This is a genomic window from Peteryoungia ipomoeae, from assembly GCF_004912165.1.
Taxonomy (GTDB): Bacteria; Pseudomonadota; Alphaproteobacteria; order Rhizobiales; family Rhizobiaceae; genus Allorhizobium; species Allorhizobium ipomoeae.
Genome location: NZ_STGV01000001.1, coordinates 741,422 through 854,731, shown reverse-complemented (window position 1 = coordinate 854,731; position 113,310 = coordinate 741,422). Strand labels below are relative to the sequence as shown.

General features: G+C 60.5%; 113 protein-coding genes, 6 tRNA genes and 2 riboswitches (2 of these 121 only partly in view). Of the genes, 81 read left to right on the top strand and 38 right to left on the bottom strand.

Going from position 1 to position 113,310, the window contains the following annotated elements:
- The 12 genes from FAA97_RS04100 to FAA97_RS04045 all read left to right on the top strand — a co-directional run.
- Positions 1–2,585, top strand: partial view of an SPOR domain-containing protein gene (locus tag FAA97_RS04100; RefSeq protein ID WP_136597234.1) — the 3' portion only. Its footprint begins 286 nt before the window's first position; 2,585 of the gene's 2,871 nt are visible here — the last part of the coding sequence; the start codon falls outside the window, past its left edge; it ends in the stop codon at positions 2,583–2,585.
- Positions 2,586–2,728: 143 nt separating this feature from the next.
- Complete coding sequence (nagZ, locus tag FAA97_RS04095; protein ID WP_136597233.1) at positions 2,729–3,754, top strand: beta-N-acetylhexosaminidase; 1,026 nt, start codon at positions 2,729–2,731, stop codon at positions 3,752–3,754.
- A gap of 65 nt (positions 3,755–3,819) precedes the next feature.
- Positions 3,820–4,617, top strand: a complete 798-nt coding sequence (locus FAA97_RS04090) for a segregation and condensation protein A (RefSeq protein WP_136597232.1) — start codon at positions 3,820–3,822, stop codon at positions 4,615–4,617.
- Between the two features lie 8 nt (positions 4,618–4,625).
- Positions 4,626–5,357: an SMC-Scp complex subunit ScpB gene (gene scpB / locus FAA97_RS04085; protein WP_425467393.1), complete on the top strand. Its 732-nt coding sequence runs from the start codon at positions 4,626–4,628 to the stop codon at positions 5,355–5,357.
- Positions 5,358–5,445: 88 nt separating this feature from the next.
- The gene (locus FAA97_RS04080; RefSeq protein ID WP_136597231.1) at positions 5,446–6,540 is read left to right on the top strand and encodes an ABC transporter ATP-binding protein; all 1,095 of its coding nucleotides are present in this window, start codon (positions 5,446–5,448) and stop codon (positions 6,538–6,540) included.
- Between the two features lie 45 nt (positions 6,541–6,585).
- The gene (locus FAA97_RS04075; RefSeq protein WP_136597230.1) at positions 6,586–6,807 is read left to right on the top strand and encodes a twin-arginine translocase TatA/TatE family subunit; all 222 of its coding nucleotides are present in this window, start codon (positions 6,586–6,588) and stop codon (positions 6,805–6,807) included.
- A 113-nt stretch (positions 6,808–6,920) separates the two neighbouring features.
- Complete coding sequence (gene tatB / locus FAA97_RS04070; RefSeq protein ID WP_136597229.1) at positions 6,921–7,643, top strand: Sec-independent protein translocase protein TatB; 723 nt, start codon at positions 6,921–6,923, stop codon at positions 7,641–7,643.
- Positions 7,640–8,449, top strand: a complete 810-nt coding sequence (gene tatC, locus FAA97_RS04065) for a twin-arginine translocase subunit TatC (protein WP_136597228.1) — start codon at positions 7,640–7,642, stop codon at positions 8,447–8,449. Before tatB ends, tatC begins: the two co-directional genes overlap by 4 nt.
- A 105-nt stretch (positions 8,450–8,554) precedes the next feature.
- Positions 8,555–9,838, top strand: a complete 1,284-nt coding sequence (gene serS / locus FAA97_RS04060; RefSeq protein ID WP_136597227.1) for a serine--tRNA ligase — start codon at positions 8,555–8,557, stop codon at positions 9,836–9,838.
- A 19-nt stretch (positions 9,839–9,857) separates the two neighbouring features.
- A complete protein-coding gene (surE, locus tag FAA97_RS04055; RefSeq protein ID WP_136597226.1) occupies positions 9,858–10,628 on the top strand; it encodes a 5'/3'-nucleotidase SurE in 771 nt (256 codons plus the stop codon).
- The gene (locus tag FAA97_RS04050; protein ID WP_136597225.1) at positions 10,625–11,278 is read left to right on the top strand and encodes a protein-L-isoaspartate(D-aspartate) O-methyltransferase; all 654 of its coding nucleotides are present in this window, start codon (positions 10,625–10,627) and stop codon (positions 11,276–11,278) included. The genes surE and FAA97_RS04050 overlap by 4 nt, the downstream gene beginning before the upstream one ends.
- Before the next feature lie 128 nt (positions 11,279–11,406).
- Positions 11,407–12,885 carry a peptidoglycan DD-metalloendopeptidase family protein gene (locus FAA97_RS04045; RefSeq protein WP_136597224.1) on the top strand — a complete coding sequence of 493 codons (1,479 nt, stop codon included), beginning with the start codon at positions 11,407–11,409 and terminating at the stop codon, positions 12,883–12,885.
- Between the two features lie 75 nt (positions 12,886–12,960).
- Here FAA97_RS04045 and FAA97_RS04040 read toward each other — a convergent pair whose 3' ends face one another.
- On the bottom strand, positions 12,961–13,818 hold the full coding sequence (locus FAA97_RS04040) for an ATP-binding protein (protein ID WP_425467392.1): 858 nt from the start codon (positions 13,816–13,818) through the stop codon (positions 12,961–12,963).
- 210 nt (positions 13,819–14,028) lie between these two features.
- Between FAA97_RS04040 and yajC the strand changes: the two genes are divergently transcribed.
- From yajC to FAA97_RS04015, 5 genes are all read left to right on the top strand, one after another.
- On the top strand, positions 14,029–14,379 hold the full coding sequence (yajC, locus tag FAA97_RS04035; RefSeq protein WP_136597222.1) for a preprotein translocase subunit YajC: 351 nt from the start codon (positions 14,029–14,031) through the stop codon (positions 14,377–14,379).
- Positions 14,380–14,442: 63 nt separating this feature from the next.
- Entirely contained in the window at positions 14,443–16,986 is a 2,544-nt protein-coding gene (secDF, locus tag FAA97_RS04030) for a protein translocase subunit SecDF (RefSeq protein ID WP_136597221.1), read from the top strand.
- A 4-nt stretch (positions 16,987–16,990) separates the two neighbouring features.
- Entirely contained in the window at positions 16,991–17,389 is a 399-nt protein-coding gene (locus FAA97_RS04025) for an Mth938-like domain-containing protein (protein ID WP_136597220.1), read from the top strand.
- Positions 17,390–17,397: 8 nt separating this feature from the next.
- The gene (locus FAA97_RS04020) at positions 17,398–18,273 is read left to right on the top strand and encodes a phytoene/squalene synthase family protein (protein ID WP_136597219.1); all 876 of its coding nucleotides are present in this window, start codon (positions 17,398–17,400) and stop codon (positions 18,271–18,273) included.
- Between the two features lie 158 nt (positions 18,274–18,431).
- On the top strand, positions 18,432–18,821 hold the full coding sequence (locus FAA97_RS04015; protein WP_425467404.1) for a hypothetical protein: 390 nt from the start codon (positions 18,432–18,434) through the stop codon (positions 18,819–18,821).
- Positions 18,822–18,825: 4 nt separating this feature from the next.
- On the opposite strand, the gene trmFO is transcribed toward FAA97_RS04015, so the two are convergent.
- The 3 genes from trmFO to tyrS form a co-directional block, all read right to left on the bottom strand.
- Positions 18,826–20,235 (bottom strand): methylenetetrahydrofolate--tRNA-(uracil(54)-C(5))-methyltransferase (FADH(2)-oxidizing) TrmFO, encoded by a 1,410-nt coding sequence (gene trmFO / locus FAA97_RS04010; protein WP_136597217.1) that lies wholly within the window; start codon positions 20,233–20,235, stop codon positions 18,826–18,828.
- Between the two features lie 143 nt (positions 20,236–20,378).
- Positions 20,379–20,522 (bottom strand): DUF1127 domain-containing protein, encoded by a 144-nt coding sequence (locus FAA97_RS04005; protein ID WP_006728564.1) that lies wholly within the window; start codon positions 20,520–20,522, stop codon positions 20,379–20,381.
- Between the two features lie 258 nt (positions 20,523–20,780).
- On the bottom strand, positions 20,781–22,037 hold the full coding sequence (tyrS, locus tag FAA97_RS04000) for a tyrosine--tRNA ligase (RefSeq protein ID WP_136597216.1): 1,257 nt from the start codon (positions 22,035–22,037) through the stop codon (positions 20,781–20,783).
- A 138-nt stretch (positions 22,038–22,175) separates the two neighbouring features.
- On the opposite strand from tyrS, the gene FAA97_RS03995 reads away from it, so the two are divergent.
- On the top strand, positions 22,176–23,312 hold the full coding sequence (locus tag FAA97_RS03995) for an anhydro-N-acetylmuramic acid kinase (protein ID WP_136597215.1): 1,137 nt from the start codon (positions 22,176–22,178) through the stop codon (positions 23,310–23,312).
- A 3-nt stretch (positions 23,313–23,315) separates the two neighbouring features.
- Here the strand turns inward: FAA97_RS03995 and FAA97_RS03990 are convergent, their stop codons facing one another.
- Positions 23,316–24,182, bottom strand: coding sequence for a patatin-like phospholipase family protein (locus tag FAA97_RS03990; RefSeq protein WP_246041327.1), 867 nt, complete (start codon positions 24,180–24,182; stop codon positions 23,316–23,318).
- Between the two features lie 112 nt (positions 24,183–24,294).
- Entirely contained in the window at positions 24,295–24,972 is a 678-nt protein-coding gene (locus tag FAA97_RS03985) for an alpha/beta hydrolase (protein WP_136597214.1), read from the bottom strand.
- Positions 24,973–25,176: 204 nt separating this feature from the next.
- On the opposite strand from FAA97_RS03985, the gene FAA97_RS03980 reads away from it, so the two are divergent.
- The 11 genes from FAA97_RS03980 (at position 25,177) to FAA97_RS03930 (ending at position 34,494) form a co-directional block, all read left to right on the top strand.
- Positions 25,177–26,343 carry a cysteine desulfurase family protein gene (locus FAA97_RS03980; RefSeq protein WP_136597213.1) on the top strand — a complete coding sequence of 389 codons (1,167 nt, stop codon included), beginning with the start codon at positions 25,177–25,179 and terminating at the stop codon, positions 26,341–26,343.
- A gap of 140 nt (positions 26,344–26,483) precedes the next feature.
- A complete protein-coding gene (gene sufB, locus FAA97_RS03975; protein WP_136597212.1) occupies positions 26,484–27,953 on the top strand; it encodes a Fe-S cluster assembly protein SufB in 1,470 nt (489 codons plus the stop codon).
- Positions 27,954–28,033: 80 nt separating this feature from the next.
- Complete coding sequence (locus tag FAA97_RS03970) at positions 28,034–28,375, top strand: GIY-YIG nuclease family protein (RefSeq protein WP_136597211.1); 342 nt, start codon at positions 28,034–28,036, stop codon at positions 28,373–28,375.
- 117 nt (positions 28,376–28,492) lie between these two features.
- Complete coding sequence (gene sufC / locus FAA97_RS03965; RefSeq protein WP_136597210.1) at positions 28,493–29,248, top strand: Fe-S cluster assembly ATPase SufC; 756 nt, start codon at positions 28,493–28,495, stop codon at positions 29,246–29,248.
- Positions 29,249–29,278: 30 nt separating this feature from the next.
- Complete coding sequence (sufD, locus tag FAA97_RS03960) at positions 29,279–30,556, top strand: Fe-S cluster assembly protein SufD (RefSeq protein ID WP_136597209.1); 1,278 nt, start codon at positions 29,279–29,281, stop codon at positions 30,554–30,556.
- Complete coding sequence (locus FAA97_RS03955; RefSeq protein ID WP_136597208.1) at positions 30,549–31,793, top strand: cysteine desulfurase; 1,245 nt, start codon at positions 30,549–30,551, stop codon at positions 31,791–31,793. The genes sufD and FAA97_RS03955 overlap by 8 nt, the downstream gene beginning before the upstream one ends.
- A gap of 10 nt (positions 31,794–31,803) precedes the next feature.
- The gene (locus FAA97_RS03950) at positions 31,804–32,178 is read left to right on the top strand and encodes an SUF system Fe-S cluster assembly protein (protein ID WP_136597207.1); all 375 of its coding nucleotides are present in this window, start codon (positions 31,804–31,806) and stop codon (positions 32,176–32,178) included.
- Positions 32,179–32,253: 75 nt separating this feature from the next.
- The gene (gene sufA / locus FAA97_RS03945) at positions 32,254–32,640 is read left to right on the top strand and encodes a Fe-S cluster assembly scaffold SufA (RefSeq protein WP_136597206.1); all 387 of its coding nucleotides are present in this window, start codon (positions 32,254–32,256) and stop codon (positions 32,638–32,640) included.
- A 129-nt stretch (positions 32,641–32,769) separates the two neighbouring features.
- Positions 32,770–33,510, top strand: coding sequence for a helix-turn-helix transcriptional regulator (locus tag FAA97_RS03940; RefSeq protein WP_136597205.1), 741 nt, complete (start codon positions 32,770–32,772; stop codon positions 33,508–33,510).
- 71 nt (positions 33,511–33,581) lie between these two features.
- Positions 33,582–34,283 (top strand): acyl-homoserine-lactone synthase, encoded by a 702-nt coding sequence (locus FAA97_RS03935; RefSeq protein WP_136597204.1) that lies wholly within the window; start codon positions 33,582–33,584, stop codon positions 34,281–34,283.
- A 1-nt stretch (position 34,284) separates the two neighbouring features.
- The gene (locus FAA97_RS03930; RefSeq protein WP_136597203.1) at positions 34,285–34,494 is read left to right on the top strand and encodes a hypothetical protein; all 210 of its coding nucleotides are present in this window, start codon (positions 34,285–34,287) and stop codon (positions 34,492–34,494) included.
- A gap of 9 nt (positions 34,495–34,503) precedes the next feature.
- Here FAA97_RS03930 and FAA97_RS03925 read toward each other — a convergent pair whose 3' ends face one another.
- From FAA97_RS03925 to gcvT, 6 genes are all read right to left on the bottom strand, one after another.
- Entirely contained in the window at positions 34,504–34,806 is a 303-nt protein-coding gene (locus FAA97_RS03925; RefSeq protein WP_136597202.1) for a hypothetical protein, read from the bottom strand.
- Between the two features lie 215 nt (positions 34,807–35,021).
- A complete protein-coding gene (locus FAA97_RS03920) occupies positions 35,022–35,348 on the bottom strand; it encodes a flagellar basal body protein (protein ID WP_136597201.1) in 327 nt (108 codons plus the stop codon).
- A 217-nt stretch (positions 35,349–35,565) separates the two neighbouring features.
- Complete coding sequence (locus FAA97_RS03915; protein WP_136597200.1) at positions 35,566–35,892, bottom strand: DUF1236 domain-containing protein; 327 nt, start codon at positions 35,890–35,892, stop codon at positions 35,566–35,568.
- Between the two features lie 133 nt (positions 35,893–36,025).
- Entirely contained in the window at positions 36,026–38,884 is a 2,859-nt protein-coding gene (gcvP, locus tag FAA97_RS03910) for an aminomethyl-transferring glycine dehydrogenase (RefSeq protein WP_136597199.1), read from the bottom strand.
- The gene (gene gcvH / locus FAA97_RS03905; protein WP_136597198.1) at positions 38,884–39,246 is read right to left on the bottom strand and encodes a glycine cleavage system protein GcvH; all 363 of its coding nucleotides are present in this window, start codon (positions 39,244–39,246) and stop codon (positions 38,884–38,886) included. Before gcvH ends, gcvP begins: the two co-directional genes overlap by 1 nt.
- Before the next feature lie 20 nt (positions 39,247–39,266).
- Entirely contained in the window at positions 39,267–40,406 is a 1,140-nt protein-coding gene (gene gcvT / locus FAA97_RS03900; protein WP_136597197.1) for a glycine cleavage system aminomethyltransferase GcvT, read from the bottom strand.
- A 150-nt stretch (positions 40,407–40,556) separates the two neighbouring features.
- Positions 40,557–40,644: riboswitch (glycine riboswitch) on the bottom strand.
- A 184-nt stretch (positions 40,645–40,828) separates the two neighbouring features.
- Between gcvT and FAA97_RS03895 the strand changes: the two genes are divergently transcribed.
- Both FAA97_RS03895 and FAA97_RS03890 read left to right on the top strand, forming a co-directional pair.
- Complete coding sequence (locus FAA97_RS03895; protein ID WP_136597196.1) at positions 40,829–41,200, top strand: hypothetical protein; 372 nt, start codon at positions 40,829–40,831, stop codon at positions 41,198–41,200.
- 70 nt (positions 41,201–41,270) lie between these two features.
- A complete protein-coding gene (locus FAA97_RS03890) occupies positions 41,271–42,338 on the top strand; it encodes a copper chaperone PCu(A)C domain-containing protein (protein WP_136597195.1) in 1,068 nt (355 codons plus the stop codon).
- Positions 42,339–42,419: 81 nt separating this feature from the next.
- Here FAA97_RS03890 and FAA97_RS03885 read toward each other — a convergent pair whose 3' ends face one another.
- Positions 42,420–42,695, bottom strand: a complete 276-nt coding sequence (locus FAA97_RS03885; protein WP_136597194.1) for a hypothetical protein — start codon at positions 42,693–42,695, stop codon at positions 42,420–42,422.
- A 206-nt stretch (positions 42,696–42,901) separates the two neighbouring features.
- On the opposite strand from FAA97_RS03885, the gene FAA97_RS03880 reads away from it, so the two are divergent.
- The 10 genes from FAA97_RS03880 to cobO all read left to right on the top strand — a co-directional run bounded on the left by FAA97_RS03880 (position 42,902) and on the right by cobO (position 54,087).
- Complete coding sequence (locus tag FAA97_RS03880; protein ID WP_136597193.1) at positions 42,902–43,438, top strand: flavodoxin domain-containing protein; 537 nt, start codon at positions 42,902–42,904, stop codon at positions 43,436–43,438.
- 56 nt (positions 43,439–43,494) lie between these two features.
- Positions 43,495–43,872, top strand: a complete 378-nt coding sequence (gene crcB / locus FAA97_RS03875) for a fluoride efflux transporter CrcB (protein ID WP_136597192.1) — start codon at positions 43,495–43,497, stop codon at positions 43,870–43,872.
- Positions 43,873–43,965: 93 nt separating this feature from the next.
- Positions 43,966–44,955 carry an RluA family pseudouridine synthase gene (locus tag FAA97_RS03870; RefSeq protein WP_136597191.1) on the top strand — a complete coding sequence of 330 codons (990 nt, stop codon included), beginning with the start codon at positions 43,966–43,968 and terminating at the stop codon, positions 44,953–44,955.
- A complete protein-coding gene (locus tag FAA97_RS03865) occupies positions 44,952–45,605 on the top strand; it encodes an HAD-IA family hydrolase (RefSeq protein WP_136597190.1) in 654 nt (217 codons plus the stop codon). The genes FAA97_RS03870 and FAA97_RS03865 overlap by 4 nt, the downstream gene beginning before the upstream one ends.
- 9 nt (positions 45,606–45,614) lie before the next feature.
- Positions 45,615–46,421 carry an ATP12 family chaperone protein gene (locus tag FAA97_RS03860; RefSeq protein ID WP_136597189.1) on the top strand — a complete coding sequence of 269 codons (807 nt, stop codon included), beginning with the start codon at positions 45,615–45,617 and terminating at the stop codon, positions 46,419–46,421.
- A 60-nt stretch (positions 46,422–46,481) separates the two neighbouring features.
- Positions 46,482–47,156 carry a hypothetical protein gene (locus FAA97_RS03855; protein ID WP_136597188.1) on the top strand — a complete coding sequence of 225 codons (675 nt, stop codon included), beginning with the start codon at positions 46,482–46,484 and terminating at the stop codon, positions 47,154–47,156.
- 63 nt (positions 47,157–47,219) lie between these two features.
- Positions 47,220–47,591: riboswitch (cobalamin riboswitch) on the top strand.
- Between the two features lie 185 nt (positions 47,592–47,776).
- Positions 47,777–48,307: a bifunctional adenosylcobinamide kinase/adenosylcobinamide-phosphate guanylyltransferase gene (gene cobU, locus FAA97_RS03850; RefSeq protein ID WP_136597187.1), complete on the top strand. Its 531-nt coding sequence runs from the start codon at positions 47,777–47,779 to the stop codon at positions 48,305–48,307.
- 3 nt (positions 48,308–48,310) lie between these two features.
- Positions 48,311–49,387 (top strand): cobalamin biosynthesis protein CobW, encoded by a 1,077-nt coding sequence (cobW, locus tag FAA97_RS03845; RefSeq protein ID WP_136597186.1) that lies wholly within the window; start codon positions 48,311–48,313, stop codon positions 49,385–49,387.
- A gap of 3 nt (positions 49,388–49,390) precedes the next feature.
- Positions 49,391–53,452: a cobaltochelatase subunit CobN gene (gene cobN / locus FAA97_RS03840; RefSeq protein WP_136597185.1), complete on the top strand. Its 4,062-nt coding sequence runs from the start codon at positions 49,391–49,393 to the stop codon at positions 53,450–53,452.
- Complete coding sequence (cobO, locus tag FAA97_RS03835) at positions 53,449–54,087, top strand: cob(I)yrinic acid a,c-diamide adenosyltransferase (protein WP_136597184.1); 639 nt, start codon at positions 53,449–53,451, stop codon at positions 54,085–54,087. The genes cobN and cobO overlap by 4 nt, the downstream gene beginning before the upstream one ends.
- A gap of 4 nt (positions 54,088–54,091) precedes the next feature.
- Here the strand turns inward: cobO and FAA97_RS03830 are convergent, their stop codons facing one another.
- Positions 54,092–54,877, bottom strand: coding sequence for a TSUP family transporter (locus tag FAA97_RS03830; protein WP_136597702.1), 786 nt, complete (start codon positions 54,875–54,877; stop codon positions 54,092–54,094).
- Positions 54,878–55,232: 355 nt separating this feature from the next.
- Here FAA97_RS03830 and FAA97_RS03825 point away from each other — a divergent pair, with 355 nt between their 5' ends.
- The 8 genes from FAA97_RS03825 to FAA97_RS03790 all read left to right on the top strand — a co-directional run bounded on the left by FAA97_RS03825 (position 55,233) and on the right by FAA97_RS03790 (position 64,503).
- Positions 55,233–56,633 (top strand): sirohydrochlorin chelatase, encoded by a 1,401-nt coding sequence (locus FAA97_RS03825; RefSeq protein ID WP_136597183.1) that lies wholly within the window; start codon positions 55,233–55,235, stop codon positions 56,631–56,633.
- 932 nt (positions 56,634–57,565) lie between these two features.
- Positions 57,566–58,198 carry a precorrin-8X methylmutase gene (locus FAA97_RS21170; protein ID WP_206109966.1) on the top strand — a complete coding sequence of 211 codons (633 nt, stop codon included), beginning with the start codon at positions 57,566–57,568 and terminating at the stop codon, positions 58,196–58,198.
- Positions 58,191–59,432, top strand: coding sequence for a precorrin-6y C5,15-methyltransferase (decarboxylating) subunit CbiE (gene cbiE / locus FAA97_RS03815; RefSeq protein ID WP_136597181.1), 1,242 nt, complete (start codon positions 58,191–58,193; stop codon positions 59,430–59,432). Before FAA97_RS21170 ends, cbiE begins: the two co-directional genes overlap by 8 nt.
- Positions 59,429–60,166 (top strand): precorrin-2 C(20)-methyltransferase, encoded by a 738-nt coding sequence (gene cobI / locus FAA97_RS03810; protein WP_136597180.1) that lies wholly within the window; start codon positions 59,429–59,431, stop codon positions 60,164–60,166. The genes cbiE and cobI overlap by 4 nt, the downstream gene beginning before the upstream one ends.
- Positions 60,166–62,022, top strand: coding sequence for a precorrin-3B C(17)-methyltransferase (gene cobJ, locus FAA97_RS03805; RefSeq protein ID WP_136597179.1), 1,857 nt, complete (start codon positions 60,166–60,168; stop codon positions 62,020–62,022). Before cobI ends, cobJ begins: the two co-directional genes overlap by 1 nt.
- A gap of 172 nt (positions 62,023–62,194) precedes the next feature.
- Entirely contained in the window at positions 62,195–62,980 is a 786-nt protein-coding gene (cobM, locus tag FAA97_RS03800; RefSeq protein ID WP_136597178.1) for a precorrin-4 C(11)-methyltransferase, read from the top strand.
- A gap of 37 nt (positions 62,981–63,017) precedes the next feature.
- On the top strand, positions 63,018–63,473 hold the full coding sequence (locus FAA97_RS03795) for a GFA family protein (protein WP_136597177.1): 456 nt from the start codon (positions 63,018–63,020) through the stop codon (positions 63,471–63,473).
- 64 nt (positions 63,474–63,537) lie between these two features.
- Complete coding sequence (locus FAA97_RS03790; protein WP_136597176.1) at positions 63,538–64,503, top strand: nucleoside hydrolase; 966 nt, start codon at positions 63,538–63,540, stop codon at positions 64,501–64,503.
- Positions 64,504–64,604: 101 nt separating this feature from the next.
- On the opposite strand, the gene FAA97_RS03785 is transcribed toward FAA97_RS03790, so the two are convergent.
- Positions 64,605–64,751, bottom strand: coding sequence for a DUF1127 domain-containing protein (locus tag FAA97_RS03785; protein WP_136597175.1), 147 nt, complete (start codon positions 64,749–64,751; stop codon positions 64,605–64,607).
- 562 nt (positions 64,752–65,313) lie between these two features.
- Between FAA97_RS03785 and FAA97_RS03780 the strand changes: the two genes are divergently transcribed.
- From FAA97_RS03780 to FAA97_RS03760, 5 genes are all read left to right on the top strand, one after another.
- Complete coding sequence (locus FAA97_RS03780) at positions 65,314–66,423, top strand: DUF2157 domain-containing protein (protein ID WP_136597174.1); 1,110 nt, start codon at positions 65,314–65,316, stop codon at positions 66,421–66,423.
- Complete coding sequence (locus FAA97_RS03775; protein ID WP_136597173.1) at positions 66,420–67,007, top strand: GDYXXLXY domain-containing protein; 588 nt, start codon at positions 66,420–66,422, stop codon at positions 67,005–67,007. The genes FAA97_RS03780 and FAA97_RS03775 overlap by 4 nt, the downstream gene beginning before the upstream one ends.
- A gap of 155 nt (positions 67,008–67,162) precedes the next feature.
- Positions 67,163–67,247: transfer RNA gene (locus FAA97_RS03770), tRNA-Leu, on the top strand.
- 188 nt (positions 67,248–67,435) lie between these two features.
- On the top strand, positions 67,436–68,911 hold the full coding sequence (gene tig / locus FAA97_RS03765; protein ID WP_136597172.1) for a trigger factor: 1,476 nt from the start codon (positions 67,436–67,438) through the stop codon (positions 68,909–68,911).
- Positions 68,912–69,122: 211 nt separating this feature from the next.
- The gene (locus tag FAA97_RS03760) at positions 69,123–70,367 is read left to right on the top strand and encodes an MFS transporter (RefSeq protein WP_136597171.1); all 1,245 of its coding nucleotides are present in this window, start codon (positions 69,123–69,125) and stop codon (positions 70,365–70,367) included.
- Positions 70,368–70,416: 49 nt separating this feature from the next.
- Here FAA97_RS03760 and FAA97_RS03755 read toward each other — a convergent pair whose 3' ends face one another.
- The 7 genes from FAA97_RS03755 to phaC form a co-directional block, all read right to left on the bottom strand.
- Entirely contained in the window at positions 70,417–71,436 is a 1,020-nt protein-coding gene (locus FAA97_RS03755) for an LLM class flavin-dependent oxidoreductase (protein WP_136597170.1), read from the bottom strand.
- A 145-nt stretch (positions 71,437–71,581) separates the two neighbouring features.
- On the bottom strand, positions 71,582–72,802 hold the full coding sequence (locus FAA97_RS03750) for an MFS transporter (protein WP_136597169.1): 1,221 nt from the start codon (positions 72,800–72,802) through the stop codon (positions 71,582–71,584).
- 126 nt (positions 72,803–72,928) lie between these two features.
- On the bottom strand, positions 72,929–74,353 hold the full coding sequence (gene sthA / locus FAA97_RS03745) for a Si-specific NAD(P)(+) transhydrogenase (protein ID WP_136597168.1): 1,425 nt from the start codon (positions 74,351–74,353) through the stop codon (positions 72,929–72,931).
- Positions 74,354–74,487: 134 nt separating this feature from the next.
- Positions 74,488–75,351, bottom strand: a complete 864-nt coding sequence (gene radC / locus FAA97_RS03740) for a RadC family protein (protein WP_206109948.1) — start codon at positions 75,349–75,351, stop codon at positions 74,488–74,490.
- 130 nt (positions 75,352–75,481) lie between these two features.
- Positions 75,482–76,309 (bottom strand): type I methionyl aminopeptidase, encoded by an 828-nt coding sequence (gene map, locus FAA97_RS03735; protein WP_136597167.1) that lies wholly within the window; start codon positions 76,307–76,309, stop codon positions 75,482–75,484.
- 12 nt (positions 76,310–76,321) lie between these two features.
- Positions 76,322–77,062 (bottom strand): DNA/RNA nuclease SfsA, encoded by a 741-nt coding sequence (sfsA, locus tag FAA97_RS03730; protein WP_136597166.1) that lies wholly within the window; start codon positions 77,060–77,062, stop codon positions 76,322–76,324.
- Positions 77,063–77,075: 13 nt separating this feature from the next.
- Positions 77,076–78,908, bottom strand: coding sequence for a class I poly(R)-hydroxyalkanoic acid synthase (gene phaC / locus FAA97_RS03725; protein ID WP_136597165.1), 1,833 nt, complete (start codon positions 78,906–78,908; stop codon positions 77,076–77,078).
- A gap of 264 nt (positions 78,909–79,172) precedes the next feature.
- On the opposite strand from phaC, the gene FAA97_RS03720 reads away from it, so the two are divergent.
- From FAA97_RS03720 to recJ, 5 genes are all read left to right on the top strand, one after another.
- Complete coding sequence (locus FAA97_RS03720) at positions 79,173–79,460, top strand: hypothetical protein (protein ID WP_136597164.1); 288 nt, start codon at positions 79,173–79,175, stop codon at positions 79,458–79,460.
- A gap of 228 nt (positions 79,461–79,688) precedes the next feature.
- A complete protein-coding gene (locus FAA97_RS03715) occupies positions 79,689–80,909 on the top strand; it encodes an LL-diaminopimelate aminotransferase (protein WP_136597163.1) in 1,221 nt (406 codons plus the stop codon).
- Positions 80,910–80,973: 64 nt separating this feature from the next.
- Positions 80,974–82,293 (top strand): homoserine dehydrogenase, encoded by a 1,320-nt coding sequence (locus FAA97_RS03710; RefSeq protein ID WP_136597162.1) that lies wholly within the window; start codon positions 80,974–80,976, stop codon positions 82,291–82,293.
- A 103-nt stretch (positions 82,294–82,396) separates the two neighbouring features.
- Complete coding sequence (locus FAA97_RS03705; protein ID WP_136597161.1) at positions 82,397–82,597, top strand: hypothetical protein; 201 nt, start codon at positions 82,397–82,399, stop codon at positions 82,595–82,597.
- 136 nt (positions 82,598–82,733) lie between these two features.
- Complete coding sequence (gene recJ, locus FAA97_RS03700) at positions 82,734–84,548, top strand: single-stranded-DNA-specific exonuclease RecJ (protein ID WP_136597160.1); 1,815 nt, start codon at positions 82,734–82,736, stop codon at positions 84,546–84,548.
- A gap of 22 nt (positions 84,549–84,570) precedes the next feature.
- Here the strand turns inward: recJ and FAA97_RS03695 are convergent.
- From FAA97_RS03695 to gloA, 5 genes are all read right to left on the bottom strand, one after another.
- Positions 84,571–84,645 (bottom strand) — tRNA-Glu (locus tag FAA97_RS03695).
- A gap of 178 nt (positions 84,646–84,823) precedes the next feature.
- A tRNA-Glu gene (locus FAA97_RS03690) sits at positions 84,824–84,898 on the bottom strand.
- Positions 84,899–85,076: 178 nt separating this feature from the next.
- Positions 85,077–85,151 (bottom strand) — tRNA-Glu (locus FAA97_RS03685).
- A 124-nt stretch (positions 85,152–85,275) separates the two neighbouring features.
- A complete protein-coding gene (locus FAA97_RS03680; RefSeq protein ID WP_136597159.1) occupies positions 85,276–86,178 on the bottom strand; it encodes a hypothetical protein in 903 nt (300 codons plus the stop codon).
- Positions 86,179–86,273: 95 nt separating this feature from the next.
- Positions 86,274–86,714 carry a lactoylglutathione lyase gene (gene gloA / locus FAA97_RS03675; protein ID WP_136597158.1) on the bottom strand — a complete coding sequence of 147 codons (441 nt, stop codon included), beginning with the start codon at positions 86,712–86,714 and terminating at the stop codon, positions 86,274–86,276.
- 185 nt (positions 86,715–86,899) lie between these two features.
- Between gloA and FAA97_RS03670 the strand changes: the two genes are divergently transcribed.
- The 6 genes from FAA97_RS03670 (at position 86,900) to FAA97_RS03645 (ending at position 89,566) form a co-directional block, all read left to right on the top strand.
- Positions 86,900–87,478, top strand: a complete 579-nt coding sequence (locus tag FAA97_RS03670; RefSeq protein WP_136597157.1) for a cold-shock protein — start codon at positions 86,900–86,902, stop codon at positions 87,476–87,478.
- A gap of 40 nt (positions 87,479–87,518) precedes the next feature.
- Entirely contained in the window at positions 87,519–87,989 is a 471-nt protein-coding gene (locus tag FAA97_RS03665) for a DUF192 domain-containing protein (protein ID WP_246041326.1), read from the top strand.
- A 95-nt stretch (positions 87,990–88,084) separates the two neighbouring features.
- Positions 88,085–88,161 (top strand) — tRNA-Pro (locus tag FAA97_RS03660).
- Positions 88,162–88,248: 87 nt separating this feature from the next.
- Complete coding sequence (locus tag FAA97_RS03655) at positions 88,249–88,554, top strand: ETC complex I subunit (protein ID WP_136597155.1); 306 nt, start codon at positions 88,249–88,251, stop codon at positions 88,552–88,554.
- Positions 88,555–88,593: 39 nt separating this feature from the next.
- Positions 88,594–88,670 (top strand) — tRNA-Arg (locus tag FAA97_RS03650).
- A 167-nt stretch (positions 88,671–88,837) separates the two neighbouring features.
- Positions 88,838–89,566 carry a nuclease gene (locus tag FAA97_RS03645; protein WP_136597154.1) on the top strand — a complete coding sequence of 243 codons (729 nt, stop codon included), beginning with the start codon at positions 88,838–88,840 and terminating at the stop codon, positions 89,564–89,566.
- A gap of 96 nt (positions 89,567–89,662) precedes the next feature.
- Here FAA97_RS03645 and FAA97_RS03640 read toward each other — a convergent pair whose 3' ends face one another.
- The 4 genes from FAA97_RS03640 to FAA97_RS03625 all read right to left on the bottom strand — a co-directional run bounded on the left by FAA97_RS03640 (position 89,663) and on the right by FAA97_RS03625 (position 93,948).
- The gene (locus FAA97_RS03640; RefSeq protein ID WP_136597153.1) at positions 89,663–90,433 is read right to left on the bottom strand and encodes an amino acid ABC transporter ATP-binding protein; all 771 of its coding nucleotides are present in this window, start codon (positions 90,431–90,433) and stop codon (positions 89,663–89,665) included.
- A gap of 16 nt (positions 90,434–90,449) precedes the next feature.
- Entirely contained in the window at positions 90,450–91,619 is a 1,170-nt protein-coding gene (locus FAA97_RS03635) for an amino acid ABC transporter permease (RefSeq protein ID WP_136597152.1), read from the bottom strand.
- A gap of 4 nt (positions 91,620–91,623) precedes the next feature.
- A complete protein-coding gene (locus tag FAA97_RS03630) occupies positions 91,624–92,817 on the bottom strand; it encodes an amino acid ABC transporter permease (protein WP_136597151.1) in 1,194 nt (397 codons plus the stop codon).
- Positions 92,818–92,919: 102 nt separating this feature from the next.
- The gene (locus FAA97_RS03625; protein WP_136597150.1) at positions 92,920–93,948 is read right to left on the bottom strand and encodes an amino acid ABC transporter substrate-binding protein; all 1,029 of its coding nucleotides are present in this window, start codon (positions 93,946–93,948) and stop codon (positions 92,920–92,922) included.
- A gap of 358 nt (positions 93,949–94,306) precedes the next feature.
- On the opposite strand from FAA97_RS03625, the gene FAA97_RS03620 reads away from it, so the two are divergent.
- Positions 94,307–95,497 carry a cystathionine beta-lyase gene (locus FAA97_RS03620; RefSeq protein ID WP_136597149.1) on the top strand — a complete coding sequence of 397 codons (1,191 nt, stop codon included), beginning with the start codon at positions 94,307–94,309 and terminating at the stop codon, positions 95,495–95,497.
- A 5-nt stretch (positions 95,498–95,502) separates the two neighbouring features.
- Here the strand turns inward: FAA97_RS03620 and FAA97_RS03615 are convergent, their stop codons facing one another.
- Together FAA97_RS03615 and FAA97_RS03610 are read right to left on the bottom strand one after the other, a co-directional pair.
- Positions 95,503–96,666: an FAD-dependent monooxygenase gene (locus FAA97_RS03615; RefSeq protein ID WP_136597148.1), complete on the bottom strand. Its 1,164-nt coding sequence runs from the start codon at positions 96,664–96,666 to the stop codon at positions 95,503–95,505.
- Positions 96,667–96,692: 26 nt separating this feature from the next.
- Positions 96,693–96,938 (bottom strand): zinc-finger domain-containing protein, encoded by a 246-nt coding sequence (locus tag FAA97_RS03610; RefSeq protein ID WP_136597147.1) that lies wholly within the window; start codon positions 96,936–96,938, stop codon positions 96,693–96,695.
- A gap of 180 nt (positions 96,939–97,118) precedes the next feature.
- Between FAA97_RS03610 and FAA97_RS03605 the strand changes: the two genes are divergently transcribed.
- Positions 97,119–97,901 carry an alpha/beta fold hydrolase gene (locus tag FAA97_RS03605; protein WP_136597146.1) on the top strand — a complete coding sequence of 261 codons (783 nt, stop codon included), beginning with the start codon at positions 97,119–97,121 and terminating at the stop codon, positions 97,899–97,901.
- Between the two features lie 2 nt (positions 97,902–97,903).
- Here the strand turns inward: FAA97_RS03605 and FAA97_RS03600 are convergent, their stop codons facing one another.
- On the bottom strand, positions 97,904–98,707 hold the full coding sequence (locus tag FAA97_RS03600; protein WP_136597145.1) for an enoyl-CoA hydratase-related protein: 804 nt from the start codon (positions 98,705–98,707) through the stop codon (positions 97,904–97,906).
- A gap of 70 nt (positions 98,708–98,777) precedes the next feature.
- On the opposite strand from FAA97_RS03600, the gene cysE reads away from it, so the two are divergent.
- The 7 genes from cysE (at position 98,778) to FAA97_RS03565 (ending at position 104,752) form a co-directional block, all read left to right on the top strand.
- Positions 98,778–99,602 carry a serine O-acetyltransferase gene (gene cysE, locus FAA97_RS03595; protein WP_136597144.1) on the top strand — a complete coding sequence of 275 codons (825 nt, stop codon included), beginning with the start codon at positions 98,778–98,780 and terminating at the stop codon, positions 99,600–99,602.
- 125 nt (positions 99,603–99,727) lie between these two features.
- Entirely contained in the window at positions 99,728–99,931 is a 204-nt protein-coding gene (locus FAA97_RS03590) for a DUF3126 family protein (RefSeq protein ID WP_136597143.1), read from the top strand.
- A 205-nt stretch (positions 99,932–100,136) separates the two neighbouring features.
- Entirely contained in the window at positions 100,137–100,484 is a 348-nt protein-coding gene (locus FAA97_RS03585; protein WP_136597142.1) for a phasin family protein, read from the top strand.
- Positions 100,485–100,726: 242 nt separating this feature from the next.
- Positions 100,727–101,074, top strand: coding sequence for an ATP-dependent Clp protease adapter ClpS (gene clpS / locus FAA97_RS03580; RefSeq protein ID WP_136597141.1), 348 nt, complete (start codon positions 100,727–100,729; stop codon positions 101,072–101,074).
- Positions 101,075–101,083: 9 nt separating this feature from the next.
- Complete coding sequence (clpA, locus tag FAA97_RS03575) at positions 101,084–103,561, top strand: ATP-dependent Clp protease ATP-binding subunit ClpA (protein ID WP_136597140.1); 2,478 nt, start codon at positions 101,084–101,086, stop codon at positions 103,559–103,561.
- Between the two features lie 70 nt (positions 103,562–103,631).
- Positions 103,632–104,414 (top strand): AzlC family ABC transporter permease, encoded by a 783-nt coding sequence (locus FAA97_RS03570; protein ID WP_136597139.1) that lies wholly within the window; start codon positions 103,632–103,634, stop codon positions 104,412–104,414.
- Entirely contained in the window at positions 104,411–104,752 is a 342-nt protein-coding gene (locus tag FAA97_RS03565; protein WP_136597138.1) for an AzlD domain-containing protein, read from the top strand. The genes FAA97_RS03570 and FAA97_RS03565 overlap by 4 nt, the downstream gene beginning before the upstream one ends.
- A 60-nt stretch (positions 104,753–104,812) precedes the next feature.
- On the opposite strand, the gene FAA97_RS03560 is transcribed toward FAA97_RS03565, so the two are convergent.
- From FAA97_RS03560 to FAA97_RS03545, 4 genes are all read right to left on the bottom strand, one after another.
- Entirely contained in the window at positions 104,813–105,235 is a 423-nt protein-coding gene (locus FAA97_RS03560; RefSeq protein WP_136597137.1) for an HIT family protein, read from the bottom strand.
- A gap of 71 nt (positions 105,236–105,306) precedes the next feature.
- Complete coding sequence (locus FAA97_RS03555; RefSeq protein WP_136597136.1) at positions 105,307–106,506, bottom strand: GNAT family N-acetyltransferase; 1,200 nt, start codon at positions 106,504–106,506, stop codon at positions 105,307–105,309.
- A 34-nt stretch (positions 106,507–106,540) separates the two neighbouring features.
- Positions 106,541–107,272 (bottom strand): glycerophosphodiester phosphodiesterase, encoded by a 732-nt coding sequence (locus FAA97_RS03550; RefSeq protein ID WP_136597135.1) that lies wholly within the window; start codon positions 107,270–107,272, stop codon positions 106,541–106,543.
- Positions 107,269–107,739 (bottom strand): RidA family protein, encoded by a 471-nt coding sequence (locus FAA97_RS03545; RefSeq protein ID WP_136597134.1) that lies wholly within the window; start codon positions 107,737–107,739, stop codon positions 107,269–107,271. Before FAA97_RS03545 ends, FAA97_RS03550 begins: the two co-directional genes overlap by 4 nt.
- 116 nt (positions 107,740–107,855) lie before the next feature.
- Between FAA97_RS03545 and FAA97_RS03540 the strand changes: the two genes are divergently transcribed.
- The 7 genes from FAA97_RS03540 to FAA97_RS03510 all read left to right on the top strand — a co-directional run.
- Positions 107,856–108,698: a cell envelope integrity EipB family protein gene (locus FAA97_RS03540; RefSeq protein WP_136597133.1), complete on the top strand. Its 843-nt coding sequence runs from the start codon at positions 107,856–107,858 to the stop codon at positions 108,696–108,698.
- Positions 108,699–108,885: 187 nt separating this feature from the next.
- Entirely contained in the window at positions 108,886–109,653 is a 768-nt protein-coding gene (gene rpsB, locus FAA97_RS03535) for a 30S ribosomal protein S2 (RefSeq protein ID WP_136597132.1), read from the top strand.
- A 254-nt stretch (positions 109,654–109,907) separates the two neighbouring features.
- Positions 109,908–110,834, top strand: a complete 927-nt coding sequence (tsf, locus tag FAA97_RS03530) for a translation elongation factor Ts (protein ID WP_136597131.1) — start codon at positions 109,908–109,910, stop codon at positions 110,832–110,834.
- Positions 110,835–110,931: 97 nt separating this feature from the next.
- A complete protein-coding gene (gene pyrH, locus FAA97_RS03525; protein WP_136597130.1) occupies positions 110,932–111,654 on the top strand; it encodes a UMP kinase in 723 nt (240 codons plus the stop codon).
- A 54-nt stretch (positions 111,655–111,708) separates the two neighbouring features.
- Complete coding sequence (gene frr / locus FAA97_RS03520; protein WP_136597129.1) at positions 111,709–112,269, top strand: ribosome recycling factor; 561 nt, start codon at positions 111,709–111,711, stop codon at positions 112,267–112,269.
- Positions 112,270–112,318: 49 nt separating this feature from the next.
- Positions 112,319–113,065: an isoprenyl transferase gene (locus FAA97_RS03515; RefSeq protein ID WP_136597700.1), complete on the top strand. Its 747-nt coding sequence runs from the start codon at positions 112,319–112,321 to the stop codon at positions 113,063–113,065.
- Positions 113,066–113,073: 8 nt separating this feature from the next.
- On the top strand, positions 113,074–113,310 hold the beginning of the coding sequence (locus FAA97_RS03510) for a phosphatidate cytidylyltransferase (RefSeq protein WP_136597128.1). The gene runs 597 nt beyond the window's last position; the window shows 237 of its 834 coding nt (coding positions 1–237); the start codon lies at positions 113,074–113,076; its stop codon lies beyond the right edge, outside the window.

Sequence of the window (113,310 nt, the reverse complement as noted above, 5' to 3'; positions counted from 1 at the left end):
AGAGCGATGGCGGGTTTCGTGGCGCAGAAGAGCCGGTTTGGGCGGTTTCCGAGCCGAGCTTTGCTGCGCCCGAGCCGGCGCGCTTGGAGCGCGAAGCCTTCGTTCAGCCGGTGGAGCCGTCCTATGAGCCGCAAGACGTCTATGAGACCGTGCCCGAGCTTGCCACGAACGGATATGCAGCAGTTGCGGCCCAGCCTCAGCCGTCATTGAGCTGGCCCGATGTCGCGCCGGCTGCGTTGGAGGATGAGTGGACACCGGCACCGGCGCAGGATGAGCCTGCCAGCTTTGACCTTGCCGACGAACTGGAATTTTCCGTCAGCGAGCCCGTGATGCCTCCGGTGCAAACCGAGGTACCACGTCTACGCCTGCCGCTTGCCAATTTTCAGGTGCCAAGTCAGTCTGCCCGGCGGCCGGAACCGCAGTTCGAGCTGCCTCAGCCAGCATCCGAACCACGACTTGTCATGCCATACGACGCGGCGCCCTCCACAGAGGCGGTTGCAGGTCTTGATGCTGGCGTGTCCGAGCGTAAAGGTTTTGCGACGGCGCCGAGCCTTGAGGCCCAACAGCGGCCTGCGACTGTCGAACCGCTCCCTGTCTCATCAACCGAGCTTCGTGTGGAGCCCCCGGCATTCGATTGGTCACAGGTTCCCGTCGGGCCTGTCGAACCTGTTGCCCGCCGGGGAGGCAGCGTCGCTCATCATGAGCCTGAAGCTGAGCCGGTCTTCTCGCTTGATTTTGCCCAGGAGCTTGCCGAGTCGGAGGCCTTCGCCGACGTCGCTGCGGATGTGGAACATCATGCGCAGCCGGCACGAAACGTCGGGCAGGTGTCGGCTGCAAGCGACAGTGATTTCTTCTCCGATCAGGATTTTGAATTGCAGCTCGATGAGCTCGATATCGATCTTTCGGAACTCGAACCTGTTGCGCAGCAGCCGGTTCCGCCATCACCCGTAAGGGCGCAGCTTGCCGCCCCCGCACAGATGGCAATCCCCGCGGCAAGGCAGAGCTATGCTGCGCCCGAGTATCGCGTATCGGTTCAGAGCACGGCACCCGCCGCTATCGCGCCGCAGGCAGCCGCATGGGTGGATCAGCCGAAGACAGCGCCTGCCGCAGCGTTCGTCGCCTCGGCGACACCGGACAGCCTGGCATTCGACCCTGCCGAAATTGCGGAACAGGATGATTTCCTGGAAGCCATAGCCGTGATGGATGTGCCTGAGGTTCAGGTGGCGGAAACGCCGGCCCAGCCGCAGGTATCGAACGACTTCGATCTTGATCTCGATTCCGAACTTGCCAACCTGCTCAGCGAGCAGGTCGTCCAGTCGCAGCCGGTTGCCGCAGAGCCTCAGGTGACGGCTTCAGCGGCAGCGATCCAATCCAATGATGGTCCGGTCGACGAATTCGCAGCTTTCGAAAAGGCTTTGGAAGAAGACTTCAAGACGGCGCTGACGCCACCTGTTCCGGACCAGCGTATCAACCGGGGCCATATCAAGATCGTTGGCCACGGGCAGGGGGGCTATCGCCAACTGAAACCCTATCTGATGGCAGGCACGGCAGCCGTTGTGCTCCTGGCAGGCGCCGGTGGCATTTATGCCTGGATCGGCAGCGGCGCTGTGGGCAGCCTTGGCTCCGGTGATCCGGTGGTGATTGCTGCCGACACCAGCCCGACAAAAATAGTGCCGGAAGATCCGGGCGGCAAAACGGTGCCCAATCAGGACAAGGCCGTGTATGACCGCGTTGCGGGCAATGCCAGCGACGGGCCGACACAGCCAAGCCTGATCTCTTCCGAAGAAGAGCCTGTCGATGTCGTTCAGCGCACGCTCATTCCAGAGAACCCGCCTCTTGAAGGGGAAGGGGAATTCATGGGCACGCCAGTCGGCGAAACGGAAGATCCACGTCTCCTGCCGGAATCGCAGCAGGCTTCTGCAAGCCAGGAAGATCCGGCCACGGTGACGCCTCGACGCGTGCGCACGATGATCGTGCGTCCCGATGGCTCGCTGGTAACCCAGGAGGTGCCTGCTGCCACCGAAACGGCATCTGCGGCACCGGTCCTTGCGCCGCCGGCTGTCAGCAATGAAAACAGTGGCGAGGCGGTGAACACGGTTGCGGCCCGCGCGGTCACGCCTGACTCCGACAGTGCGCCGGCCGCACCGGCAACCACCGAAGTCGCGGCTGTCGCGCCCATGCCGGCTGCCGTTCCGGCGAACCGCCCCGCCGACCAGCCGGTCAACATCGTCGGCACGGTTACCGATCAGGGGAACTTGCGCCCGGCCCAGCCGGCGACACAGGAGAACGTCCCGACGCAGACGGCGGCCGTAACTGCCTCTCCGTCTGAGACCGGTGCGAGCAGCGGCTTCGCCATCCAGATCGCGTCGCTGCCAAGCCAGGCGGATGCCGAGCGCAGCTACAAATCGCTGATTGGCCGGTTCGGCAACATCCTCGGTGGCAAGCCGCATGAAATCCGCGAGGCAGCGATACCGGGCAAGGGAACCTATTACCGTGTCCGCATTCTCGCCCCGACGCGTGAAGAGGCCGTGGCGCTGTGCGAGCAATACCGCGATGCCGGTGGCTCCTGCCTGGTTGCGCGCTGAGACGGCGATTATTTGCTGATTTGAAAGAAAGGCGGGCTGAAAGGCTCGCCTTTTTCAGTTTTTCCCATCTTTTCTGTGTATGATTCGCCTGCGAGACTCGCTTGTCGCTTCGGCTTTTGCAGATCGCCTCGTAAGGTCCGGCCATGAGCACACATTCTTCGCCTTCCAAGGCCATGATCCTCGGTTGCCTCGGCCAGCGTCTCAGCGCTGACGAGAAGGCCTTTTATCGCGACCAACAGCCTTGGGGCTTCATCCTCTTTGGCCGGAACATCGGTGATGTCGAGCAGATCAAGGATCTGGTGGCGGAGATGCGCGAGACCGTTGGCGGGCGCAACGCCCCGGTGCTGATCGATCAGGAAGGTGGGCGCGTGCAGCGTATTCGCGAACCGATCGCGCCACGCTATCCCTCGGGGGCTGACATCGGTGCGGTCTATGCGCGGGACGCTGCCCTTGGCCTTCGCGCCGCCTGGCTTCTGTCGCGCCTTCATGCATTCGATCTTTATCGCCTCGGCATCAATGTCGACTGCCTGCCGGTGCTGGATGTGCCGGTCGCCGGTGCGAACAACGTCATCGGTGACCGTGCCTATGCAAATGATCCGCATGTTGTGGCGGCCATCGGTCAGGCGGCTGCCGATGGCCTGAAGGCGGGCGGCGTTTTGCCGGTAATGAAGCATATCCCGGGGCATGGGCGCGGCATGGCTGACAGCCATCACGATTTGCCGGTCGTTTCCACCCCGCGCAGCGAGTTGCAGGCGCATGATTTCGTACCTTTCAAGGCTCTTTCGAACGAGCTTATGGCAATGAGCTGCCACGTCGTGTTCAGCGACATCGATCCTGACAATCCAGCCTCGACATCCAGGATCGTGACCGAGAAGGTCATTCGCGGCGAAATCGGTTTTGATGGTCTGCTGATGTCGGATGACATCTCGATGAATGCGCTGAAAGGCACCATCGGCGAGCGGGCGCAGCGCATTGCCCCGGTGCTTGATGTCGTCCTGCATTGCCATGGCCACATGGATGAAATGACGGCTGTCGCTGCTGCCGTGTCCGAATTGACAGGCGCTGCGCGCCGCCGCGCCGATCGCGTCGAACAAGCCCTTGTGGCGCCGGAGCCGGCAGATGAACAGAGCCTGCGCGAAGAGTTTTCAGCGCTCATGGCGGTGTCGTGATGGGGCGGGCGCCACAGTCTCAAACCGGAAATTCGCGCCAGAGCACGGTCTCGGACCCGCGCCCGATGGATCCGCTGTGGCAGGATAATTCCGAAGAGCGGGCAGCCAGTGATCCTTCCCTGTTGATCGACGTGGCCGGCTTTGAAGGTCCGCTCGATCTTCTGCTTTATCTGGCGCGCAACCAGAAGGTCGACCTTGCCCGCATGTCGATCCTGGCGCTGGTCGAGCAATACCTCGCCTTCATCGAGAATGCCCGGCGGGTGCGCCTGGAGCTCGCTGCCGACTATCTCGTGATGGCCGCCTGGCTTGCCTATCTGAAGTCGCGGTTGTTGATCCCCCAGCAGCCCAAGGATGACGGTCCCTCCGGCGAGGAAATGGCCGCCACGCTGGCCTTCCGGCTGCGGCGGCTTGAAGCGATTCGTGAGGCCTCGACCCGGCTCGTCAACCGCAATCGTCTCGGTCGCGACGTTTTTGCCCGTGGGGCGCCGGAGCATGTGCCAGTACGCTCGCAAAGCGCCTATGAGGCGTCGCTCTATGATCTGCTCACTGCCTATGCTTCGCTTCGCCAGCGTCAGGCGGTGACGCAGGTGACGATCGAGCGACGCCGCGTCTGGTCGCTCGCCGACGCGCGCGGCATCCTGACCCGCATGATTGGCGAGATCGGCGACTGGACGGCGCTTGACCAATTCCTGTTGCGATACATGACCACGCCGGAAGAGCGCGTGACCGCGATCGCCAGTGCCTTTGCCGCCTCGCTGGAACTCGTGCGGGAAGGGCGGCTGGAAATCCGCCAGGAAAGCGCCTTCCAGACGATTTTCATGCGCAGTGGACCCAAGGCTGAAGCCTTGCGCGCTGTGGAATAAGGCAACTGATGATGCATGTTGAGGAAGCGCCCGCCGAGCGACAAGACGATCCGTACGACAAGGAGGCGCCTGTCACCGTCGAGCCAAGGCTTGTCGAAGAAGCCATGAGGATTGCAGAGGCTCTGGTCTTCGCCTCGGCGCAGCCCGTCTCCACAGGCTTCGTCGAAGATCGGCTGCCTCATGGTGTCGATGCCCGCACCGTGCTGTTGCGCCTGAAGCAGGACTACGCAGGCCGGGGGGTGAACCTCGTGCAGGTCGAAGACAGTTGGGCCTTCCGAACGGCAGCTGATCTTTCTTTCGTCATCCGGACTGACGAAAATGACGTCAAGAAACTGTCTCGCGCAGCACTCGAGGTGCTTGCCATCATCGCCTATCACCAACCGGTGACCCGTGCGGAGATCGAGGACATCCGTGGCGTGACGACCTCCAAGGGGACGCTCGATGTTCTGATGGAGGCGGGCTGGGTGCGGTTTCGCGGGCGGCGGCGGACACCGGGACGCCCGGTCACGCTTGGGACGACCCGGGATTTTCTCGATCATTTCGGCCTCGAAGACCTGCGCGACCTGCCGGGTCTCGAAGAGTTGAAGGGGGCAGGGCTCCTGTCCGGTCGGATCCCTTCCAACCTCAATATTCCGATACCGCAGGCGGAAGACGAACTCTCCGAGGATGAAGATCCGATCTCCCAGCTTGACCTTGAAGAGTTGGGCCTCTTGACTCCGGGCGGTGAAGCAGAGGAATAAGGTCAGCTTTTTGAAGCGCCGCCGGAACTATGCCCATGCCTGCCCATCGGGATGGCGTGTCAAGGCGGGCGCCAGAAATGATGACGGAATGGACAAGGCTTACAGCGTGCATCAGGATGCCCCCCGCACTGCCAGCGTGACGTTCGCAGCGCGGCTTGCCTTTGAGGATATCCGCCACGATTATCACGGCAAAGAGACCATTCGCGGTGTGAGCCTGACGGCTGAGCCCGGTGAAGTGCTCTGCCTCCTCGGTCCCTCTGGCTCGGGCAAGACGACGCTGCTGCGCATTGCCGCCGGTATCGAATCACAGACTTCCGGTCGGGTTCTGATCAATGATCGCGAGGTTTCGGGGCCGTCGGTTTTCGTGCCGCCAGAAAAGCGCGGCATCGGTTTGATGTTTCAGGACTTTGCGCTGTTTCCGCACCTGAGCGTTCTGGACAATGTTCGGTTCGGCCTGACGGCTCTTCCTGCCAAAGATGCGATAGCAGAAGCCATGGCATCGTTGCAGCGCGTTGGTTTGGCGCATTATGCGGACAAATATCCGCATGCACTGTCCGGTGGCGAGCAGCAGCGCGTGGCGCTTGCGCGGGCGCTGGCGCCGCGTCCCAGCGTGCTTTTGATGGACGAGCCGTTTTCGGGGCTCGATTCGCGCCTTAAGGATACCGTACGTGCCGATACGCTGGCGATCCTGCGCGAAACACGGGCAACTGCGGTGGTCGTTACGCATGACGCCGAAGAGGCGATGCGCATGGCCGACCGAATTGCCCTGCTGAAAGGGGGGAGCCTCGTGCAGCTCGGCACCTCGGAAGATCTCTATCGTCGACCGAAGAGCCTTTTTGCGGCTGGCTTCTTTTCGGAGATCAACCAGTTCTCGGCGGTTGTCGAAGACGGTGGCGTTGAGACGCCCTTGGGGCGGGTGGATTGTTCCGCGCTTTCGGATGGCACGCCGGTCGATGTCGCGGTCAGGCTCTCGGCGGTTGGGGTTCAAAACGAGGGTGGGGCCATACCCGCCCGTATCGTGTCGCGCCGATTTGCCGGTGTGGTGGATATTCTCGAGCTCGCGGTGCCGGGCACCGAACGGACGGTTCGAGCGCGTATTCGCTCAGACATCTTGTCGCAACATGACCGGAACGTGACGATATCCGTTGAGGCAAAAGACATTTTGGTGTTTGAAAAAGCCTAGAAAACCCCCTACATCGGGGCAGTGATTGTGCAAGGAGTTGCAGACATGGGTTCATTTAGCATTTGGCACTGGATCATCGTTTTGGCGATTGTTCTGCTTCTCTTCGGCCGTGGCAAGATCCCCGAGCTGATGGGCGACGTTGCCAAGGGCATCAAGAGCTTCAAGAAGGGGATGAGCGACGAGGACGACAACGAGTCGCAGACCGCCACGAATGCTCAGCCTACCGTGACAAAGACAGTCGACCACAAGGCCGACGAGGTAAAGTGATCGGCTTTTGCCGATGCTCGGGGCGGCTTTCAGGGCCGCCCGTTCGTCTTTGACCCCTTGCAAGACCGGCGCCTGTTTCAGGCGTCCAGGCGTGGCATCAGGAGCCCGTTTTTATGCTGGATATTGGCTGGACCGAGCTGCTGGTTGTGGCGGTCGTCCTGATCGTGGTTGTTGGTCCGAAAGATCTGCCGCCCATGATCCGGGCCTTCGGCAAGATGACCCGGCGTCTGCGTCAGACGGCAGGCGAATTTCGCTCGCAGTTCGACGAGGCCTTGCGCGAGGCAGAGCTCGATGAGCTGAAGTCCTCGGTCAACGACATTCGTTCTCTCAATCCGGCCAACACCATCAGGGACACGCTCAATCCCCTGCGGCAGATGGGGCAGGATATCCGCTCCGATCTCGAACGGTCGACGCGCTATGAGCCGAAGACCAGCGAGCCTGCCGATTTCGCTGCCGAGGATGAGGCAATAACAGAACCTTCGATTTTGCCGGACACGCCGTTGACCTTGAGGGATGCGCCGCAGGAACTGCGCGCGGCTTCCCCCGCGGCACCAGTCGCGGCGGCGCCCGCTGCCGTGGCTGCTGCAACATCTGCGCCGGCTGCCGGTCCGGTCGAGCCTGCGGCAAAGGCCGCCGAGACGCAATTGGCAGCACCGGCGAGCGCCAAGGAAGCGGCATCGCCATCGGCAAAAACGTCCAAGGCGCGCAAACCTGCCGCCGCCCAGCCGGCCAAAAAGTCAGCCAGCGGGCCCAAGACACCGGCAAAGCCTGCGAAACCCGCAGCGAGCAAGCCTGCAACGCGGACCCGCAAGCCGAAGAATGAGGATCTCGCATGACGGGTGACATCGAAGACAAGCCCCAGCCGCTGATCGAGCACCTGATCGAGTTGCGCACCCGGCTGATCTGGGCGTTGGGTGCCTTTTTCCTCGCGTTTCTCGTCTGCTTCTACTTCGCCAAGGCGTTGTTCAACATCCTTGTCATTCCCTACAAATGGGCAGTCAGCTGGGCAGGGCTCGATCTCAGCAAGGCCGAACTCATCTACACGGCGCCGCAGGAGTTCTTCTTTACCCAGGTCAAGGTCGCAGCCTTTGGCGCCATGGTCATCGCCTTTCCGGTGATTGCAGCCCAGATCTATAAATTCGTCGCGCCCGGCCTCTACAAGAACGAGCGCGCCGCCTTCCTGCCGTTTCTTGTCGCATCACCGCTGCTCTTTCTTCTCGGCGCGTCGCTGGTGTATTTCTTCTTCACGCCGATGGTGATGTGGTTCTTCCTGGCCATGCAGCAGGCGCCGGAAGAGGGCGGTGTGGCGATCTCGCTCCTGCCGAAGGTTTCTGAATATCTCAGCCTGATCATGACGCTGGTCTTCTCCTTCGGCCTCGTTTTCCAGCTGCCGGTGATCACCACGCTGCTGGCCCGCGTCGGCATCCTGGAAAGCCAGTGGCTGGCCGACAAGCGCAAGTACTTCATCGTCGTCGCCTTCGTTGTCGCAGCGGTGTTGACGCCGCCGGACCCGCTCTCCCAGATCGGCCTTGCGCTGCCGACAATCCTTCTCTACGAGGTGGCAATCTACGCCGCACGACTCGTGGAACGGAACCGCTCGGTTTCGGAAACGACCGAGGACGATGCGAGCGAGGTGGTGTAACGAACTCCCGTGACGCCGCCCAAGCCTTAACCCATGCCGACATGGGGCCGGACATGGCCGCCGGCCCGTTCCGATCCCGGTCGACGCTCAAGACCTGGAACGACCATGCTCGATATCAAGTGGATCCGCGACAATCCCGAGGCCCTCGACGCCGCTCTGGCCAAGCGTGGTGCAGAACCCTTGTCTGCCTCTCTGATCGCACTTGATCAGAAGCGCCGCGCCGTCGCCCAGTCGATGCAGGACATGCAGTCGCGCCGCAACAGCGCTTCCAAGGAAATCGGCGCCGCCATGGCGCAAAAGAACATGGAGCTTGCCGAGAAGCTGAAGGCCGAAGTCGCCTCGCTCAAGGACACGCTGCCGGCTGCGGAAGAGGAAGAGCGCCAGCTGACTGCCGAACTCAACGACGCCTTGTCGCGCATTCCGAATGTGCCGCACGAGGATGTTCCCGTCGGCAAGGACGAGCATGACAATGTGGTGGCCCGGGTCGTTGGCGAAAAGCCGACCTGGAACCACAAGCCATCAGAGCATTTCGAGATTGGCGAGCAGCTCGGCTATATGGACTTCGAGCGTGCGGCCAAGCTTTCCGGTGCACGTTTTACAGTGCTGACCAGCCAGCTTGCCAGGCTTGAGCGCGCGCTTGGGCAGTTCATGCTCGACCTGCACACCTCCGAGCACGGCTATACCGAAGTGTCTTCGCCGCTGATGGTGCGTGATGACGCCATGTATGGCACAGGCCAATTGCCGAAGTTTTCCGAGGATCTGTTCAAGACGACGGATGGTCGGTGGCTTATCCCGACAGCCGAGGTGACGCTGACCAACCTCGTGGCCGGCGAAATCCTTGACCAGGAAAAGCTGCCGCTGCGCTTTACCGCACTCACGCCGTCCTTCCGTTCGGAGGCAGGGTCGGCCGGTCGCGATACGCGTGGCATGCTGCGCCAGCACCAGTTCTGGAAATGCGAACTGGTCTCGATCACCGACGCGGACAGCGCGATGGATGAACATGAACGCATGACCGCCTGCGCCGAAGAGGTGCTCAAGCGTCTCGGGCTGCATTTCCGCACCATGACGCTCTGCACCGGCGATATGGGCTTCGGTGCGCGCAAGACCTACGATCTGGAAGTCTGGCTGCCGGGACAGAACACCTACCGCGAAATTTCGTCCTGCTCGGTCTGCGGTGATTTCCAGGGGCGCCGGATGAATGCACGCTATCGCAACAAGGATGGCAAGGGCACGACATTCGTGCACACGCTGAACGGTTCGGGCACGGCGGTTGGTCGTTGCCTGATCGCTGTCATGGAAAACTATCTGAACGAGGACGGCTCGATCACCGTGCCGGATGTTCTGCTGCCTTACATGGGCGGCATTACACGGATCGAAAAGGCGGCCTGAATTTAAGGAACAAGCAGCGATGCGGATTCTCTTGACCAATGACGACGGTATCAACGCGCCGGGTCTGGCCTCGCTGGAGCGCATCGCTCGCACGCTTTCCGATGATGTCTGGATCGTGGCGCCGGAGACAGACCAGAGCGGCCTCGCGCATTCCCTGACCCTGTCGGAGCCTCTGAGGCTGCGCGAAGTCGGTGAGAAGACGTTTGCCCTGCGCGGCACGCCGACCGATTGCGTCATCATGGCGATCCGCAAGGTGCTCGACCGCAAGCCCGATCTCGTTCTGTCCGGCGTCAATGCTGGCGGCAATATCGCCGATGACGTGACCTATTCCGGTACCGTTGCTGGCGCCATTGAAGGCACGGTGCATGGCGTGCGCTCGATCGCGCTGAGCCAGGCCTACAGCTACGTGGCAGGCACACCCATTCCTTTTCACACGGCAGAGGCACTCGGGCCGGAGCTCATTGCCAAGCTTTGCCGTCTGGATCTGCCGCCGGGCACATTTCTGAACGTCAATTTTCCCAACTGCGAACCGGCTGAGGTGCAGGGCATCGAGGTGACGGCGCAGGGCAAACTCGATTTCGGTCTGAGTGTCGAAGAGCGCGAAGACGGCCGTGGCGTGCCCTATTTCTGGCTGCGATTCGGCGACCGGAAAGGCAATTTCCGCGCTGGCACCGACATCTATGCCCTTCGCGGCCACAAGATATCGGTGACGCCGCTCAAGCTCGATATGACCGACTATGCCGTTCAGGACATGGTTGCTGCCGCATTGAGTGACGGAGACGGCGCGTGAAATCGCAGCTTCTCGAGCGCGAGGGCTTTGCGGCACTGGTTTTGCGCCTGAGGCGCGAGGGTGTGACCGATCTCGACCTTCTGACGGCGGTCGAGCAGACGCCGCGCTCCTCCTTCGTCTCCTCTGAATATTCGAGCAGCGCCTATTCGAGCCGAACGGTTCCGCTGGCCTGCGGCCAGTTCATCGAGGGTGCGGATCTTGCCGTGCGGCTGCTTTCGATCCTGCAGGTGAAACCCGGGCACCGCGTGCTTGAGATCGGGACGGGCAGTGGTTTCATGACCGCCGTGCTGGGGCGGCTGGCAGAGCGGGTGATATCCATCGATCGCTACCGGAGCCTGATCGGTGACGCCCAGAAGCGTCTGGAAGCCCTCGGGCTGCGCAATGTCATTCTGCGTCAGGCCGATGGTGCCAATGGCTTGCCGGGCGAGGGAACCTTCGACCGAATCATCGCGACGACAGCTTTTCCCGCCATGCCGCGCTTCTTTGCCGAGCAGTTGGTGTCAGGCGGCATGTTGCTCGCACCCCTGATGGTGGAAGAGGAGCGCTGTGTCATGGTGCGTCTGACCAAGACCGGCAGCCGATTCGAGCGTGAGGATCTGTTTGAGGTGCCATTTCTGCCGCTGCAGACCAAATTGGCGCTCTACCTCTGAGTGCTGACGCTGCCTTATTTTAGCGAAAATGGTGAATTCGTCTCCAAGGATTTCACGGGGTTAACCGCCCGGTAATACTAACACGGTTTAATGGACCCACTTCAAACTGTCTTCATGTGGGTCGAGTTATGCGTAAATCTGTGTCGCCGAAAACAGGTCCAACGGTTGCCCGTCTTCTGGGTGCCGTCCTTCTGGCAAGTACGGCTGCAGGCTGCAGTTCCGATGCGTCACGCTTCGGTTCGGTCTTCTCGACCGATACACTAACCACCGCTTCGATCGGTCGCGGTCAGCCCAAGACGCCCGTTCCGCAGCAGGATATTGGTGGTGGCGGCTATGCGCAGCAGCAGGCTCAGCCCATGGGTCAGCAGATGGCCTCGACGGGATATGAGCCGGTGTCTGCACGCGCCGCGACGATGCCGGTAACGGTGCAGCGCAATGAACTTGCAGCGCCTGCCGGAACAACCTCGTCGAATGGGCCGATCAGCTCTCGCGGTGAGGCGCTTGCGCAGCCCATGCCTTCAGCGCCTCCGGCTTCCGCTGGCACGGTGGCCGCTGCAAAGCCGATCTACACGCTGCAGGAGCCGACGACCACGGCCTCGACGCCGCGCGCTTCAAACGGTGCCGCGGGCCGGGTGACGCTGCGTCCAGGCGAATCGATCGCCACGCTTGCAGCGCGTCACGGTGTGTCGGAACAGGAAATTCTGAGAGCCAACGGTCTGACCATGTCGTCCGATGCAGCGGTTGGCCAGTTGGTCATCATTCCCGCCAGTGCGGCACGTGCTGCCGCCAGTGCCAACGGCTTGCCCTCCGGCGGTCGCGCCCCCAAGCAGCCTGATGGTCAGCCGCAGAACCTGGCCGTCCTGCCGAATGGCACGGGCAGCCGTGACAAGCAGGGCACGGCGTCATCGTCTGCCGGCGCCGGCTCCTACGAAGTCAAGCCGGGTGATTCGCTCGGTCGCATTGCCCAGGCACATGGGGTCAGCGTCGATGATCTGAAGCGTGCCAATGGCCTGTCGACCGGCAATATCCGGATTGGTCAGCGTTTGGCGATCCCGGCAGGTTCGAAGCCCGCAACCCAGGTCGCATCGGTAAAGCCTGTCGCGGAGCCGGCCACCACTGCATCCGTTCCTGCCAAGACTGCAGCTGAGCCGCAGGCAGCCCCTGCTGCAACCAAATCGGTAACCGAGGTCGCCTCCTTGAAGACCGAGAGCGCGGCACCGGAAGCGACCGGCATTGGCAAGTATCGCTGGCCAGCGCGCGGAGCCGTGATTGCAAATTACGGCGCCAATATCGACGGCAAGCGTTCCGATGGTATCGCGATCTCCGTGCCGCAGGGCACGCCGATCAAGGCTGCGGAGAACGGCGTCGTCATCTATGCCGGCAACGGCCTGAAGGAGCTCGGCAACACGGTTCTGATCCGCCACGATGATGGCAAGGTCACCGTCTATGGCCATGCCGACAGTCTGTCGGTCCAGCGCGGCCAGAAAGTCCAGCGTGGCCAGACAATCGGCGCCTCCGGCATGACCGGCAATGTGTCGCGCCCGATGCTGCATTTCGAGGTGCGCAAGGACGCGGCACCCGTCAACCCGATCACTTACCTGGAATAGGTATTGCATACCAGGTGATGAAAAAAGGCCCGAAACCTCCGCGGTTTCGGGCCTTTCTGTTTGTCGTTCAGCACATCAGCGAACGGTGGTGTCGATCCTTAGCCGTCCGGCCAGATCCTGAATATATTGCCAGGCCACGCGGCCGGATCGCCCGCCGCGCGTCGTTGCCCATTCCAGCGCCTGATGGTGGAGTTCGGCTCTTTCCAGCGGTAGCGCGAAATGCGCGGCATAGCCGTCGATCATGGCGAGGTAATCGTCCTGGCTGCATTTGTGAAATCCGAGCCAGAGGCCGAATCGATCCGAAAGAGACACCTTTTCCTCAACCGCTTCTGATGGGTTGATCGCGGTCGACTGCTCGTTTTCCAGCATGTGCCGCGGCAGGAGGTGGCGGCGATTGGAAGTCGCATAGAAGAGAACGTTATCGGGTCGGCCCTCGATGCCGCCATCGAGGGCAGCCTTCAAAGACTTGTAGGCGGTATCGTCATGATCGAAGGACAGGTCATCGCAGAAGACAACGGCCCGCATCGCGCTGTCCTTCAGAATGTCGAGGAGGGCAGGCAGGCTTGAAATATCCTCACGGTGCACCTCGATCAGTTTGAGGCCCGGACCCTGTGCCTTGACGATATCGGCATGAACGGCCTTCACCAGCGAGGATTTGCCCATGCCGCGCGCGCCCCAGAGCAGCACATTGTTGGCTGGGAAGCCCTCGGCGAAACGCAGGGTGTTGTCGTGGAGGATGTCGCGCACATGATCGACGCCGCGGATGAGCGACAGTTCGATACGGTTCGGCCGAACGACGGGCTGGAGGTGTCGGCGTGCCGGTACCCATACGAAGCAATCAGCACCCCCGAGGTCGTTTGCCGCAGGTGCAGGGCCGGCAAGCCTGTCGAGAGCATCGGCCAGGCGCTTGACCTCGTGTAGCAGGTCGCTCATGAGGTTTTCATTCATACCGGTGCCCTTTGCATCGAACTTGTTCGTCATCCGCGAAGTAACACGACGATTCAGCGCCAGAAAGAGCCGGGATATGGAAATCGGTACGCTTGGCTGCCGTTTCTGTTGCATTAACCCCGGTGGTTACTATATTCCGGCGACCTGAACGAGGGGGCCAAGGGCCCCGGTTTATTGGCCTCATAGGAGTTTTTCATGTTCGTCACCGAAGCATTCGCCCAGGCCGCCACTCCCGCCGCTCCGGGCGGTATGGGGTCAGGCTTCGAAATGCTGCTGCTTTTTGCGCCGCTGATGGTGGTCTGGTACTTCTTCCTGATCCGTCCGCAGCGCCAGCAGATGAAGAAGCGCGAGGAGACCCTGTCCTCCATCCGTCGCGGTGATCAGGTCGTCATGGGCGGCGGCATTGTTGCCAAGGTCACCAAGGTGATCGACGACAAGGAACTCGAAGTGGAAATCGCCGACGGCGTAAAGGTTCGCGCAATGCGCCAGTACGTGGCGGAAGTGCGCGTCAAGGGCGAACCGGTCAAGACCGAAACCGCCGCTTGAGGCCTCGAAAGGCCGGCTTTGCTGCCGGCCTTTTTCATATCAATTGCCTGAACAGAGAGTTCGATGCTGTATTTTTCACGCTGGAAGACATTGCTGATCTGGGGACTGGTTGTCCTCGCCGTATTCATGGCGTTGCCCAATGCCTTCAGTGATGAGCAGCTGGACTCCATGCCCTCGTGGGTTCCGCGGAACAAGGTGACCCTGGGCCTCGACCTTCAGGGCGGCTCGCATATCATGTTGAAGCTCGAGCGCCAGGACATCGTCAAGGAGCGGCTTGAAACGGTTGTGGGCGAGATCCGCCAGACGTTGCGCGATGCGGGCATCCGCTACACCGGCCTGTCCGGCGTTGGTCAGCAGGTTCAGGTTCGCATCACCGATCAGGAAAAACTGCAGGCGGCCGTCGAGGCCTTGAACCCGCTGATCGAGCCGGTCAGCGTCGGCGGTCTGACGGGTGGCACGGTCACCGAAGCCACGCTGGAGCAGCCCGGCGACGGTCTTCTGCGCCTGAGCCTCACGGATGCCGGCATCGACTATCGCGTTTCCTCCGCCGTATCGCAGTCCATGGAAGTTGTCCGTCGTCGTGTTGACGAACTTGGCACGACCGAGCCGCTGATCCAGCGCCAGGGCGAAGACCGCATCATCGTCCAGGTGCCCGGCCTCACAGATCCGCAGCGACTCAAGGATCTCTTGAACCAGACGGCAAAGCTGACCTTCCACATGGTCGATACCAGCATGCCGGCCAACGAAGCGCTGAACAATCGTCCGCCGCCGCAGTCGCAGATCCTGTATTCGACCGATGACCCGGCTGTTCCCTATCTGGTGGAACGCAATGCGCTGATCTCGGGGGAGAACCTGGTCGACGCGCAGGCCGTTTTCGACCAGCGCTCGAATGAGCCGGTTGTCTCGTTTCGTTTCGATAGCCGTGGTTCGCAGCGCTTTGCCCAGGCAACGCAGCAGAATGTCGGACGTCCCTTTGCCATCGTGCTTGATGATCAGGTGATTTCCGCCCCCGTCATCCGTGAGCCGATCATCGGTGGTTCTGGCCAGATCTCCGGAAACTTCACACTTGAAGGTGCAAACGACCTTGCTGTTCTCCTGCGCGCCGGCGCACTGCCGGCGACCTTGACCGTGGTTGAAGAACGCACGGTTGGCCCCGGTCTCGGTCAGGACTCGATCAATGCCGGCGTCACCGCCAGCATCATCGGTGCCATTGCGGTGGTCATCTTCATGCTGGTTTTCTACGGCACATTTGGTGTTCTGGCGAACATCGCGCTTGCCGCCAACATCGCCATGATCGTCGCCGGCCTGTCTTTGATTGGCTCGACGCTGACCTTGCCGGGTATCGCCGGTATCGTGTTGACCATGGGTATGGCGGTCGACTCCAACGTGCTGATCTATGAGCGTATCCGGGAAGAAGTGCGCGGTGGACGCAAGCTCGTCGAAGCCATCGATATCGGCTTCAAGAAAGCCTTTGCGACCATTTTCGACGCCAACCTGACGACGCTGATTGCAGCCGTTGTTCTGTTCTTCCTGGGCTCAGGGCCTGTTCGTGGTTTTGCGGTCACCCTGTCGATCGGTATCGTGACGACCCTCTTTACCGCCTACACGCTGACGTTTTGGCTGATGGCCTTCTGGTATCGCTGGAAGCGCCCGCAGGGCCTGCCGACGAGCATTCGTACCGGCTATTTCGACAATCGCAATATCCCGTTCATGGCGGTTCGCAAGCTGTCGTTCGGTGCGGCCATTGCCGTTTCCATTGCCGCGGTGGTGGGCTTCGCCACTGTTGGCATGAACCTTGGCATCGACTTCAAGGGCGGCTCGATCATCGAGGTCAAGGCACGTCAGGGTGCGGCAGATCTTTCCGATATCCGCGATCGTTTGAGCGGTCTGAACCTCGGTGAAGTCCAGGCCCAGGGCTTTGGCGACGAATCCAGTGCCTTGATCCGCCTGCAGGCGCAGGATGGTGGCGAAAATGCCGAACAGTCGGCCTTGAGCAAGGTGCGCGGCGAGCTGGAAGCCGATTACGACTTCCGTCGCGTCGAGGTGGTCGGTCCCGCTGTTTCCAACGATTTGACCTATTCCGCCACGCTGGGCGTCATCGCGGCGTTGGTCGGTATCCTGATCTATATCTGGTTCCGCTTTGAATGGCAGTTTGCGCTGGGTGCAATCATCGCCACGCTGCATGACGTCATCTTCACGCTTGGCCTCTTCGTGCTGACCGGCATCGAGTTCAACCTGACCAGTATTGCCGCGATCCTGACGATCATCGGTTACTCGCTCAATGACACCGTCGTTGTCTATGACCGCATGCGCGAAAACCTGCGGCGCTACAAGAAGATGCCGCTTGATGTGATGATCGATGCCTCGATCAACCAGACCCTGTCGCGTACGGTTCTGACGGCCGGCAGTACGATCCTGGCCCTCGGAGCGCTCTATCTGTTCGGCGGGGAGGTCATTGCGTCCTTCACCTTCGCCATGCTGGCGGGTGTCCTGATCGGTACCTTCTCATCGATCTATATCGCCGGACCGGTGCTGATTGCCTTCAATCTGCGCCCGGAGGCCTTCCAGGCGGAGGCCGAAAAGGTCCCGGCGACGACGGGAGCGTAAGACCATGGTGCTTGGCTTTGGCGACAAGGGTGTCGTGGTGCGTGACGCCCATTTTCCCGGCCAGGCGCCGATCGACAGCTATGGTAATGGCGGCTTTCGCTTTGCCGATATGTCGCATCGCGGATCGCTGCTTCTTCTGCCCTCAGGTATCTACAGATGGGATTTGAACGAGGGCGATGAGTTCACGCCACAGGCGTTTTCGCGCCTGCTTCATGAGAAAGGCGTCGAATTTCTGCTTGTGGGGACGGGTCAGCAGATTCGCCTTTTGCCGCCTGACGTGCGGACTGCGTTGAAGGCGCATGGCATGGCGGTGGACCAGATGTCGACCGGGGCAGCCGTTCGCACCTACAACATCATGTTGTCGGAGCAACGTCCTGTTGCTGCGGCGCTGATCGCGGTGTGATGTCGGCAATGGCATCGGGTGCACCAGAGGGACGAGCAAAGCCGTCTTCGAATGCAGATATCTGCCTTGAGACACTGCGTCTTACCGACAGTGATCGGTATCTCGCTTGTCTTTTGACACCGCCTGCGCATCGCGCCGAGCTTGCTGCGCTGTATGCTTACAATGCCGAGCTGAGCCGTGTCCGCGATGTGACGCGGGAAGCCATGACCGGCGAAGTGCGCCTGCAATATTGGCGCGATCTGCTTGAGGGGCAGGCGCACGGCGAAACCAATGCCAATCCGATCGCCGCCGAACTCCTGCGCACGGTTGCCGAACGGAAGTTGCCGGTCGACGCGCTTGTTCGCATGGCCGACGCGCGGATCTTCGATCTCTACGACGATCCGATGGAATCGACAGCGATGTTCGAAGGCTATGCTGGCGAAACTGCCTCTGGTCTGATCCAGTTGGCATCGCTCGCGCTCGACGCCGGAGCGGCGGCCGATGCAAGCGAGATTGCCGGCCATGCCGGCGTCGCGCAGCTGGTTGCCGGTTGCCTGCTGCTACTCCCCCTCCATATGCAGCGCGGGCAGGTTTATCTGCCGCAGGAAATCCTGACGGCGGTGGCGCTTGATCGGGACACGTTTCTGCAGCGCACTGATCCAGCCAGACTGTCGGCGGCGATCGAGGCGTTTGCGGGTTACGGGCTTGATCACCTGCAAAAGGCGCGACGCGCGGGCAGGATTCCGAAGTCCCTTGTTGCAGCTTATCTTCCACTTGCCTCCACCGAGCGCATCTTGACGCGTGCACGGCGGATTGGCGGCGACATGGCACAACGCGATGCCCGCCCAGCGCAGTGGCGCAGGCAAATGTCGATGCTGCGGCTGTTGGTCACCGGCCGGCTTTAGCCCCGAGGGCATGCCGCTGGCGTCACGCTCACGCAAGGCTTGCGCTCTAAGCGTCGCTCAACGATGATCGGATGCGAGCGGAAGCGAGGTATACCCAAATGCTGGCCTGGAGTTTCGTTTTGGTCCTGGTGGGCCTGCTTGCGTATTTTTCGACACGGATGACGCGCCGCGCCGATGAAAGCAGTCTCGGGGATACCGGGCTTGCAATCGTCGAGTTCGGGCGGGCCTTTCCGAATGAAGCGATCCGCAGCCTGCATGCGACGGAAGACGGCAAGGCCGTTTTCGTTCGTCTGCATGACAACAAGGCCGGCTTCATGCGCAATATGCGCAACCACTTTGCCTGCCACCTGATCACGCCGGGCAGGGTGCGGGTTCGTGGATCAAACGACGGCTATTCCCTGACCATCGATTTCCTCGATGCATCTTATCACAACGGGGATTACAGCTTCGCCAGCGCTGCCGAGGCCGCAGAGGTTTCGCTCTGGCTCCTCGGCAATTATGTCGCGCCTGTCGATCGTCAGGTGCCGGACGGGCTGCCCGGCATCTGAAGCCTCAAGCCGTTTGCAGCCATGCGCGGCAGTCGGCCAGCGCGCGCGCTGAGATCAACTGCCGCTTCATGATCGTCTTGTCCTTGCCGCGGAAGCGTTTGACGCCTTCCGGCTTGACGATCGATCCGGGCTCCAGGTCCGGAAACAGGCCGAAATTGATGTTCATTGGCTGGAAAGACCGCTTGCCGGGTTCCTCGTCGGAGACAATGTGGCCGCCGGTGATGTGGTTGAGGAGGGATCCCAGTGCCGTTGTCGCCGGCGGCAGGTCGATTGTCTCGCCCTTACGCTCAGCCGCGGCAAAGCGACCGGCTAGCAGGCCGATGGAGGCGCTTTCGACATAGCCTTCGCAGCCGGTGATCTGACCGGCAAAACGCAAGCCCGGACGCGCCTTCAGCTGCAGGCTCGGATCGAGCAGGGTCGGCGAGTGGATGTAGGTGTTGCGATGCAGGCCGCCGAGGCGGGCGAATTCCGCATTCTGCAGCCCCGGAATCATCCGGAAGATCTCAGCCTGCGCGCCATAGCGCAACTTCGTCTGGAAACCGACCATGTTGTAGAGCGTGCCGAGCGCATTGTCCTGACGCAGTTGCACGACGGCATAGGGCTTGACGGTCGGATTGTGGGCGTTGGTCAGCCCCATCGGCTTCATCGGGCCATGGCGCAAGGTTTCTCGGCCACGTTCGGCCATCACTTCGATGGGCAGACAGCCATCGAAATAGGGCGTACCTTCCCATTCCTTGAAGCCTACAGCGTCACCCGCGATCAGTGCATCGATGAAGGCATTGTACTGCGTCTCGTCGAGCGGGCAGTTGATATAATCCTTGCCCGTACCGCCGGGCCCGACCTTGTCGTAGCGTGACTGATACCAGCAGATATCCATGTCGATCGACTCGGTGTGTACGATCGGCGCGATGGCGTCGAAGAAAGCCAGCGCATCCTTGCCGGTCTTCTCGCGGATTGCTTCGGCAAGCGCCGGCGAGGTGAGGGGGCCTGTCGCGATGATGGCAAGATCCCAGTCCTCCGGCGGCAGGCCGGCGACTTCTTCACGAACCACGGTGATCAGCGGATGCTGGTGAATGGCAGCGGTGACGGCATCGGAGAAGCCGTCGCGGTCAACCGCAAGCGCGCCGCCGGCAGGAACCTGATGCTTGTCCGCGCAGGCCATGATGAGCGAGTTTGCCAGACGCATTTCCGCATGGATGACGCCGACGGCATTGGCCGTCGCATCGTCTGAGCGGAACGAGTTGGAGCAGACCAGTTCGGCAAGGCCGTCGGTCTTGTGCGCATCCGTGCCGCGCACGCCGCGCATCTCATGCAGGATGACGGGGACACCCGCCTGGGCCACTTGCCACGCGGCTTCCGAACCGGCAAGGCCGCCGCCGATGATGTGAATGGGGGAGAAGGAGCTGTTTGTCATGGGCGGCTCCATATCACGGCTCGATGCTCAAGGTCCATCGGGTGATCATGGGCGAGCGGCGCGGATCGTCGCCATGGCAGGGCCTGAAAACAAAAACGGCACCAAACGGTGCCGTTTCATACAAACTTCTGCATCGGTTCCGATTAACGGAAAGAGCGGGAAGCGATGTTGCGGATCTCGTAACGTGTGATGCCGATGTCGTTCAGGGTCTGCGAAGACAGGTTGCCCAGTTCGTTCATCGTGCGGCGGTAGCTGATCCAGTTCTTTGCAATGCGGATCGGGTTCATGGTCGTTTCCTCGTCGAATATTCGCCGATCTTGCGGTGTTTCCCGCATCGGCGATTGACCTTCTTATACGCCCGTAAAACAATATTGTGCAGTGCAAATAATGTGCGACTGCTATGCATTTGTGCATGAGGTTGCCGTCATAAGCGGCAATGGTGCGACGATGATGAAATACGCGCCAAGCGTTAATGCGCGTTTACCAATCGAAAAAAGCCCGCAATTGCGGGCTTTTCAACGTTAGCTGTACCTTATGTCCAAGCATCAGACTGGCTTGATCAGTATATGCTTCTTCTTGCCGAGCGAAAGCTTGATCACGCCTTCGGCGGTGACCTCTGCGCTGCCGACGGCCATGCGCTCATCCGAAACGCTTGCGTCATTGATCCTGACGGCGCCGCCTTGGACGTGGCGACGGGCTTCGCCGTTCGATGCGGCAAGGCCGGCCTTGACGATCAGCGCGAGCAGGCCGATCCCCGCGTCGAGTTCGCCGGTCGCGACTTCGACAGTCGGAAGCGTGTCGGCGAGCGCGCCTTCTTCAAAGGTTTTGCGCGCCGTCTCTGCGGCCTGTTCGGCGGCTTCCCGACCATGCAGAAGTGTCGTGACCTCGGTTGCGAGGACCTTCTTGGCTTCGTTGATCTCCGAACCGCCCAGGGCGGCAAGACGTGCGATCTCGTCCATCGGCAGGATGGTGAAAAGCTTGAGGAAGCGCACGACGTCGGCATCCTCGGTGTTGCGCCAGTACTGCCAGAAGTCATAGACCGGAAGCAGGTCCGCATTGAGCCAGACGGCGCCGGAGGCCGATTTGCCCATCTTCGCACCGGAAGAGGTGGTCAAGAGCGGCGCCGTCAGCGCGTAGAGCTGCGGCGTGCCCATGCGGTGGCCGAGGTCGATACCATTGATGATATTGCCCCACTGGTCGGAACCGCCCATCTGCAGGCGGCAGTCGTAGCGCTGGTTCAGTTCGACGAAGTCGTAGGCCTGCAGGATCATGTAGTTGAATTCGAGGAAGGACAGCGACTGCTCGCGATCAAGGCGCGTCTTCACGCTGTCGAAGGACAGCATGCGGTTGACCGAGAAGTGGCGGCCGACATCGCGCAGGAATTCGAGGTAGTTCAAGGGCCGCAGCCATTCGGCATTGTTGATCATCAGGGCGCCGTTCTTCGGGCCCTTGTCGTAGTCGAGATAGTTCGAGAAGCAGCGCTTGATCGAGGCGATGTTGTCCTCGATCATCTCGATGGTCATCAGCTTGCGCGCTTCCTCCTTGAAGGAGGGGTCGCCGACCATGCCCGTGCCGCCGCCCATCAGCGAGATCGGCTGATGGCCCGTCTGTTGGAACCAGCGCAGCATCATGATCTGCATCAGGTGGCCGACATGCAAGCTCGAAGCCGTCGGATCATAGCCGATATAGGCCGTCACGCTTTCCTTGGCGAGCAGGTCGTCGAGCCCCGTTTCATCGGACATCTGATGAATGAAGCCGCGCTCGGAGAGGATGCGGAGGAAATCGGACTTGAACTTCGTCATGACGCTGTTGCTTTCGGTTTCTCTGGTCTTTCGGTGGTAATCTTGGAAATACGCGCGGGCTTTAGCATTGTTTTTTGAATTGTGCACCCGTCTCGGTCATGAATGTCCAGCTGAACACAGGGCCGAATCGGGTGGCAAATGGCGGAAATCAAAACTGCAATCGGGCTGATGAGCGGAACGTCGATGGATGGCATTGACGTGGCCCTGCTGCGGACTGATGGGGAGGCGCTCGTCGAGCGTGGCGCATTCCTGTCGGTACCCTATGAGCCGCCATTCCGCGACCGGCTGAAGCAGGCGCTGGACGAGGTCAAGAGCGTCAAGCAACGGGAGGAGCGGCCTGGCGACCTTGCGCGTCTGGAAAAGGATCTAACATTACGCCATGCAGAAGCGGTGCGCCTGTTTCTGGAACGGCAAGGGCTTGCCGAGCGCGACATCGACCTTATCGGCTTCCACGGTCAGACGGTGTTGCACCGACCATATGAGGGCCTGACAGTCCAACTGGGTGACGGCGCCCTGCTTGCCGCGGAAACCGGCATCGATGTGGTCTATGACATGCGCGCCAACGATATGGTCCATGGCGGGCAGGGCGCACCATTGGTCCCGGTCTATCACCAGGCGCTCGCCCACAAGATTCCGGCAGAGGACTGGCCGGTCTGCTTCGTCAACATCGGCGGCATCTCGAACCTGACCTTTCTCGATCGCGATGACACGATCATCGGCTTTGACAGCGGACCGGGCAACACGCTGATCGACCAGTGGGTCGAGACCCATGCCGGGATCCCCTATGACGACGGTGGCCGCATTGCCTCTGAAGGCGCGGTTATCAAGACGCTGGCTGATCGCTATCTCGACAATCCGTTTTTCACGGCAAAGACCCGCCGCTCGCTCGACCGCAACGACTTTCGCCCGCCGGATGGACACGAGGCGGAGCTTTCGGACGGTGCCCGGACATTGGCCCATGTTTCGGCTGCGGCGATTCTGAAATCGGCCGGCCATCTTCCAGCCTTCCCGCGCTGCTTTGTCATCTGCGGCGGCGGGCGGTTGAACCGGACGATCATGGGGGATCTCGTTCGGCTTGCCGGAGAACGCGCGGCTGCGGTGTTGACAGCCGAACAGGCCGGTTTCGACGGCGATGCGATGGAGGCGGAAGCCTGGGCCTATCTGGCTGTGCGGTCCGCCCGCGGCCTCCCGCTGACCTATCCGGGTACGACCGGCGTCAGCCGGCCGGTCAGCGGCGGCGTGTTCGCTGCAACACCGCGCATGCACCCGGTTTGAGGGCTACTGGACTGGATCAGCGGAGAGACCCATTCGGGCAAAGGCGCGCCCGTCTCTCAGACCCACCTCATAGGCATGCCGGATGCCGGCGGCGTCACCGACAGCAAACTTGCTCACCGGAATGTCCTCACTCGGGCCGACAACGATGCGGTTTGGCGCCTGCGGTGGCGTGCGACCAAAGCGCGTGGAGAGAAGCAGGGTGCGCCAGCCCTTGCTCTCGACCTCCTTGAGTTTGATCAGTGGCGGATTGTCGACAAGTCCGCCATCAAGATAGGCACGACCACGCAGCCGGCCGACCGGCATGAAGGGCGGCACCGAAGAGGTCGCCATCAGGGCATCGACGAGCTCGCCAGGATAATTCAGATTGTGGGTCGAAATCCAGGTGGGCCGCAGGCGCAGGCGCAGGCCCGCCCTGGAATGGGTTCCGTCAGTCAGGAGCTTCTCGATCTGATAGGCACCGATCGAGCCGAGGGCGCCGAGCGCGCCCGGCATCCAGTCCGGCAGGCCGGACAACTGGATGAGCATCGGCGGCGCCGCCTTGAGAGCCACAAGTTCCGCTTCACCGAATTCGCTTGCGAGCAGCTGCCGGAACAGCGACCCGACGACGAGCGGCGATTCCCGCCGCCGCAATGCTTTCCAGTCGACGCCGCGATGGCCCTTTTCGGCGAAGGCGAAGGCCGATTCACGCACCCTGTCGCCGACGCCGGCTAGGAACATCGCGCCATGATAGGCACCGGCCGAGAGCGAGACATAGAAACGCGGGTTGAGCGGCTGATGCTCGCTGAAGGCTTTGAGAAACCCACTCTGCCAGTAGCAACGGTTTCCACCGCCCGCGAGGCCGACTGCGTCAAAGCTCATCTCTGAAGTCATGGTTGGAAGCACTCCATGATCGCGGCACAATCTGGTTCGGAAAACGTGTTGGCGAACCCTGAAAAGCAAATGGCGCGGATCATTCCGCGCCACTTGATTTTACTCTTCGACCTTACCGGATCCGCTTGGCGGCCGGTTCGGGAACGAGTTCGCCTTCAAGGCGACGGTCGAGGTAGTCCTCGCATTCGGCCATCAGCGTTTCCACCTGGCCGTTGAAGAAGTGGTTCGCGCCCGGTACCGTCTTGTGGGTGATCAGGATGCCCTTCTGCGTCTTCAGCTTGTCGACGAGGCCGATCACATCCTTCTCCGGGGCCACCTTGTCACTGTCACCATTGATGATCAGGCCCGAAGACGGGCAGGGGGCGAGGAAGGAGAAGTCGTAGATGTTCGGCTGCGGCGCAATCGACATGAAGCCTTCGATTTCCGGACGGCGCATTAGAAGCTGCATGCCGATCCAGGCGCCGAAGGAATAGCCGGCAACCCAGCAGCTCTTCGAATCCGGATGCAGGCTCTGAACCCAGTCGAGGGCAGAGGCCGCGTCCGACAACTCGCCTGCGCCATGGTCGAACTCGCCCTGGCTGCGGCCAATGCTGCGGAAGTTGAAACGCAGCGTCGTGAAGCCCCGCTTCTGGAACATGTAGAACAGCTGGTAGACGATCTGATTGTTCATCGTGCCGCCGAATTGCGGGTGCGGATGCAGGATGATGGCAATAGGGGCGCTTTTTTCCTTGGAGGGCTGATAACGGCCTTCGAGACGGCCGGCGGGGCCGTTGAAAATCACTTCGGGCATTAGGTTCCGGTCCCTGATATTTTTGCGGTTCGTCAACACCAAATTAGAAAGCTGACTTGACGAGGTCACTCAGCTTTTCTAGAACGAAGTTTAGAACCGTTCGAAATTGGATGGCGGCGCATCCGGGGTGAAGGTGTCTTAAGGCAAGCCCGACGGCAATTTCAAGAAAAATGCGCTGTCTTATGCATGGAGTGCTTAGCCCTGATGGCTGCAGAGCGCATATATCTGGACTGGAACGCCACTGCGCCCCTGATGGGCGTGGCGCGCGATGCCATGGTCGAGGCGCTGGCAATGCCGGGCAACCCCTCATCCGTTCACGCCGAAGGGCGTGCGGCGCGTGCTGCCATTGAGAAGGCGCGGCGTGATGTGGCAGCTCTTGTTATGGCCGACCCGGCGCATGTGACATTTACCGCAAGCGCGACCGAAGCCGCCAATCACGTGTTGTCGCCAGTCTATCGCATGGGCAAATCGCGCGTGACGCTCGGTCGGCTCTATGTCTCGGCGATCGAGCATCCGGCTGTGAGAGCAGGCGGGCGCTTTGCTGCCGATGCCGTGTCCGAAATTCCGGTCACGCGGACCGGTGTGATCGACCTCGACGCCCTGTCATCAACCCTGGCCGCGCACGATCTTTCCGCTGGCCTTCCACTCGTCGCGGTGATGCTGGTCAACAATGAAACCGGCATTATCCAGCCAATCCAGGAGATCTTCGCCGTCGTAAAGAAGTCAGGTGGGCTGCTGGTGGTGGATGCCGTGCAGGCGGTAGGGCGCATTCCTCTGTCGATCTCTGAACTCGGCGCGGATTTCCTGATCCTCTCGGCCCACAAGCTGGGTGGCCCCAAGGGTGTCGGTGCTCTGGTGTCGCGTGGCGAGACCTTGATGCCGGAACCTCTGGTGCGTGGTGGTGGCCAGGAGAAGGGGCATCGCGCCGGTACTGAAAATCTCGCGGCGATCGCCGGCTTCGGCGCTGCTGCGCGCGAAATGGCGGCGGGCCTGGTTGAGCGGAATGCGCATGTGGCGGCACTTCGCGATCGGGCTGAGCAAGCCATGCTGTCGGTGGCGCCGGACACGGTGATCTACGGACGAGGTGAAGCGCGGGTCGGCAATACGAGCTTTTTTCATCTGCCGGGGCTGAAGGCGGAAACCGGGCAGATCGCGTTTGATCTCGAAGGCGTGGCTTTGTCGGCCGGTGCCGCCTGCTCATCGGGCAAGGTGGGTGCAAGCCACGTGCTGACCGCCATGGGCGAGCATGCCGCAACCGGGGCGCTTCGCTTGTCTATCGGTACTGATACGACGGACAGCGACATCGATCGCTTTCTGGGCGCCTTTGCAAAGATTGCTGCCCGCCGCAAACCGGCGGGGCAGGCCGCCTGAGGCGGCGAAAATTCGGGCCGCACGTCGTTTTCCCTTGCCAAGAGGGGTGAAATGATGGCTCGGAAACCTTAAATATGGCGGGACACCGCCCAACGTTAACAAGCTGCCGGAATTTGGCCCGGCAAGATTGGAGAACGACCATGGCTGCTGTGCAGGAAACGATCGATCAGGTCCGCCAGATCGATGTGGATCAGTACAAGTATGGTTTTGAAACCACGATCGAAGTCGACAAGGCGCCCAAGGGCCTGTCCGAGGATATCGTCCGCTTCATCTCGGCAAAGAAGCAGGAGCCGGAATGGATGCTGGAATGGCGCCTCGACGCCTACCGGCGCTGGCTGACGATGGAAGAGCCGACCTGGGCTCGTGTCGACTATCCGAAGATCGACTTCAACGACATCTATTATTACGCCGCGCCGAAGACGGCTGCAGGCCCGAAGTCGCTGGACGAAGTCGATCCCGAACTTCTGAAGGTCTATGAAAAGCTCGGCATTCCGCTGAAAGAGCAGGAAATGCTGGCTGGCGTGCAGACGTCGAAGATCGCCGTCGATGCCGTCTTCGATTCGGTTTCGGTCGTGACCACCTTCAAGGAAGAGCTGAAGAAGGCCGGCGTGATCTTCATGTCGATCTCGGAAGCCGTGCGCGAGCATCCGGAACTGGTGAAGAAGTATCTCGGTACCGTCGTTCCGGTTACCGACAACTATTATGCGACGCTGAACTCGGCTGTTTTCACTGACGGTTCCTTCGTCTTCATCCCGAAGGGCGTTCGCTGCCCGATGGAACTCTCGACCTATTTCCGCATCAACGAGAAGAACACCGGCCAGTTCGAGCGCACCCTGATCGTTGCGGAGGAAGGCGCCTACGTCTCCTATCTCGAAGGCTGCACCGCACCCCAGCGCGATGAAAACCAGCTGCATGCAGCGGTCGTCGAACTCGTGGCGCTCGATGATGCCGAGATCAAATATTCGACCGTTCAGAACTGGTATCCGGGCGACAAGGACGGCAAGGGCGGCATCTACAACTTCGTCACCAAGCGTGGCGATTGCCGTGGTGCGCGTTCGAAGATCTCCTGGACGCAGGTCGAGACCGGCTCTGCGATCACCTGGAAATATCCGTCCTGCATTCTCCGCGGTGACGACAGCCAGGGCGAGTTCTACTCGATCGCCGTCTCGAACGGCCATCAGCAGGTCGACAGCGGCACCAAGATGATCCATCTCGGCAAGAACACCAAGAGCCGGATCATCTCGAAGGGCATCTCGGCCGGCGTGTCGCAGAATACCTATCGCGGCCAGGTCTCGATGCATCGCAAGGCGGAGAACGCGCGCAACTTCACCAATTGCGATTCGCTCCTGATCGGTGACACCTGCGGCGCGCATACTGTGCCTTACATCGAGGTGAAGAATTCGACGGCCAAGGTGGAGCACGAGGCGACGACCTCGAAGATCTCCGAGGACCAGAAGTTCTACGCCATGCAGCGCGGCATCCCGGAAGAAGAGGCGATCGCGCTCATCGTCAACGGCTTCGTCCGCGACGTCATCCAGCAGCTGCCGATGGAATTTGCGGTTGAAGCGCAGAAGCTGATCAACATCTCGCTTGAGGGTTCGGTCGGGTAATGAGGGGGCGCACACAGCCAGTTGCGGTCGTCATTCTCGGGCTTGTCCCGAGGATCTACTGCCGGCAAGGCTGATGCACGATGTCCGGCTTCGTTTACATGATGTCGGACAAGCCACGTGGTGTGATTTACACCGGTGTGACCAGCGACCTTGAGGGGCGCATATGGGAGCACCGGAATGAAGTGAGGAAAGGTTTTACGTCCAGATACCATGCAAAGCTCTTGGTGTGGTTCGAGCAGCATCCGAACATCGTCCTCGCGATCAGACGAGAGAAGTCTCTGAAGCGCTATCTGCGGGACTGGAAGATCAAGCTGATCGAAGGGTTAAACCCGACATGGCTCGATCTCTGCGACCGGATTTACGAGATCGAAAACATCTACTCACCGCACCCGAGCTCACCGCAATGGTCGGACTATAACTGATACGGCAGTAGATCCTCGGGACGAGCCTGAGGATGACGAAATGAAGAACAGGCGCCCAGCGGCGCAACAGGAAACGACAGGCGGCCCTTGAACCGCCCGATGGACAGGAAGACAGACATGCTTGAAATCAGAAACCTCCATGCCCGCATCGCCGAAGACGGCACCGAAATCATCCGCGGTCTGAACCTGACCGTTAAGGCCGGCGAAGTGGCTGCCATCATGGGTCCGAACGGATCGGGCAAGTCGACGCTCTCCTACATCTTGTCGGGCCGCGAAGACTACGAAGTCACCGAAGGCGACATCCTCTATAACGGCGAGAGCATTCTTGAACTCGACCCGGCCGAGCGCGCCGCCAAGGGCATCTTCCTCGCCTTCCAGTACCCGGTGGAAATCCCGGGCGTTGCCACCATGCAGTTCCTGAAGGTTGCGATGAATTCGCAGCGCAAGGCGCGTGGCGAGGACGAGCTGACGACGCCGGAGTTCATCCGCCGCGTCAAGGAAGCTGCCGGCGAGTTGAAGATCAACCCGGACATGCTGAAGCGTCCGCTGAATGTCGGCTTCTCCGGCGGTGAGAAGAAGCGCGCCGAAATCCTGCAGATGGCGCTGCTCGAGCCGAAGCTCTGCATCCTCGACGAAACTGATTCCGGCCTCGACATCGATGCGCTGAAGATTGTTGCTGACGGCGTCAACGCTCTGAAGCGCCCGGATCGTGCGACCGTCGTGATCACCCACTACCAGCGCCTGCTCGATTACATCGTGCCGGACAGTGTTCACGTCCTCTACAAGGGCCAGATCATCAAGTCGGGCGACAAGGAACTGGCGCTTGAACTCGAAGCCAATGGTTACGCCGACATCACCGGTCAGGCAGCCTAAGCGGTTTCAAGTTTTAAAGGAGTAGCAACGATGACATTGCAAGCGGCAAACCGGCTCACTGTGGCCGAGACCCAGCTCATCGACGCCTATACCCAACAGATCGGCAGCCTGCCCGGCGACGGCGCCGTGCTGCAGAAGCGTGACGGCCTGTTTGACGTGCTGAAGCGCCAGGGACTTCCGACGAGACGCGTCGAGACATTCCACTACACCGACCTCAAGGCCTTGCTGCGGGCGTTGCCGGCTGATGAGCCCCAGGCAATTGCCAGGGCGGCCGACGCATTGGTATCCGGTGCAACGGTCCTCAATGTCCTGCAGGGCGTGGCACAGACCCCGTCAGCGCTTCCCGACGGCTTGAGCGTAACGCTCTACCGCGATGCGCTGCTGAGCGGTACCGCCGCCGAGGGGCTGACGCCTTTCAACGGCGACGATACGATCGGACGCATCAACGGCGCATTTGTGCGCGACGGCCTGATTGTTGACGTCGCCGACGACGCCGAAATCGAGGCGCCGATCGAGCTTCAGTCCGTTCACGCCGCTGGCCAGTTGCACCTGCGCTTCCCGGCCAATTTCGGCAGGGGCTCCAAGGCAACCGTCATCGAGCGCCATATCGGCCAGAGCGGTTCGGCCGCACTCGCATCCGTCGTTGCGGACCTGAAGCTTGGCGACGGCGCGGAAATCACCTGGATCATCCTGCAGGGTGAGGGCGATGCCGACACCCATCTCGGTCAGATCCGTGTCGAACTGGGCGCCGATGCCAAGTTCCGTCTGTTCATCATCAATGCCGGTGGCAAGCTGGTGCGTCAGGAAGTACATGTGAAGACCGCGGGCGAAGGCTCCGACTTCATGTTGCGCGCCGTCAATCTGCTCGGTGGCGACACCCATACCGATGTGACGATGACGCTCGGCCACGATGTGCCGAACACGACCTCCACGGAGATCATCCGCAATGTCGTCTTCGATCGCGCCCGGGGCGTCTTCCAGGGCATGATCCGGGTGGCGCCCGATGCCCAGAAGACCGACGCCCGCATGGCCTGCAACACGCTGCTGATGTCCGATGAATGCGAGTTCTCGGTAAAGCCAGAGCTCGAGATCTTCGCCGACGACGTGCAGTGCGCCCATGGCGCGACGGTTGCCGACATCGAGAAGAGCCATCTCTACTACCTGATGTCGCGTGGCATTCCGGAAAAGAAGGCACGGGCGCTGCTGATCAACGGCTTTGTCGCCGAGATCGTCGAGGAGCTCGAAAATGAGCCGCTCGTCGAAGCGCTGGAGGAGATCATCACCGACTGGCTGGAGCACCATGGCTGACACGATCGCGGCACGGGCAGGATATGATGTCGAAGCTGTCAGGCGGGATTTCCCGATCCTGTCGCGCGAGGTCTATGGAAAAAAGCTGGTCTATCTCGACAATGCCGCTTCGGCCCAGAAGCCGAGCCAGGTGATCGATGCGATCGCGCATGCCTATTCCAGTGAATATGCCAATGTGCATCGCGGCCTGCATTTCCTGTCCAATGCCGCGACGGATGCCTACGAGGCTGCGCGCGAAAAGGTGCGCGGCTTCCTGAATGCCCCTTCGATTGACGAGGTGATCTTCACCAAGTCCTCGACGGAGGCGATCAACACGGTTGCCTATGGCTGGGGCATGAAGCACATCGGCGAGGGCGACGAGATCGTACTCTCGATCATGGAGCACCACTCCAACATCGTGCCTTGGCACTTCGTCAGGGAGCGCAAGGGAGCCAAGCTTGTCTGGGCACCGGTAACGGACGACGGCGCCTTCGATATGGAGGCTTTCGAGGCCTGCCTGACCGAACGTACCAAGCTGATCGCGATCACCCATATGTCGAACGCGCTCGGCACTGTTGTTCCGATCAAGGAGGTCTGCCGGATCGCCCGTGAGCGCGGCATCGCCGTCATGGTCGATGGCAGCCAAGGCGCGGTACACATGGCGGTCGATGTGCAGGATCTTGGCTGCGACTGGTATGCCGTGACCGGACACAAGCTTTACGGCCCCTCGGGCATCGGCGTGCTCTGGGGGAAAATGGATCGCCTGAAGGACATGGATCCCTTCATGGGCGGTGGCGAAATGATCGTCGAGGTCTCGGAGGATCGCGTCACCTACAACGAGCCGCCGCACCGTTTCGAGGCCGGCACGCCGCCCATCGTCCAGGCGATCGGACTGGGCTATGCGCTCGATTACATGGAAAGCCTTGGCCGAGACAATATTGCGGCGCATGAGGAGAGCCTTCGCGCCTATGCCCATGAGCGTCTGTCGGCGATCAATTCGCTGCGGATCATCGGCAATGCGCCGGGCAAGGGTGCGATCTTCTCCTTCGAGCTTGCCGGCATCCATGCCCACGACGTCTCGACGATGATCGACCGCCGCGGTGTGGCTGTGCGGGCGGGCACCCATTGCGCCCAGCCGCTGCTCGCTCGATTCGGGGTGACATCCACCTGCCGCGCGTCATTCGGGCTCTACAATACGCGGGAGGAAGTCGACGCATTGGCCGACGCTCTCGATTATGCGCGAAGCTTCTTCGCCTGAGGATAAAACCATGACCGACACTGAAAGCAAGCCTGACGTCCGCGAGGGCATCGTCAACACCGCGATCCCACCCGAAGAGGTGGCACGGTTGTCGGATGACATCATCGCGGCGCTGAAGACTGTCTATGATCCGGAAATCCCCGCAGACATCTTTGAACTCGGCCTGATCTACAAGATCGATATCGAGGACGACCGCATGGTCAAAATCGTCATGACGCTGACGGCTCCGGGCTGCCCGGTTGCCGGCGAAATGCCGGGCTGGGTGGAAAATGCCGTGGGCGCTGTTGAGGGCGTCGCCGGTGTGGAGGTTGAAATGAGCTTTGATCCACCATGGACCCCGGACCGCATGTCGGAAGAAGCGCAGGTCGCGGTCGGCTGGTATTGATAGAGGTCAAGTCGCTCTCTACATTCGAATGACGAAGCGCCGGGCCTTGAACCCGGTCAGCGAAGGAGATGACGAATGGCGTTTCAAGTCATGACGCTCAGCGATGCGGCTGCCGCGCGGGTAAAGTCGATCGTTGCCAATTCCGCGCCGGATGCCAAAGGCATCAGGGTGGGGATCAAGAAGGGTGGTTGCGCCGGGATGGAATACACCATCGATCTGGTCAGCGATCCCAATCCTCGCGACGATCGGATCGAGAAGGATGGCGCGACTGTTTGGATCGATCCGGCGGCGGTGCTTTATCTCCTCGGGACGGAGATGGGGTTCGAGACCACCACCTTGCGCTCGGGATTTACCTTCCACAACCCGAACCAGACCTCCGCCTGTGGATGCGGCGAGTCCGTTGAGCTGAAGGCTGCGGATCTGGCTGAGCTTGCACAGCGCCGGGAGGCCGAGCAGGCCTGACCAGGGTCAGCCCAGGCCCGTCTCAATACCCCTGGAATTCGCCAGTAATCGTGTGGGTTGCGGAAGCAGCTTGCATCGACACGCGTTTGCGTTCTAAATCGATTTAAACAGCGTGTGGCGGGGGCAACGATGCTGAAACGGCAGGCGACGGCGAACGCCATGTTCGACTTCATGAGTTTGTGCGGGCAGGCGACCTCGAAAGCCGAGGTTCTGGACGGACTTGAAGCCGCGGCCAAGGCCTTCGGAATGGACTGTTATGCCATTGCCGGGATCCCGCTGCCGAATGAACGCCTCGATCCCTATATGATGCTCAACGCCTGGCCGGACGAATGGTTCGAGCGGTATGTCCGCGAAAACTATGTGCATATTGACCCGGTCATTCATCGCACGCGGATGTCGGACGAGGCCTTTGTCTGGTCCGAAGCGCTGCGCGATGTGCCCCTGTCGCGGGCGTCACGCCGGGTGATGGACGAAGCGACGAATTTTGGAATGATGGACGGTTACAGTGTGCCGCTGCATTCCGTCGGCGGCTTTCAGGCCATCGTGACCTTTGGTGCGCGCAAGGTGGATTTGTCGGATGAGCAGCGTGGCGCGCTGCAAATGGTGGCAATCTTCGCCCATAACAGGCTGCGGGCTTTCCTGATGGAGCCCGATCTCTCCCGCATGGCGGCAGCCCTCAAGGTGACGCCGCGTGAGCGTGAAGTGATTCTGTGGTGTGCGGCTGGCAAGACCAATTGGGAAATCGGACAGATCCTCGGGATTTCGGAGAAGACCGTCCAGCATGAAGTGGCATCCGCCTGCCGCAGGTTGAACAGTGTCAACAGGGCACAACTCATTGCGGAGGCAATTCGAATCGGGATCATCAGATAAATAGGCCAATCAGCCTATAGGGGCTGCGGCGGGCTTGTTGCACTCTCCCTGAAACATCGAGAGGAGCAATAATGTTAGCGACCATCGTCGGCGCCGATTGCGCCCGCCATTCCGCGTTGATGGAAAAGATATGGCGCTTTCGCCATGAACAATTCGTCGAACGTCTTGGCTGGGAGGCCATTCGCCGTGCTGACGGGCGGGAGATCGACCAGTTCGATACCGATGACGCCATCCATCTGCCCCTGATCGTGGGCGATAAGGTGGTCGGCTACACGCGTCTGCTGCCCACGCTGGCACCGCATCTGTTGTCGGATGTGTACCCTCACCTGATGGACGGGCGGGACTGGCCGCGCGGTCCGAGGGTCTACGAATGGACCCGCTGCATCGCGGAAGCGAGCGATACCAAGATCGGTGGCGTGCCCATCTCGAACGCTCTCATGACGGCTGTTCTGGAATACGCATTGATCGCCGGTATCGAACAGTTGATCGTGCAGACTCACCCGAAGCTGGTCAATCTTTTGATCGGCACAGGCTGGACGGTGACACCGCTTGCCGCGCCCTCCGTTCTGGACGGGTCGCTGATCGTGCCGATTTGCGCTGTGCCTTCTGCACGCGCCTTGGTCAAACATCACGAATTATACAACATCACGGGCAGTCTGGTGGACCTGGAGAGGGCGCATGGCAACCCGTTTGGGCCGGAACGCCTGAAACGGTTGGCGCATGTCGGCGAGCTGCATGGTGTTGTCGAATATCAGAGACTTGCAGGAGAGTAACATGCAGAGCGGCAACTTCCCCTCATCGGACCTCTATGTCCGAGCCATCGTTGGCGAACAGGTTCGAAGCCTTCGCGAGATCATTCACAGCGTTGGTTTGAAGGAACCGCTGAGTGAAGAAACCCGGTTTCTTGATCACCTCTTGCAGATGGTATCGCTTGCGGCCAATGCTGCAACCGTGGAACAGCCGTCTGATCTGCGGCACGGCTGACGGGACGGGTCAGCTTGCCGTCGCTCTGACATAGGCCGGTTCATTCGCGCTGCTCAGACAGAGTTCGTCACGCAATGCTTCAATCGCGCCCAGAAGATGGGCGCGGGCGGCATCGGCTTCACTGTCATCCGCGAACAACCGATCCAGCGCCTCGTGCACGAGATCGACGCAATCGTCGACATAGTGGTTCCCGCGGGCCGCCTCGGTCGCGATCGTCAAGTGATGATGGAAAGCGCGTTCAAACAGCTGCCGCGAGCCTATCTGGAATGAACGAACGAGTTCGGAAATTGTATCGAGCGCAGAGTTAGCCATTGTCCTTGTTCCGCTTGCAACTGTTCTACAACTAAATGATGTGCCCTGTTGTTTGGGCAATTTTCAAGGCTAAAATCTGCATCCGCCTTGTTCGAGAGGGGGGGAGGGTCAGCTTTTTTTGGGCTGGGGCCTCACCCTATCTTTTTCACGCAGCAACATTGAGGCGGCGGGACCGTGACCACCGGGCCTTATAGCGTTGCACTCGCGGGCTGGGTCTAGTCACGCACGATGGTTTTCAGCACATCCCACATGTCCGCGCCGCTCTCCCAGGCACTGGCATTTGCCTTGAAAGCGAGCTCGGCTTGGATCAGCGACAGCATTTCGGATGCAATGTCGACATTCGAGCTTTCGGGAAGGGATGGCTGACCTGAGGGGAATGTGGAGGCAGAAACGCCGCCGCTTGCCGTGGTGTTGAACTGCGTTTCCAGACGATTATAACCGGGTGTGAGGGCGTTGGCGACGTTGCTGGCGGTTGCAGAAAGTTTTTGTGTCTGCGCCTGCATGCCGGACAAGGATATCGCCATCACGGAACCGATGCTCATCGTTCTTGAACCCGCTAAAAGTGTCATTGACCACAGGCTAGCGCATAAGATTTAGGGAAACCTCAATTATCAGGCTTTCTGAAAGATGAGGGCGCACGATGAAAATGTATCGATCTGCAACGCTTGGGGACCTTATTTCGGCGTGAGGCTAAAATCGGTGCGGACGGAAAGCGGTTGGCCCGGCAATGTGCCGGGCCTCGATCGCTGCTCGTGACGATTATTCGATAATCTCGACGATCTCTCGCGTTTGCGGGTCTACAATCACGCGTTGCTCGTTGATGACGGTGTAAGAGTAGTCGCTATAGCCATCGATCGGATAGAGTTCGACTGGATCTTCGATCACGCGACCGACGAGAACGTCGCCTTCGTAGGGGACCGAACGGACTTCACGTTCCATCACATAGGTCCGCGCAGGTGCGGGGATGACGACGGTGGAATGGGTAGCGACCGGGGCCTGCTGGATGATGACGGTTTCCTGCGCGTAGGCCGACGCCGACAGCGTCAGAACAGCCGCCGCACTGGCGAAAATAAGCGTATTGCGCATGTTCGATCTCCTGTTTTGAACGGTGGAAAAACGAAGACCATGGCAATCTGTTCCATCACGCTGTGCGCGTGGCCGTAACCACAAATGAAGAACGCCGCCATAACGGCGGCGTTCCTGTGTTCGAAGAGAGGCGTTACTCGGCCGCCTCGGCGTAAGCCTCCATCGGCGGGCATGTGCAAACGAGGTTGCGGTCGCCATAGACATTGTCGACGCGGTTGACCGAGGACCAGTACTTGTCCACCCGGAAGGCGCCCGGCGGGTAGCAGGCCTGCTCGCGGCTGTAGGGACGCGTCCACTCGCCGACCAGGTCTTCTACCGTGTGCGGCGCGTTTTTGAGCGGGTTGTCTGCCTTGTCCATCCGGCCTTCCTCGATGTCGCGGGCTTCCTCGCGGATAGCCAGCATGGCATCGCAGAAACGGTCGATCTCGGCCTTGGTCTCGGATTCCGTCGGCTCGATCATCAAAGTACCCGCAACCGGCCAGCTCATGGTCGGCGCATGGAAACCGCAGTCAATCAGGCGCTTCGCCACATCGTCGACGGTCACGCCGGCCGAGGCCTGCAACGGACGGGTATCGATGATGCATTCATGCGCCACGCGACCCGAGGCAGACGTATAGAGGACGTCATAGGCACCCTTTAGCCGTGCCGCGATGTAGTTGGCGTTGAGGATCGCCACCTTCGTCGCCTGGGTCAGACCTTCGCCGCCCATCATCAGGCAGTAGGACCAGCTGATCGGCAGGATCGACGGCGAACCGTAAGGACCCGCCGAAACCGCGCCCGGACGACCATCGGTGACGACGTGGCCGGGCAGGTAGGGTGCAAGATGCGCCTTGACGCCGATCGGCCCCATGCCCGGACCACCCCCGCCATGCGGAATGCAGAAGGTCTTGTGCAGGTTGAGGTGGGAAACGTCAGAACCGATGTCACCCGGACGGGCGACGCCGACCATGGCATTCATGTTGGCACCGTCGAGATAGACCTGGCCGCCATGCTGGTGGGTGATCTCGCAGATCTCGCGCACCGTCTCCTCGAACACGCCATGCGTCGAGGGATAGGTGATCATGCAGCAGGAGAGGTTGTCTGCATGCTGTTCCGCCTTGGCGCGGAAGTCGTCGAGGTCGACGTCGCCATTGTCCTTGGACTTGACCGGCACGACCGTCATGCCGACCATCTGGGCCGAGGCCGGATTGGTGCCATGCGCGGACGTCGGGATCAGGCAGACCGTGCGATGCGCGTCGCCGCGGGCAAGGTGATAGGCGCGGATCGTCAGAAGACCGGCATACTCTCCTTGTGCGCCCGAGTTTGGCTGCATGGAGATCGCATCGTAGCCGGTGACGGCACAAAGCTTTTCCGAGAGGTCGTCGATCATCTCCTTGTAACCCAGCGCCTGATCGGCCGGGACGAAGGGATGGATGTCGGAAAATTCCGGCCAGGTGATCGGCAGCATTTCCGCAGTCGCGTTCAGCTTCATCGTGCAGGAGCCGAGCGGGATCATGGCCCGGTCGAGGGCAAGATCGCGGTCCGAGAGCCGGCGGATATAGCGGGTCATCTCGCTTTCGGCGCGGTTCATGTGGAAGATCGGATGCGTCAGGTATTCGCTGGTTCGGAGCAGATCCTTCGGAAGACGATAATCTGAAGCGAAGTCGTCGACCTTGAAGTGACCGCCGAAGGCACGCCAGACTGCTTCGAGCGTGGCCGGGCGCGTGCGCTCGTCGAGCGCGATGCCGACCTTGGTCTCGCCGACCTTACGCAGGTTGACGCCCTCGGCAATCGCTGCCCGCATGACGAGGCCCTGCATATGGCCGACTTCGACGGTGATCGTGTCGAAGAAGCTTTTAGGCTCGATCGTATAGCCGAGCTTTTCCAGGCCCTTGGCGAGGATCACCGTCTTCTGGTGCACCTGCTGGGCAATCGCCTTCAGGCCCTTCGGACCGTGGAAGACGGCATACATCGAAGCCATGACGGCAAGCAGCACCTGCGCGGTGCAGATGTTCGAGGTCGCCTTTTCACGGCGGATATGCTGTTCGCGGGTCTGCAGCGACAAGCGATAGGCGCGGTTGCCGCGCGCATCGACGGAGACGCCGACGAGACGGCCGGGCATGGAACGCTTAATCGCGTCCTTGACCGCCATATAGGCCGCATGCGGACCGCCATACCCCATGGGCACGCCAAAGCGCTGGGTCGAGCCGATGGCGATGTCGGCCCCCATTTCACCAGGCGACTTGAGAAGCAGCAGCGCGAGAATGTCGGCGGCAACGGCAGCCAGTGCGCCGGTCTGATGCAGTCGGGCGATCAAGCCGGAGAAGTCATGCACATGGCCGTGCGTACCGGGATACTGGAAGATCGCGCCGAAGACTTCCGTCGGATCGAGATCGGTGAAGGGATCGCCGACGATAACGTTCCAGCCGAGCGGTTCGGCGCGGGTCTGGATGACGGCGATCGTCTGCGGATGGCAGTCCTTGTCAACGAAGAAGCCGGTCGCCTCGGTCTTGGCGCTGCGCTGGCAGAGCGCCATGGCTTCGGCAGCAGCGGTGGCTTCATCGAGCAGCGAGGCGTTCGCCACGTCGAGACCGGTGAGGTCGGTTACCATGGTCTGGAAGTTGAGGAGTGCCTCGAGGCGGCCTTGGCTGATTTCCGGCTGGTAGGGCGTATAGGCCGTGTACCAGGCCGGGTTTTCCAGAATATTGCGCTGGATGACCGGCGGCGTGATCGTGCCGTAATAGCCCTGACCGATCAGCGACGTCAGAACCTTGTTCTTGTTCGCCGTTTCCCGCAGCTTGTCGAGCGCCTCGCGCTCGGTCATCGCCGCACCCCAGGTGAGCGGCACCTTCTGGCGGATCGAGCCGGGGACCGTCGCGTCGATCAGCGCGTCGAGCGAGTGATAGCCGACAGTCTTCAGCATCTCGGTCATTTCGACCGGCGAGGGGCCGATATGGCGCCGGTTGGCGAAATCGTAAGGATCGTAATCCGTGAACTGGAATTCCGTCGTCATTACGCGATCAGCTCCTTGTAGGCGGCCTCGTCGAGAAGCGCATCGGCATCCGACGGGTTGGCGAGCTTCAGCTTGAAGAACCAAGCAGCGCCTTCCGGATCGGAATTGACCAGCGACGGATCGTCGACGATCGCCTGATTGATCTCGACGATTTCACCATCGAGCGGGCAGTAGACGTCAGACGCCGCCTTGACGCTTTCGACGGTCGCGGCACCGGCATCCTTCTTGAAGCTGGCGCCTTCCTCCGGCAGTTCAACGAAGACAAGATCGCCGAGCTGGCCGGCGGCGTGGGTGGTGATACCGACGGTGGCGACATCGCCCTCGATCTTCAGCCATTCGTGTTCAGCGGTAAATTTCAGCATGGTTCTCTCCGGAGATTTTTTCAGCGTTTATAGGTGGGGGCGATGAAGGGAAGGGCGGAGACGGTGAGCGGCATCAGCTTGCCACGCACCTCCGCGAAAACCTGGGTGCCAGGGGCGGCCATTGCGGTCGGCACGTAACCCATCGCGACAGGGCTCTCGACGCTCGGGCCGAAACCGCCTGACGAGACATGGCCGATCTCGGTCTTGCCTTCTGCATCTGCAAACAGTCTGGCCGGCGGGCGCACCGGGGCCTTGCCCTCGGGCTTCAACCCGACACGGCGGCGGGAGACGCCATTGTCAAGCTCAGCGAGAATTCGTTCGGCACCCGGAAAGCCGCCTTGGCGGGCGCCACCCGATCGTCGGACCTTCTGGATGCCCCATTCGATCGAGGCCTCAACCGGCGAGGTCGTGGTGTCGATGTCGTTGCCGTAAAGGCAGAGACCGGCTTCCAGACGCAGCGAATCGCGCGCACCGAGACCGATGGGCTGACAATCGGACTGCTCGAGCAGGGCCTTGGCAAGCGCGGCGGCATGATCGGCAGACACCGAGATCTCAAAGCCGTCCTCGCCGGAATAACCGGTGCGGGAGACGAGGGCAGGGATGTCGCCAAGCAAGAATTCGCTGACATCCATGAACTTCATCGATGCGACGGCCGGGCTGAGAGCGGCGAGGACGGCTTCGGCCTTTGGGCCTTGCAGCGCCAGAAGCGCACGATCGTCATGCACGAGGACCTTCACGCCCTCAGGCAGCTTTGCCCGCATATGAGCGATGTCGGCATCCTTGCAGCCGGCATTGACGACGACCAGCAGGCGTTCGCCGAGCCGGGAGATCATCAGGTCATCGAGAATGCCGCCGTTTTCGTCGGTGAAGAAGCCATAGCGCTGGCGTCCGTCCTTCAGGCCGAGAATATCGACGGGAACAAGCGTTTCCAGTGCCTGCGCCGCGTCAGCATAGGCGCCGGAAGCAGCTACCAGCTCGACCTGGCCCATATGGGAAACGTCAAAGAGACCGGCAGCGGCCCGGGTATGAAGGTGCTCTTTCAGGACGCCAGCCGGATACTGAACCGGCATGTCATAGCCGGCAAAGGGTACCATCTTGGCGCCAAGCGACACGTGAAAATCATAAAGGGGGGTGCGTTTCAGTTGGGTCTGATCGTCCAAGACGTCGCCTCCGGGTTTTGAGCGCACGCGCGCTCGCTCAAGCCTGGGCACGATTGTGCCGGTTCATGAGCCCCCTCTGTCCTTGTGCCTGAGATTGTTATCCCTTCGGCTTGGTCCGCTTTGGAAACGGGCCTCTCTCCAGAGTGCAGTCGACGCCTTGTGGTCCTTTTGCCTGAGAGTTTCCGGGGCGGTTGCTCCTTCGGCACCGGAGTAAACCGGTTTCTCCCAACAAGGTCTTGAGGCCATTATCCGGCAAGTGTCACTCTTGGCAAGGGGGCGCGTCGCTTGCGAGCAATTTATTGTCGTATGAGCGCCGTGTTTGCTGTGGCGCAAGCATCTGCAGAGATGTTCTCGGGCGCGTCATCTCGCCGCTTGGCAGGCAAGCAGCATCGCGTTAAAGCAAGGATCAGAAGGGGACGACGATGAAGCCGAAGGTCAAGACAGCTCAGATGATCCTGCGCCTATTCTGCGCCATGGTCTTCCTGTCGGTTGGCTTTGCCCATCGCACGCCTGCTGCCATCGCAAGCGAATCTCAGTCCTCCGCCTATGTCCTGCCTGACGGCACATTTGCCGGTCTGTGTGCAGCCCACCTCGATCACGAGCAGTCCAAGCCAGCCAATGATTGTCAAGCCTGCCGGCTGGCAGGGTCCGTCATCCTGCCGCCTCCGTCCGATGACAGCTGGCTGCTCCAGTCGCTGAACAGCCTCGGCCCCGTCGTTGCGGTCGAAGCCGGCATCCTCATCCAGCATCTCCTTGATCGCCCGCGTCTTCGGGGGCCGCCTCTTCTCCTCTGAATAGCCTCGCTTTTCGACAGAGATTGATGACCGCCGACGGCCGAGAAGGACCGCGGCAAGGAGAGACCCCATGAAGACGACCCTTATTCTCGCAACGGCCATTGCCACGCTTGCATCGACCACCGCCGCATTGGCGCATGCTACCTTCGCCAACCAGCCCGCGAAGATCGGCGGCTATGTTGCCGCCACGTTGCAGGTGCCGCATGGCTGCGACGGCAAGGCGACCAACGAAGTTCAGATCAAGCTTCCTGAAGGCTTCATTTCCGCCAAACCCATGCCGAAACCGGGCTGGGATGTGGAAGTCATCACCGGCGACTACAAAGCAAGCTATGACAATCACGGCAAGGCCGTGACCTCCGGCCCTGTCGAGATCCGCTACAAGAATGGCGAGCTGCCAGACAATTTCTACGACACGTTCGTGGTCTACGGAAAAATTGCGGCCGGTGACCCGGCAACGGGCCTGGCCTTCCCGACAGTTCAACTCTGCGGCGCTGATGCGAAGGTTGCCTGGGACCAGATTGCGGCTCCGGGGCAGGATCCGCATGACCTCGACGGTCCGGCACCGGTGCTCAAGCTTATTGCCGCCGAAGCCGATGGTCACGCCCATGGGGCGCATGCTGCCCATGGTGCGCATGCCCAGGCTGCCTCGGCCGAACAGGCCGGAGCCGGAGCGCATGCAGGTCATGGCGACCATGCAGCCCATGGCGATCATTCGGCCCACGACGCCCACATGGCCGGCGCCACCCCTGGTGACTTTGCCCCAATGACGGCGGGCGATCTTGAACTGACCGCGGCCTTCACCAAGGCCATGCTTCCTGGCCAGCCTGTGGGCGGCGGCTTTGTGACCATCGAAAACAAGGGCAGTGCCGACGACAAGCTTGTCGGTGCCTCATCAGACCAGGCTGGTGACGTCCAGCTGCATGAGATGACGATGGAAGGCAATGTCATGAAGATGCGCCAGCTCACGGACGGGATCCAAATTCCTGCCGGGGAAAAGGTCGAACTGGTGCCGGGTGGCCTTCACCTGATGTTCTACAAGGTGTCAGCGCCATTTGCCGTCGGCGAGACAGTCAAGGTCACCCTGAAATTCGAGAAGGCCGGGGATGTGGAGCTGGAGCTGCCGGTGGTGGCACGCTGAGGTCACGCGAAAACCTCTTGTCGCGGAGGCCGCGCAGTTGATTTGCCGGTGGGCGGGGACATGGTCTCCGCCCTTTTTTGGTCAGGCAACCGAGCTCTTGTAAGCGTCGATGGTATCTTTCAACGTTGCCTGCTCATATCGCTGCTGACTGGCCGTCAGAAAGTAGAGGGCAAGGGCCGGTGGTTGCACCACGTTGACCAGAGCCCGCAAACGAAGATCTTCGCCCTGAGACGCTTTATGGGCCAGCAGCTGCGTGTGCTCTTCGACATAGGACGTCCGCTGCGATCGCAGGGCGGGCTTGACCGGCTCCATTGCGTAAGCGGCGGTATGCGCTGAGACTGTCACTACCTGGGTCATCGTTCCATTCCGCATAAGACATAACGATATTAGCATAACATGCGGTTATATATGCATCTTTAAGCGTATTCGGTGGGTTTGACTAAAAACATTCCCTTCTTTTTCGGGTTGTTGAAGCAAGTTTTGATCCGTTCTTGTCCTGGATCAAATCAACTGCACAAAACACGGTGCAGACTTGCTTTCAGTGCAAGGTATAGGAGGAGACTATGATCATTCTGGTTGGATATACCTCGGTTGACGGGCAGACCCGGAGGATTGCCGGTGAGATCGCATCCCGAATTGAGGCTGGCGGCGACCGCGCCCTGCTTTTCGATATCGCCTCGCTGGACGAATACGGCGTCAGTCACCCCGAAGCTGCGATCTTGTGCGCGCCGATTCACGCAGGAAATTATCCCGGTGTTTTCACAGAATTCGTCACGCGCGAGAAAGCCTGGCTGAACAGCGTGCCATCTGCATTTGTCTCGGTCAGCCTGTTAATCATGAGCGATGTCGAGGACGAGCGCGAAGAGGCGCGAGGCTTTGCTGAGACGATGAAACATGAAACAGGCTGGGTCCCCAACCTGGTGCATCATGCCGCTGGCGCATTGCGTTTCACGGAATATGACTTCTTCAAGCGGTGGATGATGCATCGGATGGCAAAGCGCCGGGCAGGGGCGACTGATACGACGCAGGATTATGAATTTACCGATTGGCAGAGGCTCAACGCCTTTGTCGATGAGTTCCGCGCTGCCGCCGCATCTTGACGGGCCGTCCTGACGCGGGTTGAACGGTTCCGGTGTTCGTCATTACCGGAGTCGTCATGCTGCAAATACTGCTGGTCGCCATCGGCGGCGCCCTTGGCTCCGTGGGGCGCTATCTCGCAGGCGTTCATATCACCCGCCTGATGGGCGCAGGTTTCCCCTATGGTACGCTGACGGTGAACATCGTCGGCTCGTTTCTCATCGGCCTGCTCGTTGAACTGTTGGCGCGCAAATTGAATGGGTCGATGGATCTCCGGCTCTTTCTGGTTGTCGGCTTTCTTGGTGGCTTCACCACCTTCTCCTCCTTCTCGCTGGATGCGCTGGCCTTGTTCGAGCGCGGTGCGACCCTTGCGGCAGCGGCTTACATCCTCGCGAGCCTCATTCTGTCATTGGCGGCCGTTTTTGCCGGCTTGCTTTTGGGTCGAAGCCTGTTGTGACACGCTTCGTGTCATTTCGCTTTCCCTTTCGGGCCAAAATCTACTAAAGGCACGGTCTTGAAGGGCTAGGCCCATAAAAATGAGAGAAAACCGATGGCTGGCATCGAACATATCACCGTGGACGCCGATGAGGCGGGCATGCGGCTCGACCGCTGGTTCAAGATCCACTATCCGGGCCTCGGCTTTGGCGCCCTGCAGAAACTTTTGCGGTCCGGTCAGGTCCGCGTCGACGGCGGCCGTGTAAAGACGGACACCCGCGTGCAGCCCGGCCAGATCGTGCGCATCCCGCCGATGGACGTCGATGCGAAGAAGACCGGCCCGATCGCCCGCCACGATCTGAAGCACGGCGACGATCATGAACTTCTGTCGCGTATGCTGCTCCATGAGGACGAAAAGGTCTTCGTGCTCAACAAGCCGGCCGGCCTCGCGGTGCAGGGGGGCTCCGGCCTGACGCGCCATATCGACAAGATGCTGGAGGCCTGGACCAGCCGGAAGGGTGAGAAGCCGCGCCTCGTGCACCGCCTCGACCGCGACACCTCGGGCGTGCTCGTCGTTGCGCGCACGCGTGGCGCTGCCCAGAAGCTGACCGCCGCCTTCCGTGAGCGTGATACCAAGAAGACCTACTGGTCTCTGGTCAAGGGCGTGCCGCGCAAGCATGAAGACAAGATCTCGACCTGGCTGACCAAGGACCAGACCGACGAGGGCGATCGCATGCGGGTCTGCAAACATGGCGAGGAGGGCGCAGATCACGCGATTTCCTACTACCGTGTCATTGATACTGCGGCGCAGAACCTCGCCTGGCTGGAGATGGAGCCCTATACAGGCCGGACCCACCAGCTGCGCGTCCATGCCCTCCATATCGGCCATCCGATCATCGGGGACCCCAAGTATTTTATCGATGACCACAATTGGGATTTCCCCGGTGGTGTCCAGAAGCGCCTGCACCTCCACGCCCGCCACATCGATTTGCCGCATCCCTCCGGCGGTCGTCTGAAGGTGACGGCGCCTCTGCCGCCGCACATGGTACAGACGTGGAACCTGCTCGGTTTCGATCAGGCCGATGGTGACCGGGGCGACGAATGAAGCTTGTACTCTTCGACTGTGACGGGACGCTGGTGGACAGCGCTGCGCTGATTCATGCCGTGATGCGCGAGACCTTTGTCGCCTTCGGTCGTACCGAGCCGACGCTTGCCGAGACCAAGTCGATCATCGGCCTGACGCTGGATATCGCGATTGCGCGCATCTGCGGCAAGCCGCATGCCGACGAGGAGGCCGTGGCCATGGCCGAGCACTACAAGGCGATCTTCTCCGACGTCCGTCGCCGTGGCGGTTTCGGCGAGGGCATGTTCGATGGCATCCGGGAGGTCCTCGATGCTCTGATCGCGCGAGATGATGTCGTGCTCGGCGCCGTCACGGGCAAGTCGCGCCGCGGGCTGGATTTCATCCTTGAAGCGCATGGGCTGACGCCCCATTTCCTCTTCTGCCGGACCGCCGACGACTGCCCCTCAAAGCCGCATCCGGCCATGGTCTCCGAATGCTGCGACGAGGCCGGCATCGTGGCGCGCGAAACCATCGTGATAGGCGATGCCGTCTATGACATGCAGATGGCCAAGGCTGCCGGTGCAACGGCCATCGGGGTGAGCTGGGGTTACGCTGCGAAAGCGGCGCTATGGGACGCCGGTGCCGATGCGGTGGTGGATCGTCCGGCCGATCTGCTTGCCTATATCCACTAGGAGACAAGAATGCGCGACGAACTCAGCCAGGACATCTTCGGCACGTTCATCCCTCAGCCGAGCCATGAGGATCCGGTGCGCCGGGCCCAGATCCAGATGAAGCGTCCGCTGCCCAAGCGTTTTTACACGGACGTCTCCATCGCCACGGCAGATGACGGATACGCCATTCATCTGGATGGAAAGCCGGTCAAGACGCCTGCCAAGAACGCGCTGGTGCTGCCGAGCCGCGAAGCAGCAGAACTTGTCGCCGCTGAATGGGCAGCGCAGGCGGAAGTCATTGACCCAGCAAGCATGCCGATCACCAAGCTCTCCAACACGGCGATCGACGCTGTCAGCATCAGCGTGGATGCCGTTTTCGAAGAGATCGTCCGCTTTGCCGGCACCGACATGCTCTGCTACCGCGCCGACGGTCCGCAGGAATTGATCGAGCGCCAGGCCGGCCGCTGGGATCCTGTCTTGGAATGGGCAATGCGCACGCATGGCATACGGCTGGTTATGGTCGAAGGCGTCATGCACCAGGCCCAGCCTTCGGAGGCGATTGCTGCCTTTTCAACAGCCCTGAAGCCCTACCGAGGCGCCTTCGAGCTAAGCTGCCTCAATGTCGTCACGACGCTCACGGGATCCGCTGTTTTGGCGTTGGCCTTTGCCGAGGGGGCGTTGGATCTGGATGAGATTTGGGCGCTTGCCCATCTCGACGAGGACTGGACGATCGAGCATTGGGGCACGGATGCCGAGGCCGAGGCGCGCAGAGAAGCGCGGTACCGCGAGTTCGCCGCGGCAGCCTCGCTTTATCAGGCGGTGATGCGTCAGGATTAACCTCGTCCTAACCATAAAAGGCGGATGCTGCCGGCTGGGAATCAACAGCCGGAGCGCGGGATGCCGGGCCGTAGTGTCTATTGGATTGTTATCGCCTGTGCAGTCTTCAGCCTCACGGCCTGCGTTGCCTTTCCCGGTACCTGGAATGGGCGCCCGCTTGTCTACAATGTCAGGACGGCGACCATCCTTGCCAATGGTGACGTTCACCTCGATCTTCTAACCTCGCTCGACCGCCGCATCGCATCCGCGATCGCCACCACCCGGCCGCCGCCGGGAGCCGAGCGGGTTGTCCTCCTGATAAAGCTCGATCGACTGACCAAGGGCTTCAACGCCCGTCGGAATCTCGACCGGGCCCATGTGACGGTCACCGCAAGCTCTGTTGAAACAGGGGAGCCCGTCGCCGAGGCGAAGCTTGTCGTTGATGCCTCGACGGATGACCCGCGCTATGGCCGGGAGCAGCTCGCCGAGCAGATCGCCGCCCGCATCCGCTATGCCTTTTCGCTGACCACGCCGCGCTTGCGTGTCGTGAGGCATCCACCGAAGATTTCGACCATTCTGGCGACCGAGGCGCCTGTTGCCGCGCGGACGAGCGTGACGACTGTCCAGCCACAGGCCGCCAAACCGGTCCGCGCGCCACGCAGCGCGACGGTCGACGACGGCGCAAGCGGCGCGGTGCGCCTGGGAGCGGACTGCGATGCCGTCGGCAATGCAGACTGCCTGGTGCCCCAGCACTGACCGTGTGACAGCGACCTGCATTTCTGCCGCAAGCGAGGCGATTGACTCGGCTCCGGCCTCGGCCTAATCCTCGTTACGGATGGTTTTCGGATGTCAGAGATGGTGTCCGGAGAGCAAAAGGGAATGCGAAGGCGTGGACCCCAACCGGGCACGCGGAACGCAGCCGACCCCGCGACTGTATTGCAGCGAGGGTTTTCCATCCGCTCTGCCGGTTCCTTAAGGTGACGGGTCGCACGATGCGGCCGGCCTTTCTGAACGGCAGATCGGAAAAGCCACTGGGGTGGCGACACGATCAGCCGGGGCAGGACGCCTCTATGTCTACGAATCGTCCGCTCTTTCGTGTCGCGCGCTAACCCTGGGAAGGTGAGGAAAATCCGCTGGCCCCGAAGGCCACGACCTGCGAGCCAGGAGACCTGCCATCCACGGGCATGGTGCCCACACTGGGGAGGTCTCCCCGTTGCCAGCACGGAGGTTGTCGTGGCGACGCATTGCATCCGCGGGTCCAGATGGTCCCGCCGCTGCCGGACCGTATCGTCGGTTCGCGCATCGATCGAGACGTTGCAGGGGCGAAATGCCGGCGCTGCGGCTGTGTGCTGCGCCACCGGGCAGACGGGCGCGCAATGAGCATTTCTCGTCCTCATTCCATTCTCGTTCTCGGCGGTGCCCGGTCAGGAAAGTCGCGATTCGCCGAAGGGCTCGCGCGCGCTTCCGGCCATGAACGCCTGTATCTCGCCACCGGACGTCCCTGGGACGAGGAGATGGCGGCCCGCATCGCGACCCACAAGGCCGACCGCGCCAGCGACGGCTGGACGACGTATGAGGAGCCCATCGCTCTCAGAGATGCGCTTGCCAAGCTGGATCAGCCTGGACGCGTCATCCTGGTTGACTGCCTGACCCTCTGGGTCACCAATCTGATGATGGAGGAAGGCCGCGATGTCGACGCCGAGGGCGCGGCCCTTGCGGCAAAGCTCGGCGATCTCAAGGCCACCGTCATCCTTGTCTCCAATGAAGTCGGTCTTGGCATCGTGCCCGAGAACAAGATGGCGCGTGCCTTTCGCGACCATGCCGGCCGTCTTCACCAAGCCATCGCCGCCCAGGCGGCAGAGGTCTATTTCGTTGCGGCTGGACTGCCGCTGAAAATGAAGGGTTGAACCATGTTGCAGCAAAAGATCCCCGCCACCGTCATCACAGGTTTCCTCGGCGCGGGCAAAACCACCATCATCCGCAACATGCTGATGAATGCCGGCGGCAAGAAGATTGCGCTCATCATCAACGAGTTCGGCGATCTCGGCGTCGATGGCGACGTGCTGAAAGGCTGCGGCACCGATAACTGCACCGAGGACGACATCATCGAGCTCACCAATGGCTGCATCTGCTGCACCGTCGCCGACGATTTCGTGCCGACCATGCAGAAGCTGCTCGACCGCGACGTCAAGCCTGATCATATCGTTATCGAAACCTCAGGCCTGGCGCTGCCGCAGCCGCTGGTCGCCGCCTTCAACTGGCCGGACATCCGCACCCGTGTCACGGTCGACGGCGTCGTGACCGTAGTCGACAGCGCAGCGGTTGCCGCCGGCCGCTTTGCCGATGACCATGACGCGGTCGCTGCCCAGCGCGCCGAGGACGACAATCTCGATCATGAGAGCCCTATCGAGGAACTGTTCGAGGATCAGCTGACCTGCGCCGACCTGATCGTGCTCAACAAGACGGACTTGCTCGATGCCGAGCGTATTGCCGCTGTGCGTGCCGAGGTGACCGGCCGTACCAGCCGCAAACCGTCCTTGATCGAGGCGAAGAATGGCGAGGTGCCATCGATCGTCCTGCTCGGCATCGGCGCCAGCACCGAGGACGACATCGATAACCGCAAATCGCATCACGAGCTGGAGCACGAGGCGCTGCATGCCTCCGGCGAGGATCACGATCATCATCATGACCACGATGAGTTTGAGAGCTTCGTGCTGAAGCTGGGCGAGATCAAGGATCCCGCAGACTTTATCGATCGGCTGAAGCCGGTGATCGAGAAGCATGACATTCTGCGCTTGAAAGGCTTTATCGACGTGCCCGGCAAACCGATGCGGCTCGTCATCCAGGCTGTCGGCACCCGCGTCGAAAGCTATTTCGATCGCCCTTGGACCTCGGGCGACAAGCGCGAGACGCGGCTCGTGGTGATCGGCCTGCACGAATGGGATTTCGCCTCCGTCGTCGAGGACGTCCAGGCGGCGGCTGGCTGACCCATGCATCTGCTTCTTGCCCAGAAAGGATCGATCAGCGACGGCGACGAGGCGATCGATCTTGGTCAGACGCCGGGAGACATCCTGTTTCTCTCCGCGGCCGACACCGAACTTGCGGCCATTGCCGCAGCCGTTCAGGCAAGGAGCGATCACACACTGCGCTGGCGGCTGGCGAGCCTGATGGCGCTCAAACATCCGATGTCGGTCGATACCTATATCGAGCGCACGGCGCGTCATGCCCGGTTGATCGTGGTGAGGGCACTGGGCGGAGCGAGCTATTTTCACTACGCATTGGAGGCTCTGCATGCCTGCGCCCGCCGCAGCGGTGCCGCCATCGTCGTGCTGCCGGGGGACGACAAGCCGGACGAAGGGCTGTTGCCGTTCCAATCCGGCGCCGAAAACGACCGGCAGCCGCTCTGGAGCTATCTCACCGAGGGCGGGGCTGGCAATGCGGCCGCCTTCGTGGCTTACGCGGAGGCGATGCTGCGTGGTGACGAGCGCCCGGAGCCGGCCCGCCCACTCTTGAAGGCCGGAATCTGGTGGCCGGGCAGGGGCGTGATTGGGGTCGAGGAGTGGGAAAGGCTGGCGTTCCCGGCGCCCCCCTCTGACCTGTCGGCCATGTCTCCGATAAGGCGAGAGAGCGGTCTTGTGGCCGGCGGCGTGCCTCCCTCTCCCCGTTCACGGGGAGAAGGTGCCCGCAGGGCGGATGAGGGGCAGGCGACAGTTGAAGACGAGAACCTGACCCTGAGCCTCGCCCCGCATGCAGGGACTGGAAAGATCGCGCCGCTCTGCTTCTACCATGCCCTCGTCCAGAGTGGCGAAACGGCGCCCGTCGAAGCCATGATTTCGGCTTTGAAGGAGCAGGGCCTGATCCCGCTGCCCGTCTTCGTATCGAGCCTCAAGGATCAGGTCTCGGTCGATACGCTTCGCGCCATCTTCAAACGGTTTCCGCCGGCAGTAGTAGTCAATGCCACGGGTTTCGCCGTCTCGTCTCCGGGCGCGGAACATCCGTCGACGGTCCTTGACGAGACGGGCGCTGTCGTCCTGCAGGCGATCTTCTCGTCATCGCCCCGCGCCACCTGGGAGAATTCCACGCAAGGCCTCAGCGCTCGCGATCTTGCGATGAGCGTTGCCCTTCCGGAAGTCGACGGCCGCGTCTTGAGCCGCGCCGTTTCTTTCAAGTCGAAGGCGCGGTTCAACGAAGAGGTGGAGGTCAACCTCGTCAGCCACGAGCCTGATCCGGGCCGCATGCGTTTCGTCGCTGAACTCGCGGCGAATTGGGCAAGGCTCCGCGCCACCGAGCCCGCGGACCGCCGCGTCGCACTTGTGATGGCCAACTATCCGAACCGCGACGGACGTCTCGGCAACGGCGTGGGCCTGGATACGCCAGCCGGCACGATTGAGGTCATGCGCGCGATGCGCGATGCCGGCTACGATGTCGCAGATCTGCCGCCGGACGGCGACGCGCTGATCCAGGCGCTGATGGCGGGACCAACCAATGCCGCGCATGACGGAAGGGTCATCCGTGAGCGACTGTCTCTTAGCGATTACAATGCGTTCTTCGATAGTCTTCCAAAAGAGATTCAGGATCGTGAGACCGCTCGCTGGGGCATGCCCGACAGCGACCCTTTTCATGTCGAGGGCAGTTTCGCACTGCCGCTGATGCGCTTTGGCAAGCTCATGATCGGCATCCAACCGGCGCGCGGCTACAACATCGACCCCAAGGAAACCTATCATTCTCCGGACCTGGTGCCGCCGCACGGCTATCTTGCTTTCTACGCCTTCCTGCGTCGTGAATTTGGAGCGCAGGCGATCATCCACATGGGCAAGCACGGCAATCTGGAATGGCTGCCGGGCAAGGCGCTGGCCCTGTCCGAGAGCTGTTTTCCAGAAGCCGTCTTCGGACCGCTGCCGCATCTCTATCCCTTCATCGTCAACGATCCCGGTGAGGGCACGCAGGCCAAGCGCCGCAGCGCCGCCGTCATCATCGACCATCTCACGCCGCCACTGACCCGGGCCGAATCCTATGGCCCGCTGAAGGACCTCGAGGCGCTGGTCGACGAGTATTACGAAGCGGCCGGCGGCGATCCGCGCCGGCTGGTGCTTCTGAAGAAGCAGATCCTGGAGTTGATAGCCGATATCGGCCTTGATCAGGACGCCGGCATTGCCAAGGGCGACGCTGAAGAAACCGCTCTGGAGAAGCTCGACGCCTATCTCTGCGATCTGAAGGAAATGCAGATTCGTGACGGCTTGCACATCTTCGGGAAAGCGCCGGAAGGACGGCTGCTGACGGACCTGGTCGTGGCGCTGGCGCGGGTGCCGCGCGCGCTGGGCGAGGGCGGTGATGCGAGTTTGCAGCGGGCGATCGCGGCGGATGTATTGGGAGATAGCTCCTCATCCGGCCTGCCGGCCACATTCTCTCCGTTAAACGGGGAGAAGGATGAGACGGACGATGGCGTGCCCCCTTCTTCCCGCCTGGGGGGAGAAGGGGCCCGGAGGGCGGATGAGGGGCCGAGGTTCGATCCCCTCGACTGCGTGATGTCGGCCCCTTGGACCGAGGGAAAACCCGCAATCCTTGCCGATCTCACTGACGCCCCTTGGCGCACCCAGGGCGACACGGTGGAGCGCATCGAGCTGCTCGCTGCCAAACTCGTTTCCGGCGAGCTCGGTTGCCCGGATAACTGGCCGAGAACCCGCGCCGTGCTCGCCGAAATCGAAGCCAGACTGAAGCCCGCCGTTGTCAGATCCGGAGCCGCCGAAATCCAAGGCCTGCTGAGAGGCCTCTCCGGTCGTTTCGTGCCTCCCGGTCCCTCGGGCGCGCCGACCCGCGGCCGTCCCGACGTGCTGCCCACGGGACGCAATTTCTACTCCGTCGACAGCCGCGCCGTACCGACGCCGGCGGCCTACGAACTCGGCAAGAAGTCCGCAGAACTCCTGATCCAGCGTTACGTGCAGGATCATGGCGAATGGCCGAAATCTTTCGGTCTCACCGCCTGGGGCACGTCGAACATGCGCACCGGCGGCGATGACATCGCGCAGGCGCTGGCACTCATTGGCGTGAAGCCGCTCTGGGACATGGCATCGCGCCGCGTCACCGGTTTCGAGGTCATCCCGATGGCGATCCTGGGACGTCCGCGTGTTGACGTCACCCTGCGCATATCAGGCTTCTTCCGCGATGCGTTCCCCGAACAGATTGCCCTGTTCGACAAGGCGGTGCGGGCTATCGCAAGCCTTGATGAGGACGAGGACGACAATCCGATTGCGGCACGCATGCGGGCGGACATCGAAACACTGTTGTCCGAGGGGCTGGATGACAAGCAGGCCGCCCGCCGCGCCGGCTACCGTGTCTTCGGCTCCAAGCCCGGTGCCTATGGTGCTGGCCTGCAAGCGCTGATCGATGAGAAGGGCTGGTCTGAGCGGGCTGACCTGGCTGAAAGCTATCTCGTCTGGGGCGGCTATGCTTATGGCGCCGGCGAGGACGGCAAGGCGGAGCGTGGGCTTTTCGAGGAGCGGCTGCGCTCGGTTCAGGCCGTGGTGCAAAACCAGGACAATCGCGAGCATGACTTGCTCGACAGCGACGATTACTACCAGTTCGAGGGCGGCATGACGGCGGCAGTCGAGCATGTCGCGGGCGTGAGGCCGAAGGTCTATCACAACGACCACTCGCGGCCCGAAAAGCCTGTGATCCGCAGCCTTGAGGAGGAGATCGGCCGCGTGGTGCGCGCCCGTGTCGTCAATCCCAAGTGGATCGAGGGCGTCATGCGTCACGGTTACAAGGGTGCCTTCGAGATCACCGCGACCGTTGACTACATGTTCGCCTTTGCCGCGACGACGGGCGCCGTGCGCGACCACCATTTCGAGGCGGTCTATCAGGCCTTTATCCTGGATGAGCGGGTGCGCGACTTCATGGCCGACAAGAATGCCCCGGCACAGAAGGAATTGGCCGAACGGCTGGTCGAGGCCATCGAACGGGGCCTGTGGACGCCGAAGAGCAATTCGGCGAAGTTTACATTGGAGGAGCTGGCCTCTGCCGGCGCCAGGGATTTGAAGGAAGTGTTGAGATGAGCGACGACGACAACAACATCCAGAACCCCGAGGTCGATCTCGCCCGCCATGCGGAGAAGATGGCCAAGAAAAAGGCCGCGCGCGACAAGATCATGGCGACGAAGACAGGCGAAAAGGGCCTGATCATCGTCCATACCGGCAAGGGCAAAGGCAAATCCTCCGCCGCCTTCGGCATGATCTTCCGGCACATCGCCCATGGGAAGAAATGCGCCGTGGTGCAGTTCATCAAAGGGGCGATGTCGACCGGCGAGCGGGACCTGATCCTCGGTCACTTCTCGGATCTCTGCGAGTTCCACACCATGGGCGAGGGCTTCACCTGGGAAACGCAGGACAAGGCGCGCGACATCGCCATGGCCAAGGCCGCCTGGGAAAAAGCGAAGGACCTTATTCGCGATCCGACAAATTCCATGGTTCTGCTGGACGAGGTCAACATCGCGATCCGCTACGACTACATCGATCTCGCCGAAGTGCTGGAATTCCTCGCGACCGAAAAGCCCGACATGACCCATGTCGTGCTGACAGGCCGCAACGCCAAGGACGAACTGATCGAGCTTGCCGATCTCGTCACTGAAATGGAGCTTGTGAAACACCCGTTCCGCTCCGGCATCAAGGCGCAGATCGGCGTGGAGTACTGATCGATCAGACCCCGATCCAGATGCGGATCGGATTTGTCGGGTCGGCAAGTAGACGGATGGCGAGCGCGACGCAGGTGATCACGAGCAGTGGCTTGATCAGCCGCGCACCGTTTTTCATCGCAAGTTTCGAGCCGGTCTGGGCGCCGAGGAATTGGCCGATGCCCATCATCAGGCCAACCTTCCACAAGACAACGCCGCCGAGCACGAAGACCAGGAAAGCGCCGAGATTGGAGCCGAGGTTCAGGAGCTTCGTATGCGCCGTTGCCTTCAGCATGCCGAAGCCGGCGAGCGAAACGAAGGCGAGCATGAAGAAGGAGCCGGTGCCGGGCCCGAAGACGCCGTCATAGAAGCCGATCATCGGCACGAAGGTGAGGCCGAAGGCAAAGGGTGTCAGGCGCTGGTGGCTGTCGATGTCGGAAAGGTTTGGCTTGAGCGCAAAATAGAGCGCGATGGCGACGAGCAGGAAGGGCATGAAGGCGCGAAGCACGGCTGCGGGAACGAAGCTTGCGACGACGGCACCGAGCGCCCCGCCGATGACCGCCATCGCCGCCATGGGCAATTGCTTCTTCAGGTCCACATGGCCTTTGCGGGCATAAGCGAGGGTGGCAGACCCCGCGCCGAACATCGATTGCAGCTTGTTGGTGCCGAGCGTTTCCAGCGGCGGGATGCCCGCGATCAGCATGGCCGGGATGGTGATCAGCCCGCCGCCGCCCGCAATCGAATCGATGAAGCCGGCAATGAAGGCCGCGATAAAGAGAAGCAGCAGGGCTTGGAAGGCGAGATCGACCACGGGAAGGCTCACGTCGTTTGGAGAAGATGAAGGCAGGCGCCGGCCTTGTGGACCAATCGCCTCGATCGCGCAAGGCGGCAGGGTTCAGCTGTCGCCCAGCCGAGGGATTTCGGAGACTGGCGCAGGCACCACACAAAGCGCCGCAAACCGATTTGACCGTTCAGGCCGGCTTCGATAAAGCTCAGGACAATGTGCGACGGCGCCTGTTCGACAGGCTGGAAATAGTCCGGTGCGGCCGACCCAATCAGGGGGCCAATTCCGGAGCTGTCCCAAAGGCCAAGGACCGCGCCCCGTGAGGCGGCAAGGTTCGGCGCTTCGTACAGGCAAAGGAAACGAAGCAGGGAGGCCTTGTCTCATGGCGGAAAAACTCGGAATCATGGTCTGCGGCCACGGCAGCCGCAATCAGAACGCGGCCAAGGAATTCGCCGTGATCGCGGAGGCGCTCAGCGCCCGCAACCCCGACATGCCGGTTGAATACGGTTATCTCGAATTCTGCAATCCGGTGATCTCGGCCGGTCTCGACAGTCTGCGTGACCAGGGCGTGACCCGCGTCCTTGCCGTGCCGGGCATGCTGTTTGCCGCCGGCCACGCCAAGAATGACATCCCTTCCGTCTTGAACACCTACCAGGCCCAGAATCCTGGCATGGTGATCAATTACGGTCGCGAGCTCGGCATCGATCTTAAGATGATCCGTGCCGCCGGAGATCGCATTCAGGAAGCGGTTGATGAGGCGAACGCAAGGCTTGGCTTCGTCGACAAGCATGAGACGCTGTTGATGGTGGTCGGTCGCGGGTCGTCGGATCCCGATGCCAATTCCAACGCGACAAAGGTCATGCGTATGCTCTGGGAAGGCATGGGTTTCGGCTGGGGCGAGACCTGTTATTCCGGCGTTACCTTCCCGCTGGTCGAACCGGGCCTCACGCATGCCGCCAAGCTTGGCTACAAGCGGATAATCGTCTTCCCGTACTTCCTCTTCACCGGCGTGCTGGTAAAGCGCATCTACAGCTATACCGACGAGGTCGCGGCGCGCTTTCCTGACATTCAGTTCGTCAAGGCGAGCTACCTGAACGACCACCCGCTGGTGCTCGATGCCTTTCAGGATCGCGTGAGCGAGATCCTCGAGGGGGCGGCCGTCATGAACTGCCAGATGTGCAAGTATCGCGAGCAGGTGCTCGGCTTCGAAGCCGATGTCGGCCAGCCGCAGGAAAGCCATCACCATCATGTCGAAGGCATTGGCGGCGGCCTTGAAAACTGTCCCTGCAGGGGTGATTGCGATGCGTCCTGCCGCGATCCCGATTTCTGTCGTGAGCATGGTCTGCCCTGGACGCCGGTGCACAGCCATGCGGAACCGGCAAGCCTCGAGCCTGTGCCGGTCGACACCTCGTTCGATTATGCGGCTTCCTTCACCCTGGGTGGCAAATATGCTGCGCTCAAGGACAAGACCCCGGATGCCGAACTGCAGGCCGTGATGGACGCCCCGTCCTCGGGCAAGACAGCCCATCACGAGCATGGACCGAATTGTGGCTGCGGCCACCACGAGCATGATCATGGACACGATCACCACCATGGCCATGGGCATGATCACCATCACCACCACGATCACGGCCATCATCATCATCATCATCATCATCATCATGGTCACGGTCATAGCCACGATCACGGCCACGACCATTCGCATGGGCACGATCACCACCATGCGCCTTATCCCCATGCCGACCATCCGCTGGGGCCGAAGTCGATGCAGAAGAAAAAGTGATGCCGCTCTTCGATCGCATCCTGATCGTCGATTGGTCCGGCGCCGGGCAACCGGTGACGGGCAAAAACTCGCTCTGGGCGTGTCTTGCCCGCTGCGAGGGCGATCGCTGTGAAATCGATTGGGTCGAGAATTTTTCGACCAGACACGCCTTCATGCAGCGGCTGGAGGCTGTGGTCGGATCAGCGGTCATTGAAGGCAAACGCCTTCTCTGTGGGTTCGACTTCGCCTTTGGCTATCCGGCTGGCACCGCCGAGCGGTTGACGGGGCGGGCGGACTGGCGGGCCCTGTGGCGCAAGATTTCCGACGAGATCGAGGATTCACCCGACAATCGTAATAGCCGCTTCGACCTTGCCTCGCGCTGGAACGCCACGCATTTTGCCGGCGAGCCGCGCTTCTGGGGAAGGCCGCATCAGCATCTTTATGCCCATTTGTCCGACAAGAGGCCGCCGCTGCCGCAATCGGCTCCATTCGCGTTTCGCCGTTCGGAGCAGTTTGCTAAGGGTGCTAAATCGGTCTGGCAACTGACATATAACGGTTCGGTTGGCAGCCAGACCCTGCTTGGGATTGCCCGTCTTTCGCGTTTCCTCGACGAGAGTGGCCACGGCGACGATATTGCCGTCTGGCCGTTCGACACAGGCTTTACCTCGGACTTTGCCAAGCCCGTGGTCTTCGCCGAGATTTATCCATCCTTGTTCACGCTGACCGGGAGTTTTGATGTGAAGGATGCAGCGCAGGTCCGGACTGTGGCTGAAGCCTTCGGCAGTTTCGCGGCCGATGGACGCCTTGCAAGTCTGCTTGGCAGGCCGCCCATGCTGACCGATGACGAAGCGGCTGTCTCGGTTCAGGAAGAAGGCTGGGTGCTCGGCATCGGTCATCGGGAGCTGGTTGGTGCAAAGTCGGTTGGCATCCCGGATGGGCAAGGGCTTGAACAGATGGACTACATTCGCGACCCTGCCGAGATTTACCGCCAATCGTTCGAGACGATCCGCCGGGAAGCCGATCTGGGTCAGTTTCCCCCGGTCTTGCAGCCTCTGGTCATCCGTCTTATCCATGCCTGTGGCATGGTGGAACTCCTCGATGAGATTGCCTTTTCCGAAGGTGCCTTTGAAGCGGGTGCGGCCGCGCTGGAAAAGGGCGCGCCCATTCTCGTTGACGTTGAAATGGTTCGCCATGGCGTTATCCGTCGTCTGTTGCCAGCAGAGAATGACGTGATCTGCCTTCTTAACGACGAGCGTGTGCGGCCGAAGGCTGAAGAAATCGGCAACACACGCTCTGCAGCCCAGGTTGATCTCTGGGACGCCCATCTTGCCGGCGCTATTGTTGCGATCGGCAATGCTCCGACGGCTCTCTTTCGCCTTTTGGAACGCATTGATGCAGGTGCGCCGAAACCGGCGATCATCCTTGGTTTTCCCGTCGGCTTTGTCGGTGCAGCCGAAAGCAAGGCTGAACTGATCGCCAACAGTCGCGGCATTCCCTATATCGCCGTCCGTGGTCGAAAGGGCGGCTCGGCCATGGCCTCGGCCGCCATCAATGCTCTTGCCGGGGGACTTGGCACCAATGTCTGAGATCCTGCACGGTCCGTGGTTGACGATCGTCGGCATTGGCGACAACGGGCTGGAAAGCCTCACGCCCGAGGCCCAATCGATTGTCTGGCAGGCCGAGACGCTGGTGATCGGTGAGCGGCTCGATGCTGTGATCGATGGAAGCTCTCTGCCGAGCCTCAAGCGAATCCTCACCTGGGGGGCGGGGTTTCGCGAAACCCTTGCGGAAATCCTCAGGCTTCGCGGCACGCCGGTTACTGTCCTTGCGACCGGTGATCCCATGCACTTCGGCATCGGTGCCACGCTGCGGCGCTACGTTTCAGCCGAGGAAATGTTCGTTCTGCCGAGCCCATCTGCTTTTTCGCTGGCAGCTGCAAGACTGGGCTGGCCGCTGCAATCCGTGGCGCAGATCTCCCTTCATGGCCGACCCTTGAGCCATCTCAATCGGCACGTCCTGCCGCGTGCGCGCATACTGGCGCTCACCTCCGATGCCGAGACCGTTCAGGCGGCGGCGGTTCTGCTCGCCGAAAAGGGCTTTGGCGCTTCGATCCTGCATGTTCTCGAACATATGGGCGGTGCGCAGGAGCGAATTTTCCGAATGACGGCGATCGACATGGCCGAGGCGCCGCCTCTGCTGTCCGACTTCAATACACTGGCGATCGATTGCGCCCAGAACGGGCCGCTCCTCTCCCCCATCGCCGGCCTGCCCGACGAAGCCTTCCGCCATGACGGTCAACTGACCAAGCGCGAAGTGCGCGCAGCGACGCTTGCGCAATTGTCGCCGTTTCCCGATGCACTGTTGTGGGATGTGGGCGCTGGGTGCGGCTCGATTGCCATCGAGTGGATGCGGGCCGGGATGGGGACGCGGGCAATTGCCGTGGAAGGCAAGCCAGAGCGGGTGGCGATGATCCGCCACAATGCCACAGTCCTCGGCGTTCCCGATCTGGAGATCGTCGAGGGTGCAGCACCGCTGGCGCTTGATGGGTTGAAGCGGCCCGATGTCGTCTTTATCGGTGGCGGAATCACCGGCGAGGGCGTGTTTGAGGCCTGTTGGGATGCGCTTGGGGCCGGTGGATTGCTCGTCGCCAATGCTGTCACCCTTGAAGGCGAGGCGCGCCTTGTCGAACTGCGGAGCGTCTTTGGCGGTGACCTCACACGCATTCAGGTGGCGCGGGCAGCACCTGTCGGTCGCTATTGCGGCTGGAAGTCGCTGATGCCGGTCACAATGTGGACGGCGGTGAAGGGAGAGGACGCATGACCGGTAAACTTTATGGCCTCGGCCTCGGTCCCGGCGATCCGGAACTCCTGACGCTGAAGGCACACCGGATCCTGACGAACTGCCCTGTCGTGGCCTATCCGGCGCCGGATACCGGCCCGAGCTTCGCCCGCCAGATTGCGGCGCCCTATCTGACCGCGGCACAGCTTGAGGTTCCGATTGTCGTGCCGATGCGCGTCGAACGTTTTCCGGCTCAGGAGACCTATAGCCAGGCCGCCGAAACGCTTTCACGTCATCTCGAAGCCGGTGCGGACGTGGCGGTGCTGTGCGAGGGCGATCCCTTCTTCTACGGCTCCTTCATGTATCTCTTCGAACGGCTTGGCGATCGCTATCCGACCGAAGTCGTGCCGGGCGTTTCCTCGATGATGGCGGCTGCCGCCGGGCTCGGGCGGCCGCTTGCCGCGCGCAATGACGTGTTGACGGTTTTGCCCGGGCCGCTGCCGGACGAGGAACTTTCAGCCCGGATAGAAGCCTCGGGCGCCGTCGCCATCATCAAGCTCGGCCGTCATTTTCCGCGCATTCGCGCACTGATCGACAGCCTCGGCCTCACACGCCAGGCCGGTTATGCCGAGCGCGTCAGCCTTGGCGAGCAGAGGCTGTTGCCGCTGGCCGAGGTCGCCGAAGACACGGCTCCGTATTTCTCCATGATCCTGATCTACAAGGGGGAGGAACGCTGGCATCCGGCCCTTGCCAAGACGCTTGGAAGCGGGCTCTGATGGCGGCTGTCTCGACCGTTCCTGCGGACAAGCCCGCTATTCTCGTGCTGAACGAGGCGGCAATCCCGCTCGCCCGCCAGGTCGCGACTGCGATCTTCGGGGAGGTGCATGGTGCGTCTGCTAGGGTGAGCACGGCGGATGTGCACTTTTCCTCCGTGAAGGAACATGTCCAGACGCTCTTTGCCGCCGGGCGGCCGATCATCGCCGTGATGGCATCCGGCGCACTCATTCGCCTTCTTGCGCCTGTGCTTGCCGACAAGCATGCCGAGCCGCCGGTACTGGCAGTTGCCGAGGACGGCTCGTCGGTGGTGCCGTTGCTCGGCGGCCATCACGGGGCCAATGATCTTGCCCGTAAGATCGCCGCGGCGATCGGCGCGCATGCTGCGATCACGACCGCAGGCGACCTGAAACTGGGCGTTGCCCTCGACCAGCCGCCGCAAGGCCATGTGCTTGCCAATCCCACCGATGCCAAGACGGTGATGGCGGAGCTGGTGGCCGGCGAGGGGGCGAGGCTTGTCGTCGACAGCGGCGCTCTGTCTTCCCTTGCCACATGGCTCACCCAATCCAGACTTTCATTCCAACAAGAGGCCCGCGTGACGTTGACCGTGACCGACCAACAGAAGACCGCCGGCGAGCTTGAACTCGTCTATCACCCGAAGACGCTGGTGCTCGGCATGGGCTGTGAACGGCATGCCAAGCCGGATGAAGCGATTGCGCTCGCAGAAGAGGCGTTAGCCAAGGGTGGTCTTTCCCGGGCAAGCCTTGCAGCCGTCTGCTCGATCGATCTCAAGGCCGATGAGACGGCGATCCATGCCGTCGCGGCCCATTTCGGCGTGCCCGCGCGTTTCTTCACCGCAGCCACGCTTGAGGCCGAGGCCCCGCGGCTGAAGAACCCGTCCGATGTGGTCTTCGCCGAAGTTGGCTGCCATGGCGTGGCGGAAGGCGCCGCATTGGCTGCTGTCGGCGCTGCGGGCGAACTCGTCGTCGAAAAGATCAAGTCGAAGGTCGCAACCGCCGCAATCGCGCGTGCGTCCGACATCGTCGATCCCAATGACATTGGCCGCGCCCGGGGCAGGCTTTTCGTTGTCGGCATCGGCCCGGGCTCGGAGGGCTGGCGCTCGCCGGAAGTCTCCCGCATGGTGTCGAATTCGACTGATCTCGTTGGCTACTCGCTCTATCTCGACCTGCTGGGGCCGCTTGCAGACGGCAAGGTCCGCCACGATTTCGACCTCGGCAAGGAGGAGGCGCGCGTCGTGCATGCGATGGAACTGGCGGGCGAGGGCAAGACAGTTGCGCTTGTCTGCTCGGGCGATGCCGGTATCTACGCCATGGCGACCCTGGTCTTCGAACTCTTCGACAAGGGCGGCATTTCTGACGCCGCAAGCCGGATCGAGGTCCAGGTTTCGCCGGGCATCTCGGCGCTTCAGGCGGCCGCTGCCCGCATCGGGGCACCACTTGGCCATGACTTCTGCACCATTTCGCTGTCCGACCTTCTCACGCCATGGGAACACATCCAGCGCCGGGTAAAGGCCGCGGGCGAAGGTGATTTCGTCATCGCCTTCTACAATCCGGTCTCGATGAAGCGCCGCACCCAGCTTGCCTATGCGCGTGACGAATTGTTGAAGTACCGCCCGGCATCATCGCCGGTCATCCTCGCCACCAATCTCGGTCGCGAGGGTGAGGCAGTGCGCACCGTTCCGCTTGGCGCACTCAATGTTGATGATGTCGACATGCTGACCGTTGTCGTGGTTGGCTCGTCGGAAAGCCGGACCGTGACGACAGGTGACGGCAAGACCTGGGTCTACACGCCGCGCGGCTATTCGGGCAAGGCGGAGAGCGGGATGAAGGGCGTTTGACATCTCGGGGTTCGTGAAGCCCCTCATCCGGCTGCCGCCACCTTCTCCCCGCAGGCGGGGAGAAGGCCGGTGCGGTCGGCGTCTTGCCCCTTCTCCCCGTTTACGGGGAGAAGGTCCCGGAAGGGGGATGAGGGGCATCGCAATGCCCATTGAATTGAAAGGGAAATGAAGCATGACCGTCTATTTCATCGGAGCCGGCCCCGGAGCCCCCGATCTGATCACCGTACGGGGCCTGCGCCTGATCGAGCGCTGCCCGGTCTGCCTTTATGCAGGCTCGCTGGTGCCGGAGGAGATCGTCAAGGCTGCACCTGAGGGCGCCATCGTCAAGGATACCGCGCCGATGCATCTCGACGAGATCGTCTCGGACATGGTGGCCGCCCATGAACGGGGTGAGGATGTTGCCCGTGTTCACTCCGGCGACCCCTCGATCTACGGCGCGATTGCCGAACAGATGCGCCGCCTCGATGCGGCAGGCATTCCCTATGATGTCGTGCCGGGCGTACCGGCCTTTGCCGCGACGGCCGCGCGCCTGAAGACCGAGTTGACGCTGCCGGAAATCGCCCAGACGGTGATCATCACCCGCACCGAAATGAAGGCATCCTCGATGCCGGAATTCGAGACGCTGGAAATTCTTGGAAAATCGCGCGCGACGCTGGCCATTCACCTGTCGATCCGCAATCTCACGCATATCCGTGACACACTGACACCCTATTACGGTGAGGATTGCCCGGTTGTGGTTGCCTATCGCTCCACCTGGCCGGACGAATTGTTCATCCGCACGACGCTGAAGGACATGGCTGATGAAGTGCGCAAGGCCAAGATTACGCGCACGGCACTGATCATGGTCGGCAAGGTTTTCGGCCATGTCGAATTCCGTGACAGCGACCTGTACAATGCGGGCTTCTCGCATGTCCTGCGCAATGTCGGTAAGAAGAAGGCTGCCAAGGCGAAGGACTGAACGGGCAGATATCCAAGGGCAAAGGGAAGGATAATCCATGCAGGCGGTCAATGAAACGGATCAGGGCAGCTGCCGCTGCGGACAGGTAAGCCTGAAGGTCAGGGGGCGCCCCCTGATGACCATGGCCTGCCACTGCAAGGGCTGCCAGCGCATGACAGCCAGCGCCTTTTCGCTGAGCGCGCTCTTTCCGCAGGATTGCGTTGAAGTCAGTGGGCTGGAAACCGTGATCGGCGGGTTGCATGGCGATCTGCGGCATCATTTTTGCCCGCATTGCCTGAGTTGGGTGTTTACCAAAGCCGAGATGTTCGGTCCGCTGATGAACGTGCGCGCCAGCATGCTGGACCAGACCGCCGAGGCCGCACCCTTCATCGAAACCTGCGTCACGGAAAAGCTTGGATGGGTCACCGTGCCTGCCCGCCACAGCTATCCGCAGTTTCCGCCGATGGAAGACTTCCCGAAGCTGATGGCCGAGTTTTCCGAAACCGCAAACTGAGCGCTTTCTCCGCGCAAGCGATTGCGATAGAAGGCGCGTTTCCTCCAGACGGGCGACAGATTTCATGCATAAAGTCATCTTTGATACGGATCCCGGCGTCGATGACGCCATGGCGCTGCTTTTTCTCCACCATCATCCGGAGATCGATCTGCTCGGCATCACGACTGTCTTCGGCAATGCCGAGATCGATATCACCACGCGCAATGCTCTGTTCCTGAAGCGTGAGTGGAAGATCGACGCACCGGTCGTACGCGGTGCGGGCGAGACCTTCATTCCGCATCGTGTCACGCATGCGCCGCCGAAGTTCATCCATGGCGATGACGGGCTCGGCAATATCGGCGTTCCCGAAGTGACGGATGTGAATCCCGATCCGCGTCCCGCCCATCGTTTCATCGTCGAGACGGTGCGGGCCAATCCGGGGGAGGTGACGATCGTTGCCGTCGGCCGCATGACCAATCTGGCCAATGCGCTAAAGGAAGATCCCGAGATTGTCGGTCTGGTGAAGGAAATCGTCATCATGGGCGGCGCCTTCGACGTGAACGGCAATGTGACGCCGGCGGCGGAGGCCAATATCCATGGCGATCCGGAAGCGGCCGATGTCGTGATGACGGCCACCTGGCCCGTTGTCGTCGTCGGTCTCGACGTCACCATGCAGACCGTGATGACGCGTGGACAGCTTGCCGATATCCGCGATGCGGCCGGCACCAGCCGGGCCCGTCTTCTCTTCGACCTGTCGCAGTTCTACATCGATTTCTACGAAGGCCTGGTCGATGACGGCATGGTGGTGCATGACAGCTGCGCCTGCGTCTATGTCGTGGCACCCGAGCTGTTCAAGACCCGATCCGGCACGATCCGCGTCGTTTGCGGTGGCATCGCCGATGGCCAGACGATCCAGAAGCCGGATGGCCGCGGTTTTGGCCCCTCGGATTGGGATGGTGACCTGCCCAGCCAGAAGATCTGCGTCGGGATCGACGCACCCGCCGTACTCAAGCTGATTCACGACGTGATCGTTTCCGTCCGGGAAGACTGAGGGCGCTGGGCGGTGCAGAACAAAGAAAAACCCCGGATCGCATCGATCCGGGGTTTTTGCATGGATGGTCCCGATGCATCGGCGGCCTAACCGCCTTGCAATCAGCCGTGAACGGCCGAGCGGGCAACGCGACGGATATCTTCCCGGCCGATGCCGAGGTCACGGAGTTCGCGGTCCGACATGCGGCCGAGTTCCGTTACGGTCTGACGATACTTGCGCCAGTTGGTGAGCGAGCGAGTGATGTTCATGGGTTGGCCTCTTTGGGTTGGTTGGACCCCTTCATGGGCCCCTGCGAATTTGTTGATCCGAATATATGCTGCGATGCGAAACGATTGAAGAGCCAATGCCACAGAGCAACCATGCGTGTTGCGCATGGCTTAAGGGTTAACTATTCGTAAAATGATGAAAAAGTGAGCTTCTCAGTCAGCGTCTGATGCCGGATTGCGCATACAAAACTGTGGTTTGAACAAAAAATAACGCCCACCGGGGGAGGAGGTCCGGTGGGCGTCATTATGGAGGATCGACAACTGGGAGGAGGTAGTTGCCGATCAAATCGAGAAGCGTTGGGAGGAGGTAACGCCGCTCGAAACTCGTCTGAGGAAGAACATCCGCTCTTTCGTCTCAGTAATTTTCTTATACTGCGTGCTCGGCATTTTGTGCAGTGCAATATCAGCATGGAAGGCATGCGCGGCGTGCATATGCACGCTTGCTGCTCTGGTTGTGGCCAACAAGGTGTCTCGCCGTCACAAGTTTAGCGCGGCTTGCCAAGAGGGTCGCTTGGTGGAACAAAAGACAAGGACGGAGAGCGCTATGTATCGTGGTCGGTTGAAACGGGATCTGGAAAACTGGGCCGATCGCGGGTTTCTCGATCAGGCACAGGCGGCAAGGCTGCTGGCCGACTATGATTCGCGCGGTGGCAACTTCAGTCTCGGCGGCGTGCTTGGTCTGCTTGCGGCCGTTCTTCTTGCCGCAGCGCTGCTGATGTTGGTCGCCGCCAATTGGGAGTTGATCCCAAGGCCTGCTCGGGTAATCGGGATCTTTGTCTTGATCTGGGCCTGCAATGTTGCGGGCTGGCTGGCGCACAAGCGTGGCGCGACGCTTGTCTCTGCGGGCGCCCTCATTCTCGCAGCCGCCAGCTTTGGTGGCGGCATCGCCATGATCGGCCAGATGTATCACCTATCAGGAGATGCCTTTTCTGCCCTCTTCCTGTGGATGGCGGTTACGATGGGCTCGGCATGGCTGTTCGGTTCCGGCCCCTTGAGCGGCTTTGCTGGCCTGCTGGCCATCGCAGCTTTCTGGACAGGGCTTGAAGACCTGGGATGGTCCCCCGAACAACAAGGGCTTTGGGCATTCTGGTCGCCTGTCGCAGCACTCGCGATTGGGTGGCTCGCGACGGCGACGGGGGCAGGGCGGGCCAAGCATTTCGCTTGGTTCCTGGGCTTCCAGTGGATCTGGTGGTATTGGCTGATTGATGGCGACCCCGGGGTCGGGGCCGGTGTGGCCATCGCAAGTGCAGGCGTTTTTCTCGCAGTTGCGATGCCTTCGCGCGCGCAGGCGGTCTTCCAGTCGCAGCTTGGGCCGTCTGCAACTTTTTATCCTTTGTTGGTCGCTCTCAGTGCTCTTGGCTCGCTCCATGTAACAGCGTCAGGTCCGCTTGCGACCGCGATCGTCGCCGTCGCGATCCTGTCTCTTTGCATTGCCGCAATCGCCCTGGAGGGGCGTGGCAACGGCGCGGTTCGCTATCTTGCCTATGCGGCTTTTGCAGCAGAAATTCTCTATCTGTCCTATGAGACGATCGACAGCATGCTGGGTACTGCGGCTTTCTTCCTGCTGGCCGGTTTTATTGTGGCGGTGATCGCCTTTGTGGTCGTTCGACTGGAACGTCGCTTTTCGTCAGTTCCCGGGCAGGTGTCAGCATGAAGTTCTTGCTACAATCTCCCCGGCGCTTTCTCCTTGCTGCAATTCTTGTGAGCATGGCCCAGTGCGCCATCCTCGCCTCCATGATCGTCACGCGCGCTCAAGTCTTGCGCTTTGGCCAGGAGGTGCTGCTTCGGTCTGCGCCGGTTGACCCGCGTGACCTTTTGCGCGGCGATTATGTCGTGCTGACCTATGACATTTCGGCAATCGCGGTCGAGCGCCTGAAGGGCAGGCGGCCGGCGGACAATATATACGCGCCTGTTTACGTGCGGTTGAAGCCTGCCGAAGACGGTTACTGGGCGGTCGATGAAGCATCGTTTGATCCGATCGCCCATCAGGAGGGCAGTGCGGTTCTGGCTTCTGATCCGATCAGCGTTTCGAGCTGGCTCTGGTCGCCGGGAAACCAGATCCGATTAACGTATGGGATCGAGCGATATTACGTTCCCGAGGATGAGGGGCGGTCCATTGAAGATGCGCGCAACGATGGTCGGGTATCCGTGGCAATCCGGGTGGGTGAATCAGGGCGCGCGCAGATCCGGGCATTGATGCTGGATGGCAAGCCGCTTTATGAGGAGCCTCTCTATTGAGGGAGACATTCCCTCGTCGCTGCAAGGGGCCGGGAACAGGCCTGTTGATCCCCCCTTGCAACACTGTGATTTTTCCTTTGCGCTCGGGAAAACGGGTGTTATAGAGACGCGCGCTCCGGAGGGGCCATGCGCGAATGCGGCATGCGCTTTTGGACGCGGGTATGGTGAAATTGGTAGACACGCCAGATTTAGGTTCTGGTGCCGCAAGGCGTGGGAGTTCAAGTCTCTCTACCCGCACCAGCTAAGCCGCGCGGGATCGATGTGAGGGGCACCGAGGTGTAGCTTCCATCTTTCCGGCGCCGTTTTGCTTGGCATATTGTTGACGATTGCGACGCAGCCACGTCCGGGAACAAATGGATTCCGGCGTCGTGCTCAGAGAAAACCACCGGCTGTCCGAGCACGGCCGCCACGACATGAAGGTTTAGAACATGCAGGTTATCGAAACGCTCGCTGAAGGGCTGAAGCGCGAAATCAAGGTCGTCATTCCGGCCAAGGACATGGAACAGCGCATGAACGAGCGCCTCGCCGACGTGAAGGACAAGGTCCGGATCAACGGCTTCCGTCCGGGCAAGGTGCCAGTTTCGCATGTCAAGAAGATGTACGGCAAGTCCATCATGGCTGAACTCGTCAACGAGATCATCCGCGACAAGCCAAGCGCAATCCTCTCTGAGCGTGGCGAGAAGTCCGCGACCCAGCCCGAAATCGTCATGACCGAGGACGAGCAGGAAGCGGAAAAGATCCTGTCGGCTCAGGCTGACCTGGAATTCTCCATTTCCTACGAAGTCATCCCGGCCATCGAACTGAAGCCGGTCGACGGCATCAAGGTCGAGCGCGAAGTCGTCGAGATCCCGGAATCGGAAGTCGACGAGCAGATCCTCAAGATCGCTGAAAACGCCCGTTCCTTTGAAGCCAAGAAGGGCAAGGCTGCTGACGGCGACCGCGTCACCATGGACTACCTCGGCAAGGTCGACGGCGTTGCCTTCGACGGTGGCAAGGACGAAGACGCAGAACTGGTCATCGGCTCGAACCGCTTCATCCCGGGCTTCGAGGAGCAACTGGTCGGCCTGAAGGCTGGCGACGAGAAGGTCATCACCGTTACCTTCCCGGCTGATTATCCGGCAGCAAACCTCGCCGGCAAGGAAGCCACCTTCGACATCACCGTCAAGGAAGTCGCAAGCCCGGCCGCAATCGAGATCAACGACGAGCTGGCCACCAAGCTGGGCGTCGAATCGGTTGAGAAGCTGAAGGAAATCGTCCGCGGCCAGATCGAAGGCCAGTTCGGCTCGATCACCCGCCAGAAGGTCAAGCGTCAGATCCTCGACCAGCTAGACAGCATGTACCAGTTCGAAGCCCCTTCGAAGCTGGTTGACGCCGAGTTTGAAAACATCTGGCGCCAGATCAACACCGATCTCGCGCAGTCCGGCAAGACCTTTGCTGACGAAGACACCACCGAAGAAGAAGCCCGTGACGAATACCGCAAGCTCGCTGAGCGCCGCGTTCGCCTCGGCCTCGTTCTCTCCGAAATCGGTGAGAAGGGTGGCGTCGACGTAACCGAGGAAGAAATGCAGCGCGCGCTTTACGCCCAGTTGCAGCAGTTCCCGGGCCAGCAGAAGGAAATCCTCGAATTCTTCCGCAAGACCCCGGGTGCGGCCGCTTCGCTGCGCGCGCCGATCTTCGAAGAAAAGGTCATCGACAAGCTGCTTTCCGAAATCTCCGTCACCGACAAGACCGTCAGCAAGGAAGAGCTGATGGCCGACGACTCTGAGGAAGCGGAAAAGCCGGCAAAGAAGGCTGCGTCGAAGAAGAAGGCTGCCAAGGCTGAAGACGCAGCCGAAGGCGAGGACGCTGCTCCGAAGAAGAAGGCTGCTTCGAAGAAGAAGGCTGATGAAGCCGACGCCGAATAAGCGTCGTCCACTCCATTTCCGGCAAGGCCGTCCCTCTGGGGCGGCCTTTTTTGTTGCGCGTATTCCGTGCGTAACGGGAAGATTGCCACTTTACAATTCTGCAATCTGATTGCAGCCTGCAATCGGAAATGTTGCGGGTTGAGGGGTCTTTCTTAGGCAATCTCATGGCGGCATTGGCTTTTGGATAGTCCTGGTCGGTTGGAGAGGCATCGTGAGCAGCAGACATTATGGATGGGTCGTTGTCGCCGCTGGTGCGGTCATTACCTGTGTTGCCATGGGGGCGATGTTCTCGCTGCCTGTCTACCTTGCGCCGATCGCCGACGACACCGGCTGGTCGCGGGCGGGAATATCTCTGGCCATGACCATCGGCTTCGTCAGCATGGGCGTCGCAGGCTTTGCCTGGGGTACGCTCAGCGACAGGATCGGTGCGCGGCCCATCGTTATGGCCGCTGCGCTGATCATGGCTGTGGGCCTTGTGCTGGCGAGCCAGGCAACGAGCCTCTTCGTTTTCCAGTTTGCTTATGGTGGACTGGTCGGTGCGGCTGGAGGTGCCTTCTTCGCACCGATCATGGCGGCAACGGTCGGATGGTTCGACAAGCATCGCAGCCTGGCGGTATCACTGGTCTCGGTGGGCAGCGGCGTGGCGCCCATGGTGGTCACACCCTTTGCGACGCAGATGATCACATGGTTGGGCTGGCGTATGGCAATGCTGAGCATCGCCCTGGGTGCGGTGGCAATCATACTGCTCGCTTCGCTCTTCATCCGACAGGCGCCTGATGTCGAGGCGCAATCGGCTGGCGCCTCTGCGCCATCCACCGCGGAGCCTGCCGGGTCTGGCGCATCCTCGGCCCTGCGCTCGCCGCAATTCCTGGTCCTCGCGATGACCTTCTTTTTCTGCTGCGCCGCCCATTCCGGGCCGATTTTCCACACGGTGAGCTATGCCATGCTCTGCGGGGCGACACCGCTTGCGGCAGCGAGCATCTATAGTGTCGAAGGGGCGGCGGGCCTTCTCGGACGCGTGCTGTTCGGCGTGATGGGCGATCGCTTCGGCGCCCGCCGGGTGATTTTTGCTGGCCTTGCCCTGCAGGCAATCGGCATCTACGCCTATGTTCATGTCAGCGAACTCGCTGGTTTCTATATGCTGGCGAGCGTCCTGGGCTTGGTCTATGGCGGTGTGATGCCGCTTTATGCGGTGCTCGCGCGCGATTACTTCGGTGCGAAGGTCATGGGCACGGTCTTGGGCGCGGCGACCATGACCTCGGCAATCGGTATGGCCTTTGGCCCGGTCGGCGGCGGTTGGCTGTTCGATAATTACGGCAGCTACTATTGGCTCTATATTGCTTCGGCCGCTGTAGGCTTGGCGGCTGCGGCCATGGCCCTGGCTTTCCCGCCACCGTTGAAACAGAATGTGCAAGGGCGAGACGGCGAAGAAAGCCCGGCGGCCAACCCGGCCTGAGGCGAAACAAACGGGCCGCCATGCCGGTCCGTTCTGATTTGCAGGGGTGTCAGCGCCAGCCGAGACCGGGGGCGACATGCTTCAGGATCGATTCGATGACATGCGCATTGTAGGCAACGCCGAGCTGGTTGGGCACGGTGAGCAGCAGGGTATCGGCCTCAGCGATGGCCTCGTCCTGCCTCAACTCGTCGATCAGCCGGTCGGGTTCTGCGGCATAGGATCGACCGAAGATTGCCCGCGTATTCTCATCGATGTAGCCGACCGAATCCTGGTCCTTGCTCTGCCCGAAATAGGCGCGGTCCATGTCGTTGACGATGGCAAAGATCGACCGGCTCACAGACACGCGCGGGGTCCGCGTGTGGCCCGCTTCCTGCCAGGCTTCGCGGTAAGCGCGGATCTGCTTGGCTTGCTGGATGTGGAAGGCTTCGCCGGTCTCGTCATCCTTCAGCGTTGAGCTCTGCAGGTTCATACCGAGCTTGGCGGCCCAGACGGCGGTCGCATTCGAACCGGCACCCCACCAGATGCGCTCACGCAATCCTTCGGAATGGGGTTCAAGCCGCAGGAGACCGGGCGGGTTTGGGAACATCGGGCGCGGATTGGGCGCAGCGAAGCCTTCGCCCTTCAATACGTCGAGAAAGACTTCGGCATGCCGGCGGCCCATGTCGGCATCGCTTTGGCCCTCTTCCGGCTGATAGCCGAAATAGCGCCAGCCTTCGATGACCTGCTCGGGCGACCCGCGCGAGATGCCAAGCTGCAGCCGACCGCGAGAAATCAGGTCGGCGGCACCCGCATCTTCGGCCATGTAAAGCGGGTTCTCGTAACGCATGTCGATGACACCCGTGCCAATCTCGATCTTAGACGTGCGCGCGCCGACCGCCGCCAGAAGCGGGAAGGGCGACGCCAGTTGCCGGGCAAAATGGTGCACCCGAAAATAGGCACCATCAGCGCCCAGTTCTTCGGCTGCGACCGCGAGGTCGATGGATTGGAGAAGGACGTCCGAGGCCGAGCGCGCACCGGATTGCGGCGATGGCGACCAATGGCCGAAGGAGAGGAAACCGATCTTTTTCATGCTGTCAGGTCCGTGAAATGAATATTGTCGCTTAGATGGCATCGACCTCGCCCCAATCGAAGGGGTTTTGGGGAGACAGTCTGTTTCCAAACGAGAGACCGTCAATCCACTACGAGGGTCTTGTCTCACTCTGTGAGCCCAAACGTCAACCGATCTCGTTGCCGAGCTGGCCCTCAGGTCGCCGCTCCGCCGACACGAGCAATGCGACACCGACGATGGAGAGACCGACGCCGAGCCAGACTGTGCCCGAATAGCTGAAGAAAGCCGACCCGATGGCGAAGGTTGCAGCACTCAGTGCATTGGCGAGAAAGGACACGATCGGGGTGAAGGCGGTTCCGAGACCTGGTCGTCCGGGAAAAAGCTCCTGGAAATAGGTAAGCGGCAGCGTTAGCAAGGCCGCTGCTGCGGCGGATCCGGGCAGGGTCAGGGCATAGATCTGCCAGGGTGAGGTGGCGATTCCGAGTGCGCCCATGTAAGCGGCATAGACGAGCGCGGCCACCGTGATGATGCGGTTCATACGATAGCGCTTGAGTGCAGCGGCCCAGAGCAGCATGAAGGGGATTTCGAGCAGTGCGGTGAGGCTGGCGATCATGCCGACGTCGCGGGTGCTGCCGCCGAGCTCGACTGTCAGGATGAGCGGCCAGACGGTACCGCTCAGTCTCAGCGTTGCGGTCATCGCGGCCATGGCGCCGATGCGGATGAGCATCGCCGGTGCCCCGAGTTGCCTAAGCGCGGTGAGAAAGCGCGTCGGCTCCGGATCACCGTCTCGTCGGGCTGGCTGGCGGCGAAGGATGAGCAGTGCTGCCAGGAAGATCGCCAGGGCAAAGAGGGAGGCAAGCCCCCAGGCTCCCAGCATGTTGCCCGTCGTTCCAAGCGTGAGGCCGAGTGCCGCCGGCGTGATGACCCAGGCCGCCGAGACGAAGGCCCGCAAACTGGCATTGACGCCCGCGGCATCGACAGGCGACAGGTGCACGGTTTCCACCCGTGCGCTTGAAAATAGCAGCGAACTCGTGGCGTAAAAGAATGGCACGATAAACGTGGACGCGACAACAAAGACCAGTGTCGTTGGAAAGAGGTAGATTGCGCCATAGCCCGCGACGCCGGCCAGTGCGAGCGCGATCACGATCTGTCGTCGGTCGCCCATCATGTCGGAGAGGATGCCGAGGGAAACGCTGATGGTCACTGCGGCAATTGAGCTGCCGAAGAGCAGGAGGGAATAGCCGAGATCGCTCATGCCCAGCGTGCCGATCGCGGTAACGGAGAAATAAGGTAGCGTTGAACCGTAGGCGGACCCTTGCGCAAACAGCATAAGGGCGAGGACAAGCAATTGCGGGCGGCCGGCAATATGGCCGAGGGATGTGAACATAAAACAGACTTTGCAAATGAAATCGCCGGGGACAGCTATCTTCGCGGGTGATTGCCCAATCTGGCATGATTTGCCGCGACGGTCAGCCCGTCTTGTCGCCGATCGGGGCGATTTGGATTGGCCCCTTCACTCTGCCGCCTTGCGCTCCTGCTTCTCCACCTTCAGCTCGCCCATGCGGTTCCAGGCATCAAGACCCGCAATCTTGTAGGCCTCCGCCAGTGTCGGGTAATTGAAGGTGTTTTCAACGAAGTATTCCACGGTGCCCTTCAGGTTCAGCACGGCCTGGCCAATATGGACGAGTTCCGTGGCGCCTTCGCCGACGATGTGGACGCCCAGAAGGCGGCGTGTCTTCAACGAGAAGATCATCTTCAGCATGCCGCTGTCGAGACCCATGATATGGCCGCGCGAGGTCTCGCGGAAATGCGCGATGCCAGTCTCATAGGGAATGCCGCGCTGGATGACCTCTTCTTCGGTGAGACCGCAAGTGGAGATCTCCGGCACGGCATAGATGCCATAGGGGAAATACTGCGGCGGATCCTGCGACGGCGCGCCGACTGCGTGACGGGCAGCAATCCGGCCTTGTTCCATCGAGGTCGAGGCCAGCGACGGAAAGCCGACCACATCGCCCGCGGCATAGATGTGCGGCACCGCCGTCTGAAAGGTTTCCGGATTGACCTTTAGACGGCCGCGATTGTCGGCCTCGAGGCCGATTGCTTGAAGATTGAGGCTGTCGACGGCGCCAACCCGGCCGGCTGCATAGAGGACCATCTCGGCGCTGATGACGCGACCGTTCTTCAAGGTCACGCGGCATTTGCCATCGACCTTCTCGACCGCTTCCACGGTCTGGCCAAAGACGAGCTTCATATTGCGGTCGCGCAACTGGTAGGTGAAATCCTCGACAATCTCCTTGTCGATGAAGTCGAGCATCGTGTCGCGCGGTTCGATCACTGTTACGGCGGTGTCGAGAGCCGAAAAGATCGTCGCGTATTCGATCCCGATGACGCCGGCACCGATCACGACCAGAGAACGCGGCAGATGCTTGATTTCAAGAATCTCGTCGCTGTCGATGATGCTTGAGCCATCAAAGGGGATATGCGAGGGGCGGAAGGGACGTGTGCCAACGGCAAGCAGTACGGCGGTAGCGCCGACATGCAGAACCTCACCATCCTCCTTGATCACTTCAATCGTATGCGCATCGATGAAATGCGCCTTGCCACGCAAGTGATGCACGCGATTGCGGGAGAACTGATGCTCAAGCACCTCGACCTCATGATCAAGGGTGATCAGCAGGCGACGGCGTAGGTCATCAGCGTTGATTTCCTGCTTCACCCGGTAGCTGCGGCCATAAAAACCGCGCTCGCGCCAGCCGGTGAGGTTCAGTGCTGTTTCGCGCAGGGTCTTGGAGGGAATGGTGCCGGTGTGGACGGAAACGCCACCCACGCGGGTCCCTTTTTCAATGACAAGAACCTTCTTGTCGAGCTTGGCCGCCTGGATGGCGGCGCGCCGTCCCGCGGGTCCACTGCCGATGACGACAAGATCATACATGTTCATGCAAGGCACCTCTGCAATTCTCACCCGCGCCGACGAATCGCCGGTTTCGTGGAGAGATTTTAGCAGAGCATTCTGACTGTTTCGTTATTGCGAGGAATTGCTTGCCTCGCAATCGTCGGGCTCATTCGCCGCCCTCAAATGAGCTTCAGGCCCCGCAGGCTCGCATGGCCTTCTTTGCCGATGATGATGTGGTCGTGAACGGTAATCCCCAGCGGTTTGGCCGTTTCCACAATTGTGCGTGTCATGTCGATATCAGCACGCGACGGCGTGGGATCGCCGCTGGGGTGGTTGTGGACCAGGATGATGGCTGTGGCCGAGAGTTCAAGCGCCCGCTTCACCACTTCACGCGGGTAGACAGGCGTATGGTCCACCGTACCGCGCCCCTGGACCTCGTCGGCAATCAAGGTGTTGCGCTTGTCGAGGAAGAGGATGCGGAACTGCTCTGTCGTCTCATAGGCCATGGCTGCGTGGCAGTAGTCGATCACCGACGACCAGGAGGACAGAACATGCTTTTCGCGCAGCTCGCTTTTCAGCATGCGCTGAGCAATATTGGCAACGAGCTTAAGGTCGAGTGCGACCGTTTCGCCAATGCCATTCACCTCCTGCAGCAGATTGGCGGGCGCGCCGAGGACGCCGGCCAGAGACCCGAAGCGTGCAAGCAGGGCCTTTGCCACTGGCTTGGTATCGCGCCGAGGAATGAGGCGGAAGAGCAGCAGCTCGAGGATCTCATAATCTGCAAGCGCGCTGTCACCGCTCTCCTTGAAGCGGGCCCGCAATCGGTCGCGGTGGCCGTGATAATGCGCCCCGGCTTGCGCGGCCGGTTTGGGGGACGGTTCGCCCTGTGACGCGCCGGAGGGGCGAGGGGTCTTTGTCGGTCTCTCGGCGAAGAACAGTCGTTCATCGGCTTCCGGCCCTTCCGGCGCTTGCAGATCGGCGCCGGAAAACAGTCCGCTATCGCCCACCCGATCCGGACCATTGAAGAGTGTCGGTTTCACCATGTGTCATCCCTGCCGGCCAATGCGGTTGCATCTGTGCTACAGGCGCTACCGAGGGCATAGTGCCACGCAATGGCATCAACGCAAGTTCAAGTTGCGGTGATTTTCCATCGTGGCCTATGGGAGGGTGTTGTCAGCGGGTAAGGCCCGGTGCGTCGAGGCCAGCGGGCGAAAGCGTGAAGATTTCGCAGCCCGTCGCCGTGACGCCGACTGTGTGTTCGTATTGCGCCGTGAGCGAACGATCGCGCGTGACCGCCGTCCAGCCGTCAGACAGGACCTTCACATGGGGCTTGCCCAGATTGATCATCGGCTCGATCGTGAAGATCATGCCCTCACGGATCTCCGGACCTTCAGTCGCTTTGCCGTAGTGGAGGATGTTCGGGCTGTCGTGGAAAAGCCGCCCAACGCCGTGGCCGCAGAAATCGCGGACGACCGAGCAACGCTCGGCTTCCGCGAAGGTCTGGATGGCTTCGCCGATCGCGCCGGTCCGGGCGCCCGGGCGCACCGCAGCAATGCCGCGCATCAGGCATTCATGCGTGACTTCCATCAGCCGCTCTGCCGCGCGTTTGATCTGGCCGACCGGATACATGCGGCTCGAATCGCCATGCCAGCCATCGAGCAGAAAGGTCACGTCTATATTGACGATATCGCCTTCGCGCAGCGGTTTGTCTTCCGGCATGCCGTGACAGACAACATGGTTGATCGACGTGCAGACGGAATATTTGTAGCCGCGATAGTTCAGTGTTGCCGGGAGAGCACCGTGATCCATTCCGTATTCGAAAACGAAGCGATCGATGGCTGCCGTGGTCACGCCGGGTTGGACGATCTCGACCAGAGCATCGAGACAGCGCGCCGTCAGCTGGCAGGCGCGGCGCATGCCTTCGAAATCCTCAGCACCATAGAGCCTGATCGCGCCGGTATTCTTCAAGGGTGCCGAAGCAGCATCGATATAGGTTACCATCGCATTTTTCCGTCAAAGGTATCGTCGCGCTGCTTCTAGTCCAGCAAGGGCAGGGTCGTCCACCGCAATGCGACGGATCGGGGTGATTTGATCGGCGGACACGCGGCAGGCCACCGCATAGGCCTCCATGCCGGCACGAACCGCAGCGGCGAAAGCGAAAGCATAACCGGGATCGAGATCGCCGCAAAGCCGCAGGCGGTTACAGTCGTCGCGCTGCACGACATAAAGCATGATCGCCCGTCGACCGGATGCGGCAATCTCGGCAAGCTCCTGCAAATGGCGAGCCCCGCGCGCCGTCACTGTGTCCGGGAACTCGGCCACACCCGATTGCCGGGTGAAATGCACGTTCTTCACCTCGACATAGGCGTCCGGCCGCTCAGGGTTTGAGAGCAGGAAATCGATCCGCGACTTGGCACCATAGCGCTGTTCGCGCCGCAAAACCGGATAGCTCGAGAGATCCTCGACCAGGCCGCCGACGATCGCTTCCTCGGCCAGGCGGTTGGCAAGGGCGGCATGAACGCCGACGACGGTGCCATCAACCTCGATCAGCTCGAAGGCATAGCGATATTTGCGCGCTGACCCCAAATGATCGGAGAGCCAGATGCGGGCGCCGGGTGTCGTGAGCCCCAGCATGGAGCCGGTATTGGGGCAAAAGCCGGTGATCTCGCTCCCATCGTCCAAAACCGCATCGAAGAGAAATCGCTTGTAACGGCGGACCAGAATTGCCGGCACAAGGGGAGGTGAGAACTGCAAATCGAATGCCTTCTCAGACCCTGGCCATGACGTAGGAGCCTGGTGCATCCGCAATTGCGTTCAAGGCGCCACCACCAGGTTTGCGGGCGGGAACTCGCCTGTCGTCAAGCGCCTCGATCCAGGCCTGCCAGTGCGGCCACCATGATCCCGCCGTTTCCTTTGCGTCGGAAAGCCAGTCCTCATAGCTGCCAACCGGCGCGCCATTGGTCCAGAATTGGTACTTCTTTTTGTCCGGCGGATTGACGACGCCGGCAATGTGGCCTGACCCCGACAGCACGTAGTCCACCGGGCCGCCAAACAGGCTGCTGCCGACAAAGACCGATTTGGCCGGTGCAATGTGATCCTCGCGCGTCGCGAGATTGTAGATCGGGATTGTCACGTCCTTTAGCGAGAGGGTCTTTCCCGCAAGCTGCATCTGCCCTTTGGCCAGCGTGTTGTTGAGGTAGCAATTACGCAGATAGAAAGAGTGGTTCGCTGCCGCCATGCGGGTCGAATCGGAATTCCAGAAGAGCAGATCGAAGGGCATGGGATCCTGGCCCTTCAGGTAATTGTTGACGAAATAGGGCCAGATCAGCTCGGAGGCTCGGAGCATGTTGAAGGCCGCCGCCATCTTGGAGCCGTCGAGGTAGCCGCTGTCTTTCATGCGGGCTTCAAGCGACGAGAGCTGTTCTTCATCGACAAACACTTTGAGGTCGCCGGCAAAGGTGAAGTCGACTTGCGTGGTGAAAAGGGTAGCGCTGGCGATTCGGGTTCGCTCTTCTTGTGCGTGCAGTGCGAGTGCTGCAGCAAGCAGGGTGCCGCCGACGCAATAGCCAATGGCGTTGACCTCTGTTTCGCCCGTCGCCTTTTCGATGGTGTCGAGAGCAAAGTCCACGCCCTCGCGAATATAGGCTTCCCAATCCTTGTCGGCATGCCGTTCGTCAGGGTTCACCCAGGAAATCACGAACACGGTGTGCCCCTGTTCGGTGCACCATTTTATGAAGCTTTTCTGCGGGTTGAGATCGAGAATGTAGAACTTGTTGATCCAGGGCGGACAAATCAGGAGCGGGCTCTTCAAAACCGTTTCGGTTGCTGCCTCATACTGAATGATCTCGCAGAGATCGCTCTGGGCAATCACCTTGCCCGGCGTGACGGCCATGTTTTCGCCAACGGCAAACTTGCTTGTGTCGGTCTGGCGAATGCGCAGGTCGCCGCCGCCGGCGGCGATATCCTCGGCGAGCATCTGCATACCCTTGACGAGATTGGCCCCGTTACTGGCCACCGTTTCCCGGTAGAGCTGGGGGTTGGTCGCGACGAAGTTGGCCGGCGAAAGCGCTGCTGTCAGCTGTCGCATGTAGAACGAGGCCTTGTGACGCGTGTGGTCGTCCAGACCGTCGGCTTCGTCGACCATTTTTTCCGCCCATTGCGACAGAACAACATATGTCTGGCGGAGAAAATCAAAGAAAGGGTTGCGCTGCCAATCCTCGTCGGAAAACCGCTTGTCGGTCGGCAAGCTGTCGGCAACTGCCTCGTCAGGAGATGCGAATCGCGCGAGTGATCTCGACCACACACCGAACACCCCGTTCAAGAGATGGGTCTGTGCCTCCAGCGTCCGCTTGGGGTCCGACATCCAGTACTCGGCAACCTTGCCCATGGTCCGCGTGAGTTCCGCCATGGGTTCGCTGACAGGATCGACAATCTCGCCGCTTTCTCGCGGTTTCAGCCAACCTGACGCTGCTTTGCCCAGATTTTCCAGAGCGCGTGCAGTGTTGACCGCGAGCGATTGAGGATCCTTGATGATATAGGGTTCGACCATCTTTGGATCGAAAGCCGTGCCGCTCCCGGTGGAATCGCGCGTGCTGTCCATGACCTCCCCCAGACGGTTCTCATTGTCTTTTATGTTTGCCTATCCTGCCCGAAAACGACTACAAGTTCCAGCGATTGGCGCCAGGAACTTTGACCAACCTTAGTCTCTGTGCGCATGATATGTGCCGCGACCCAGCGGATTGCCGAGGCTGACGTGAAAAGCATTTTGTTTCAATTGGACCGTAGCCGGTTCACCCTGATGGTCTTGACCGCAAGCGCTTTGACGCTCGCCGGTTGCCAGTCCGCGCCAACTGCCCCAAATCCCATGTCAACAGCACTCGAAGTGAGTGTCGAAGACGAGAGCCAGCCGGAAGCGCCAAAGGTGCAGCCGACCTCCCGGGATGGATATCCAAACTTCTCCGGCAACCTGTCGGCGGCGAGTGTCCAGATGGGCAATGAGGAAGCCGCCGCCCTGCAGCAGCAGTTGACGGCGTTATCGACCGCGCGCCAGTCTGGTGCCATCACGGAAGCGCAGTATCAGAGCCGGCTTGTCGAGCTCAGAAAGCTCGCAGCCCAGCATGGTGCCGACACACAGAAGGCGATTGCCAATTAACGCTTGCGCTTGGCGGGAAATTTTCGCAAAGCAGCGAGGCTGATGAGTGTCATTTCCTGTCGTCCTTTGTCTCTGCTGGCGGATTGAAGACAAGATTTGATCGCATTGTCTCATGAGGCATAAACTGGCGCTGCTTCGGTTCTGCGGTTCGTTGCGGAGCGCGTGATCACTGGTCAAAAACGAACCCGCCTGCGGCGAACAGTTTTCGTGCAGTTTCAGGGGTTGAAGATGGAAGAGTTTCACAAAGTTCGGCGGCTGCCGCCCTATGTTTTCGAACAGGTCAACCGTCTGAAAGCCAGCGCGCGAGCCGGTGGCGCCGACATTATCGATCTGGGCATGGGCAATCCCGATTTGCCGACCCCCCAGGCGATCGTCGACAAGCTCTGCGAAGTGGTCCAGGATCCGCGCACCCACCGCTATTCCTCGTCCAAGGGCATTCCCGGCCTGCGACGTGCTCAGGCCGCCTACTATGCGCGGCGGTTTAACGTAAAACTGAATCCGGATACGCAGGTTGTCGCGACACTTGGCTCCAAGGAGGGCTTTGCCAACATGGCACAGGCGATCACCGCGCCTGGCGACGTGATCCTTTGCCCGAATCCGACTTATCCGATCCACGCCTTCGGCTTCCTGATGACGGGTGGCGTGATCCGCTCGATCCCGATCGAGCCGGATGAGACATTCTTCCCACCGCTCGAGCGGGCCGTGCGTCATTCGATCCCCAAGCCGTTGGCGCTGATCATCAATTATCCGTCCAATCCGACGGCGCGGGTGGCGAGCCTCGACTTCTACAAGGACGTCATTGCCTTCGCAAAGAAGCACGACATCATCGTATTGTCGGATCTTGCCTATTCCGAAATCTATTTCGACGAGAAGAACCCGCCACCGTCCGTACTTGAGGTGCCGGGCGCCATGGATGTCGCCGTCGAGTTCACGTCGATGTCGAAGACATTCTCCATGCCGGGCTGGCGCATGGGCTTTGCCGTCGGCAATGAGCGCCTGATTGCCGCGCTGACCCGCGTCAAATCCTATCTCGACTACGGTGCCTTCACGCCGATCCAGGTTGCCGCGACGCATGCCTTGAATGGCGACGGTTCTGATATCGCCGAGGTGCGCAACGTCTACAAGCGCCGTCGCGATGTGATGGTTGAGAGCTTCGGCAAAGCCGGCTTTGACGTGCCGCCGCCGGATGCAACCATGTTCGCCTGGGCGAAAATTCCGGAAAAATTCCGCCATCTCGGATCGCTCGAATTCTCCAAGCTCCTGGTCGAAAAGGCCGACGTGGCCGTCGCACCGGGCATCGGATTTGGCGAGATGGGCGATGAATACGTTCGTCTGGCCCTGGTCGAGAACGAGCACCGCATCCGTCAGGCTGCACGCAACATCAAGAAGTTCCTGTCCTCTGCCGACGACACGCTTCACAACGTGATTTCCCTCAACGCCCATCGTTGAGGTAATCAGGGCGGCCCTGGTTCCGGGGCCGCTTCAAACTCCAGACAAACTTCAGGAATGCCTTATGGCTGATGCCCTTAAAATCGGCGTGGCGGGTCTTGGGACCGTCGGCGCTTCGCTTGTCCGTATCCTTGAGCAGCGCGCCAGCGCGCTGACCGTTGCCTGCGGGCGACCGATTACGGTTGCCGCGGTCTCCGCCCGCGACAAGACAAGAGATCGCGGCTTCGCCATGGAGGGGATCGCCTGGTTCGACGATCCGGTCGAGCTGGCTAACGAGGCCGATATCGATGTCTTTGTCGAGTTGGTTGGCGGCGCCGAAGGGGCAGCCGAGGCTTCCGTGCGCGCAGCGCTCAGCCGCGGCCTGCATGTGGTGACAGCCAACAAGGCGCTGCTTGCCCGTCATGGCGTCGAGCTCGCCAAGCTTGCCGAGGAAAAAAGCCGGCTTTTGAACTATGAAGCGGCGGTTGCCGGCGGCATCCCGGTCATCAAGACCCTGCGCGAGTCCCTGACCGGCAACAACTTCTCGCGCATCTATGGTATCATGAACGGCACCTGCAATTACATCCTGACGCGGATGGAGCGGGAAGGCCTATCCTTCAAGGATTGCCTCGCTGAAGCGCAGCGGCTGGGATATGCCGAAGCCGATCCGAGCTTTGATATCGAAGGCAATGACACGGCCCACAAGCTGTCGATCCTGACCACGCTTGCCTTCGGCTGCGAGATTGCGGCCGACCAGATCTATCTGGAGGGCATCACGAATATCTCGATCGAAGACATCAACGCTGCCGCCGATCTCGGCTATCGCATCAAGCTCCTGGGCGTTGCTCAGAAAACCGAAAGCGGCATAGAGCAGCGCGTTCACCCGACCATGGTGCCGCATGATTCCGTTATCGCGCAGGTGGACGGCGTGACCAATGCTGTGGCGCTGGAATCGGATATCCTCGGTGAACTGCTGATGGTCGGCCCTGGCGCCGGTGGCAACGCCACGGCATCGGCTGTTCTTGGCGATATCACGGATATTGCCAAGAGCCGCCCCGGTGCACAGAAGGTTCCGGTGCTCGGTCGCCCCGCCCATCTGCTTGAGCCCTATCGTCAGGCGGAGATGCAGAGCCACGAGGGTGGCTATTTCATCCGGCTGACCGTGCAGGATCGCACCGGCGTGTTTGCCAGCATCGCAACCCGGATGGCCGAGAACGCGATTTCACTCGAATCAATCGTTCAGCACGCCAAGGATGCCGCAGTTCCGGGCCAGCAGCAGACGATCATCCTGGTGACGCATGCGACGATGGAGAGTGCGGTGCGCAAGGCCGTGTCGGCGATCAAGGGCGAGGGGTATTTGATCGGAGAACCGCAGGTTATCCGCATCGAGAGACCAAAGAGCTGAGCCAACAGGTTTGCCTATCGTTTTCGACAGGGCGAACCTCGCCAAATGGCGAAACTCCGAGTAGTATTGCAGCATCATTTGGATTCTTGGGAGGGGGTCCGAAGTGATATGCACTGCGACACGGTTCACCTTTGCCCGCATGTCGGGCGAGCTGGATGGCCCGACCGACTCGCAATCGCCAGATTGTCTTTCCTCGGTCGCGGACGATATTGACGCCAGCGGTTCGACCAGCTGGCTCGGTTTGGGAACGGTCATCATGGTCATGGCTTTGCCGTTCGCACTGGTTGCCTGGCTATTCCGTTGAAATCCTGAAGATACCAAGAGGCCTCTGGCCATCTTCGCGTCGATCCGTATAGAAGAGGTTCTGGCGGTGGCTTGTACGCCGTCGACAAGTCGTGATCGATTGAGGACGGCTGCCGAAATCCGTCCGGAAGGTATCCATGCCAACCCAACCGGTAGACCCTGTAGACCGAGCATTCCTCGGCGTCGAACTTTCTGCGAGCGGTCAGCGCTGGGTGTCGCGCACTGACCAGGCCGGCGAAAACCGAGCGCTGGCGATGAGTCAGCTGCACGCGATCCCGGAGCTGGTGGCGCGCGTGCTGGCCGGCCGCGGTGTCGGTGTCGATGAAGCTTCCTCATTTCTCGATCCGACCATTCGTGGCTTGATGCCCGACCCTTCCAAGCTGACCGATTGTGATGCTGCAGCTCTTCGGATCGCAGAGGCCATTGAACGGAAGCAAAGGGTCGCGATTTTTGGCGACTACGATGTCGATGGCGCGGCCTCTTCCGCGCTGATGCATCGCTTCCTGGCGCATTTCGGACTTGAGGCGGAGATCTACATCCCGGACCGCATCTTTGAAGGGTATGGACCGAATGCGGCTGCGATCGACCAGTTGATCGAGCGCGGTGCCGAACTCCTGATCACGGTTGACTGTGGCTCGACCAGTATCGAGGCGCTGGGCGCTGCCGAGCGCCGTGGGACTGATGTCGTGATCATCGACCACCACCAGATGGGTCACGCGATGCCGACCTGCCATGCGCTGGTCAATCCGAATCGCGAGGACGATCTGTCGGGGCAGGGGCATTTGTGCGCCGCCGGCGTGGTGTTCATGGTGCTTGTCGCGACACTGCGTCTGCTGCGTGACAAGGGGCATCCATTTGCACGGTCTCTCGATCTGCTCGGTTGGCTTGATCTCGTCGCGCTGGCAACGGTTTGCGACGTGGTGCCGCTTAAGGGCCTCAATCGCGCATACGTAACGAAAGGTCTGATTGCCGCTCGCCACCAGAACAATGCCGGGCTTGCTGCACTTCTGCGCATCGCTGGAATTGGTGGGCCAGTCACACCGTATCATTTTGGCTTTCTGGTTGGGCCGAGAATCAATGCCGGTGGACGGATTGGCGATGCCGCCCTTGGGAGCCGTCTTTTGACGCTTGATGATACCGCTGAGGCCGACGCAATTGCCGCCAAGCTGGATGAGCTCAATCGCGAGCGCCAGGCTATGGAGGCCGTCATGCTGGCGGAAGCAGAAGCCGAAGCGATGGCGGAGTACGGGACCGGCGAAACTGCAGCTGTGATTGTGACGGCCAAGGAGCAGTGGCATCCGGGCATCGTCGGTCTTCTGGCTGCCCGGCTGAAGGAAAAATTCAAGCGGCCCGCCTTCGCAATTGCCTTCGATCCGTTGGGCAAGGGCACAGGCTCAGGCCGGTCGATCAACGGGTTCGATCTGGGGCGCATGGTCCGCGCGGCTGTTGACGAAGGGCTTCTCGTCAAGGGTGGTGGACATGCGATGGCGGCAGGCCTGACAGTGGATCGATCAAACCTGGGCCGGTTGCGTCACTTCTTCGACGAACAGGCCGCGTCGCAGGTGGCTGCGCTTGCGGCGAACCAGACGCTCAAGGTCGATGGTGCAATTGGCGCTTCGGGCGCAACACTGGCACTTGTGGACCAGCTGGAGGCAGCTGGGCCGTATGGGTCTGGTCATCCGCAGCCTGTGTTTGCCGTGCCGCTGCACCGTTTGCGCGATGTCCGCCCGGTTGGTACGACTCACATCAAGATTACGCTTGAAGGCATGGATGGCAGCAGGCTCGACGGCATCGCCTTCCGCGCCGCCGAAACCGATCTCGGCCGGTTCCTGGTGGCGAACAAAGGCAACCAGGTCCATGTGGCCGGCAATCTCAGCGCCGACCACTGGCAGGGCAATCGCCGGGTGCAGTTTCGCGTGCTCGATGCTGCGGGAACCAAGCTGATCGCATGATGATGTCAGGGAAAGATCGAAGTGGCACGCCCTAGGGGAGTCGAACCCCTCTTCCCAGAATGAAAATCTGGTGTCCTAACCGATAGACGAAGGGCGCGTGCGCTTCGGTGGCGCCCTTATGACCAAATCCCTGGAGTGATGCAAGCAGTTTCCACTGGATTTCGAAGGTTTTTCCACAGGGCGAAATGATTCCCACGACAGGGAAAAACAAGGAAATGCAGAGGCTTGCCTAAAGGCAGCCAACTCTTATCCACACTGTCTGGAGACATCCGAAGTGGCACGCCCTAGGGGAGTCGAACCCCTCTTCCCAGAATGAAAATCTGGTGTCCTAACCGATAGACGAAGGGCGCGTGCGCTTCGGTGACGCCCTTATGACCAAAAGCAGGGGGCGACGCAAGAGGGGTGCGCAGAAAATACGACAGTTTTTTCACAGTCGCGAGGAATTCGCAGTCTGCGAAAAAGGCAAGCAGCACCAAAGCCTTAGGCGATGACGGGTAAATTTTCATGACTGAGGAGAAAAGATCGAAGTGGCACGCCCTAGGGGAGTCGAACCCCTCTTCCCAGAATGAAAATCTGGTGTCCTAACCGATAGACGAAGGGCGCGTGCGCTTCGGTGGCGCCCTTATAGTCAGACTAAGCGGGGGCTGCAAGCGTGAATTTTCAATTTTTCCCGCAAAATGCGCTTTGCCAATCTGGTGCGGGTGAACACCGGTCATCCGCCTTGATATCAGGGGGATGCGGGCTGCGCAGCGCTCTTCTTGCCGCCGGATAGAAGCTTTGAGAGTGAAGGAAGCCAGGCCTTTTTTGTTGCTGGCGCTGGGCCCTGATCTGTCGGTCCGGCTATCTCACTCTCTGTTTCCGGGACTGCATCAAGAGCAACCAGCTGCGCCTCCGTTATCTCGACCGCTTCTGCTGGCGCCACAGGCGGCTCGCGAAGGGCTAAAATCTTGCGCTTCGGACGCGGATCCGACAGCTTGCGCAAGACCGGCGCTTCATCATCCACCGTTGGCGAAGCAATTGGTCGAGTCGCCGCTGGCGCCGGTGCAGGCTGCTCGTTCTGATTGGCCGCAACTGTCGGGCTGAACAGGCTTTTGCTGGTCGCCTGGACGCCGACCCTCGGCAATTCTGCGGGCAGAAGACTGGACCCGCTAACCGTGGTCTCCGAGGGAGGTGCGGTTGCGGCCCCCTGACCGGCGGCAAAAATGCTGTTTGACCCAGCGCGAACCCCTGTGGGCTGCATCGTGAGCTCACCAAGATCTGCGGCTATCGGTGCGGCTGCACCCAGCGTCTGCTGCGTGCCCTGCAGTTGCGCCAGAACCTCTGGCGGTGGCTCCGCGATTTCGGTGTGGGCGGCGGCCATGGGCCTGCTGTGGCCGGTGAGGCGAGGTGATGCTGATTCTCTCAACGGAAGCGCGCCGGACGGTTGTGCACCTGTCTTGCCCTGCACCGAGACCATAGGGTCGCGGTACGTCCCGTTTTGCAGCACCTCCGGGGAGGGTGTGGCAGGATCGGACGTTGCGTCCACCGTCAATAGGTCAACGGGATTCGTCTGGCAGCCGGAAAGAGCGAGGCAGGCAACCAAAACTGCGGCGAAGCCCGAGGGCAGGTCGTAAGGAGGGACAGTCGTCATGGCGGTCTCGCTCGGATTCCCGTTTGAGGGAGGAGGGCGAACTTCGCCCTCCCGTATCCATGCGAGATTAGCGGCGCAAACTTGCGCGAGGCGGATTACCAGGCGCCGGTATTCTGCATCGAAGCCCAGGGTTCCTGTGCTGCCAAGCTCTCCCCCTTTTGCAGGATCTCGATCGAGATTCCGTCGGGAGAGCGGACAAAAGCCATGTGCCCGTCGCGCGGCGGACGGTTGATGGTGACGCCGTTGTCCATCAGCTTCTGGCAAATGGCATAGATATCATCGACCTCATAGGCGAGATGGCCGAAATTGCGTCCGCCCGTATAATCCTCGGTGTCCCAATTGTAGGTGAGCTCCAGGCATGGCGCCATATCTCCCTTGGCTCGATCGGCGTCCTCGGCTGCAGCAAGGAAGACCAGCGTAAAGCGTCCCTTTTCATTCTCGATTCGGCGAATTTCCGTCAGTCCGAAAAGCTCGCAGTAGAAGTGCAGGGAGGCATCCAGGTCCTTCACGCGGACCATCGTATGTAAGTAGCGCATTGCAAGTTCTCCTATGGCGTGACGGATATGGGGCCGGCGACAGTTTCGAGCAAGGCTGTGCGGGCAAAAGCACCTGGTGAAATGTGAAACAAGGGCTTGCGCAACCGCATTAAGCAAATGTTAATCTGAATCTCAAGGAATCAGTTAACTAAGCAAATGTGACGCGTATTCGAGGGGCTTGGGGAATGGCGGACAGAATATCATCGAAGGGGCTCGGTGGATTCGAGGAAGTGTCCGGCGAAGCCGTTGACCTGCTGGAGATTACCGGTGTGGTCAAGTGGTTTGATGTCGCCAAGGGTTTTGGCTTCATCGTACCCGATAACGGTATGCAAGATGTCCTTCTCCATGTCACGTGCCTGCGCCGAGATGGCTATCAGACGATCCTCGAGGGCACGCGCATCGTCGCGCTGATCCAGAGACGCGATCGCGGATATCAGGCCTTTCGCATTCTTTCCATGGACCAGTCGACTGCGGTGCATCCTTCCCAGATGCCGCCGATGCGGACGCATGTTCAGGTAACCCCGACAAGCGGGCTTGAGCGGGTCTTGGTCAAATGGTTTAATCGCACCAAGGGCTTCGGCTTCCTGACGCGCGGCGAGGGCACTGAAGACATCTTCGTGCACATGGAAACTTTGCGCCGTTTTGGTCTGACGGAGTTGCGTCCGGGCCAGACCGTTCTGGTCCGCTTCGGACCCGGCGACAAAGGGCTGATGGCCGCCGAAATCCATCCGGACAATCCGGGTCCGGCACTTCGGGCGCACTAAGAGCATGGTGTTTTTGAAGACATTTAGAGGAAGCGCCCTGGTGGCGCTTTTTCTGTGTTTGGCTGCAGCCGCGTCCTGGCTTCTCCCAATGCGCTCGGCGGCCGATGTGGTGTTCGACAAGGGGCGCCTTCAGATGACGCTAACGACTGGCGAAATCGTCAGCCTCGACGTCGAATGGGCTTTGACTGCCGACCAGCGCGCCCGCGGGCTGATGGGTCGGGAGCGATTGGCCGATGATGAGGGAATGCTTTTCGATTTCGGCGTAACCCGCATGGTGACCATGTGGATGGAAAACACCATCCTGTCGCTCGACATGGTGTTTATCGATGAGGAGGGGCGCGTCGTGCGTGTTGCAGAGCGGACAGTTCCCTTCTCCCGCGACATCGTCGGTTCAGGCGTTCCTGTGCGCTATGTGCTGGAGATTCGTGCCGGGCGTGCTTCCGAGCTTGGCATTGCCGAAGGCGCGAGATTGGTCCTGCCCTTGGACTATGCGACAGACGCCAAACCCTGACTGCTGAATTATTCTGTGAAATCAACTGGAGAAAACACGGTTTTTGCTGTTGCAGGGCGAGAGGGAACCGTGTATCCCCACACTCATCGCTGGAGCGGAGTGTAGCGCAGTCTGGTAGCGCATCTGGTTTGGGACCAGAGGGTCGGGAGTTCGAATCTCTCCACTCCGACCAGCGATGAAAAACCTTGGCCCTTGGGGCAAAGGTGAGGAAGGGCGGCGGGCTGCCTCGCCGTCATTGGCTTCAAGACGGATGAGTGTCATGTCTGCAAAGATCTACCGCCCGGCAAAAACCGCCATGCAGTCCGGCAAAGCCAAGACCCATCTGTGGGTTCTCGAGTTCGACCAGGCCGTGCCACGGCGTATCGATCCGATGATGGGTTACACGACCTCCGCCGACACCCGCCAGCAGGTCAAGCTGCTGTTCGATACCTTGGAACAGGCCGAGGCTTACGCCAAGCGCGAGAACATCGACTACCGCGTGATCCTGCCGAAGGAAGCCAAGCGCCAGGTTGTGTCCTACACGGACAATTTCCGCTACAGCCGCCTGCAGCCCTGGACACACTAACGCTCTCTCGCCGGTTCCGGGCTCGGAACAGGCTGATCCGGTCCCTTAGCTCAGCTGGATAGAGCAAGTGCCTTCTAAGCACTAGGTCGTAGGTTCGAGCCCTACAGGGATCGCCATTCCCCATTTAAGTCCTTGTTTCTTTTGTAGGTGCGACCGACCGGGTCGGTTGCCTTGCGTTTGCGTGGCGTCTGTCATTGCGCTGAAAATCTCTGTGCGATGACGCGGGCATGCCAACCATTTGGAAACCCTTGGTCCTGATAATGGCGCTAACGAGAGGTTAACCATGTCATCTGCCGCATCCAGCCGTCGAGCTCCCAACAAGCGTCGCAAGTCGAGCCGATCTTCCGCGCGCGCAAGCGGGCAGGGCATGACGTCCTGGCTGGTTTTGCTCGGCCTCGTCGCAGGCGGGATCGGGCTCTACGAGAACAGGGATGCCGTGCTGCGAACGCTGAAGCCTTATGGCTTCGAGCAGCGGCGAGAAACACGGGACCAGGCGTCGGAGACTGCGCAATCGACGCGCAAACGCGATACCCAGCCCAAGGAAACCGGTGTGGCCCGCGCGCCTGTTCCGCCGAAACCCGTGCCGGGCACCTCCGCCGCCTTGGCCGCACCGAAGCCCAAGGCGACAGCAGAGTCCTCCGCGGGGACGGCGCTTGCCGGCGCCTCCGGACCCTTCTATTTCTGCGGGACATCCGGGCTCGATATGTGCGTCACCAGTGGAGACAGTTTCTGGTACAAGAAGAAACGCTATGTTCTCGCCGATGTCGTGGCGCCGCGTATTGATGATGCGGGCTGCGCCCAGGAGCGGCAAGTCGGGTTTGCCTCGAAGGTCAGACTGCGCGCCCTGCTCAACGCCGGCCGGTTTGATCTGGAGCCGCTCGGCGGAGCGGCCGCAGCCGGCAGTAGCGCCTTGCGGGTTGCGACGCGGAATGGGCGATCACTGGGGTCCATGCTTGTCTCAGAAGGTCTTGCAAAGCCGCGCGCGGTCAAAGCCGACATTTGGTGCCGCTAAGCCAGGCTTCGCTCTCTGATCACAAGCGTTTAGGGCCCATACAGAAAAGCCCGCCGGTCAAACGACCAGCGGGCTTTTCTGTGTGACAGTGCAATTTCAGTGCAGGATCTGGCTGAGGAACAGCTTGGTGCGCTCATGTTGCGGATTGTCGAAGAATTCCGCCGGGGCGTTCTGCTCAACAATCTGCCCCTGGTCCATGAAGATCACGCGGTCGGCAACCTGACGGGCGAAGCCCATTTCGTGCGTCACGCAAAGCATGGTCATGCCCTCTTCGGCAAGGCCAACCATGGTGTCCAGCACTTCCTTGACCATCTCCGGGTCGAGGGCCGATGTCGGCTCGTCGAAGAGCATGATCTTCGGCTTCATGCAGAGCGCGCGCGCAATCGCAACGCGCTGCTGCTGTCCGCCTGAAAGTTGTCCGGGGTATTTGTTGGCCTGTTCCGGAATCTTGACGCGTTCCAGGAAGTGCATGGCAATGGCCTCGGCTTCCTTCTTCGGCATCTTGCGCACCCAGATTGGCGCCAGCGTGCAGTTTTCCAGGATCGTCAGATGCGGAAAAAGGTTGAAGTGCTGGAAGACCATGCCGACTTCACGCCGGACTTCATCGATCTTCTTCAGATCGTTCGTCAGCTCGATATTGTCGACAATGATCCGGCCGGACTGATGTTCTTCCAGCCGGTTGATGCAGCGGATCATCGTAGACTTGCCCGAACCGGACGGACCGGCGATGACGATCCGCTCGCCTTTGTTGACGGTCAAGTCAATGTCGCGCAGCACGTGAAAATCGCCGTACCACTTGTTCATCTGGATAAGTTGAACCGCGGCATTGGCTGATGCGGCAGGGGTGATTGTGTTGGGCTGAGCCATGGGTTGCTCCCGTCGTTTATCGTGTGTGTCCGGTATCAAGATGGCGCTCCATGAATGCCGAATAACGCGACATTCCAAAACAGAAGATCCAGAAAATGACACCAGCGAAAATGAGGCCTGTCAGCGGTGTGACGGGCGTGATCCAGGTTGTATCGGTAAAGTTCAAGCGCACGATCCCGAGCAGATCGAACATGCCGATGATCGACACAAGAGACGTATCCTTGAAGAGGCCGATAAAGGTGTTGACGATACCCGGGATAACCAGCTTCAGCGCCTGCGGCATGATGATCAGTCTGATCTTCTGCCAGTAGCTGAGACCCAGTGAATCGGCACCTTCCGACTGTCCCTTTGGAATTGCCTGCAGGCCACCGCGCACGACTTCGGCCATGTAAGCAGAGGCAAACAGCGCGACGCCGACCAATGCACGCAGGAAATTGTCGATCGTCCAGCCCGTGGGCAGAAACAGCGGCAGCATCACGTTCGCCATGAAGAGAACGCTGATCAGTGGCACGCCGCGGATGATCTCGATGAAGCCGACGCAAAGCATGCGAATGACAGGCAGATGCGACCGGCGGCCAAGAGCAAGGAGAATACCGATCGGCAGCGAGACGGCGATGCCGACAAAGGAGAGGATCAGTGTGACCATCAGGCCGCCCCAGAGCGGTGTTTCGACGCGCTCGAGACCGAAGACGTCGCCGTGCAGCAGGAAGTATGCGGCGATCGGAAAGATCACGAAGAGTACCAGTGCATTGAGCCCTTTGGCAGGGGCCTTGGGAATCAGCATCGGCACCAACAGCGCCGCGAAGACCAGCATCACGAGCATAGGCCGCCAGCGTTCATCAAGCGGATAACGCCCGAACATGAATTGTTCGATGCGGTCTCCGACAAAGGCCCAGCACGCGCCAGACCAGCCGTCCGGTTGAATGCCCCCCTGCGCAACGGTGGCGCAGACGCTGCGATCGCTGCCAGTCCAGACGGCATTGATGAAAAGCCAGTCAATAATCCCAGGCAGCATCCAGAAAAGCAGAAGCACGCCAAGGATTGTAAGAAGGATGTCGCGTGGCGTCGCGAGTAGGTTTGCCTGCACCCAGCCAATTACGGAACTTGAGCTGGTGGGGGCTGGCTTCGGGTCCAGCATGGCTGAACGGACATAGGCAAGGTTGGTGGAAGTGGTGGTGTCATTCATGATCTTATCTCTCCACCAGGGCCATCTTGGCGTTGAACCAGTTCATGAACATCGAGGTGGCTATGCTGATAGCAAGATAGACCGACAGCATGATCGAGATCGCCTCGACCGCCTGTCCGGTCTGGTTCAGCGTCGTGCTCGTCGTCGAAAACAGTTCGGGAAAGCCAACGGCGACGCCCAGCGACGAGTTTTTCGTCAGGTTCAGGTACTGGCTTGTCAGCGGCGGAATGATGATGCGCATGGCCTGCGGCACGATCACGAGGCGTGTCGTGGTCGACGGCTGAAGGCCGAGTGCGGCGGATGCCTCAGACTGCCCTTTCGGCACGGCCTTGATGCCGGCACGGATCACTTCGGCAATGAAGGAGGCCGTGTAGATCGAAAGCGCGAGATAGATGGCAACAAATTCCGGCAGGACCGCCGCGCCACCACGGATGTTGAAGCGGCTGGCCTCGGGGATGTCGAAGCTCAAGGGTGATCCGGCCGCAAGGAAAGCGACGAGCGGAATGCCGACAATTAGCCCCAGGCCGGTCCAGCCGGTGCGAAATTGCTGCCCAGTCGCCATCTGCCTCTTCTTCGCCCAGCGCGCAACGATGACGGTCAGGATAACTGCTAGGAGAAGAGCGACAGGCACGACCCAGGCGGTTTCACCCCAGATGGGTTTTGGCATCGTGAGGCCGCGATTGTTGAGGAATATGCTGAAGGGCAGGGCAATGGAATCGCGCACCTGCGGAAGGGTGTCGATGACCGCCTTGTAGAAGAAAAAGATGATCAGCAGGACGGGAATGTTGCGGAACACTTCGACATAGATCGTGCAGATCTTCGCGATGAGCCAGTTGTGCGACAGCCGACCTATACCCACGGCAAAGCCGATGATGGTGGCAGTGAAGATGCCGAGCACCGCGATCAGGATTGTGTTGAGGAAGCCGACGAGGATTGCACGGCCGTAGGTCGAGTCATTGGTGTAGTAAATCAGCGACTGGCCAATGTCGAAGCCCGCACGCCCGTTGAGAAAGCCGTAGCCCGATGCTGTGCCGGAGCGCGCAAGGTTCTCGGTGGTGTTCTGGACGATCCAGAAACCGACAAGGACCACGATGATGAGCGTCAGGATCTGGAAAAAGATCCCGCGGACCTTGGGATCGTATACGAGTGATTGTATCGAAGCGCTGCCAGAAGGCGCGACAGCCGATTGATCTGCCATTCTAGTGTGTCCCCGCGGCCCCTCATGGGCCTGTTGTTTTGTTTTTTTTCAGTCAAGATGAACGAGGCGGCCGAAGCCGCCTCGCTGTCGTCTGTCAGCCGATCAACGAACCGGCGGAGCGTACTGCAGGCCGCCCTTGCTCCAGAGAGCGTTGAGGCCACGCGCGATCTTCAGCGGGCTGCCTTCGCCGATATTGCGCTCAAAGACTTCGCCATAGTTGCCGACGCCCTTGATGACGTTGTAGGCCCACTCATTGGTCAGACCGAGGTCGGTACCGATCTTGGTGTCGGCTTCGGTGCCGAGGAAGCGCTTCACGTCAGGGTTTTCGGAGCTGCCCTTGATCTCGTCGATGTTGGCCTGGGTGATGCCGAATTCTTCGGCCTGTACCAGCGCGTAGCCGGCCCAGGTAACGATGTCGAACCACTGGTCGTCACCCTGGCGAACGGCCGGACCGAGCGGCTCCTTCGAGATGATTTCCGGCAGAATGACGTGCTCGTCCGGGTTGGACAGAGCAAGACGGGTAGCATAGAGGCCGGACTGGTCGGTCGTGTAGACGTCGCAACGGCCCGCCTGGTAGGCGGCGTTCACTTCTTCGAGCTTTTCGAAGACGACCGGGTTGTATTCCAGCTTGTTGGACTTGAAATAATCCGCGAGGTTAAGTTCCGTCGTTGTGCCGGACTGTACGCAGACAGCAGCGCCGGAGAGCTCAAGAGCCGACTTTACGTTAAGGGACTTCGGGACCATGAAGCCCTGGCCGTCATAATAGTTTACGTAACGGAAGTTGAAGCCGAGCGACGTGTCGCGGCTGATGGTCCAGGTGGTGTTACGAGCCAAAAGGTCGACTTCACCCGACTGAAGGGCGGTAAAACGGTTCTGGGCGGTGGTCGGCGTGTACTTGACCTTGGTCGCATCGCCGAAAACGGCTGCCGCGACGGCCTTGCAGTAATCAACGTCGAAGCCGGTCCAGTTGCCGGCTGCATCAGGAGCTGCAAAGCCTGCAAGACCCGTGTTCACGCCGCACTGGACGAAACCCTTGGCCTTGACGTCGTCGAGCGTCGCAGCGCTCGCAGCCGATGCGCCAAATCCCAAAACGGCAGCGCCGATTGCGACTGACAGGAACTTGTTGTTCATTTTCTTCCCAACCTTTTTCTCTTGTTTTCCTGCGATGGGGTTCAGCCGCGCGGCGGCGCCAGCCATCGGCTCGGAGCCTCCCGGTCCGAGCGTTCCTATCACAGTCGTAAATGGGTGCATGGTCAAGTCTTTATGGAACAGGCTGCCCAGAAAATGGATATTTTCCTGACTACGCCCGCTAATTGGGCGAATTTGGCGGGAATAGGCAGTTTATTGCTGTTTTTTGCGGCTGTTGCCGGTCTCTGCCATGCCTCTGGCGCATGACTGCAACGGCCAAACCACTCCCCGACAGGCCTTGACCCAGGCCATCCGCTCGGTTGAATACTGCGTCAAAGATATTCAGAACGAAAGCGAATCCATGAGCAATAACAAGGATTGGCTGGCTTCGGCTGGCAGCAATACGCAACTGTGCCATACGGGCTATGATCCCACCGCCTATCATGGTTTCGTCAATCCGCCCGTGGTGCACGCGTCAACGGTGCTTTTTCCCAATGCACGTGCGATGGAAACCCGCTCACAGCCCTACACCTACGGGACGCGGGGCACGCCCACCACGGATGCCTTGTGCCGCGCGATTGACGCGCTGGAAGGATCGGCCGGTACGATCCTCGTCCCCTCTGGCCTTGCTGCGATCAGCGTGCCGTTCCTGGCCTTCCTGTCCGCCGGTGATCACGCCTTGATCGTCGATTCGGTCTATTCTCCCTGCCGCCATTTTTGCGACACCATGCTGACCCGGCTGGGCGTCGAGGTCGAATATTACGATCCCGATCTGGGCGAAGGCATTGAGCGCTTGATCCGACCGAACACGCGGCTGGTTCACACGGAAGCTCCTGGTTCGAACACGATGGAAATGCAGGATATCGGCGCCATCTCCGCTATTGCGCACCGCCACGGTTGCGTGGTCACCATGGACAATACCTGGGCAACGCCGCTCTATTTCAAGCCATTGCAGCATGGCGTTGATATCTCAATCCATGCGGCGACCAAATATCCGTCGGGCCACTCCGACATTCTGATGGGAACCGTATCGGCCAATGCGGAGCATTGGGGGCGGCTACATGAGGCGAACATCACGCTCGGAATTTGTGGCGCGCCGGATGACTCCTACCAGATTTTGCGCGGCTTGCGGACGATGGGGCTTCGGCTCGATCATCACAACCGCAGCGCCCTTGCGGTCGCCCGCTGGCTGGAAGCGCGTAGCGATGTGGCAGGCGTGCTTCACCCGGCTCTTGAGAGTTTTCCCGGTCACGCGCTGTGGAAGCGTGATTTCAAGGGAGCAAGCGGTGTCTTTTCATTCCTGCTTCCCGCCGCAGACGGCCCAGGCGCCCGTTCCAAGGCCCATGCCTTCCTGGATGCGCTTCAACTTTTCGGGCTCGGTTGGTCCTGGGGCGGCTATGAGAGCTTGGCGGTCCACGTCAATCTCAGTGATCGCACCATCCGCAAGGGACCAACAAATGCCGCCGTCATCCGCCTGCAGATTGGATTGGAGGATGTCGAGGATATCCTCGCCGATCTCGAACGCGGCTTTGAGGCTTCGGCTAAGGTCTGAGGAGGTCAGTGGCCGATCTGGTGGCCGTAGAGCCAATCCAGGTCGGCAGCCAGCCGCTCGGGTGAGCGGATCGACAAAACAATATTGCGCGCGAGCCGTATGGGGCCTCGCGCGTGATATGCCATGCGGTTGAAATCGCCGCGGGCCCGTACGCGGGTGGCGCGCGCCTTCCGTTCGGTTTCATAAGCTGCCAACGCGTCCTCTAGCGGTGCCTTCGTGACGTGGTACGAGAGCGAATACGCGTCCTCGATGGCCATCGCAGCACCTTGTGCCGAAAACGGCATCATCGCATGGGCAGCGTCGCCGATGAGGACGGTATCCTTGCCGTTTTGCCAGCGTCCGTCCGAAGCCTGATAGAGTGGCCAGAATGTCGGAACCCGGGCGCCCGCAAGGATCGTGCGCAGGTCTCGGTGCCAACCAGAAAATTGCTCCAGAAGCATCGCGCGCCGAGCCGAGTCGGCCGTGATCGCCCAGGCGTCGTCGGCCTTTGTCCCGGCGGCAATCGCCACAAGGTTGAAGCCGTCGATTTCCTTCAAGGGATAACAGACCAGATGCGCCCTGGGGCCAAGAAATGCCGTCACGCCATCGCGCGCCAGAAATCCGGGAGCCTCTGCATTTGGTATCGTGAACCGCCAGGCAATATTGCCGGAAAAGCTGACACTCGGTGCATTGTCAATTGCTTCGCGCGTGGTCGACCAGACTCCGTCCGCGCCGACAACCAGGTCCGTCGCATGCCCCGTGATCGATTGCAGGGCGGCACGGCCGACACCGTGAACGCGCTGGCCAAGATGCAGGCGGCAGAGCGGCTGGTTGAGCACGTGGCGGAAAAGCGCCTGCTGAAGCGTAGAGCGGTGCAGCACGCCATACGGGCTTCCCCAGCGCTCACGCGCAAATACCCCTGCGGGTACCGCCGTGATCTCCCGAAGATTGTGGCCATCGGAGAGCCGGATGACCTCTGGCTCGATCCAATGATCCCTAAGGTCGCTCAGAACCCCGAGGGATGCAAGCACCCGGGTGGCGTTTGGAGACAGTTGCAGTCCAGCCCCCACTTCACCCAGTTGTGGTGCCTGTTCAACAATGTCGCTGGGGATCCCTTGACGGGCGAAGGCGAGGGCTGCGGTCAGGCCTGCTATGCCTGCGCCGACAATGGTCACGCGCGATAGGGACATGGGGTTAAGCCCGCCGGTCAGAGTCGTCAGGCTGCCTTGACGTGGAAAACGCAGCCCGGAGGATTGGTCTGTTCTGCCTTCAGCGTCGGATTGTACCGATAGAGCGTGGAGCAATAGGAGCAGACTTTTTCACTCTCGTTGCCCATGTCGATGAAGATGTGCGGATGGTCGTATGGTGTGGACGCGCCCGTGCACATGAATTCCTTGACGCCGATTTCGATCATGCGGTGACCGCCGTCGTTCTGAAAATGCGGAATGGTGTGGCCGGCCATGAGAGACTCCAAGGATGCAATGAGAAATTTCGCCGGACATTAGCCTCGTCGCCACGAAAAGTGTAGAGCGAAACAGAAATCGACCCGACAGAAATCGAGCCTGCAGCAATTGATGTCAGAGTGCCCTGGACTTAGCTTGCCGCCGGAAGCCAAAAGGCCGGAACCCACAAGGAATATCTGATGAACCTCGATGCGCCTCCCTTCCAGCACTTTCAGAACGAGGGGCTGGATCTCGCCTATTTTGACGATGGCAATCCGGCAGGCGAGCCTGTCCTCCTCATTCATGGGTTTGCATCGTCGGCGAGCGTTAACTGGGTCTATCCCGGCTGGCTGCGCACGCTTGCGGATCACGGTTATCGCGTGATCGGGATCGACAATCGCGGTCATGGAGCAAGTGCAAAGCCGCATGACGCCGAATTCTACCATCCGACGGCAATGGCAGGGGACGCTGCAGCCTTGCTCACGCTTCTCGGCATCGGCGAGGCGCATGTCATGGGCTATTCGATGGGTGCGCGTATTTCTGCGTTTCTCGCCATCGAGCATCCGCACCGCGTGCGCTCGCTCGTCTTCGGTGGCCTTGGGATCGGCATGTGTGATGGCGTCGGTGACTGGGATCCGATTGCCGACGCCTTGCTGGCTCCAAACCTTGAGGTCGTCACCCATGAGCGCGGTCGGATGTTTCGTGCCTTTGCCGACCAGACGCGATCGGACCGCATGGCGCTTGCCGCCTGTATCGCGACCTCGCGCGACCTCGTGCGTCGTGAGGATATCGCCCGCGTTGCTGTCCCGACCCTGATAGGTGTCGGCACCAGGGATGACATCGCCGGTGACCCGCATGAACTGGCGGATCTGATGCCCAATGCGAGCGCGCTCGACATTCCCAATCGCGATCACATGCTGGCCGTGGGCGACCGGGTCTTCAAGAAGGCCGTTCTTGACTTCTTGAAGGCCCAGCAGGCTTGAGATCATCCTCCGGTAAACGTCGGCTTGCGCTTTTCGGCAAATGCCTGGCGGCCCTCGGCGTAGTCGGCACTCTCGAAAGTCTGTGCGCCAATCACCTCGGCATCCCGCATCCTGTCGGGATCGCCGGTTTCGACGGCCCGCAGGGCAAGCTTGGCGGCATGGATCGAACGCGGCGCATTGTTGGCAATCGTGCGCGCGAGCGCCTCTGCCTGACTGAGCAGCGTTTCCGGCTCCGTCAAGGTGTCGATGAAGCCTGAGGTGAGCAAGTCGCTTGCAGACAAGGCGCCGCCGGTAAAAAGCATGCGGCGTGCCAACTGAGGGCCGAGGCCCCGCATCAAATCCTCCACCGCGTCGGCTGGATAGGCGAGGCCGAGCCTGGCGGCAGGAATGGCGAATACGGCAGTCCTTGCCGCTAGCCGGAGATCGGCCGCCGCCGCAAGCCCAAGCCCCCCGCCATAACACACGCCACGGATGGCGGCGATAACAGGAACAGGCGCATCTCTGATGGCTGCAAAGGCGCGACTGTTGCTCTCTTCGTAGGTCCGTGCCGTTTCCCGATCACTGCGAACGGTTGTAAACTCCGAAATGTCGGCCCCTGCGCAGAAGTCGCCCGCTCCGCCGCCGCAAAGGAGAATGACGCGCGCGCCGCAATCGGCGTGCAACCAGTGGATCGCTCCGGGAAGCGCGCGCCACATGGCTGCAGTCACGGCATTCTTTCGTGAGGGATTGTCGATCGTCAGCCAGCCTATGCCATCCGCGCAGTCGGCTTTGATCTGGTTCTGGGCGTAAGCAGTCGAATGTTTCATGATGGCCTGTTTGAGTTCCCTGTGACTTCGACTATATAATGCGCATCCACGACGAATGGGGAGACCGGCCATGGTCGCACACAACGACGCCCTGAAGACCGAGACCGTCAAGTCCATGGATCCGATTTGGGACAGCCTGCGCCAAGAGGCGCGTGTGGCTGCCGATCGCGATCCAATGCTCGCCGCCTTCTTTCATTCAACGGTTCTGAGCCACAGATCGCTGGAAGACTGCGTCATCTACCGGATCTGCGAGCGGCTCGATCATTCGGATGTGCCGGCAATCGTCCTGCGCCAGGCCTTCGAAGCGATGATGGCTGATTGGCCGGAATGGACCAATATCCTGCGCGTCGATATCCAGGCCGTGTATGATCGCGACCCGGCCTGCACGCGATTCATGGAGCCGGTGCTCTATTTCAAGGGATTTCATGCAATCCAGACACACCGTCTGGCCCATTGGCTTTGGAACAATGGTCGCCGCGATTTTGCCCTTTACCTGCAAAGTCGCTCGTCGAACATGTTCCAGACCGACATCAATCCTGCTGCACGGATCGGCAAAGGCATCTTCCTTGATCATGCGACCGGCCTTGTCGTCGGAGAAACCGCTCGGATTGGCGACAACGTATCCATTCTGCACGGTGTGACCCTCGGTGGCACTGGCAAGGAAGGCGCAGACCGTCACCCAAAGATTGGCGACGGCGTGATGATCGGCGCGGGCGCCAAGGTGCTCGGCAACATTGTGGTCGGTAGCTGCTCTCGCATTGCAGCCGGTTCTGTCGTGCTTAAGCCCGTGCCGAAATGCACGACGGTTGCAGGCGTTCCCGCACGTGTTGTGGGCGAGGCGGGCTGTGCCGAACCTGCGCGCTCGATGGATCAGATGATCGCTTCGGAAGACTGAGCCGCGCCGCCGAAGGCGGGCCCGGCCACTCAGGTTTGACGGGGTAAAGTGTGCCTTGGCCCTTTACAGGGGGTAAACGCCCGTGCGACATGCGCGCCAACTTGAACAAGACATGGAGACGCAGCGTGAAGCCGGATGAAGTCAAAAAGCTCGACGCCTATTTCAAGCGCACCTTCAACCCAACGATGAGTGTCAAGGCGCGTCCGCGCAAGGATGACTCCGCCGAAGTTTATGTCGGTGATGAATTCCTTGGCGTTGTCTTCAAGGACGACGAAGACGGTGACCTGTCCTACAATTTCTCGATGGCGATCCTTGACGTCGATCTGTAATTGCGTCGCATAAAGCCTGAAGTTGCGGTGCAATAGAAATTGCCTCGCAGAAATAGGTGCCTGAGGGTCTCGCTTCGCCGAGGCCCTTTTTTATAAGACTGAAATACAACTAAAAGTATTGTTGCGATGCACAAATTCGCTTGACCCTCTCGGCGTTTTTGCTATTTTAGGAACAGGATCAACAACGCCTGATGGAGGAAGTCACATGTTGAATTTCGATGATGCCAACAAGAAGGGCCGTGAAGCCATGGACACCATGTTGAAGAACTATTCCGACATGGCAAAGGGCTTCCAGGCGATTGCCGCTGAGGCGACCGACTATTCCAAGAAGTCCTTTCAGGACATGACGTCGTTCATGGAAGCCATGACATCCGTCAAGAGCATGGAAGCGGCTTTTGAGCTGCAAACCTCGTTCATGAAGTCGTCCTATGAGAGCTTTGTGGCTGAGGCGACGAAGATGAGCGAAATGTATGCCGATCTCGCCAAGGCAGCTTACAAGCCCTACGAAGCCCAGATCAGCAAGATGCCGACGATGTCGTCAGTCGCTGCCTGATCAAGGCTTGTGTGAAACATTCAAGACCGGTCGCGCGATGCGCGGCCGGTCTTGTCATTTGTGCTTTCCGGTATAACCTGTTCCTCTCAAAATTGGGGCCTCGTCGCGCGACCGCACAAAATGTTATGCTGGCGACTCCGGGGGCTTAAAATCACCGGAATATGACCTACCTTACTGTGCTGAGTGTTCGTCCGCACCGATGTGCAAGTGGCAAACGGCCGGGCAACGGAGAATGAACTGAAATGACTGCAACGCCGGTCTTCATGCAAAGCCAGGGCAACGGGGAGAACGCAAATCGCGGCACCTCTGTGATCACCCGCACCAAGCCGAAGACAAAGAAGCCGAACCTGTATCGCGTCCTGCTTCTGAACGACGACTATACCCCGATGGAATTCGTGATCCATATTCTGGAGCGCTTCTTTCAGAAGGATAGGGAAGCCGCCACTCGGATCATGCTGCTGGTACACAATCACGGTGTGGGCGAGTGCGGCGTGTTTACCTACGAAGTCGCCGAAACAAAGGTCTCTCAGGTAATGGATTTCGCTCGTCAGCATGAACATCCGCTTCAATGCGTCATGGAAAAGAAGTGAGGATCAGACGTGCCAACATTTTCACCCAGCCTCGAAAAAGCGCTGCATCAGGCCCTGACCTACGCCAACGAACGTCATCATGAATATGCGACGCTTGAGCACTTGTTGCTGGCCTTGATCGATGATGCTGATGCGGCGGCCGTGATGGGCGCTTGCAATGTCAATCTCGAAGTCTTGCGCAAGAACGTGTCCGATTTCGTCGACAATGATCTGGCCAACCTCATCACCGGATATGATGAGGATTCCAAGCCGACATCAAGCTTTCAGCGCGTCATCCAGCGGGCCGTGATCCATGTCCAGTCCTCCGGTCGCGATGAAGTGACCGGCGCGAATGTTCTGGTCGCAATCTTTGCCGAACGTGAGAGCAACGCTGCCTATTTCCTGCAAGAGCAGGAGATGACCCGCTATGATGCTGTCAACTACATCTCGCACGGAATTGGCAAGCGGCCTGGATCTTCGCAGGTTCGTAGCCCTCGTGGAGCCGAGGAAGGCGAGACCGAGCCTAAGGCCGGTCGCGAGAGCGAGGACAATGCCGCAAAAGGCAAGCAGGAGGCGCTCAAAGCCTACTGCGTAAACTTGAATGAAAAGGCAAAGACCGGGCGCATTGATCCCCTGATCGGTCGCCACAGCGAGGTCAACCGGACCATTCAGGTGCTCTGCCGCCGTTCGAAGAACAATCCGCTCTATGTCGGTGACCCTGGCGTCGGCAAGACGGCAATTGCCGAAGGACTTGCGAAGCGCATCGTCGAGGGCAAGGTGCCGGAAGCTCTGGCCGATGCCACGATCTTCTCGCTCGATATGGGGACGTTGCTTGCCGGCACCCGCTATCGCGGTGACTTCGAGGAGCGCCTGAAGCAGGTGGTCAAGGAACTCGAAGACTACCCGGGCGCCGTGCTCTTCATCGACGAGATCCACACCGTGATCGGTGCGGGTGCGACGTCAGGCGGCGCGATGGATGCGTCAAACCTGCTGAAGCCGGCATTGTCTTCGGGTGCAATCCGCTGCATCGGTTCCACCACCTACAAGGAGTACCGCCAGTTTTTCGAAAAGGATCGGGCGCTGGTCCGCCGCTTCCAGAAGATCGACGTCAACGAGCCGTCGATCGATGATGCCATCGAGATCATGAAGGGCCTGAAGCCCTATTTCGAGGACTATCACAAACTGCGCTACACGAACGAGGCGATCAAGTCAGCGGTAGAGCTGTCGGCTCGCTATATCTCTGACCGCAAATTGCCCGACAAGGCGATTGACGTGATCGACGAAACGGGTGCGGCGCAGATGCTGCTTCCGGCTTCCAAGCGCCGCAAGTTGATCACCGAGAAGGAAATCGAGGCGACCATCGCGACGATGGCGCGGATCCCGGCCAAGACCGTGTCGAAAGACGACGAGATGGTGCTTGCCAATCTCGAAAAGGAACTGCGCTCGGTCGTCTACGGTCAGGACAAGGCGATCGAAGCCTTGTCGACTTCGATCAAGCTGGCGCGCGCGGGTCTGCGTGAGCCGAACAAGCCGATCGGCGCCTATGTGTTTTCCGGTCCGACTGGCGTCGGCAAGACCGAAGTCGCCAAGCAGCTCGCGTCGTCGCTCGGCGTCGAACTTCTGCGCTTCGATATGTCGGAATATATGGAGCGCCACACGGTATCCCGCCTGCTGGGAGCACCTCCAGGCTATGTCGGTTTCGATCAGGGCGGTCTTTTGACCGATGGCGTCGACCAGCACCCGCATTCTGTGGTGCTGCTCGATGAAATCGAGAAGGCGCATCCGGATATCTTCAACATCCTGCTGCAGGTTATGGATCATGGCCAGCTCACGGATCACAATGGCAAGAAGATCGATTTCCGCAATGTCATCCTGATCATGACGACGAATGCGGGCGCGTCCGAGATGCAGAAATCCGCCATCGGATTTGGCTCTTCCAAGCGCACGGGCGAAGACGAGGAAGCGTTGAATCGCCTGTTCACGCCTGAGTTCCGCAACCGGCTCGATGCGACGATCCCGTTCGCGCCGCTGCCGACGGAGGTCATCCATCAGGTGGTACAGAAGTTCGTCATGCAGCTGGAAGCCCAGTTGTCGGAGCGCAACGTCACCTTCGATCTCTCCGAACCGGCCATCGCCTGGCTCGCCACGCGGGGTTACGATGAGAAAATGGGGGCACGCCCGCTGTCGCGGATCATCCAGGAGCACATCAAGAAGCCACTGGCGAACGAGATCCTCTTTGGCAAGCTGAAGAAGGGTGGCGTGGTCAAGGTGGGCACCAAGACGGACGAAAGCGGCGAGGAGGTTCTGGACCTCAACGCCATTGCCGAAGCCTCTCCGGTCAAGCCGCAGCCGGAAGCCGAAGTTGTTTCCGCCAAGCCCGCCAAGGCCAAGCGCAAACCGGCGCCGAAGGCAGCAGTGGTTGAGGATCACGGTGATGTCGCGGTGATAGAAGCACCAAGCCAGCCAGCACGCCGCAGTGCCGTCCCGAAAGTGCCGAAAAAGAAGTAAGTTCTTGTCAAAAGGAAATGAGTGCCGGATGGGTCATCCGGCACTTTTCTTTTGGAGTACGGAATCGAGAATGGCATCCCCATCGAACTCAGCCCAGCGCGGCACCTGGTTCCTGAAGGGCATGCAAGGGCTCTTCAGCATCCCCGCCATCATACTGATGATCTCATTCGTCGGCTTTTCCGCCTTCGCTCTGGAATCCGGCATCAGTCGGACGGAAGCGATGGTGATGACCGCAACCGTCTGGGCGCTTCCGGCCAAGATGATCCTAATCGGCACGATGACGAGCGGCGCCAATCTGCTCGCCATCTTCCTCGCCGTGTCACTGTCCTCCATCCGCATGATGCCGATGGTTGCGTCCTTGATGCCGGAAATCCGCACCAGCCGCACGCCGACGTGGCTGCTTCTCATCTTGTCTCACTGTGTCGCGATCACCGCCTGGGTCTTTGCGATGGGCTCGCTCAAGAATGTCCCTCGCGATGCGCGCGTCGCCTATTTCGCGGGCTTTGGCATCACGCTGGTGACAGTCAACACGCTGCTGGTCGGTCTCTGCTATGGTTTGGTTGCAAGTTTTCCGCCGGCCGTGGCTGGATTGTTGTTCTTCCTGACGCCAGTCTATTTCATCGCCTCGATCTGGGCGACTGCACGCCAGTCCGTCGTCAAGGTGGCCTTTGTGGTCGGTGTGGTGGCGGGACCGGTGCTCGCTGTACTGACACCCGGCTTCGACATTTTGCTGGCAGGTCTTGGTGGCGGAACGCTCGCCTATGCCATTGATCGCTATGTCGTGCGCAGGGGCCAGGTCACGGCTGCCCCCGGAGAAGCAGTGCCGCAGGATGCCGTCGAGGAACTTGTATGATCGAGCAATACTGGTCCTATGTCGTCATTCTCGTTGCCGGCTGGCTGGCCACGGACATCTGGAGATGGCTTGGCGTTCTCGCCGGCAATCGGCTGCGGGAAGGTTCCGAAGCGTTGAACTGGGTCAAGGCCGTCGCGACCTCGCTGGTGATGGCGGTGACCGCCAAGCTCGTGGTCTTTCCGACCGGGAGCCTCGAGGCAACGCCGCTTTGGCTGCGAATGCTTGCTGCATGCGCCGGATTCGTCGCCTTCCTCGCCTTGGGGCAACGGGTCCTGGTCGGGGTTGTGGTGTCGCTATCCATCCTCGCCCTCGGACTCTTTGTGTTTCCGATGGGCTGAACGTGTGATGGCCTTTGACGGTTTGGCCGACCGGAGGCCAAACCGTGTCTGCAAATGAGTTCAAAGCGCGGCTTTGATCTTCTCGGCCTGGGCTTTCAGCATGTCGATGTCCGCCATGCTTCCAGAGTGTGGTTTGAGCGGCTGGCCTTCGTTGCGTGGAATGACGTGGAAGTGCAGATGGAAGACGGTTTGTCCTGCCGCTGGCTCGTTGAACTGCGCCACATAGACACCGTCCGCATCGAATGCTTCCTGGGCGGCAAGCGCGAGTTTCTGCACCACCTGGATGAGCTTGCCCAGAACTTCCGGATCGGCATCCAGAAGATTGCGTGAGGGTGCCTTGGGGATGACAAGCAGGTGGCCGGGCGCCTGCGGCATCACATCCATGAAGGCTATGGCGTCGTCGTCTTCATAGAGTTTGACGGCAGGGATTTCGCCCTTCAGAATTTTGGCGAAGATATTGTCTGGTTCATAAGCGGCGGTCATCAATCAGATCTCCTCGAAATAGTGATCATCGGAATGTCGGTAAGCTCCACGGCGAGGGCGAGAGCATTTCATCATTCATCGGCTTCCCCGCCTTGATCTTGTTGTGGGTCGGCCTTGCGGAATGGCGTATGGCCATCGAGATAGGCGCCGATCTCAGCCACTTCGCGGCGTTCCTCGTCCAGATAGGCTGAGACTGCGCGTCGGAGGCCGGGATGCGCAATGAAATGGGCTGAGTGCGTGGTCACGGGTTCGTAGCCCCTGGCAAGCTTGTGCTCCCCTTGAGCGCCGGCTTCCACGCGGCCCAGTCCATGGGCAAGTGCATAGTCGATGGCCTGATGGTAACAGACCTCGAAATGCAGAAACGGATGGTCCTCGACGCAACCCCAATGCCGCCCGTAAAGCGCGTCTGCACCGATAAAGTTGATGGCGCCGGCAATGCACCGGCCGGCGCGCTTGGCTATGACCAGCAGGATGTCTTCTGCCATGCGTTCGCCGATCAGGCTGTAGAACTGTCGCGTCAAATAGGGACGGCCCCATTTGCGGCTGCCGGTGTCCATGTAGAAGTGGAAAAACTGGTCCCAGATGTCCTCTGTCAGATCCTTGCCCGTCAACCAGTCAATGGTGACGGAGTTTTCAAGCGCCACGCGCCGTTCTTTGCGCAGGTTCTTGCGTTTGGCTGAAGACAGCTCCGACAGAAAGGCATCGTGGTTTGCGTAACCGCGATTGATGAAATGAAATTGCTGGTCGGTGCGATGCAGGAAGCCGTTTTGCTCCAGCGCCTGTACGTCAGTCTCGGGCGCGAACGTTACGTGGGCGGAGGAAAGGCCGAGTTCGGTCGTAACCTGACGCAGTCCTTGAGCCAAAAGACCCTGAACCCTCGATACATCCTCTCCGTTGCGCACCAGAAGGCGCGGCCCCGTGGCCGGAGTGAAGGGGATGGTGGCCTGGAGTTTCGGATAGTAGCGACCACCTGCACGCTGATAGGCATCGGCCCAGCTGTGATCGAAGACATACTCGCCCTGGCTATGGCTCTTCAGATAACAGGGGACAGCACCGATCATCCGGCCGCTTTCCTCAAGAACCAGATGGTGTGGCATCCAGCCCGTCTCCGCGCATGCGGAGCCGGAGTCTTCGAGCGATGACAGAAAGCCGAGCGACAGGAACGGGTTATAATCAGGCCCCGCGCGCGCGGTGCCCGATAGGCTCGCCCAATCGACCGAATCGATCTCAAGAAGTGAGCCGATGATGCGGATCGTTACGTCGTCAGCCATTATTCTGCGCCATCTGTCCCCCGAACGCTGCGCCTCAGGCGACAGCCGGCGCCTGGCGCGGGTCGAAGCCTTCAAACGTCATCTGATCTGCATATTTATAGGTCTGCGCCCGCATCATTTCATCCCTGACGGTCCAGGTAATCACCGGCTTGCCATCGTGACGCAGTTTTTCGACGAAGCTGTTCGGCAGGTGGGCGACGCAATAGGAGGTGAAGTCGAGGCCAAGCGCCATGGCCTCGCCATGATTGGCCAGGTCTTCCTGGCGAACGCCTTCCGCGGTCAACCCGACCGGGTAGGGGCAGTCTGCCGCCTTGAGCGCGCGCAACAGGTGGAAATCGAAGCTCATCAGCGCCACCTTGCCATCATAGCCCTCGAGGACCTCAAGGACGGCCTCGACATAGCCGTCATCCTGCTCCGCATCGATGCCCTTGAGTTCGATCACAAGCGGAACCTGACCCTTGACGAGGTCGAGCATCTTTCGAAGCGTCGGAATCCGATCCGCGGTGCCGCCAATCGACAGCATCCCAAGTTCGTTTGCCATGCGCTCGCGCACCTCGCCGGCGATGCCGCAAAGGCGCTGCAGATCGTGGTCATGAAAAACCATGGGCACGCTGTCTGCAGAGAGCTGAATATCGCATTCGATGGCAAAGCCAGCGTCGATTGCGCGCTTAAACGCCGACAGCGTGTTCTCCCAGACGCTTTTGTTCATGTCATGATAGCCGCGATGCGCGACCGGCAAATCCTTGATCCAGTCGACGGTGCTCACGCGCGGATCTCCATGATCGCATCGATTTCGACGGCGGCATTCAGGGGAAGGGCTGCCATGCCGACAGCGGCGCGCGCATGTTTGCCGGCATCGCCGAGAATTTCGGCGATCAGGTTGGAGGCACCGTTGATGACAAGGTGCTGTTCGACAAAGCCAGGCGCTGACGCAACGAAACCGTTGAGCTTGATCACGCGTGTGATGCGTCCCAGATCGCCACCGAGTGCTGCCTTTGCCTGGGCAAGGATGTTGACCGCACAGAGCTTTGCAGCGCGCTGGCCATCTTCAAGGGAAACATCCGTGCCAAGAAGGCCTGTGACGGCAATTTTGCCGCCCTCGATTGGCAGCTGTCCCGAGAGGTAGAGCAGGTTGCCGGATACGACGAAGGGGACGTAATTGGCGGCAGGCGCAGCTGCCTCTGGCAGGGTGATCCCGGCGGCGGAGAGGCGGGCTTCTATGATGTCTGACATGACGCATTCCCGGAAATGAAAAAAGTGGCGAGAAAGTTGCAAAGGCCAAAAGCATGTCTCGCTTTTGCCCGATGTGTTCTTATAACATCGTGCCGGACTACAACAGGAGAATGTCAATGTACCCTCTGCGTTTGGCGACTGGCGCCACCCTGGTTCTCCTGGGACTGCCACTTGCAGGTGTTGTTGAGGCGGCGCCCACCGGGCTCGTTCCACACCGGGCAGTGTACGATATTATCCTGAAACAAGCCTCGGATCGATCTGGCATCGAATCGATGCGTGGCCGCATGGTCTATGAGTTTGCAGGATCCACCTGCAAAGGGTTCAGCACGAATTTCCGCTTTGTAACCCGGATCGACATGGGAGATGGCGTGCGTGTCACCGACCAGCGGTCGACGACGTTTGAAGACGTCGCCGCCGGTCGCTTCCGCTTCGACAACAAATCCTACACCGACGACCAGCTGGACAAGGATGTCAGCGGCGACGCCGCTGATGCCGGGGGCAAGGTGAAGATCGAGCTAACCGGACCTGACCGCCGCGGCCTGGAACTTGCCGAAAGCCGTTTTCCGGCAGAGCACATGCTGGAAGTGATTGCCCGTGCCCGGAAGGGAGAGCGCATCTTCGAATCGCGGATCTTCGATGGGTCGGAGGATGGCGATCAGAGCTTTCTCACCACGACGATTGTCGGCAAGCTGCAGGAGCCTTCCAAAACCGATCCGGAGCTGGAAGTGGCCAAACAGCTTGTTGGCGCCGATTACTGGCCAGTTTCGATCGCATATTTCAACGATAAGGCTGTCGGCGATCAGGAGCCAATCTATAACCAGTCGTTCAAGCTCTACGAGAACGGTGTCACCCGTGATTTGACGCTTGATTACGGTGACTTTGTGCTCGCCGGAAAGCTGACAAAGCTTGAGGTTCTCGGCAACCCGGAGGCTGGTTGCCAACAGACCACCCCCCAATAAGGCTTGGTTGCCGCAGGTTTTGCGACTTGCGACTTGATTTTCTCGGGCCGTCCCTGTATGGCCCCCATCATTCCACACGCGAGACTTGGGATCGACAGGGAGAAATCCTGCCGTTTCCGCCCGGTGGCGGGCCCGAAAGGCCCGCTGTTTGTCTCGCGGGGGTTCAACCGGAAAAGGAGAAAAAGGCATGGCATTGCCTGATTTTAGCATGCGTCAGCTTCTGGAAGCTGGCGTTCACTTCGGTCACCAGACGCACCGCTGGAACCCGAAGATGAAGCCGTACATCTTCGGCGATCGTAACAACATCCACATCATCGACCTGGCACAGTCCGTTCCGATGCTGTCGAAGGCCCTTCAGGTTGTCTCCGACACCGTTGCCCGTGGCGGCCGCGTTCTGTTCGTTGGCACCAAGCGTCAGGCTTCGGAAATCATCGCTGACAGCGCCAAGCGTTCGGCCCAGTACTACGTCAACTCGCGCTGGCTCGGCGGCATGATGACGAACTGGAAGACCATTTCGAACTCGATCGCCCGTCTGCGCAAGCTCGACGAAATTCTCGCAACCGAAGGCTCGGGCTACTCCAAGAAGGAGCGTCTGAACCTTGAGCGCGAACGCGAAAAGCTGGAAAAGGCTCTTGGCGGTATCCGTGACATGGGCGGCACGCCGGACCTGATGTTCATCATCGACACCAACAAGGAAAAGATCGCGATCGACGAAGCCAAGCGCCTCGGCATCCCGGTTGTTGCTGTCATCGACTCGAACTGCGATCCGGACCTGATCGACTACCCGATCCCGGGCAATGACGACGCATCGCGCGCCATCGCTCTCTACTGCGACCTGATCTCGCGCGCTGCCATCGACGGCATCGCTCGCCAGCAGGGCGCATCGGGTCGTGACCTCGGCGCCTCTGCCGAAGCTCCGGTCGAGCCGGCTTTGAAAACCGAAGCCGACGCTTAATCGCGTTTCGGAGACGGTTAAGCCGTCTCCCCCTTTTCCAAGGGATTGGCCGCCCGCTGACTCGATTGAGCGACGGGCGGTCTGCGCACTTCCGGCGCAGGCACATTTGGTGCCGCGCGGAATGCGGTCGATTGTTTTCGTGGTGAGCATTTCATCACGCTGTCACACATCCGGGTACATTTCGTCCCAAAACAGCGGCAAACTCTCTGCCTTCATCCAGCAGACAGGCCGCCTGAACAGACAAGAGGCACACAATGGCTGAAATCACTGCAGCACTGGTTAAGGAACTGCGCGAAAAGTCCGGCGCAGGCATGATGGATTGCAAGAAGGCTCTGACCGAAAACAACGGTGACATCGAAGCCGCCATCGACTGGCTGCGCGCCAAGGGCATTGCCAAGGCCGACAAGAAGTCGGGCCGTACGGCTGCCGAAGGCCTCGTCGGCATCAATGGCGCCGGCACCTCGGCTGTTGTCGTCGAAGTCAACTCCGAAACCGACTTCGTTGCCCGTAACGATGCTTTCCAGGATCTGGTCCGCGGCGTCGCTGCCGTTGCAATCTCGACCGATGGTTCGGTTGAAGCTATCGGCGAAGCCGTCTACCCGGCCACCGGCAAGTCGGTCACCGACACCATCAAGGACGCAATCGCTCACATCGGCGAGAACATGACGCTGCGCCGCGCAGTCAAGCTCTCCGTCGAGGACGGCGTTGTTGCCACCTACATCCACAATGCTGCTGCTGACGGCCTCGGCAAGCTCGGCGTTCTCGTTGCGCTGAAGTCGACCGGCAACAAGGACGTTCTGGCCGCCATCGGTCGCCAGGTCGCCATGCACGTTGCTGCCACCAACCCGCTTGCGATCCGCGCTGATGAAGTTGACGCAGCCGTCGCAGAGCGCGAGCGCAACGTGTTCATCGAGCAGTCCCGCGCTTCCGGCAAGCCGGACGCCATCATCGAAAAGATGGTTGAAGGCCGCATGCGCAAGTTCTTCGAAGAAGTTGCACTTCTATCGCAGGCTTTCGTCATCAACCCGGAACTGACCGTCGGTGACGCCGTGAAGGCTGCCGAGAAGGAAGCCGGCGCACCGATCGAAGTGGTTGGTATGGCACGTCTCCTGCTCGGCGAAGGCGTCGAGAAGGAAGAGACCGACTTCGCTGCAGAAGTTGCTGCTGCCGCCAAGGGCTGATCAACCTGATTGCCTTAGGGCAGGGAAAACATCGGGCATCGCGTGACAACGCGATGCCCTTCGTGTATCCGGCACACATTCATATTCGGGAGACTTCATGACAGCCGAGCCAATGTTCAAGCGCGTCCTTCTCAAGGCTTCCGGCGAAGCCCTCATGGGCAGTCAGGGCTTCGGGATCGATGTTGCCGTTGCGGATCGCATCGCATCCGATATTGCCGATGCCCGCCGCATGGGTGTCGAAGTGGGCGTCGTCGTTGGCGGCGGCAATATTTTTCGTGGTGTTGCGGTGGCGTCCAAGGGTGGCGATCGCGTCACCGGCGACCACATGGGCATGCTGGCGACGGTCATCAACGCGCTGGCGCTGGCGACGTCGCTGCGCAAGCTCGGTATCGATACCGTCGTCCTGTCGGCGATCGCCATGCCGGAGATCTGCGAGAGCTTTTCGCAGCGGGCGGCCAGCCATCATCTGTCGCAGGGCAGGGTGGTGATTTTCGCTGGTGGCACGGGCAATCCGTTCTTCACGACGGATTCGGCAGCAGCCCTTCGCGCCGCCGAAATTGGCGCCCAGGCGATCTTCAAGGGCACGCAAGTTGACGGCATCTATTCCGCCGATCCAAAGAAGGTGCTGGATGCGACCCGCTTCGATCGTTTGACCCATGACGAAGTCTTGCAGAAGGGGTTGGCCGTTATGGACGTGGCCGCTGTTGCGCTTGCACGGGAAAACCACATCCCGATCGTCGTCTTCTCCATCCACGAGAAGGGCGGCTTCTGCGACATCCTCCAGGGCGGTGGCCGCATGACCATCGTGACCGACAATTAATCAAGTGACCGCAGCCTTGCGGCGCGGTCTGTTAAGAGCAATGGGAGCACCATGATGACCACAGGGGTTGATCTCAACGACATCAAGCGCCGCATGGACGGCGCAATCAATGCGTTCAAGAATGATATTGCATCGCTGCGTACCGGCCGCGCTTCGGCCAACGTCCTCGACCCTGTCGTGGTCGAGGCCTATGGTTCGCGCGTGCCGCTGAACCAGGTGGCAAACGTGACCGTGCCTGAGCCGCGTATGCTGGGTGTATCAATCTGGGACAAGTCGATGGTCGGTGCCGTCGATCGCGCCATCCGCGAAGCCAATCTCGGTCTCAACCCGATTGTCGACGGCCAGAACCTGCGCATCCCATTGCCGGAGCTCAACGAAGAGCGCCGCAAGTCGCTGGTCAAGGTTGCGCATGACTATGCCGAAAAGGCCAAGGTCGCCATCCGCCACGTTCGCCGTGACGGCATGGATGGCCTGAAGAAGGCTGAAAAGGATGGCACGATCGGTCAGGACGACAGTCGCAGCCAGTCTGAACGGGTGCAGAAGATGACCGATGAGACGATTGTCGAGGTCGACCGCTTGCTCGTAGAGAAAGAAAAGGAAATCATGCAGGTATAAATGCGTCATCGCCGCGCATCGCCTGTTTAGTCGCATGGACAAGAACCCTATGTCGAACCCTGCCGATCGCCCTGTCCCGCAACACGTTGCCATCATCATGGATGGCAATGGTCGCTGGGCGAACGCGCGCGGTCTGCCGCGCACGCTGGGCCACCGGAAGGGTGTCGAGGTGGTGCGCGACACAGTCAAGACGGCGCGTGAGGCCGGCATTGGTTATCTCACGCTCTTTGCCTTCTCCTCTGAAAACTGGCGTCGACCGCAGGCCGAGATTTCCGAGCTTTTCGGTCTGCTCAAAGCCTTCGTTCGTCGGGATCTTGCCGAGCTGCACGCCGCCAATGTTCGGATTCGTGTGATCGGCGATCGCGTCACCTTGCAGCCGGATATCCGAACACTTTTGCTGGAAGCCGAGGAGCGGACAGCGGCAAACAGTGGCATGACGCTGGTGATCGCCTTCAACTACGGTGCGCGGGATGAAATTGCCCGAGCCGCTGCGCGCTTGGCCCTTGACGTTAGGGAAGGTCGACTGGACCCGTCGGAGATCGACGCTGAAAAGCTCAATGGCAGCCTCGATACGGCAGGTATGCCGGATCCTGATCTCATCATTCGAACCAGCGGCGAGGAGCGCCTGTCGAATTTCCTCCTGTGGCAGGCAGCCTATTCCGAACTGATGTTCGTGCCCGACTTCTGGCCGGATTTCAGTGCGGAGCTGTTTTTGTCGGTGCTTGACCGATATGCATCGCGAGACAGGCGCTTTGGTGGTCTTTCGACGAAACCTATGGCTGCGGTTGGGTTATGATGGCGGTTATGTCGCAAGAACTGAGGCTGCGCATCTATTCGGCTGTTGTCATGATCGTTGTAGTCGTGGCCGCCACATGGCTTGGCGGCTATGCCTTCCGCTTCCTCGCCGCTGCGATGGGCCTGCTGATCTATTACGAATGGTCGACCATTACGCGTCTCGCCGAGAAGAGCCTGAGAGCGGATGCTTTCGGCTGGCTGAGCCTGGCGCTGATTGCGCTCAATTTGCTGTTCGGCTCGGATGAT

Coding starts and splice junctions, on each gene's coding strand:
- FAA97_RS03865 (WP_136597190.1), top strand. CDS start 44,952: ATGAAGCTTGTACTCTTCGACTGTGACGGGACGCTGGTGGACAGCGCT.
- FAA97_RS21170 (WP_206109966.1), top strand. CDS start 57,566: ATGGACTACATTCGCGACCCTGCCGAGATTTACCGCCAATCGTTCGAG.
- FAA97_RS03625 (WP_136597150.1), bottom strand. CDS start 93,948: ATGAACAACAAGTTCCTGTCAGTCGCAATCGGCGCTGCCGTTTTGGGA.
- FAA97_RS03680 (WP_136597159.1), bottom strand. CDS start 86,178: ATGACGACTGTCCCTCCTTACGACCTGCCCTCGGGCTTCGCCGCAGTT.
- FAA97_RS03755 (WP_136597170.1), bottom strand. CDS start 71,436: ATGAAAAAGATCGGTTTCCTCTCCTTCGGCCATTGGTCGCCATCGCCG.
- FAA97_RS03600 (WP_136597145.1), bottom strand. CDS start 98,707: ATGAAACATTCGACTGCTTACGCCCAGAACCAGATCAAAGCCGACTGC.
- clpS (WP_136597141.1), top strand. CDS start 100,727: ATGACTGCAACGCCGGTCTTCATGCAAAGCCAGGGCAACGGGGAGAAC.
- FAA97_RS04040 (WP_425467392.1), bottom strand. CDS start 13,818: ATGAGCGACCTGCTACACGAGGTCAAGCGCCTGGCCGATGCTCTCGAC.
- scpB (WP_425467393.1), top strand. CDS start 4,626: ATGATGCATGTTGAGGAAGCGCCCGCCGAGCGACAAGACGATCCGTAC.
- FAA97_RS03985 (WP_136597214.1), bottom strand. CDS start 24,972: ATGCCCGAAGTGATTTTCAACGGCCCCGCCGGCCGTCTCGAAGGCCGT.
- FAA97_RS03555 (WP_136597136.1), bottom strand. CDS start 106,506: ATGGCTGACGACGTAACGATCCGCATCATCGGCTCACTTCTTGAGATC.
- FAA97_RS03880 (WP_136597193.1), top strand. CDS start 42,902: ATGATCATTCTGGTTGGATATACCTCGGTTGACGGGCAGACCCGGAGG.
- FAA97_RS03825 (WP_136597183.1), top strand. CDS start 55,233: ATGGCGGAAAAACTCGGAATCATGGTCTGCGGCCACGGCAGCCGCAAT.
- FAA97_RS03540 (WP_136597133.1), top strand. CDS start 107,856: ATGTACCCTCTGCGTTTGGCGACTGGCGCCACCCTGGTTCTCCTGGGA.
- FAA97_RS03780 (WP_136597174.1), top strand. CDS start 65,314: ATGTATCGTGGTCGGTTGAAACGGGATCTGGAAAACTGGGCCGATCGC.
- FAA97_RS03935 (WP_136597204.1), top strand. CDS start 33,582: ATGTTAGCGACCATCGTCGGCGCCGATTGCGCCCGCCATTCCGCGTTG.
- FAA97_RS03930 (WP_136597203.1), top strand. CDS start 34,285: ATGCAGAGCGGCAACTTCCCCTCATCGGACCTCTATGTCCGAGCCATC.
- FAA97_RS03925 (WP_136597202.1), bottom strand. CDS start 34,806: ATGGCTAACTCTGCGCTCGATACAATTTCCGAACTCGTTCGTTCATTC.
- cobU (WP_136597187.1), top strand. CDS start 47,777: ATGAGCATTTCTCGTCCTCATTCCATTCTCGTTCTCGGCGGTGCCCGG.
- FAA97_RS03670 (WP_136597157.1), top strand. CDS start 86,900: ATGGCGGACAGAATATCATCGAAGGGGCTCGGTGGATTCGAGGAAGTG.
- cysE (WP_136597144.1), top strand. CDS start 98,778: ATGGTCGCACACAACGACGCCCTGAAGACCGAGACCGTCAAGTCCATG.
- frr (WP_136597129.1), top strand. CDS start 111,709: ATGACCACAGGGGTTGATCTCAACGACATCAAGCGCCGCATGGACGGC.
- recJ (WP_136597160.1), top strand. CDS start 82,734: ATGCCAACCCAACCGGTAGACCCTGTAGACCGAGCATTCCTCGGCGTC.
- nagZ (WP_136597233.1), top strand. CDS start 2,729: ATGAGCACACATTCTTCGCCTTCCAAGGCCATGATCCTCGGTTGCCTC.
- FAA97_RS04090 (WP_136597232.1), top strand. CDS start 3,820: ATGGATCCGCTGTGGCAGGATAATTCCGAAGAGCGGGCAGCCAGTGAT.
- tig (WP_136597172.1), top strand. CDS start 67,436: ATGCAGGTTATCGAAACGCTCGCTGAAGGGCTGAAGCGCGAAATCAAG.
- yajC (WP_136597222.1), top strand. CDS start 14,029: ATGTTCGTCACCGAAGCATTCGCCCAGGCCGCCACTCCCGCCGCTCCG.
- FAA97_RS03855 (WP_136597188.1), top strand. CDS start 46,482: ATGCCGGGCCGTAGTGTCTATTGGATTGTTATCGCCTGTGCAGTCTTC.
- FAA97_RS03720 (WP_136597164.1), top strand. CDS start 79,173: ATGTCAACAGCACTCGAAGTGAGTGTCGAAGACGAGAGCCAGCCGGAA.
- tatC (WP_136597228.1), top strand. CDS start 7,640: ATGACGGGTGACATCGAAGACAAGCCCCAGCCGCTGATCGAGCACCTG.
- FAA97_RS04025 (WP_136597220.1), top strand. CDS start 16,991: ATGGTGCTTGGCTTTGGCGACAAGGGTGTCGTGGTGCGTGACGCCCAT.
- surE (WP_136597226.1), top strand. CDS start 9,858: ATGCGGATTCTCTTGACCAATGACGACGGTATCAACGCGCCGGGTCTG.
- cobJ (WP_136597179.1), top strand. CDS start 60,166: ATGGCGGCTGTCTCGACCGTTCCTGCGGACAAGCCCGCTATTCTCGTG.
- sufC (WP_136597210.1), top strand. CDS start 28,493: ATGCTTGAAATCAGAAACCTCCATGCCCGCATCGCCGAAGACGGCACC.
- serS (WP_136597227.1), top strand. CDS start 8,555: ATGCTCGATATCAAGTGGATCCGCGACAATCCCGAGGCCCTCGACGCC.
- FAA97_RS03890 (WP_136597195.1), top strand. CDS start 41,271: ATGAAGACGACCCTTATTCTCGCAACGGCCATTGCCACGCTTGCATCG.
- pyrH (WP_136597130.1), top strand. CDS start 110,932: ATGACAGCCGAGCCAATGTTCAAGCGCGTCCTTCTCAAGGCTTCCGGC.
- cobW (WP_136597186.1), top strand. CDS start 48,311: ATGTTGCAGCAAAAGATCCCCGCCACCGTCATCACAGGTTTCCTCGGC.
- FAA97_RS04080 (WP_136597231.1), top strand. CDS start 5,446: ATGGACAAGGCTTACAGCGTGCATCAGGATGCCCCCCGCACTGCCAGC.
- phaC (WP_136597165.1), bottom strand. CDS start 78,908: ATGGACAGCACGCGCGATTCCACCGGGAGCGGCACGGCTTTCGATCCA.
- FAA97_RS03615 (WP_136597148.1), bottom strand. CDS start 96,666: ATGTCCCTATCGCGCGTGACCATTGTCGGCGCAGGCATAGCAGGCCTG.
- FAA97_RS03620 (WP_136597149.1), top strand. CDS start 94,307: ATGAGCAATAACAAGGATTGGCTGGCTTCGGCTGGCAGCAATACGCAA.
- gloA (WP_136597158.1), bottom strand. CDS start 86,714: ATGCGCTACTTACATACGATGGTCCGCGTGAAGGACCTGGATGCCTCC.
- FAA97_RS03795 (WP_136597177.1), top strand. CDS start 63,018: ATGCAGGCGGTCAATGAAACGGATCAGGGCAGCTGCCGCTGCGGACAG.
- FAA97_RS04015 (WP_425467404.1), top strand. CDS start 18,432: ATGACGCGCCGCGCCGATGAAAGCAGTCTCGGGGATACCGGGCTTGCA.
- FAA97_RS03585 (WP_136597142.1), top strand. CDS start 100,137: ATGTTGAATTTCGATGATGCCAACAAGAAGGGCCGTGAAGCCATGGAC.
- FAA97_RS03955 (WP_136597208.1), top strand. CDS start 30,549: ATGGCTGACACGATCGCGGCACGGGCAGGATATGATGTCGAAGCTGTC.
- FAA97_RS03715 (WP_136597163.1), top strand. CDS start 79,689: ATGGAAGAGTTTCACAAAGTTCGGCGGCTGCCGCCCTATGTTTTCGAA.
- FAA97_RS03995 (WP_136597215.1), top strand. CDS start 22,176: ATGGCGGAAATCAAAACTGCAATCGGGCTGATGAGCGGAACGTCGATG.
- tyrS (WP_136597216.1), bottom strand. CDS start 22,037: ATGACGAAGTTCAAGTCCGATTTCCTCCGCATCCTCTCCGAGCGCGGC.
- FAA97_RS03915 (WP_136597200.1), bottom strand. CDS start 35,892: ATGCGCAATACGCTTATTTTCGCCAGTGCGGCGGCTGTTCTGACGCTG.
- FAA97_RS03545 (WP_136597134.1), bottom strand. CDS start 107,739: ATGTCAGACATCATAGAAGCCCGCCTCTCCGCCGCCGGGATCACCCTG.
- FAA97_RS03790 (WP_136597176.1), top strand. CDS start 63,538: ATGCATAAAGTCATCTTTGATACGGATCCCGGCGTCGATGACGCCATG.
- tsf (WP_136597131.1), top strand. CDS start 109,908: ATGGCTGAAATCACTGCAGCACTGGTTAAGGAACTGCGCGAAAAGTCC.
- gcvP (WP_136597199.1), bottom strand. CDS start 38,884: ATGACGACGGAATTCCAGTTCACGGATTACGATCCTTACGATTTCGCC.
- FAA97_RS04045 (WP_136597224.1), top strand. CDS start 11,407: ATGCGTAAATCTGTGTCGCCGAAAACAGGTCCAACGGTTGCCCGTCTT.
- FAA97_RS03895 (WP_136597196.1), top strand. CDS start 40,829: ATGAAGCCGAAGGTCAAGACAGCTCAGATGATCCTGCGCCTATTCTGC.
- rpsB (WP_136597132.1), top strand. CDS start 108,886: ATGGCATTGCCTGATTTTAGCATGCGTCAGCTTCTGGAAGCTGGCGTT.
- FAA97_RS03940 (WP_136597205.1), top strand. CDS start 32,770: ATGCTGAAACGGCAGGCGACGGCGAACGCCATGTTCGACTTCATGAGT.
- FAA97_RS03990 (WP_246041327.1), bottom strand. CDS start 24,182: ATGACTTCAGAGATGAGCTTTGACGCAGTCGGCCTCGCGGGCGGTGGA.
- gcvH (WP_136597198.1), bottom strand. CDS start 39,246: ATGCTGAAATTTACCGCTGAACACGAATGGCTGAAGATCGAGGGCGAT.
- FAA97_RS03860 (WP_136597189.1), top strand. CDS start 45,615: ATGCGCGACGAACTCAGCCAGGACATCTTCGGCACGTTCATCCCTCAG.
- FAA97_RS04075 (WP_136597230.1), top strand. CDS start 6,586: ATGGGTTCATTTAGCATTTGGCACTGGATCATCGTTTTGGCGATTGTT.
- FAA97_RS04020 (WP_136597219.1), top strand. CDS start 17,398: ATGGCATCGGGTGCACCAGAGGGACGAGCAAAGCCGTCTTCGAATGCA.
- FAA97_RS03920 (WP_136597201.1), bottom strand. CDS start 35,348: ATGAGCATCGGTTCCGTGATGGCGATATCCTTGTCCGGCATGCAGGCG.
- FAA97_RS03560 (WP_136597137.1), bottom strand. CDS start 105,235: ATGACCGCCGCTTATGAACCAGACAATATCTTCGCCAAAATTCTGAAG.
- FAA97_RS03570 (WP_136597139.1), top strand. CDS start 103,632: ATGGCATCCCCATCGAACTCAGCCCAGCGCGGCACCTGGTTCCTGAAG.
- FAA97_RS03565 (WP_136597138.1), top strand. CDS start 104,411: ATGATCGAGCAATACTGGTCCTATGTCGTCATTCTCGTTGCCGGCTGG.
- FAA97_RS03775 (WP_136597173.1), top strand. CDS start 66,420: ATGAAGTTCTTGCTACAATCTCCCCGGCGCTTTCTCCTTGCTGCAATT.
- FAA97_RS03630 (WP_136597151.1), bottom strand. CDS start 92,817: ATGGCAGATCAATCGGCTGTCGCGCCTTCTGGCAGCGCTTCGATACAA.
- FAA97_RS03640 (WP_136597153.1), bottom strand. CDS start 90,433: ATGGCTCAGCCCAACACAATCACCCCTGCCGCATCAGCCAATGCCGCG.
- sufB (WP_136597212.1), top strand. CDS start 26,484: ATGGCTGCTGTGCAGGAAACGATCGATCAGGTCCGCCAGATCGATGTG.
- radC (WP_206109948.1), bottom strand. CDS start 75,351: ATGGTGAAACCGACACTCTTCAATGGTCCGGATCGGGTGGGCGATAGC.
- FAA97_RS03750 (WP_136597169.1), bottom strand. CDS start 72,802: ATGTTCACATCCCTCGGCCATATTGCCGGCCGCCCGCAATTGCTTGTC.
- FAA97_RS03635 (WP_136597152.1), bottom strand. CDS start 91,619: ATGAATGACACCACCACTTCCACCAACCTTGCCTATGTCCGTTCAGCC.
- cobO (WP_136597184.1), top strand. CDS start 53,449: ATGAGCGACGACGACAACAACATCCAGAACCCCGAGGTCGATCTCGCC.
- cbiE (WP_136597181.1), top strand. CDS start 58,191: ATGTCTGAGATCCTGCACGGTCCGTGGTTGACGATCGTCGGCATTGGC.
- FAA97_RS04005 (WP_006728564.1), bottom strand. CDS start 20,522: ATGAACCCGATCCGCATTGCAAAGAACTGGATCAGCTACCGCCGCACG.
- FAA97_RS03950 (WP_136597207.1), top strand. CDS start 31,804: ATGACCGACACTGAAAGCAAGCCTGACGTCCGCGAGGGCATCGTCAAC.
- sthA (WP_136597168.1), bottom strand. CDS start 74,353: ATGAACATGTATGATCTTGTCGTCATCGGCAGTGGACCCGCGGGACGG.
- FAA97_RS03610 (WP_136597147.1), bottom strand. CDS start 96,938: ATGGCCGGCCACACCATTCCGCATTTTCAGAACGACGGCGGTCACCGC.
- FAA97_RS03870 (WP_136597191.1), top strand. CDS start 43,966: ATGGCTGGCATCGAACATATCACCGTGGACGCCGATGAGGCGGGCATG.
- cobN (WP_136597185.1), top strand. CDS start 49,391: ATGCATCTGCTTCTTGCCCAGAAAGGATCGATCAGCGACGGCGACGAG.
- cobM (WP_136597178.1), top strand. CDS start 62,195: ATGACCGTCTATTTCATCGGAGCCGGCCCCGGAGCCCCCGATCTGATC.
- tatB (WP_136597229.1), top strand. CDS start 6,921: ATGCTGGATATTGGCTGGACCGAGCTGCTGGTTGTGGCGGTCGTCCTG.
- FAA97_RS03655 (WP_136597155.1), top strand. CDS start 88,249: ATGTCTGCAAAGATCTACCGCCCGGCAAAAACCGCCATGCAGTCCGGC.
- FAA97_RS03885 (WP_136597194.1), bottom strand. CDS start 42,695: ATGACCCAGGTAGTGACAGTCTCAGCGCATACCGCCGCTTACGCAATG.
- FAA97_RS03980 (WP_136597213.1), top strand. CDS start 25,177: ATGGCTGCAGAGCGCATATATCTGGACTGGAACGCCACTGCGCCCCTG.
- FAA97_RS03605 (WP_136597146.1), top strand. CDS start 97,119: ATGAACCTCGATGCGCCTCCCTTCCAGCACTTTCAGAACGAGGGGCTG.
- FAA97_RS03645 (WP_136597154.1), top strand. CDS start 88,838: ATGTCATCTGCCGCATCCAGCCGTCGAGCTCCCAACAAGCGTCGCAAG.
- FAA97_RS03710 (WP_136597162.1), top strand. CDS start 80,974: ATGGCTGATGCCCTTAAAATCGGCGTGGCGGGTCTTGGGACCGTCGGC.
- sufA (WP_136597206.1), top strand. CDS start 32,254: ATGGCGTTTCAAGTCATGACGCTCAGCGATGCGGCTGCCGCGCGGGTA.
- trmFO (WP_136597217.1), bottom strand. CDS start 20,235: ATGACAAACAGCTCCTTCTCCCCCATTCACATCATCGGCGGCGGCCTT.
- FAA97_RS03785 (WP_136597175.1), bottom strand. CDS start 64,751: ATGAACATCACTCGCTCGCTCACCAACTGGCGCAAGTATCGTCAGACC.
- crcB (WP_136597192.1), top strand. CDS start 43,495: ATGCTGCAAATACTGCTGGTCGCCATCGGCGGCGCCCTTGGCTCCGTG.
- cobI (WP_136597180.1), top strand. CDS start 59,429: ATGACCGGTAAACTTTATGGCCTCGGCCTCGGTCCCGGCGATCCGGAA.
- map (WP_136597167.1), bottom strand. CDS start 76,309: ATGGTAACCTATATCGATGCTGCTTCGGCACCCTTGAAGAATACCGGC.
- FAA97_RS03970 (WP_136597211.1), top strand. CDS start 28,034: ATGTCCGGCTTCGTTTACATGATGTCGGACAAGCCACGTGGTGTGATT.
- secDF (WP_136597221.1), top strand. CDS start 14,443: ATGCTGTATTTTTCACGCTGGAAGACATTGCTGATCTGGGGACTGGTT.
- FAA97_RS03515 (WP_136597700.1), top strand. CDS start 112,319: ATGTCGAACCCTGCCGATCGCCCTGTCCCGCAACACGTTGCCATCATC.
- sufD (WP_136597209.1), top strand. CDS start 29,279: ATGACATTGCAAGCGGCAAACCGGCTCACTGTGGCCGAGACCCAGCTC.